Source organism: Virgibacillus ihumii (genome assembly GCF_902726655.1).
GTDB classification, from domain to species: Bacteria; Bacillota; Bacilli; order Bacillales; family Amphibacillaceae; genus Lentibacillus; species Lentibacillus ihumii.
The window spans coordinates 1-115,343 of the sequence record NZ_CACVAN010000001.1 but is presented as its reverse complement, the minus strand read 5'-3'; the positions used below and the strand labels follow the sequence as shown (position 1 = coordinate 115,343).

The window sequence follows — 115,343 nt, the reverse complement described above, 5'->3', positions numbered from 1 at the left end:
ATGCAGCCCATTCTTTCAAATTCCATTCATCCAGTAAATAAGCTTCCTTATAAAGAAAATCGACAACATCCTGCCGTTCCAATGTTTTTACTGTCATACCCGGGTAACCTCCTTCTGCAATGACTTTTTCATTCGTGCGTCAAACTCACGCCAAAAGCTTCTCATTTGCAGTTCATCTGTCCCCAGAGCGTTCTCCTCTCCGCGTAACATTCCTCTGGAAACATCATTCCATTGAACTTCCTGATTATTGTTATAAGCTTCCTGGCACAGTTCCAATGCTTCATTATCATCCGGCGTTGCGAATCCGCCTGGCCCAAGAAACTCCAGGAAATTATTGTTTCTGGCCATCCGATGCACCATATCTTCATCTTTCGGAACTAGCGCATACGCAGTAGCTTCCAGATAACCAGGCGATGACGGATAAAATGTTCTTGCCGTAACGGCCATAATGTCGTTAATAACCAAGTTAGGAAAAATGATGATATTACGATTCCAATTCGCGATCCGGTCAGCACGTTCCTCACCAAATCTTTCGGTTAAGCGCTCTTTCATTTTCTCCATATCACGTTTCAGATCTTCATCCCAAATTGGAGTCCACTGGGCAACAGGTCTTCCCCATGGTGCTGTGTATTCAACCACCGCATGACCGTTTCCAAGTGATTTACCTGTACCATGCAGTCCTACTTTTTTCAGATTAGGATCCTGCTCTTGCTTAATATCAAAGTATGTCTTGTGTGTCGGCAGGCCATGATAGAGGTCAGCACTGTTCTCTGCCAACAGTTTCCAATTGGCTCTGACACTGTAATCCTGAATACCTCCAAGGACTTCCATGCCTGTTTCACTTTGATCAGCAACAAGATCAAGATATTCTTTTGCATCCGCCAAATAGTCGTATAATGAAATGGCATCATCATCAAAATTGACAAACATGAAGCCACGATAGCTTTCAAAACGGTTAACCGCTTTCATGTCTTTCGCGCCATCGTCATTAAAATCATCCGGAAATGCATCTTTACCCGGCATACCCGTCAGACTTCCATCGTTTTTAAAGCTCCAGGCATGATAGAAACAACGAAAAACTCTGGAGTTCCCTTCATTTTCCCGGCAGACAAGTGCACCACGATGCGGACATGTATTGTACAGTACTCTGATCTCATCGTCCTGGCTGTGTACCAGCAATAAATTGCGGCCGCCTACTTTTTTCCGTTTGTAATCGCCTTTTTCAGGAACTTCCGATTCATGCCCGATAAACAACCAGCATTTGTTGAAAATTTCAGCGCGTTCTCTTGCCAAAATTTCACGGTCGGTAAATACGCTCCTGTGAACTAAGAATTCATTTTTATCGATGTCGTCATGAATATAACCATCCATATCATTGAAATTCATATAAAGCCCTCCATTTCGATCGGTTTTAAAGCGTGTTGCCTCAGGAAACAAATCCCTGGGCGGCCCTGTAGTCAAGGCGTGTATGCCGACAATTTATCTTCCATTATCGCGCCCTTCCTTTAAGAAAATAGCTGTAAGCACTTTCATTTACCATTTAAAAAAACCACCTTTATTGCGAAACATGTTTAACTAAGTCGACTTTTCTTTAAGTGGCTTACCAAGTATTATAGATGACTGATAATTCTGATTCCAATTGAAGTTTTTTTAGTTTTTACAGCAATTCCAAAAAAACTTTTATACGGTTTTCTAAAAATAATTTATTCTTATATTTTTCTGTTCCCTTTATTGACATTTTGATTTTGTTTAAATAGCATTAAATAAGGGTTTGATTTGAAAGCGATTTCTATAAAGTTAGAGTTCAATAAATTGGATGTTCGGGAGGCGAACAGAGATGAATGAAAGTCAACTGGAGACCTTTCTAGCTGTAGCACAACACAGGAGTTATTCCAAAGTCGCTGAAGTCCTTAATGTTACCCAGCCGACGGTAACTTCACGTATTAAAGCATTAGAGGATATTCTCGGTTGTGAACTTTTCACTCGGATAGGACATGAAATCTTTCTTACAAAGGAAGGCAACCTGTTTTTTGATTACGCTAAAAATATATTAATCTATATTGATCATTCAAAAGAAGTTCCCAATATGGTTAAAGCTCCAAGCATAAAAGTCGGATTTTCTCCAGGTTACTCGTATTCCTTCATTACCGAACTGTTAAAAACTATTCAGTCTGAACGGAATATCGATATTCAAATCATAGAGGGATACGATTCAGTCAGCCTAAATGATAGTGCTCTATCCGGGGACATTGATCTTATTTTCACAAGAGAAATATTATCCAAGAATCCTGATTTTACATCAGAATACCTTTTTGATAATAATCTCGTATGTGTACTGCCGAAAAATCACAGTCTATCTGATAAAGAGAAGCTTTGCGCGAAAGATTTAGCGGGGGAAACAATCATTAGTTATAAACGAAATTCCACCTTATGGAATATGATAGACAGACAATTATTGGATGCACAACATATGACCCGAATCGATGTTGCCAATAATGAGATGCTTTTAAAAGCAGTCGCAAATGAGGTAGGTATTGGAATTATTCCTGAACTGGGTACTGACATACGCTATCAAGAGGACGTATCTGTCAGGCATATTACAGAGATTGATACAATATCGAACAAGGTTTACGTCCAATACCGGGAAAATTCCCAAATGAAACCGATCGCCAAAAAAATCATTTATACAATTATTAATCATAAGTACAGCAAATACAGTGAAGTTAACTGACAAAAGAAGAAGCAACTATTTATCAAAATAACATACCGCGTGCATCCCGCTGGATGATATTCCGCCAATACAAAAAGTCCCGCACCGCCTTTTAGCGATACAGGACTTTTTGCTTTTCCAATTAATTAAGTCCTAAATCATACAACCGCACAGAGGGATTTTCCACCGTTAAGGACTTTCATCACTTCTCCGGCAATCAGCATTGCGGTTCTGGATTGGGCTTCTTCAGTTGATCCGGCGATGTGCGGTGACAGACGGATCGAATCAACTTGAGCAAGCGCGGAATCCTTCTCAACCGGTTCAGTCTCGAGCACATCAAGATATGCCCCGGCAATTTTACCCGATTGTACAGCACTTACCAAATCCTGTTCATGTACAATCCCGCCGCGTGCTGAATTGATCACATATGCATGGGATTTCATCTGAGGAAAATTTTCCTTGTTAATCATGTGCCGGGTCGCTTTTGTCAGCGGAACATGCACCGAAACAAAATCTGATTCGGTGAGTAATTCGTTAAGCTCATCCACTGACCGTACCCCGGTTTCCGCCAAAATGTGATCAAACGGCGTAACAAACGGGTCGTAACCGATGACATCCATTCCGAACGCCTTGGCTCTTTTCGCGACACGGTGGCCAATTTCACCCAGGCCGACAAGTCCCACTGTTTTACCGTTCAATTCATTTCCGGTAAAACGTTTGCGGTTCCAGTTCCCTTTCCGAACATCAGCATCAGCATTATTCAATGGGCGGGAAGCATCCATCATAGCAGCCATTACATATTCGGCAACAGACGTTGCATTCGCATGGACAGCAGGAATGACCGGCATATTCCTTGCTTTTGCTGCTTCCAAATCAATATTATCCAATCCAACACCAAGCCGACCGATTACTTTTGTGTTTTTCGCCGCATCCAGTAATTCCGGATCGACCTTCGTTTCATTCCTAACAATGAGGGCGTCATACGACGGAACCAAGTCAAGCAGTTCAGTTCGTTTGCGTCCCAATTGCTTATCATAATCGACGGAATGACCATTTCGCTTAAGCTCTTCAATCCCATCGTACCACATTAACTCGGTAACCAGTATTTTCATGAGCCTCCACTCCCTTTAAAATAATTCCTATGTACCTGTTCCTGAAAATTTTTTATTGTAAACTGATTAGCAGATTACATTTGATTATATGCCGCGCAGAAGAAAATAATATCCTTAACACTAAAAACAGGACAGCATCATAAGATACTGCCCTGTCTCCTATTTGGACTTCTCCAAGTCCATTTTATTATTTTTCAGGAACATGTAGAACGAGGCACCGAAAATAATGAAATAGCCTAAAACGCTCAGCATCGTCGGAATTTGACCGAATAGAACGATGCTTAACAATGCCGAATAAACGACGGTTGAATAGAAAAAAATCGATATTTCATTAGCGGGTGCAAATTTATATGCAAGCGTAATCCCGAATTGACCCGCAGTTGCACAAGCTCCTGCCAAAATAAGGTAAACCCACTGCGTTAAACTCATCGGTTCATATGAGAAGATTGTAAACGGCAGCAGGACAACTGTTGCGAAAAACGAAAAATAAAAGACGACGGTATAATATTTTTCTTTATTTCCCAAAACACGTAAGAATGTGTACGCGCCGGCAGCGAATACAGCACCGAAAACGCCAACGATGTACGGGTAAATCTCCACCGAAAATTCCGGCTGGATGATGAATAACGCTCCTATAAACGCCACGATTACAGAAATAATCTGAAACCGGCGGGCTGTTTCTTTCAAGAAAATTGCGGAAAATAAAATCAAGATGAACGGACTGAGCTTGTTCAGCATCTCAGCGTCGGATAAAACGAGGCGGTCAATCGCGTAAAAGTTCAATACAATACCAACCGTGCCTAATGCAGAACGGGCAAGCAGCAGTTTCTGGTTCTCTTTTTTCCCGAACAACCTTTCTTTATGATGCAGTACAAAGCCTACTGTAATTATAGCCGCTACAATATTGCGAAAAAATGCTTTTTGTGCTGTCGGCAAATCACCCGAAAGCTTTACAAATGCTCCCATGAGTGAAAATCCCAGAGCAGACACCAACAATAATATAATGCCTTTATTGCGGTCGGACATCGGTTCTTCCTCCAATTGTTAAATCCTCACATGATCACCTAAACAATGCTAATACAATCATGTGGGATTGGAAAGAAATTTGTTTAAGAAGTGAAATCGGAGGGACGTAATCCTGCTTTTATTTAACCATGCCCACCCCCAGTGCCAAGTGTTCCCACAAAATTTCTTCCACCAGTTGACCCTGTTCTTCTCCGCAGTCAATAATTAAAATCATCTCTGAATTTTTCCCTTTTAACAGCCTTTTTCGTTTTTTAATGATTTTTTCCGTAAAAAGTCTGATTGCGAACCCCAAAGCAAACCCAATTGCGCCAAAAATCAGTCCCCACCAAATCGGCCCCCAGGCTAACTCAAATCCGATACTTGTTCCAACTACTGAAAAACCCGTGGCCAGCGCCGCCCCAATATCAATGAGTGACGTTCCGTCAGAAGTATGGATACTGTCAAACATTTTTCGATCCTCGGCTCGGTTATCAAGTGGAATCGCATAAATACTTTCCCGTGTAATTCCTCTTTTTTCCAGCGTTGAAATAGCCATTTCCAAGTAAATGCTATGATTAAAAGTGGAAAATACTTGCATATTAATCACTTCACCTTTAACTCGTTTGAAATTTGGAATCCTGGTTGCTGGTAATTATCTTTCAAAAACCTCCGCTGCTCCCTATTGTACAGCTTATTATTCTCAACGGTATTCATATACGCATCAAACGCCGCAAATCCGTATGTCGAGGGCAGCATAAGCAGCCATTCAGGATTCAAAACAGAAGTCGCCTGCTGAACTTCACCCATAAATAAATATGTGATGGCTTCAATACTATGTGATAAATAAAAGAAAAGAACAGTCCAAAAAATAACAAAGAAGGCTGTCATGATCCGATGAATGTAAAGTTGTCCAAGTCCTGGTACAGCAAGTGACCAGAACACTGCCATAAAAGGATTTCTTTTATCCAGATAGTTGATCTCCAATGCACCAAGACTAAATGAATTAAAACGATGCTCTTCATGCACCGCCAATACATACACCTTATTCATATCTACCGTTGTTCGATGACTGTCCCAAATTCCAAAAATATAAACCGGTAAATAGACTAACAGCCATCTAGTATCCACGACACTTGCAGCCATCTCAAAATTGCCTTGAAACGAATATATAATCGCTAAATTCACATTTGCCTGCACATTAACAATCACTTCCCAGATAAATAAGACATATCCCCGAAGGTACTTTGATAAAAGCAGATGCCCAAAACCTGGATATGCAGCACTCCACCAGGCAATGATGGAAGGACTTCTTAAATGAATCTGTGTTGTTCCAAGAATGCTCACATGCGCTGTATACCGTCTGGCAGTATTGTCAGATACATAATTATTCACGTGAAAAACTCCCAAACCTAGTCTTCTCCCTTTTAGAATCCCCTTAAATGGCTTGTCTATCCCATTCTGTAACAGGAAATCTAATACTGTGTATATATCCTTATGGAAAATGAATAATAAACTTAGCAGCTGATTAGGAAGGATGAACAGCCTGATGGATCTTGTCAGAAGAATGTATGAAACGCAGGAAACATACGGTCAGTTAATTAGACAGAACTACTTTGAGAATGTACTCTTTTCCTTCCAATGGTGGTTTCTGTTGCTTATCACTGTTTTGGTATGGATAATCTGGGTAACTTTGGTCGATAAAAAAAGATTGAACATTATTCTGCTTGCAGGTTTCATCCCGAGTTTCATGGCATCAATTATGGATAAAATCGGTCTTACCACATACCTATGGTCATACTCCTATCACCTGCTGCCTTCCATTGAAGCATATTCGATTAACCTGGCCATCATTCCGGTTGGATACATGCTGTTATATCAATATGTAAGTAAATGGAAAAAGTATTTAATTGTGCTTGCGGTATTAACAGCGTTTGCTGTACTCGTTGCGGAACCTGTCTTTGTGTTTTTGGATATTTATACGATGCATGCGTGGAAGCATTTGTACTCCGCCCCGCTTTACTTTCTGGTGGGTGTTGTTACAAAGTGTCTGGTGGATAAACTTGCGGGACAAAAGTATAGTAATAAATAACCTTTTCGGTGAATGAAAACAGGAGTAACACATCGCTGGTGCACTCCTGTTTTTATAATTTCCGGATAAAAGAAGTATGCAAATTACGGACTATTGCAGATGTTCCGGGGGTGTATTTTTATGGTCCTTTTCCACTTCCGAAAAGATATTATTTCGGTTTAACTGTTTCTGTAGTTGATTCATTTGCTGGTTCAGTTGTTCCAGTTGCGATTCCGTTGACTTATTAACCGACTGCTGTAATTGCTTAAATTCCGCTTTCGTAACTGGCTGTGCCTCCTGTTTTAACGTAAAGCCCAGCTTTCCGTTGGGTTCCAATGTAGCCCACTCTACATCCTTAATATTGGTAACATTATTCTGCCGTAAGTTCATTTCAAGCTGGTCAACGGTCATTCTTAACTTTGCCAGGTTTTTTTCATTCAACGTTCCATTTTCAATCAATACTTTGGACTTACCCGTAATGAGCTTTTCCAACCCGTCAAATTTTAGCTGCCCATATTCCATAGCAAGTAACGTTAAGACAAGTACGGCGCCCGTCGCGAAGGCAAGCCAAACATTTTGAGTAGTAACAGGTTGAACAATCAGCGTTCCAATCGAAATCATAATAACGGCTTCCGCCAATGTCATCTGCGAGACAGTTTTTCTGCCCGCAACCCGCAAAAGGAGCGTCCCAACAAGTACAATCAAAATCGCTTTCCAAATCCAATTTATTTCCATATGCCCGTCACCCTTTGCTTTCAGTTTCAGCATTTATATAGTTTACTTTTAGAAAGATATTTATACAGGGACACGGTTCTCGAATTCCTGAAATTAATTTACATTTTTCACTCGAAAAAACTGGTAAGATAATAAAAGAATACAAATCATAGGATGGAGATAGAAAGGAGCGTTCCATCTGATGAAACATAAAATCGTTGTAGTAATTATCCTTATCATTATTGCCTTTGTTACCGGTTGTGAAAATCAGGAAGAAAAGAAAACGACTGCAGAACAATCCGATAAAGAATTAGTGGACAAACAAAAAAAGCAAGCAACGGATGCAAAGGAAAAACCAGTTAATCGTGTTGCAACAACAGGTTTTCCAGTAAAAAAAGCCAATAAGACTAAAAACTACTTTGGAGTCATCGTGGAGAATTCCATTGATGCCAGACCGCATACAGGCCTTGTCAATGCAGATATTGTATATGAAATGGAAGTAGAATACAATATTACTCGCTATCTTGCTATATTTCACAGCAGCATCCCTGAAAAAATCGGTCCTGTACGAAGCGCCAGACATTACTTTCTGCCAATATTCCAATCCTGGAATGTACCTTTTATTCATTATGGCGGAACTATTTTTGCTTATAACAACCTAAAACGGAAAGAACTCATGCATCTGGATGGACTCGAGAATGGAAATAAGTATTTCGAACGGGATAACAGCAGAGCTGCACCGCATAATGCATATTTGATTACCGACAGACTTCCAACTTTTAAAAAGAAACCGCGTAATCCGCACTTTGAATACACGGATAAGCTTTCCGAATTTGATGAAAAAGTATCAAAAATAACGATTAACTATTCAGATCCGAACAGCGTTCACACTACGTATCAATATGATAAAAAAGATAAGGTTTACCGTCGTATTCTCGAAAATGAACCACATACTGACCGGGCAACAGGAAAACAAATTAAAACGAAAAATCTGTTTCTCTTATATGCAAAACATCGTGATATGACAACAGGCGGCGGCTACATTCATATCAACTTTAATACAAAAGGCAAACTGGATTACTATGTAAATGGAAAGAAATTCAATGGTAATTGGAAAAATATCAAAGGTGATATTGTTTTCTTTGATAAGGAGGGTCAAAAAATACAAGCACTGCCCGGAAAAACGTGGATACAGGTTGTTGATAAACAGAGGAAATCTATAGTCGAGGAGAATAAATAGCGTATTAAAGATTTGAAAACCTGACAAAATCGTTTGTCAGTTTTCATCTTTCCCTTTCCAAAAGAAAAAGCCCGAAATCCAATCATACAATGGATTCGGGCTTTTAAACAAATGATGATTCCGATTGGGCTCGAACCAACGACCTCATGCCTGTCAAGCATGCGCTCTCCCAGCTGAGCTACGGAATCGTATTTATTTTTCGATAACAATAAATAGTATAATCGACAAACTCAGATGACGTCAAGGATTTTTTGTGGTATCTGTTTCCACAAGTTCCGGTCACCATCCGTTATCAATGTGGTCTTTTTCTAATTAATTCACTTTAAAATTTTCAACAACTCATATTTATAACCCTGATAACGATAATTCTGTTTCTGATACATCTCACGCGGTGTATCCTCACCATCAGCAATAAGGATAATTTCGGAATTGCTATAATTCTCCATTGCATACCGCTGCAACTGAGATCCAATGCCTTGCCGTTGAAACTCACCGCGAACCTCAAGATTTTCAATTTCCACTGCTTCATCTCCAACAAAAATATCCATCGTACCTGCCGGAGTGCCATGATAATAGGCAATGACCTGAACATACTGACCAGCTTCAAACTGACGATTATTCAAACCTACCTTCTGTTTGGCAAACACCTCGCCGAATTGCATGTCGGTTTCGTATTGAAGTTTCAAGTAATCATCCAATGTTATATGAGTTACTTGTTCAATCTTAATGTCCGGATTTTCAGCTGCCTGCGGAAAATCTTTCGGATTGATCAAATACAGCTCCATAAAGCCAACATCGTAGTTTTGATTGCTTATGTATTCAAGGAGTTCACCAACCGGTTTCGTATTATCTGCAAAGTAAAAACGCAAATGATTCTGGTTATGCTGCTTATGAAAATTTATTAAATACTTTTCCGCTTCCTTAAATTGATCCAACATTGGCATCCGCTTGAATTCAATAAAACTGCTGTCGTACCTGATCGGCATTTCCGGATAATGAAACTGCTCATATAACTTATTTTCATTTACCAAATGACCGATTGTATTGGTATCTTTAAATGTAAACTGCTTCATTATTATTCCCCCACCCTGTTTCGATACATATATTTTAAACTATATAGATACAGTTGTTCAATTTCAATCAAGACCGCATTAATAAACTAAAAATATCAGTTTGTTTTTATTCCCCTTCTCCCACTTCTCCGCATTATCTCCCGATTGACTAGCCTTCTCTCTCATTTCATCACACTCTCTCCCAATTGACCATCCCTCTCTCCCATTTCATCACACTCTCTCCCAATTGACCATTCCTCTCTCCCATTTCATCGGTTTCTCTCCCGATTGAGCTGACAAACCAAAGCAAACTGCCGATCCAAAACTATTTCTGTTCTCGAAATAAATTTTTGGCTAATTTCCTGGTTTAGCTTTATAATAAAAAGACAATTGTCAATTTTACACCTAGGGGGCAGTCTGTTGAGGAATGTTTTATCTTACTTAAAACCTTATAAACTTCCGGTTGCTGCTGCATACAGTTTGATGTTTATTGAGCTGTTGGTGGAGCTGCTTCTTCCGTTTTTCCTTGGGAAGATGATTAACCAGGGAGTTTTGAATAAAGACCTCGATAATATTATCATGTGGGGGTCCATCATGATTGCGATGGCCATGACTGCGTTCATCGCCGGGATAATTAATTCCTTTTTCGCCGCACATACAACATTCAATTTTTCCTATGATTTACGAGAAAAATTGTTCGAAAAAATACAAGGGTTCTCTTTCGCAGATTTAAACCTGTACCCTGCCTCGGGACTTGTCACACGATTCTCCAACGATATCAGGCAGCTGCAAAACCTGATTTTCATGGGACTTCGGATCATGATGAAGGCGCCGCTCCTGATTATCGGCGGGGTTATTATGGCGTTCATCGTGGATTATCAACTTGCCCTTATTTTTCTTGTAACGGTGCCACTGCTGGTTGGATTTCTGCTGTGGGTGCTCAAGATGGCAAGCCGGATGTTCAATAACGTCCAACGAAATGTTGACAATGTGAACCAGGTCATGCAGGAAAACCTTGCCGGAATGCGATTGATTAAAGCGTTCGTGCGCCGGAATCATGAATCAGCACGATTTTCCGATGCGAACGAACAGCTTGCAGTCACTACACGTAAGACGTTCCGATTCATTGAGACGTCCATGCCGATTCTGTTATTTGTGATGAATCTTAGTCTGGTTATTATTCTATGGTATGGAAATAATCTGGTTATTGCCGGTGAAACATCAGTCGGCAGTGTTGTGGCAATTGTCAACTATGCGTTGCGGGTTTCGATGGCCATTTCAATGTTGACGTTCATTATTTTAGCGTTTTCCAGGGCGCGGGCATCTGCTGAGCGGGTCAATGAAGTGCTTCAGGTGAAAAGTGATCTTGTTGATTTTTCCGATCGTACAACCGATTCGCCGGCATTTACCGGAAAAATTTCCTTTTCCGATGTCAGCTTTTCCTATCCCAAATCAAATGAAAAGGTACTCAAAAATATTAATTTCACCATAAATGCCGGAGAGAAGCTGGCCATCATCGGTGCGACTGGATCTGGAAAAACTTCCCTTTTCCAGCTGATACCAAGGCTTTATGAGCCGCAAAATGGTAAAATCTTTGTCGATGATAAGCCGATTACATCATACCGACTGGAACGCTTGCGAAAGAGCATCGGTTATGTGCCGCAGACCCCGCTGTTATTCGGCGGTACTGTCCATGACAATATTGCTTGGGGAAAAACTAACGCCACACAGGAAGAGGTCATTCAAGCAGCTAAAGACGCGCAAATCCATGACACTATTTTAGATCTGGATGACGGTTACAACACCAAAATCGGGCAAAAAGGCGTCAATTTATCCGGCGGCCAAAAGCAGCGCCTCTCGATTGCACGGGCACTGATCCGTCACCCAAAACTGCTTATGCTTGATGACAGTACAAGTGCACTTGATCTTGCCACCGAGGGTCAGCTGCTGGAAGCGATTCAAACGTATAACTGTACAACGTTAATCATCACACAAAAAATATCAACTGCCATGAATGCGGACCGGATTTTGCTGCTTGATGACGGAAAAATGCTTGCAATCGGGACGCATGAGGAACTGCTGAACGATTCCGCACTGTACACGAGAATTGTTGCCTCGCAATTCGGGAAGGAGTACGCCAATGTCAATTCGTGAGCTGATACGTCCATTCACCCATAAACGAATACCGATCAACTCGATTAAAATTGATAAATCAGACCGGGCACGGAATACATCCACTACCATCAAGCGAATCTGGAGTTACCTTGCCCGTGAAAAGATGATGCTTACATTCGTCATTTTAGCGGTTGTGGTCAGCTCCGCCATGAGTCTCGCCGGCCCATTTATGGTCGGCATGGCAGTCGATGATTATATTGTAACGAACGATCCGTCCGGACTTGGCATGCTGCTGATCTGGCTGGTCATAATTTATATTGTTCATTCGGTTTCGATTTTTTTGCAAAACTACTGGATGGTCGGAATCGCGCAAAAAACAGTTTACACGTTGAGAGAACAGCTGTTTAACCAGTTCCACCGGCTGCCGATTTCCTTTTTTGACAAGCGCCAGCATGGTGAACTGATGAGCCGGGTGACCAATGATATCGATAATGTAAACAATACCCTCAATCAGTCAGTCATTCAGATATTTGCCAGTATCCTGACATTGATTGGTACTGTATCGGTTATGCTTTATCTGAGCCCGCTTCTTACCGCAGTGACAATGACAATCATCCCTGTTATGTTTTTCACGATGAAATGGATCACCAAACGAACCGGTCCATTGTATAAATTGCGGCAGCGCCATCTTGGTGACATGAGCGGCTATGTGGAGGAAATTGTATCTGGACAGCATATTGTCAAAACCTTTTCACAGGAAAAACGGGTCATTGATGAATTCCGGGAAAAGAATGCGAACTTGCGGGAATCCGGGTTCTGGGCATTGAATTTTGCTGGGTTTATTCCCAAGGTCATGAACATGCTGAACTTTTTAAGCTTTGCTTTGATCGCGCTTGTTGGTGGTATTCTTGCCGTAAACGGACATATCACGGTTGGCGTAATCGTTATTTTCACTGAGTTTGCTCGTCAATTTACCCGGCCGCTTAATGAACTGTCCAACCAGTTCAACATCTTGCTGTCAGCGGTTGCCGGGGCAGAGCGCGTATTTAACATCATTGACGAGGAGCAGGAAGAGCGTGATGAGGCTTCAGCAAAAGAAATCAAGCAGACAGACGGACGGCTGGAGTTCCGTAATGTTAGCTTTGCCTATGAAAAAACACCAATTTTAAAAGGAATCAGTTTTGAGGCAAAACCAGGGCAGACTGTAGCCTTGGTCGGACACACCGGGGCAGGTAAAACAACGATAATCAATCTGATTTCGCGCTTTTACAATTACGATTCAGGGGAAATTTTACTTGATGGTACCGACATCAAAAACATCAAACGTTCCAGTCTCCGCAGCCTGATGGCATTCGTGCTCCAGGATACGTTTTTGTTTCACGGAACCATCCGGGAAAATATCCGCTATGGCCGTCTTCATGCTACCGATGAAGAAGTTGAGGAAGCTGCCCAAAATGCCAATGCACATGATTTCATTGCACAGTTGCCGAATGGCTATCAAACCGTTCTGGATCAAGACGGGAGCGGCATCAGTCAGGGACAGAAACAACTGATTACAATTGCCCGGGCAATGCTGGCTGATCCGGCGATCCTGATTTTAGATGAAGCAACGAGCAACATTGATACGATTACGGAGCTGAAAATTCAGGATGCACTGGAACACCTGATGCAGGGACGGACCAGTTTTGTCATCGCCCACCGTCTCAATACGATTCAGGAAGCTGACCAAATCATCATGCTGGAACATGGAACCATTCTTGAACAAGGTTCCCACGACGAGCTGCTCGAACAGCGCGGGCGGTATTACGAACTGTATAAAGGACAATTACTGGAATCCGGTTGACTTTTATCGGGCAGGCAGAAAAATATGTTACAATGAATGAACAACAGATTGGCTTCGCATGAGGGATTAGGCACACTGTTCTTTTTGGGATACCTCCCAAAGAGGAGGTGATGCCTATGGCTGTGGACTCCGTATTAACGCTAATGATATCCTTTGGGATGTTAATCGCGTTCATTATGTCGGATAATGGTCAAAATAAATAATCCCTCGATGCCTTTAGCCAAGCGCTGAGGGATTATTTCCTGAAGTGCCTATACCCCTCTTGACGGGGTTAGTCTGTTGGGAACCGTCTCGTATATCAGCACGAGGCGGTTTTTTACAGCCTATGATTTTCTATAATTATTATACCACAATCCAACCAAATGTACACATTGGAAAAGCGTACGGTAACAATTGGGCACGGTTCTGCTTAAGCTGTGTGCCAAATGACACATGGAATAACCAAAAGAAACATGATAAACTTTTATATAGGATGTTTCCAACAATTTTTCCAGGAATATACAAAGAACAATGAGGTGTTTTCAATCGGACGCAAAGGAACAATGGTCGACAAAGAAATCGACAGCAGCTATTTAAACGAGACAATGACGCTGAAACTTTATCAGCCGGAAGCATTTTCACCGCTCTATAAATATCATATATGCATCGTTCATGATGGAAATGACTATTATCAGCTTGGCCGTCTGGCAACATTAAGTGATAAATTACACAGCAGTGAAGACATTGCCAATACCGTGTTTGTCGGTATCCATTATAAAGACAAATTTGACCGCCGAAAAAAATACCATCCAAATGGGGAACAAAATCGTGATTATATCAAATTTCTGGTTCATGAAGCAGTCCCTTTCCTTGATGATCTGCTACCAACTTATCATATGGGACAGTCACGTACATTGATGGGCGATTCACTCGCAGGAACACTCGCACTCATGACTGCATTAAAGTACCCGAATACGTTCAGCAATGTGATTATGCAGTCGCCATATGTCGATGAAACAGTCATCAAATCCGTTAAGGAAGCAAAACGTATTGATCCCATCGATATTTATCATACAATCGGGACGGCGGAGACTGCAGTCGAAACAACCGATGGCAAGACACTTGATTTTGTCGAACCCAACCGCAGACTCCATGAACTTCTGAAGCATTCAGGTGCCAGCTACAGCTATCATGAACTCGAACATGGAGAACATACATGGAAATATTGGCAAAAAGATTTAAGTCGTGCATTAACGACGATGTTTGAGTAAATAGTTCGTAATTTTTGAATTTTTACTTCCTTTTTTGTATAATTTTTTGTTATAATTAAAGATAGACTAAAAATGCAGTAATTAATTAAATTAGGAAAATAGGAGGTTTTATTTATGAAATATGGTATAGCCATTTTCCCATCAAAGCCTGTCCAAGACGAAATAAACTCATACAGAAAGCGTTACGATCCGCATTATTCGACAATCCCACCACATTTAACGCTTAAGGAAGCATTCGAAGCCGATGATAATACAATTGAAGATTTGATTATTGAATTAAAAGGAATTGCCAACAGCACTGATCCATTTAAGCTGGAAGTCAACAAGGTCAGTACGTTTGCGCCTGTAACCAATACCATCTATTTAAAAGTCGAGCCGGTTCAGGAGCTGATTGATTTGTTCAACAAGATGCAAACAGGCAAATTCCCTGAAAACATGGAATATAACTTTGTTCCGCATATCACCATTGCCCAGAAACTTTCACATGATGAATATTCGGATGTTTATGGCAGCCTGCAAATGAAAGATATTCAACTGGAGGATAAAATTGATCGTTTTCACCTGCTTTATCAGCTTGAAAACGGCACATGGACTGTTTATGAATCATTTGTTTTTGGAAAAGAAAGCCTATGATTATTAAAATTACCGAGTCAGATGCACACAAACAGTTGGCATTTGATATTCGCACAAAGGTGTTTGTCGATGAACAAAACGTCCCGCCCGAAGAGGAGCTGGACGAGTTTGATCATGACTCGGAAACGGTTCACTTTACCGGTTATGAAAATGATAAGCTGATTGCGGCCAGCCGACTCCGTTTCGTCGAAGGTTATGGAAAACTGGAACGCATCTGTGTATTATTGGAATACCGTGGCAATGCGCATGGTAAACAATTGATTTTGGCAATGGAAGATAAGATTCAACAAAGACAGCTCACCAAAGCCAAACTGAATGCGCAAACACATGCAGTTGACTTTTACAAACGCCTTGGATATGAAGTCGTTTCAGGTGAATTTATGGACGCAGGTATTCCCCATGTCACCATGGTAAAAGAACTCGTTTAAAAAAGAAGCTCGGACAGAAATCCCGGCTTCTTTTTTATGGAGATTCTGAATGCTGCTGCCTTCTCCCAATTCGGTACCATTCTCTCCCATTCAAAAACCTTTTCATAATTGATTTTAACAGGACTAACTTTTACGGTGATTCTCAAAAATCCATTCATCTTCCCCGACATGTTCCCCATGTATGGTTTATTTCATTCTGGTAAACCTACAGATAGGTATTTGGAGGGTTTGCAATGGAAAATTTTATGCCGATACTGACTGATACACTGTTCGGGTTTGCAGCGTTATTTATTTTAACCAAGGTGTTGGGAAAAACACAGATTATTCAGCTGACCGCATTTGACTTTATTGCCGCTCTAGTCCTTGGCGAACTTGTCGGAAACGCTATTTTTGATGAAAAGACCGGCATCACGCACATTGCGTTCGCAGTGACGGTTGCGGGAGTTCTGTTGTATGTCACTGAATTTATAACGCAACGATACAAAGCATCACGTTCTTTCCTTGAAGGGAAACCTTCCATTATCATTCATAAAGGAAAATTGATCAGAGAAGAAATGAAGAAAAATAAGCTGGATATGAATCAACTTCAGCACATGCTGCGAGCCAAGGAAGCATTTTCGATCCAGGAAGTTCAATATGCCATTTTAGAAACAGATGGCACCGTTTCTGTTCTAAAAAAATCCGCATATCAAACACCGACAAACAAAGATATGAATATTCGTCCGGGATCCGTTATGCTGCCAATGATGATTATTAACGATGGTGAGGTTTTATGGGATAATCTTGCCGAGGCAAAATTGACGAAAGAATGGCTGCAGCAGCAATTAAAACAGCAGGAAATTGATTCCGTCAAAGAAATATTTTATGCAGAATGGATTGATGGACAGAAAAATTTATTTATCATGCCATTTAAACATAAGGGTTACAAATAGGCCGCTGGCAAAACTCCAGCGGCCTTTTTTTGCATATATTGAATTATTATTACTACTTTTCTCTCCTCTTTGCCTGATTCCTGGAATTGAAAACCATTCATTTCACATACAGATGCAGAAATTTATCATTCAATTAAGTGAACACTGACAAGCGCCCACACCATATGCCCCAGCACACATATCCTATTAAAGACAATAAGTCAATAACTATTTGAAAGGAGTAATAATTTATGGGTTGTGGAAAAGATTTTGATACAGGAAACTGTGTTTGCGATATCCTGAAAGAAATAGTTGACGCCCAGAACGATGTAGTTGAAAATTGCTGTGACACCAGTTGTGAACGTTCAATCAGCGACTTGCTCGGAGAAACAGACAACGGCAATGGTCTGGACACAGTACCATTAATCCTATATTGCAAAGACGGGTGCAAACCATTTAAAGGATTCGGTGCATGCCCTACCAATGGAAATGGCAATGGCGGGGGTCATGTGGAAGCAAGTTTCTTCTTCCGCGTTAAAAAAGTAACCGACGATTGCTGCGCTGTAATCGAGTTATTGAGAGATGATGAGGCAGAAGGAAATCCGCATGATCCTTTCTGCAGTGATGTCGAAGATTTAAGTGCGACCGGCATTTGCCTGACTGTAGACCTAAGTTGCTTCTGCCATGTAACATGCCTGCCAGCAATTCAAGCACTATAATTAAAAAATCAGGTGCCCCGTTTTATGGGGCATCTTTTTTTGATTATACCGAATCTTCTCCTGATAAATTCAGTCTTTTCCCGTTGAATTCATTCCTCTTCATTAAACACATTCTATAAAAAAAGGAATCGACTTTCAAAGAAGCCATTCCTTTTTCAATCACCTATTAAAACCCGATAAGACCGATTTCCAAAATCTCATCAAATGGAATTTTTGTTGCTGATTTTCTTCTGCCGACTTGCATATATACCCGCTCCTCCTGAAAATCAACGATCCTTCCACGGTATTTTCGTTCCTCCGTTTTGATTTCACAACGCATAGTCGGTACATGCTTCGGGGTGTTCAGAAAATAATCGAGACGCTCGCGCACTGTCATATCCTTAAATTTCTTTCGATCGTCTCCCCCTTTATCTTCAGTTGGATCCATTTTCTCATTCGAATCATCAGTCGCAACAGTGGAATCTTCATTTATTTTTTCCTCGGCAGGCTTGCTGAAATTATCCCGTTTCTGTAGTCGGCGTGCCGGGGCTTTCTTCCTTGGTACGGCATCAGCTGCTCCTATTCCATCGTTCGATGATGCGGCTGTAGAATCTTCACCCTTTTTAGGGGTCCGGTAGTTATGCTGCATCGGCGCTTCCGGTGTCCGAATAGTCGGCTGATGGATATAAAGCAAAGGGCTTTTAGCGTACTTTTTCTGTCCCATATTAAATCGCTCCTTTGTATTCCAATAGTCAGACCAGTATATGAACCCGTATTTGAAATTGTGCGTTTGACTAGATCAGAAAGCTCATAAACGCTGTCGCCATGCCGAAGTATATCAGGATTGAAATAATATCATTAATAGTTGTGATAAATGGTCCCGATGCAACGGCCGGATCGATGTGGAACTTGTCCATGACAATAGGTACAAGAGAACCGGCAAGTGTTGCAACAATCAGTGTTGCCATAATCGAGAGCCCAACCAGGATTCCCAGAAAAATTTCCCCTTTCCACAAGTAAATGACCCCAGTTATTACAATACCGCAAATTGTACCGGTAATCAGTCCGGTTAAACCTTCCCGCACGATTAACTTCCATTTCCCCTGCTTGCCGTATTCGCCGGTTGCCAACCCTCTCACAGCAACAGCCAATGCCTGTGTACCAGTATTTCCGGCCATTCCGGCAATCAGCGGGATAAAAATAGCAAGCACAGCCACTTTGTTTAATGTTTCCTCAAAACGTCCAATCAAACTTGCGGTCAACATGCCGAGAAACAGCAAAATAATCAGCCATGGCAGACGTTTTTTAGCTGAAATAAGTGCACTGTCGTTCGGACGGTCCATGTCAGACACCCCAGCAAGCTTGGAATAATCATCGCTTGCCTCTTCATCCATAACATCGAGAATGTCGTCAACTGTAATGATGCCGAGCAAATGATGCTGAAAGTCTACCACCGGCAAAGCCAGAAAGTCATAATCACGCATCATCTGTGCGACTTCTTCCTGATCCTCGGCAACGGAAACAGACACGATTTTCTCGCTCATGATTTCTTCAATCAGCACATCATCATTGGCAATAATCAGATCACGCAACGACAATACCCCGACAAGGTGCTTATCCTCATCAAGAACATACAAATAATAAATCGTTTCCGCTTCAGGTGCTTCTTTCTTTAACAATTGCATCGTTTCTTTAACTGTTTGTGTTTGATAAATGGCCACGAACTCCGTGGTCATAATACTTCCCGCTGTTTTTTCCTCATAATGAAGCAATTCCTTAATCTCATCGGATGCCTCATCGTCCATAATGGTCAGAAAACTGACGACTTTATCTTTCTCCAGTTCATTTAATATATCGACCGCATCATCGGTGGACATTTCAGCAAAAACCATCGCTGCGTATCGTGGATCCATCTCAGTAAAATAGGCTTCAATATCCTCCATTTCGATATTTTCCATAATATCGGCTGTTTCTTGAGGTGACAAAAAATTATATATTTGTAACCGAATCGTTTTTGGCTGTTCAATAAAAAACATCGCCTGGTCATATGGGTGCATTTCGAGAAAGTCATTCCGGAATGCCTCTATTTTTTCAGAAGTCAGGAACTGATGCAGTTCATCCCATTGAAACTGCACTTTATTGTCTTTTTCCACATGATCACTTCCTTACTGCCCTTGTCTAAAATTTATTATAGCATGGACAAAAGTTATGACACCATGTAGACCTGATGAAATTTTTCTGTGACAAAGACTTAATTTCTTATTCATTTTCATGTAAACTTGCTAGAGAGGAGCAAAAGCGGAAGCGCCCGTTTAGCAACGTACAAACTGCGCCCTGCCATGCAGGGTGGATCGGCGTTGTCGCGCAAAGCGGCGGTTTTAGACGATCTTCCCTAATCCGCAATGAGATAAAGGAAACACAGTGAACTGGAAGCGAACTGATGTTGACTTATCGTAGTGAGGAGTGTGAAGTTTGCTAGTTGCTGGGCGCTGGAGCTGGACGTGGATAATTTTATCTTTTAAATTATCCACATGCATTAATATTTATAATTTCTTAAGAGGAAAAAACTATCAGGATTTAATTCAGAAAGCAAGGTTAAACTATGAAAAATCGTTCAACATTAAATATTGATTATACATTAGTGTTTATTATCATCTTATTGGGGATTGTCAGTGTTTTTACATTGCACACAATTGCCCCATCATTACCCGCCAAATATGATGGGTCCAATTTTGTGCTGAAACAGGCAATGTGGTATATCGCAGGTGGCTTTGTCATTCTGGTTACGATGCTAATTGATTATGACCGATTTCGCCAGATAACCTGGATTGTGTATGGAATCGGTGTCCTGTCCTTGTTCATGCTGTTCATCGGTTTTCCACCCGCGATTGTTCATGAAGCAAATGGTGCGGTCAGCTGGTTTAAGTTTCCGATGATTGGAACCATCCAGCCCGCAGAATTCATGAAGGTCATCCTTGTCATGACAATTGCACATGTGCTGGTCAGCCATCATGATAAACATCCTGAAAAGATGCTGAAAACTGATTTCTGGCTGTTGATTAAAATATTGGTGATAGCAGTACCACCAATGGGTTTGGTTGCTGTTCAGCCAGACCTCGGGGGATTTCTTGTACTGGCAGCCATTACCGGCAGCATGATTCTCATTTCGGGCATCAGATGGCGGATTTTGTTCTCGATTTTTTTCCTGGCAGTTCTAGTGGGAGGATCGTTGTTTGCTGCATGGTATTTTTTCTCGGGACCGATTTCTGAATTTCTCGAGGAATCACTGTTTGGTCACGTTTCGAGCCGTTTTTATGGGTGGCTCAGTCCGGAACAAAACTATGACGCCGGTTACCAGCTTATTCTGGCAATGCTGGCAATTGGATCGGGCCAGCTGGCAGGCAAAGGAATCGGCGATATGGAAGTATATGTTCCTGAACGGCATACCGATATGATTTTCACGGCAGTTGCGGAACAGTTTGGCTTTATTGGAGCCAGTCTGGTTGTAACTTTATTTTTCCTGTTAATTTACCGGCTCATACATATCGCATTGTTGAGCAATGACAAATACGGGAGTTACCTGGTCACGGGACTTGTTGGTTTGTTCGCCTACCAGATTTTCCAGAACATCGGGATGTCGATTCAGCTATTGCCGATCACGGGATTGCCGCTTCCATTCATTAGTTATGGGGGCAGCTCAACGATTACCTACTTGCTCGCGATCGGAATCGCACTCAATGTTCATTCCAGAACGAAAAAATATATGTTTGATGAGACAAGGTGAGTAAATGATGAAATTGGACATTATCGGTGATGTGCATGGATGCATGCAGGAGCTCCATCATCTGTTTGTGAAAATGAACTACAATAATAGTCAGGACTCCTATGTTCATCCCGAGGGAAGAATGCCGGTTTTTGTAGGCGATATAACTGATCGCGGTCCGTATTCCGTAACATTGATCCGGCTCGTTTACGAGATGGTCATCGTCCGTAAAACAGCGAAATATGTTCCCGGAAATCACTGCAATAAACTTTACCGGTATTTTCTTGGAAACAATGTACAGGAACGCCATGGACTGGAAACGACTGTGGCAGAATACAAAGCGCTGCCAGCAACAGAGCAAACTGAAGTCAGGAAAAAGTTTATCGAACTGTATGAGGATGCTCCACTTTATTTAGTGCTTCCGGAAGCAAATGTCGTTATTGCCCATGCAGGAATAAAAGAATCGTATATCGGAAGAACCGATAAACAAGTAAAAACGTTTGTTTTGTATGGAGATATTACCGGTAAATTTCATCCGGATGGTCGCCCAATAAGAAGAGATTGGGCACAGCATTATCACGGCGATCGCTGGATTGTTTATGGGCATACCCCTGTAAAAGAACCCCGAATCATCGGAAAAACAATCAACATTGATACCGGATGTGTTTTCGGAAATGAATTAACTGCCTTTCGCCTGCCTGAGGAAGAGGTTGTCTCTGTCCCTTCCGAACAGCCTTTACATGAAGAAAAGTTTCACTATTCCTCAGAATAATTTGTGAATAAGCTTTCGCTGAATCCGGCATTGCATTCTCCTTTTTGCATGTTATAATAAGGACATTCTTTGAAAATTGTCTTATGGCAAGGGTTGAAACCTCCCTATTGGCTAAATAAATACTCACTCATATAATCGCGGGAATATGGCCTGCAAGTTTCTACCGGTTTACCGTAAATAAACCGACTATGGGTGGAAATGTGGGGAAAAGCGGCATGGCTGGTATGCTTTTTTCCTGATTCTTTCGATGATAAAGCTCGAAGGACGTTATTCCACTCATGATAAATGAGTGAATAGCGGGCCTTCGAGCTTTTTTAGTTTGGATGTTTGGGACGCGGTTAAGACCGCTCCAGAAATGCACCCGCTGTACTTTAGCCAATATCCGCTGTATAAAAGTTTAATCGCGCCGTACTTCAGCCCAAACTCGCTGTATAAAAGCAGAAAGCCGCCGTACATTAAGGGGAAACCGCCGTATTTAAATTTCACAAAATGAAAAGGAGCATCAGGATGAACGCATTAAAGGAAAAAATTCTACAGGATGGAAAAGTGTTATCGGACAGTGTTTTGAAAGTGGATGCGTTTTTGAACCACCAGATTGATCCGCAATTAATGAAGGAAATTGGTGAAGAATTTGCAGAAAGGTTTCAGAGACAAGGAATTACAAAAATTTTGTCAATCGAATCTTCCGGAATTGCACCGGCTGTGATGACTGGTCTTGTCATGAATGTTCCGGTTATTTTCGCCCGCAAACGCAAGTCCTTAACGTTATCAGATAACCTTTATATATCCAATGTTTATTCCTATACCAAAAATGAATCCAATGATATATCTGTTTCTAGAGATTTTATTAACAGTGAGGATACTATTCTGATAATGGACGACTTTTTGGCAAATGGACAAGCTGCGATGGGATTGATTGATATTGTCCAACAATCCGGGGCAGCAATTGCCGGAATTGGAATTGTGATTGAAAAAGGCTTTCAGCCGGGCGGGAAGCTGATACAGGAGCATGGAATTCAGGTGGAGTCGCTTGCAAACATCACATCATTGAAAAACAGGAAAGTGACATTTCTTGAGGAGGTTGATTCGAAATGAAAAATACCTTTAAAGTAGGTGCTCATGGCATTCAGCATCTATTGGCAATGTATGCAGGAGCAGTTGTCGTACCGCTGATTATTGGCGGAGCCCTCGGTTTCAATTCAAGTGAACTGACATACCTTGTATCCATTGACATTTTAATGTGCGGGGTCGCCACGTTATTGCAAATTATGAGCAGCCGGTTTACCGGTATTGGCTTGCCTGTCGTTCTCGGCTGTACATTTACAGCTGTTGGGCCAATTATTGCCATTGGCAGTGAATTTGGCATTTCAGCAATTTATGGATCCATTATTGCATCCGGATTAATCGTGATGCTGATTAGTGGTTTGTTTGGAAAGCTTGTGAAATTTTTCCCGCCGGTTGTAACCGGGTCCATCGTAACGATCATTGGAATCACCCTCATTCCGGTAGCCATCAATAATTTAGGTGGCGGACAGGGTGCTGATGACTTTGGTTCACTATCAAACATCGCACTTGGATTTGGAACGTTATTCGTTATCATTCTTATTTATCGTTTTTCCACCGGATTTATTCGATCCATTTCTATTTTGCTGGGACTGACAGCAGGCACCATCATTGCCATGCTTATTGGAAAGGTTGATTTTACCGCTGTTCAGCAGGCATCCTATTTTCATATCGTCGAACCTTTTTATTTCGGTCTGCCAACATTCGAATGGTCGGCTGTACTGACCATGACGCTGGTGGCCATTGTTTCACTTGTGGAATCAACCGGAACTTATTTTGCACTGGGGGACATCTGCGATAAAGATTTAAACGAAAAAGACCTTACGAAAGGGTATCGGGCCGAGGGACTTGCATCGGTAATTGGCGGTATTTTCAATGCATTCCCATATACTACTTTTTCGCAAAATGTCGGATTAATTCAAATGTCAGGTATCCGTTCACGGAAAGTTATCATGCTTACCGGGGTTATGCTGATCGCCCTGGGATTTTTGCCAAAAGTCGCAGCACTGGCCACGATTATTCCGAAATCCGTTTTAGGCGGTGCAATGGTTGCGATGTTCGGGATGGTCGTTTTCCAGGGAATTAAAATTCTCAGTACCGTTATTAGTGAAAAGCAGGAAAATTCCATGATTATCGCCTGCTCGACAGGAATTGGCCTTGGGGTAACAGTAGCTCCTGAATTATTTGCCCAGCTTCCCTCGGGCTTCCAGATTTTAACGAGCAACGGAATTGTGGCGGGAAGCCTGACAGCAATAGCACTGAATATCGTATTCAACATGCTCCCTGAGAAGAGGCAGAACGATGTAAAGGTATTATATGAGAAAGAGGCATAATCGTCATAATAATAGATTACAGCCTCAATCGCAAATGGTGCTAAACAACTATCCTATACAGGAATGCAGTTATTTCAGTTTACTCAATACCTGCATCCCTTCCTGTCTTAACACTCCCAGCATATCCTGTGTCAGAGGAATGGAAAACTCCATTCCTTTTTTTGTTACTGGATGCTTAAATGACAGAAAATCACAATGAAGCGCCTGTCGATTCATCAATTCATGAGATCCGCCATACAAATCATCACCCGCCAGTGGACGATCAAGATGTGAAAAATGTACACGAATCTGGTGTGTTCTGCCGGTTTCAAGTTGTACATTGACCAAGGAGTGTGCACTGGTTTCTTCGAGTACATGATAGTGTGTTACGGCGTGCTTACCGTCCTCCCTCACCGTCCGTTCGATGATGGATCCTTCCTTGCGGCCAATCGGCATCCGGATTGTTCCGGCTTTGTCTGATAACTGTCCTTCGATTATCGCCTTATAGCGCCGATTTATGGCCCCTGATTTTTGCGCCGCAGACAAAATCGAATGGCTATACCGGTGTTTGGCAACGAGCAACAGACCAGACGTATCACGATCCAGTCTCGTTACAATATGAACCGTATACGGAATGTTATGTTTTTCATAATGATAAAGCAATCCATTTGAGAGCGTTCCGGATGTATGAATGCCGGATGGGATTGTTACAATTCCTGCTTGTTTATTTAAGACCACAATGTCATCATCTTCATAAATGATGTCCAGGGGAATTTGTTCTGGATTCATATATTCACTTTTCATCTCGGCGGGAAAATGAACGGCGAGGACTTCCCCTTCCGTCAGTTTGTGCCGGACCGTTTTTCGTTCTCCGTTTACGAGGATCTCCCCTCCATTAAACTTGATCGATTTTATCAACTTTCTGGAAAAACCGTGAATTTCCCGCAAATAAGAGCGGATCATCAAACCCTCACATTTTTTATCTATCGTCCATTTCAACCTATGTCACCTGCCATTGTTGCCTGTCTATGAATTAGATCGTTTTATGCTGTCACTGTCATCATCCGCGACAAAGGAATCACGAACCCTGTCCCAGAACGGGAATGGTTTAAACCTGGCAAATCTGACCCGCTCCTTGGCTACCCTGCATTGGATGGATTTAACGTTTGTATAGCTCTCAGTAAAATGATCAATCGTAATCAAAAAGCTGCGATCCACCAGCGGCTTCAATAAACATGTATGATGCTTCGGAAGGATCAGCGGTGAACCGATTGTCCGGAAAACTCGGTTGTTGATGGAAGCCATCTCCGTAAGCTGAATTGCTTCAAGCGAAGGATGGATAATCCCCCCGCCAAGCGCTTTGTTATATGCAGTGCTGCCGGATGGCGTCGAAACACACAGCCCATCGCCGCGGAACGTTTCAAAATGCTCCCCTTTAATTTCCACATCGAACACGACTGATCCTTCTGCCGTTTTAATGGTCGCCTCATTTAACGCAAGGAATTTGTCTTCCGTTCCACCAGACTTGCTGCGGATGATCACCTCAAGGAGCGGATATTCCACAATTTGAAATGGTGTTTTGGCAATTTCAATGATCAGCTTTTCAACCTGATCCGGTACCCAGTCCGCATAAAAACCCAAGTGTCCTGTATGTACACCAATAAATGCTGTTGATTTCAAACAATGAATATAACGGTGAAATGCCTCCAGAAATGTTCCGTCACCACCTACCGAAATGACCAGATCCGGATATTTCTCATCATATTCCAGATTAAAATCCTGCAAATATTGTTTCATCGTCCCTTTGATTGTTTTGGATCGTTCATCGCCCTTTGACACTATTACATACTTCACGGTTCTCTCTCCTTACTTTCGATGGAATATGCGCTGTGCTTCCTGTACCTCATTTTTAATGCTGGACATTTCTTCATCCAGTTTAAAAGCCGCTTCCGCAGCACGCTGCAGCCTTTCTTTTATTTCAGATGGGATTCTCCCTTTATATTTATAATTAAGTGAATGCTCATTGGTCGCCCAGAAATTCATCGCCAGTGTACGAATCTGAATTTCTGCAACAACCTTTTTCACGCCGTGAATTGTTTCCACCGGGTATTCAATAATCATATGAAACGACCGGTATCCACTGTCTTTTTTTTCCGTAACATAATCTTTTTCCTCAATAATCGTCAGATCTTTGCGTGATCTGATCATTTTTACAATCGTATAAATATCATCAACGAACTGACAAACTACGCGAACCCCGGCAATATCCTGAAGCTCCTCTTCAATACGGTCAAGTGGTATGCGTCTGCTTTCGGCTTTCTCCAAAATACTTGGTATCGGTTTAACTCTTCCCGTAATAAACTCAATCGGTGAATGACTGGATTCATGCTCAAACTGTGCCCGAATCCCTTTCAGTTTCACTTTCAATTCCTCGACCGCCTGTGAATATGGTGCAAGGATTGCTTTCCAATTCATGGTCACCACCACCTGTTACTCTTCTGTTTTCCATTTTATCATAACATATACCAATGGATAATCTTTGCAAATTTAACCGCCATTCGGGATAATAAACGCAAATAATAACAATTCTTGAATACGGGGGAAATTACGTTGGCACAGGAAATTGAAATTGAATTTAAAAACTTGCTGACAAAAACTGAATTTGAACGTCTCTTAAATAGTTTACCTTTCCCGGCACAACCTCAAACACAGACAAATTATTATTTTGAAACTGCCGATTTCAAACTGAAGGAAAACGGGTCTGCACTTAGGATTCGGAAAAAGCAAGAGGCCTATAGCTTAACCTTAAAGCAGCCGCACCGGGAAGGTCTGCTCGAAACGCATGATCCATTAACTGATCAGGAAGCGGAACAATGGCTGAATGGTCAAATCGTGATGAAACAGCACGTCCGCAGGCAATTGGAAGCACTTCATATTGACCCGGAAAATCTTATTTATTTTGGCAGCCTTACAACGGAGCGACGCGAATTGAATTACAAAGATGTCCTGCTCGTCCTCGATTACAGTACGTATGGCGATACCGCTGATTACGAGCTGGAGCTGGAAGCAGCCTCAGCAGAAGCCGGTCAGCGAATGATTGATGAAATCCTAAGTGGGTATAACATTAATAAACGGGAGACCCCAAATAAAATCAAACGCTTTTTCAGGGAAAAAATGGATAAATAACAACTACTGGAAAGTCGGATTAGTTGCCCATCAAATTTTACGTTGCTACAATATATACAAACCTATAGGAGAGATTGTAGCTATGACAAGGCCTGGAACAATGTATGAAGCAATCGGCGGTTTCGATTCTGTAGACCGATTAGTAACCGCATTTTATAAACGAGTAGGAAAACATCCAAAGCTTGTACCAATTTTCCCGGAGGATCTAACGGAAACCGCGCGAAAACAACGGTTATTTTTAACACAGTTTTTCGGCGGACCGAGACTCTATTCCGAGGAACGCGGCAATCCGATGCTGCGCAGGCGTCATTTTCCATTTGAAATCACACCGGAACGAAAAGACGCCTGGCTGGAGTGCATGGATGCCGCACTAGAGGAAGCACAAATTGAAGAACCCTATCGCACGGCTATATTTGAAAAACTAACCATGACGGCACATCACATGATGAACACACCGTAATAGAAAGGAGAATCGATGTGAGTTGGAATCAATCTGAGCTCAAAAGCTCAAATCAGACACACACATCGTCAAAATATAGCTACTTTGATTTTGTTCAGAAACCAATCGAAATTTACGTATTTATTGATCCACTTTGTCCGGAGTGCTGGTCACTGGAACCATTTCTGAAAAAATTATCGATAGAATATGGTCGTTTTTTCACCATCCGCCCGATTATCAGCGGGCAGTTGGATGCTTTAAATAAAGATAAATTCGATAAACCGAAACGTCTGAAAGATATCTGGGAGAAAACAGCATCCCGAACCGGCATGAGCTGTGACGGTGACCTGTGGATTGAGAACCCTGTATCATCACCCTGGATTGCATCACTGGCAATCAAAGCTGCTGAACTGCAAGGGAAAAAAGCTGGACGGATTTTTCTCAGAAAAGTACAGGAAAGTCTGTTCCTTACCAAACAAAACATCTCAGATGAAAAAGTGCTGATTGAGTGTGCAAAGTCTGCTAAACTTGATGTCAGCGAATTTGAAAACGATCTATACTCCGATACAGCGAAAAAGGCATTCCAAAGCGACTTGAACCTGACAAAAGAAATGGACGTTGATTTTATTCCTGCAATCGTATTTTTTAATCCATCAACGGAAGATCAGGGCATCAAGATTTCCGGTCTCTATCCATATGATATATACGTTCAGGTACTGAAACAGATCCTGCAGAAAAACGCTGTTCCCTCAAGTAAACCGCCACTTGAGGATTTCCTGTCCTACTACGAGGTTGTTGGAATAAAGGAAATCTCGGTTGTATATGATTGGACAAAAGCAAAAGCCGAACGTGAAATGAAAAAGCTTCAGCTTCAGCAAACCGTGGAAAAAATTCCAGTGAAGTACGGAACCTTTTGGAAATATAAAGAGGAACAGTAAAACCCGAAGCATGAGGTTGGATGCTTGGGGTTTTTGTTTCAGATTATTTAACGGTAAGAATATACAAAACAAAACTGCTGCGGCGCTATTTCCTCGGATACTTATCACCCTTTTGTTCTTCAGTCAGACCACAGCAATCATTAAACCAGGATATCCAGTGAGTATAGGGAACACCGCGCAAGTCATTCCTTTACATGTTGAATATAATCCTTATTAGTTCACCAACATCTTTATTGGAGTTTTAAATATCAAACCTTAACCTGCAAATCACTAATCAAAGACATTGCCTGTTTTATGCAGACAATGTCTTTGATTAGTTAAAGTTACTTAATTCCTTTTGTCCATTCACTGACAAGATCCTGATTGTTCTTAACCCACTCTTTCGCTGCATCAACTGGCTTCATACCTTTATTTATTTTCACCATCACTTCTCCAATATCTTTTTTTGTCCAGCTGAACTGATCCAGAATTTTATATGCCTTTGGAGCATCTTTCTTCAGCCCTTCCCGGACAAGTGTATTGATATTATCAGGGTCACCGTAAATGTTTTTTGGATCTTTGAGATATTTCAAATCCCATTTGGAGAATGCCCAGTGTGGGGACCAAAGTGTAACAACGATTGGTTCTTTATTTGCAATCGCATCACCTAGGGATGCCGCCATAGCACCTGAAGAACTTGCCTGTAACGTCCATTTATCCAATCCGTATGCAGGCATGACTTTCTCTTCGGTAAGTTTCATTTGGCCTGCTCCAGGTTCAATCCCGGTAATTGTCCATTCTGTTTTATCCCCGATCGAATATTTATTTTTTGCCAAATCTTTTATAGAATCAATTTTCATATATTTCGGAACAACCAGTCCAAGAGGTGCGCCTTTCAGATTTGGACCAAGATGCACAAGATTTTCTTTGTATTGCTCCCAGTAAGCTGCATCTGTATGTGGCAGCCAGACACTTATTGTTGCATCGGCTGACCCATCAGCTACCCCTGAATACATTGCTCCTGAATTAACCTGGAGTAATTCCACTTCATAACCCGCTTGCTCAAGGACAACTTCGATTACATGGTTACTTGCTATAGCAGATGCCCATGCTACATAAGGTATTTTTAATTCTTTCTGACCAAGATTTTGATTGCCATTGTCTGCATTCTTACTTTCCTCTTTGCCACTGTCGCCGTTTCCACATGCTGACAACACAACCAAACACATAATCATAATCGCTGTAACAATTTGTTTTACTTTTTTCTGCACTAATTTATCCTCCTCATGTTGTTTATCGCTATTTGTTTGAAAAAATTATTCATTTAACTTATTGAATACCTGCCGCATGTTTTCGGGCGTAAACTGCAGTTGATCCGGATATTCCGATTGCCAACACTTGCTTGGCCTGCCTGAAAGTTTATTTATTAGTTCTGTACTGTCATATATGGTGATATCATAGATCCAGTTTGCCATGATCATGATAGACGACATATGTGCACCCTCATTTGTCGTTCCACAGATATCCTTTACCAAATTAACCTGATAGTCACGGAAATACGCATCAAAAACAGTTGTCATTAAACATCCATCTGTAACAAAACCTCCGATGATCAGATGTTTTATTCCCATGTTCTTCAAGATCAAATTCAAACTTGTGTCGTAGAAGCTACTCCACCGGTACTTATCAATAACAATATCCTGCTTTTCCGGCTTTATTTGATCAACAATATCTGCTGCATTCGTTCCATCATTGTAGAATACCGGCTCTCCGTGTTCATCCAATGGTTCTCCATTTGACATGCCGATCGTATCCTTCCGATTAATCTGCCGGGTGTAAATAACAGGGATATCTAGTTCCCGGCATTTAGCTATTAATGCTTCAGTGTTATCTATAGCTGTCTGAACTCCCTCAATACCGAACTCACTCTCTTTTTGTACATCAATCAATAATAAGGCTGTTTTAATCGTTTCCAGTTTCGTCACCCTCTTTGCTGTTTATGGGAAAAGATTTAAAAATCTCTCCTGTCTCCATGGCATTTGCCAATTTTAGTGTCCAATCAAAGTAAATCTTTGTTTGTTCAATATCCTGCAAATCCCCTTGCGCCATCTTTTTGGCTTCCTCGGATGAACTGTCTGAAGCAATCTCTTTAAGGGTACCTTCCACCTGTTGATTTGCCCTCGAAATAATACTTCTTTCCTGTCTCAGCCTTTTAACAAAGAAAGCAAAAAAGTTTTTAAAAAAATCTTTTTCGGCGATATAATGGTCTTTCCGGTTACCCTTTTTCCATACCTTAATAACCATTTCGGTATCAAGCAAATCCCGTAAACCGGTGCTGACACTGCCTTTACTCATTGCTACCTGGTCTTTTATTTCATCAAGATTAAGTGGCCTGTCCGCATAATAGAGAACACCATAAATTCGTCCAACTGAAGGAGTAACCCCGTATATGACCATTGTTTGCGCAATCGCACTAATCAAAATATCCCTTGACTGCTCTACCTTTTGAATATCCTGATTTTTATCCATTCACTGTCATCCTTTCCGCTCAGTTTCAAAAGACCTTTTTGGTCAATTTGTTCAATTTATTTAGTTTATATTGAACAATTTACCAATATTATATGTGCTGAATATTAGTTTGTCAATTCCTTTAAATTAACTATAAGAAAGTATAATCAAAATTCCCTCGCAAACCTGCAATTTCCATCAAACGTAAAGAGCCCGTTTTAAAAAAGAATAATCAAAACGGGTTTATTATTTGTGAATCACTATACATTTTTTAAAAGTGATTATATTATCTGCCTATGATTTTCAACAATTTTGACCTATAATATGGCTTTTCTGCTAAATTAAATATCAGCAAATATTTTAACTGAATTATTTGTTCTTATTAAAATACTCTTCCGTTACTTGCAACTGATTTTTAAGAATTTCTTTCCACAAATACAATAAAGTACTATCAAAGGCACAAAATACCTGGTACATATTAACCAAATTTCTGCTTAAATTGCCTTCATCGGAAGTTATTGTCGATTTATTAAACTGTATTTCCTCATTTCAGGAAAGTTACGATGTGCTTTCCCCATCCCTTCTATATCAGTCATTCCGGAGCTTATATATGCTCGTTTATTTTCCATTTTAAGAAATAAATAGTTCAATAGTTTACAAATCTCGATTTAATTTTACATGTTCTTTCCCAACTGAATTTGGAAGGATTCTGTCCCCCATTTTGCGAATTTTACAGGTGAATCAAAAAAGGAGGAGATTTGTATGAAGTTGAAGTATTTTGGCGGGCTGCTCATTGCAATGATGATAGCGGTCCTGACATTCGGCAACGGTGTAGCAGCCGATGAATTGCAAACAAAACTACCTGAGGCTGCCAAAAAGATCGAAAAAGATGCACATGTCAAAGGTGAAGTTATCGTCAAATTTAAAAAAGGAACATCCGGGAAGTCGCAAAATCATGCTTTAAAAGGACTTAATGCAAAAGCCAAACCTGACTTGGATACTGTTAAGTCCCCTTTTAAAGTACTGGAAGTCGGAAACGTTAAGAAAGTTGTGAGGGCACTTAATAAAAATCCTAATGTTGCTTATGCAGAACCGAACTACAAGATGACTGTCACCTGGTCTCCAAATGACACCTACGCAACTCCGGGTTATCAATATGGACTTTTTACAACTTATACCGATAGTGCCTGGAATATCGCTCGTGGAGATTCCAGCCAGGAAATCGCCGTTTTAGATACAGGTGTTGACTACACACATGAGGATTTGGATAACAAAACAATTCTAGGGTATGACTTTGTACAAAATGACTACCGTCCGATGGATCAAAATGGACATGGCACACATGTGGCAGGAATTGCTGCTGCAGAAACGAATAATAGTACCGGAATTGCCGGCATGGCACCAAACACATCAATTCTGGCAGTGCGCGTTTTGGATGCACAAGGCAGTGGATCCCTCGCAGACATTGCAGATGGTATCCGTTATGCAGCCAATCAGAACGCTGAAGTCATTAATCTGTCTTTAGGATGTAACTGTGACACACAAACATTGGAAAATGCGGTAAACTACGCATGGAACCAAGGCAGCGTCATAATAGCAGCTGCGGGAAATGACGGGGTATCAACAACTTTCGAACCCGCTTCCTATGAAAACGTACTTGCTGTCGGGGCGGTCAACAGTAACAATCAGATAGCCAGTTTCTCCAATTACGGACCATGGGTAGACGTAATGGCACCTGGTGTGGATATCGCTTCTACTTATCCAAATAACCGCTATGTATATATGTCCGGTACATCCATGGCTTCACCATCTGTAGCAGGACTAGCCGGGCTTCTTGCCGGACAGGGCAGAAATAATGTGGAAATTCGCCAGGCAATCGAAAATACTGCTTATTCAATCGGCAGTGCAGGATATTATTATGAAGACGGGATGATTGACTCCTACAGTGCTGTGAACTATTAAGCAGTACACAACCCGGGTGATGAATCACCCGGGTGTTCTATGCCAATTTTAGGTAGGATTATTAGTTTATATTGTAAAAAAGGATACACGGGGCAGCGTGTATCCTTTAAGGGTTCTCCGACTTTGTATTAAACAAAGGGGGATGGGAGAAAGTTTCATGATCATAAACAAAGGGGTTTTTGTTTGTGATTCATATCACAATTTAACTATATCAACCGCCTTAAAAGTTGGCAATAGTTAGCCCTCTGGTTCACAAAAATGTCATACTTCTAATTCAAATATTTGTAACATATGATTTACTGAAAAGATTATAGAAAACTGATGATTGGAGTGATGTACATGCAGGATTCACTGCCTATCCTGTTGCTAATCATCACGATTGTCGCATTCTTTTTGAACATACTGGGGCTCATGCAGATTATTCCGTTCTGGATTACACTGCCGATGTTGTTCATTTCAATCTACCTGACAATATATGCATTCACACACCGGAATGTGTATCGTGGTAAAATACGGGGGTAATTCCAGCAACACTGCTATTGATTCAAATCCAATGTAAAAAGAACCCAATATCACGAAGATGGCATTCCAACTTTTGAAGATGACACTCTATCTCTCGAAGGTGGCATACAAACTCTCGAAGATGACCTCCTATCTCTCGAAGGTGGCATACAAACTCTCGAAGATGGCCTCCTATCTCTCGAAGGTGGCATACAAACTCTCGAAGATGGCCTCCTATCTCTCGAAGGTGGCATGCAAACTCTCGAAGATGGCCCCTTATCTCTTGAAGGTGACGCTCTATCTCTCGATGAATGACTTTTCCCCTTGGAACTGGCATGCCTAGCGATCGCATATAGCAACGGTCACCCCTTGAAGATAATTAATAGACAATCTTTTGAAAAACCGGCATTCACCTCGTCTTATAGCGAGTGCTGAATTTTTTCTTATAAGGTCTACCATAATTTATACACAAAAAAAGGAGGCTTACACATCAGTGCAAGCCTCCTTTTTAATTATCCAAGCAACAACTTTTCCATTTCGTTCAGCTTTTCCTCAAAAACGTCAAGCGCATCGAGAATTGGTTGCTTGGATGTCATGTCGACGCCGGCTTTTTTAAGTACTTCGATTGGGTAATCGCTGTTCCCTGCCCGCAGGAAGTCCAGATACCTGTCAACAGCCCCATCCTCTCCGCTCAGAATACGGCTGGCAAGCGCTGTTGCCGCTGAATAACCGGTTGCGTACTGGTAAACGTAATAATCCATATAGAAATGTGGTATCCGCGCCCATTCCAGACCAATTTCATCATCGGAAACAACGTCTTCCCCGAAATATTTTTTATTCAATTCATAATAAATATCAGTCAGTCTTTCAGCACTGAGCGCTTCTCCATTTTGCATACGTTTATGAATATCATGTTCAAACTCGGCAAACATCGTCTGGCGAAATACCGTTCCGCGGAATCCTTCCAGAAAATGATTCAATAAATAAAGTTTTTGCTTATCGTCATCCACGTTTTCCAGCATGTAATCATTGAGCAGTGCCTCGTTGCATGTGGATGCTACCTCGGCAATAAAAATCGAATAGTTGCCATAACGGAATGGCTGATTTGCCCGTGTATAATAACTGTGCAGCGAATGCCCCAGTTCATGTGCAAGTGTGAACAGGTCATTCACTTTGTCCTGCCAGTTCAGCAGAATATACGGGTTGGTTCCATATGCGCCTGATGAATAGGCACCGCTCCGTTTTCCTTTGCTTTCTTCAACATCAATCCAGCGGCTGTTAAAGCCTTCCTTCAGGGTGCTGACATATTCTTCTCCGAGCGGTTTTAAACCTTCCAGAACATATTCCTGCGCTTTTTCATACGGGATATTCATATCAGCGTCTTTCACAAGTGGTGTATACATGTCATACATGTGAAGTTCTTCAACTTCCAACACTTTTTTACGCAATGCCGCATAACGGTGCAGGAGCGGCAGTTTTTCATTGACTGCCTCCACTAAATTGTCATATACCTGTTCCGGAATCCTGTTGGAGTCCAGAGCCGCTTGACGTGCAGAATCATAATTTCGCACTTTTGCACTGAAATTATCAGCTTTTACAGTACCGGTTAATGTTGATGCGAATGTATTCTTAAATTTGCCATACGTATCATACATCGCTTTGAAAGCATTTTCCCGGACATTACGGTCTTTTGATTCCAAGAAGCCGATGAATCGGCCATGTGTCAAATCAACCTCTTCTCCCTGATCATTTTTAATCGTCGGAAAAGTAAGGTCGGCATTGTTCAACATTCCGAATGTGTTGGAAGCATTCGACATTGGTTCAGACGCTTCTGCCAAAAGTGCTTCTTCCCGCTTGCTCAGCACATGCGGGCGCTGCCGGGAAATTTCATCGAGTGTATGTTTATACAGTTGCAGGTCATCATTTTCATTTAAATATTCATCCAGTTTGCTTTCATCCATCATCAGAATTTCCGGAACGATATAGCTCATTGAACTTGAAGCAACCGTCAGTACGTTTTCTGCTTTAGAATTCATCTCCTGGTATTTCGAGTTCGTTGTATCCTGATCGTTTTTCATATGTGCATATGTAAACAACTTTCCGAGCCGCTCTGACAGCTCATCCTGAAGCTTCAATACATCATACAGATTTTGTGCGGATTCGGCTAACTTTCCCTGAAATTTTTCAATGGATGGCAGATCATTTTTCAATGCATGTAATTCCTTCTCCCACTCTTCATCCGTTGAAAAAATATCCTCCAGTTTCCAGGTTCGCTCTACAGGGATTTCGCTCCGCTTTGGCAATTCTTTTGTTGCTTTTGCCACAATAATCGTCCTCCTTAAATTCGACTCTCTATAACTACTTCTGTATTCAGGCAAAAATTCCTTCTTTCTATATAGTATAACGAATTTTATAGGTACCATGCTTTTATTTTGTTTGAGTAAAGCAGTTCAATCAATTGTTTATCACCCTGTAATGCCTCCTCAACATTCTTATGAAAATGAAGTGGATTTTTCTTTGTAAACATTCGGGCTGAGTTCAGTGTAATAACCTGCAGTTTTTCAAGAAGCTGAAGATATTGGGTGATAGGATTTGCTACTGAAGCAAGCAAGGGGAAATATTCCTTACATTGAAGATGGTTTTGCAGGAGTCTCTTACAGTTGGCATAAGGGATTGCGGAACCAATTTCAGCCGGTTCAATTAAATCCAGGCACAACCGACTTTGCCAGTCCCAAGGCGGTGTTTTCATCAAAATCTGTCCGCGGACCGGCATATGAATGATGGATGGCAAATATTCTTTATGGGTTCTTTTTAAATATAGCCACTGATGCCATGTCATTTCACTGCCATACAGTCTTTTCGCAGCTCTTATTCTCAGATTTTGCTTCTCTTTTACCCATAACGGACCGATTGCCTGGTTAGAGATAAAGTTCTCATGAAACACATCAGTAAATCGCATTCGATCCAGCCGGCGTATAGAAAACTTTCCAATTGCCTTGTTTTGGCTTGTAAAAAATAAGTCCTGAAAAGAAATAAATTGAAAGGATTGCGGACAAAAGAAGAACAGTGTCAGTGGAAATTCAGAAGAAAATTGATGAATAAACTGCAGATGAAAAGCGTCAAGTTTCAGTTGGTGCTGCCCTCGGCGTTCTAATCTGTTAGCGCCAAGTATCCAAATAGGGATTATCCCGGCCTGCCGGTAGCCTTTATTCCGCTTATGCACCTGCTCCACGGGTATTCGCGCACATTGATACTCAATGGCCAGTATGCGATTGTTCACTCGCAAAAGGACATCTGGCCGCTGCATGATTTCCGGGAGATACGCTTCAAGCTCCACATCCAGTTGCTGGTGCCGCAGCCATTTATAAAGAAGCAGTTTTCCCTTCTCATGGTATGCCCCCTCCCCGCCTTCAGATGACGGACAATTTTGCTTCGACCGGTGTGCAAAATGCGGAACCATTTTCTGTCCTGCCTTTATAATCACCGGTTCATCACATGCAGGACATCGAAACTGTTGCCGGTTACCTTTCAATCGCATAATCTCCTGCCTTGTCAGCAAAGCAAGCGTTACAAGTACTCCATTTTTCATTTTGGCTTGCAACATCCATATATGCACCTCTCTTTCTTATCCTTAATATATTCGACATCAGAGGTGCTTTCTCCTGCCTTTTTCAAAATGATTTTGAAATGAAGCAAAAAAAATAGACACCCGATTATGAGCGCCCAATAGTAGCAGGGAAATGATTACGTACCTGACTGAGTGTGTTATCAGCAAATATCTGTTTTCCGTATTCCTCCAGCAAGTGAACGGTTACGTCTGTATCATGAGCAAATTCGAAAATCTGACTAAGCAAATCTTCCTGTCGATCGTCTTCTTCATCCTCTTCGTCGTCAGTGGTGAATTCCACATACAGATAATAATCACCTTTATAGTGGAACAGACTGTTTTCAACATCTTCATCAAATCCGTCAAAGTAATGACTGAGCTGAATAACATCTTCAAAATCATCGAATTTCACAATGAGTGACAAATTACCATCTTCGTCTTCATTGTCGTCTTTTGCCGATTTTCCTTTATTTTCACCGAATTTATGATCAAGCATATCTTCAATCTTATCATCCACAGAAATATCAATCGTGCTTCCATTCTCAGTTGGCAGTTCAATATTCTCACCGTTTTTCGAAACCTGTGCCTTTGTGACTACAATTTCCAGTCCCTTATCCATTGCCTGCACCTGAATCCATAACGGTCCATCAACATTAAAATCTTCTTTATAATTGACTTCATCCATCATTTGCCAAAAAAGCTGTTCGCTGCGTTCCCGATTATACCAGATTTCCTCGCGTTCAAAGCCGCGATCCTCGATATCGATATAGGAAATATAAAACTTTACGGTATTCTCATTTATGCGCTCTATTTCCATCCTTTTTCTCTCCCTTCTTTTTAAAGCTGAAGTTTGGTGGAAGAGATTGCTTCCCCATATCATTTATCTATAATTTCATATTCCCGTTTCAACTCAAATCATAACCATTTTTGCTTCTATATAATATATTGTATGATATCAGCATTGGTTTTGAAAATTTAAATGCCTATAATTCCAATTATTAATTTTCTATTTTAAATGATATCTGTGCGTTTGTCACTATCGTTGAATAAAAAAGCGCAGACCGGCTTTTTCAAGGATCTGCGCTTTTTAAGTTTTGTTGAAAAGTTTACATCTTTTAATTGGTTAGTTTACCATGCGCTGTGCTTCACGCAACTGAAATGTTCTTACCGTTCTTGGCAGGAACCTGCGAATTTCATCTTCATTATAGCCAACCTGCAAGCGTTTTTCATCAAGAATAATCGGCCTGCGCAATAATCCCGGATTTTGCTGAATCAAACGGAACAAGTCTTTCATTGGCAGCTGATCAATATTGACATCAAGCTTTTGAAAAACCTTTGAACGTGTTGAAATAATCTCATCAGTTCCATCTTCAGTCATCCGTAATATTTCTTTGATTTCAGTTAAAGTCAGCGGTTCAGAGAAAATATTGCGTTCATTAAACGGAATATCATGTTCTTCCAACCACGCTTTCGCTTTTCTGCAAGATGTACAACTTGGTGAGGTATAAAGTGTTACCATTTAACTTCACTCCTCAATCTAAAGAATGTATAGTCATTACTGGAACTTTTAACAACTTATCAGATTAAAATAAGTTTAAATAACCTATATGTACAGTATACTATATTTGTCAACTAAAAGATAGGTAATTCTGTGTAAATTTGGTGAAAAGACAAATGTTCATAAAAGTTATCTTTACTTGTAAGATTCCCTATTTCTTATTAATTAAACATCCATAATTGAAAAAAATCAGCCTCTTGAATGAAAAGATCAAGAGGCTGTCAGTATTACGCTTTTTCTGATGTCTGAATCGCATCAAAAATATCATTTGAATCACGATTCTCATCGTAACTCAGCACTTCATCGACAGGCTGATAAGCTTTCCCGTAAATTTCTTCATCCTTGTACGTATGAATATCTTCGTACATCTGTTTCATTCGCTGGTATATTTCTTCTTCTGATTCATTATTCGGAGACCAATACAAAATTTCCATCGGAGTTTCCTCGTCGGTAGCCAATGAGCGGCGATTATAGTCAATATATTGAGCGTGGGCAAATCCTTCGCGTTTATAAAAATGAAGTCTTTTTTCTGTATCTGTATCATCATAATCAACAGGCTCTACTTCCAAGATAATCGGCTTATTGTGTTGTTTCAGTTTCTCAATCAATTTATGACCAATTCCCTGTCCCCTCGATTTCGATGAAACATATACATAATCAATAAAGATGAACGTATCAAATTCAGCGTACATCAAAACATGGTACTGACCTTCATCTTTATGATATACATCCCCTTTTTCTTTTAGCAGCATGTCCATATGTTCCTTGGATTTCATTTCTTCCACAGGGAAATATTTACTTAGTTTTTCATACCAGTTCATACATCTACTCCTTAAAAATTTTTTGACTTTTATATTATAACGAAAAAATAACGATTTGTTAAATCAGCATCATCCCTGTACACTATTTTTACCTTACCCGATTTTCACAAATTCAAACACTTCAATTGAGATATCCTGATCAGCATCATCATAATGAAGAAACTGCCTTAATAATTCCGGATTCAACTTTTCGTGGATAAATCACCTGAAAGCGTGGATATCCAATTCGAATTCGTGGATATGCAGCCCATTTTCGTGAATATCTATTCTAAAATCGCGGATAAAAGCTGTGTGGACTGAATTCGACTAGTAAACAGCTATTAAAAACCGGCCCTCATACTTTGATGGGACCGGTTCTTCAATTAACCTAACGGCGTATAATCAACATTCTCAGAGTACGAATTTCCGGCATTCCAGAGCAAAAATTCATTAATTCCATGTTTATTCAGTGCCCTGATTTGCGCTTCCACCTCTGCTTTGCCGTACTGTGTCGGCGGACCGCTGTAGAGCCATGGCGCCTCAAAGTCCTGAATCCACGGACGGGATGTTGGTGGATTTTTCAACTTGCCGAGCACTTTATTTTCCACTTTCGCATATTCGGAAACGAGCTTATACGGATGTTTATCCGGAAAATCAATCCCGAAATAAGACGTCCAGTGGCTTGGATAAATCATCGATGAGATCACATCGACATTGCTGGCAATTTTGGAAAAATCCTGTCCGATGCCTGCTGTTTGCGGAACGGTTGCCGCATAGCCGAAAATATCAACCGACACATCGACATCGTAATATTCAAGCTCTTTGTTAGCATATTCAACAAAATCAGTAACCGCCTTCACGCGCCTTTTGACATTTTTCATTTCAGCGTTCTTATAGTCCCCCTGGCTGTACTGCAGTACCTCGTCGTAATCCTCAAAACCTTCCGGGAAACGTACATAGTCAAATTGAATTTCCTGAAAACCCATTTCAGCGGCCATTTTGGCAATTTCAACATTATATTTCCATACTTCTTTCTGGAATGGACTTACAAATGCTTCACCCTTTCCGTTTGTCCATACTTCGCCATTTTTAGTAAAGGACCACTCCGGATGTTTTTTTGCAAGCACAGAATCTTTAAAAACAACAATCCGCGCAATTGGGTAAATGCCTTTTTTCTCAAGTTTTTTCAATAGTTTTCTGGGATCATCAATAAAATTTATACCAATATCCTCATATTTAGTACCCTCAGGTTTAAATGTTAAATTACCGTGATCTTCTTTTATGTCAATAACCATTGCATTCAATTCGGTTGTTTCCACGAGATTGATCAGTTCATTCATCCTGCTTCCGCCGGCAGACGGACCAGTGACATAAATCCCTCTAACAGCATCAGGGTATTTAAACGTAAAACCGGAATCATATGTAAAACGCTGCATTTTGTTTTCCAATCCAATTGTTTCGACACTTGTATGCCGTTCCTTATGCATGCTTGCACGATGTATCTCTTCCCCACTGGACTGTTGCGTAAACAGCATTACAGCTGCCAGCCCTGCAACAAGAACTCCGGCACATGCCAATATAATCAGCTGTTTTTTTCCCATTTTTCTATCAATCTCCTATGCAAAGTTATAAACCTATTATAATGGAATTTGTCATTTTTTAGAAGATAATAGCAGAAAATTTATACGGAATTTTTAATAGGAATAAGTTACATCGCTAATTTCATGGTTTGGAATGAATGGAGGGGTGTTGGAAGTATTGATTGCTGAAGTTTACGCCATGCGGACACAATTTAGAACTCCACTGTATAAAAAAACAATGGCGGCTGGCTGCAGGAATCACCGTCATTGTCCTATAAAACTTTAAAAATCATATTGAGTTTCTTTTTTGTCGAGGATGCTTTTATATGTTTCCGTTAATTCAATTGTATCTTCCACCAGCCGATCAAGCCTGAACAGCACATCATCATCAACAATTTCTTTTCGGTAAAAATTCTTTTCCTCAATAAATACATATGATTGAACGATCTGTGCCTTCATATAACCAAGTATCGGTTTTAATTGCTGTTCAGGAATTAAATAATGTTTGGCCGATCCTGCAGTTACAAGTATACTGACGATTTTTTCCCGAAATGCGTCAACAGGAAGTAAATCAAAAATATTTTTCAATGTACCGGGAATGGATGCCTGAAATATTGGTGTCCCGATTATAATCGCATCCGCTTCCATCAACGTTTGCGCCACATATTTGGTATCGCCTTCGTATTCCATAAAATTACGTCCGTCACTGAACTGAATATCATATTCCGCCAGATCAATCAGTGCAGTCTGTGCATCAGGAAATTTCTTCGTTACAATATTCATCGTGTATTCCATTGCTGTTCTTGTTTTTGATCCGACAGTTGAGCCGGATAATCCGATAATTTTCATTTGTTTCTCCCCCCGCTACTCCTTAATCAGTGTTCATGCGCCGGATTGCCCTGATCATAACTGCACATCAACGATTCATCATGTGGATGTTCTTTATTTTCTAACTGAATGGTTACATGGCCGATCCCTTTTTGCTCCAATTGTTCCTCAATATATCGGAGCAGATTTTGACTTTCTTTAATATTGAGACTGCCATCAACTACCGCATGACAGGATAATGCGTTTTGCCCGCTCGTAATACTCCAAACGTGCAAATCATGAATGCCGTGCACACCCTGAACATTTTCAATCGTATTAATAACCTCATCCAATTCAACATTTTTCGGTGTACCTTCCATGAGTACATGGACGGCGTCTTTTGTAACTTTCCAACCGCTTATCAGTACCAAAGCTGCCACAATGATACTTGCGAGCGGGTCTGCCCAGCCCCAATTGAAAAACATGATGAGAAGTGCAGCAACAATTGCTCCAACCGATCCGAGTAAATCGCCGAGTACATGCAGGAATGCCGCACGCAAATTTAAATTTTCATCGGTGTCACCACGCATTAAAATCCATGCTACCACGATGTTTACAATAAGACCAATGATGGCGATGATAAGCATGCCGACCGACGCCACTTCATGCGGGCTGGTAAACCGCTGAAATGCCTCATAGAAGATATACAGTGCAATGGCCATAAGTGTCACACCATTAAAAAAGGCTGCCAAAATTTCAAAGCGTTTATACCCATATGTTTTACTGTAGTTAGCTACTTTCTCACCCATGGCAAAAGCAATCAATCCAACACCAAGGGAAACAGAGTCACTAAGCATGTGACCCGCATCTGACAGTAAAGCAAGACTGTTCGTGATAAACCCGCCAACCGCCTCTATGATCATATATGCGGTTATAATAATAAAGCTGATCATCAATGCCTTTTTATTTGCACCATGTGTATGGTCGTGACCATGATCGTGTCCCATAGGAATACCTCCCTGCTATTATGTAACATATTAAAGTTGGCATCAGCTGTGCAGTGCATGGTCAATGGTTTGCTTCAAAATGTTAATAACATGCTCATCGTCATGGGAATAATACAATGTTGTGCCTTCCCGGCGATACTTCACGAGACGCAAGTTCTTTAGGAATCGAAGCTGATGTGAGACTGTAGATTGCCTCAGGTGCAGCGCTTCCGCAATACCATTCACCGAATATTCATTATGAAATAATAAGTGCAGGATCCGGATTCTGGTTGGATCCCCTAAAGCTTTAAATGTCTGCGAAACAACAAACAATGTTTCCTCATCCAAATCTTTTTGTTCGATCTGCTGTTCTTCATTTTGATCTGCCATTTATAATTCCCCCACTCGTCTAAACCATTCGAATGTTTGGCTGAAGGTTGTCAATATTAATATATGCGTATATCAGTATATGTTCATATTTTATAATTGAACCATTCAAAAGTCAAGAAACCGTCTATGATGATGAGCTGCAAATTTTTGTATTGACATTCCAAAACTTCAGGTGTATCGTATTATTTAAACTAAACTGAATAACGAAATATTCTTATCCAGAGAGGTGGAGGGACTGGCCCTTTGAAGCCTCAGCATCGGTTATAAAACTGTGCTAATTCCAGAAGCGCAATGCTTGAAGATAAGAAGAGTGACGTATAAAACAGTCAGGTCTCTTCTTATTGGAAGAGGCCTTTTTATGTTTTCGGATTCAGTTACCTTAAAGGAGGAACATGGATGACAACCAAAATCGGTACAAAAGCACCTTTTCGCGCAGACCAGGTTGGGAGTTTGCTCCGACCTGAGCGGCTGCATGCGGCAAGAAAGGATTTTAAAGAAGGCACTATTTCTGCAGAACAATTGCGTGATGTGGAAAATGAGGAAATCAAACGGGCAGTTGACAAACAAATTGAAACCGGCCTGGAAGCTGTCAGTGATGGGGAATTCCGCCGAACCTGGTTCCACCTCGACTTTATGGAACATTTAAACGGATTTGAAGGATATGTACCTGAACAGGGTTATGCATTCAATGATCAGGAAACGGAAAAATACAACGTTCGGAATTCGGGGAAAATCTCATTTAACCGAAGTCATCCATTTTTACGGGATGTCAACGACCTACTTGATATTGTTGATGAACGTGCCGCTGTAAAGTTTGCGATCCCAAGCCCAAATATGTTTTTTAACGATGGTATTCGAAATGCAGACATTTATCCGGATGTTGAAAAATATGCAGAAGACATTATCCAGACGTATCAAGATGCGCTTCAGGCTTTTTATGACAAAGGACTCCGCTATTTGCAGCTGGATGATGTCTATATTGCCGGGCTTGCTGCTGACAGTGTTCCATGGAATGATGATATGGTCGACCGGGATTATCTGATTGACCTGGCAGTGCGTGTTCTCAATGAAAGCCTCGCCGAAAAACCGGATGACCTGACTGTAACAGTACACTTATGCCGGGGAAATTACCGCTCCACATGGGCATTTGAAGGCAGCTATGACCGGATTGCCCCGAAATTATTTGCAAAAGGCAATGTTGATGGATTTTTCCTCGAGTATGATGATGATCGTTCCGGCAGCTTTAATCCGTTGAAATACGTTCCTGAGGGTGGTCCGCGCGTTGTACTTGGCGTTATCACATCCAAATCGGGTGAACTGGAAAATAAAGATGAAGTCATCTCGCGTATAAAAGGTGCGGCTGAATATGTTCCACACAACCAGTTGTGTCTGAGCCCACAATGCGGATTCGCTTCAACCCATCACGGTAACAAACTTACGGAGGAACAGCAGTGGGCAAAACTGAAATTTGTTGTGGATGTGGCCCGTGAAATTTGGAATTAAGTGCCAAAAAGGCTGGGACAAATCAAAAAGTGTAATTCAAAAAACGAACAATTCTAGAAATTAGCGGAGGAAATATACGTAGACTCCTGCGGGAGGAGAGGCCTAGATGAGACCCCGCAGTGCGTATGCACGAGGAGGGCTCAATGGCAGTGTGACATTTGATAATACCGTAACAAGCATTTCCAATATTATTAACCGAATTAACAAAATGGATTTTCAGGCAAAAGTTGTCCATCATATTTCCCAGTGAAAAAATCGTTGAATGCTGTATAAACGTTAAAGCCCGTACCTGATGTTCAGGCACGGGCTTGTTCAATTCACGTAAAGACATGGTTTCACTTTTTCATTTCACAATAAGAACCGGACAATCAGCCCGTTTAGCAACTTTGTGGCTTACACTGCCTAAAATCATCGTTTGCAGATTATTCAACCCTCTGCTCCCGATTACAATGCAATCAAAATCATGCGAATTTGCAAATTCAACGATTACCGGGCCGGGTTCCCCGTGAAGTATTTGCACGTTGTAGTCAATATTGTTTCCCTCAATCTGATTCAATACGTGCTGAATCTTTTCTTTTCTTCGCTGCATAATTTCATACTTACTGTCATGGTGGAGAACATCTGATTTTGATTTTTGCCCATCAACCACATAAACAACATCAATTGTTCCTTTAAATTTTTCTGCAAGCTGAATGGCATAATCTGCCGAACGAACTGAATGTTTTGAACCATCCGTAGCCAATAGTATCCGTTTAAACAAAGGTTCACCCCTTAGAAATTTCGCACTCTATGACATTTCCATATTAATGACCGGACGCTTTTGAAAGTCCGCCGATACGTTTTTTTAAATTGCGGCTTTCATCATTCAGTCCGGTATACGTTACGTGTATATCATTTTCCGCAAACTTCATTTCAATTTTATCCAGCGCACCAATTGCCGAATCATCCCAGAGATGTGCGTGTGTCAGATCAATTTCCACCGCTTCAACAGAGTCCATAAAGTTAAACTTTGCCGGAAAATCGCTGACCGAAGCAAAGAACAACTGTCCTTCCACACGATAGATTTTTTTCTGCTCCCGCAAAATAAGCTCTTCCGTCACTTTTATCTTGGAAATTTTTGCAGCAAAGAATATTGCGCTTAACAGCACCCCTGCCAAAACACCAATCGATAAATTATGCGTTACCAGAACGAGGGCCACCGTTGTGACCATTACGGCTGCATCCGTTTTAGGCAGTTTGTTCAAATTTTTCACCGATGACCAATCAAACGTACTTATTGAAACCATAAACATGACACCAACAAGCGCCGCCATTGGAATTTGCACAACCAAACCACCCAGAACAATAATGAGAAACATCAGGAAAGTCCCAGCAACAAAAGCGGATAACCGGCCGGCACCACCCGATTTGACATTAATAACGGATTGTCCGATCATAGCACATCCGGCCATTCCGCCGAAAAATCCCGCTACAATATTGGCAATTCCCTGTCCGCGGCTTTCTTTGTTATTATTGCTTTCCGTATCCGTCATATCATCTACTATATTAGAGGTTAATAATGATTCCAGCAACCCGACAATTGCCATTGATAAGGAATATGGAAAAATAACCATAAGTGTCTCAAATGAAAACGGAATGGATGGGATCAGAAACACCGGCAGCTGCTGTGACAGTTCGCCCATATCTCCTACCGTTCCTACATTAAGATTACCATATATTACAATTAAAGTTACCACTATGATTGCTACCAACGTTGATGGAACAGCTTTTGTTATACGCGGAAAAAGATAAATAATAGCTAGTGTTAATCCAACGAGCGCATACATAACCCATGTTTCGCCCACAAAATGTTGAAGCTGTGCCATGAAAATCATAATCGCCAATGCATTCACAAATCCGACCATAACCGAACGCGGAACAAACTTCATCGCTTTTGCCAGTTTAAAAATACCAAATAAAATTTGAATAATACCTGTCAAAATAGTTGCCGCCAATAAATACTGCAATCCATAATCTGCAACCAGATCGACCATTAGCAAGGCCATTGCACCAGTCGCTGCCGATATCATTCCGGGGCGTCCTCCGACAAACGAAATGACAACAGCAATACAAAAAGCCGCATATAGACCAATCATCGGATCCACCCCGGCAATTATGGAAAAGGCAATTGCTTCCGGTATAAGAGCCATCGCTACGACCATACCAGCCAGAACATCTCCCCGAACATTACCAAACCATTCCTGTTTTATTTCCTGTAAATTCACGTAAGCACCTCTTTACTGTTATTATTTTGTCCTTCCCATGTGCATTGCCTGACACATTTCAACAAGACAAGTTTCATCCGTATCCGTTTTTAACAAGGTGAATCATATCATACAACGCTTTATACACAAAATTTGATGTAAACGCGAACATTAATGAAATGCTCCCATTTCCTATGCTTTTCTTTAAGTTATTGCACGATTTCACAAATCCTAATTGCACTAAAAACATGAAAAAGCCCATTCCTGATGTTTAGGCATGGGCTTTCATTTAACATACAATTGTCCTATCTTCCACTTCCAAAATCCTACGGGTAAGAAAGAAGTTAATGCATGGAATCCATCCGACATTTCCCTTCAGAACTATCCATCCAGATTGAGCTGTTTTACGGATCACTCTCTATCTAAGTAACTCACAACAACTTGTCCCACTGATTTGGCAGCAACCAGAATAGCATCCTCATCAATATCAAATTTTGGATGATGGTTGAAATAAGGTTCATCAACTCCTTTTGGAGTACAGCCAATAAAGAAATAAGAACCAGGGATTTTTTCCAGATAATATGCAAAGTCATCAGATGGTGCCATTTTAGGAAATTCTTTAACTTTTTTAATGTCGTTATCCTTAACCTCTTTCAATGCATCTGCAACAAACGTAGTCAGCTCAGGATCATTATACAACGGCGGGTAGTCCGGAGTATACGTTAGCTCACCTGTCACACCAAACATTTCTTCCATTCCTTTTACAATCCGGTGAACCTCTTTATCGATAACATTTTGTGTTGCATCATTGGAATAGCGTATATCCCCTTCAATCTCAATGTTGTCCTTAATCACATTAAAGCTTCCTTTACCGTCAAATGAACCAATTGTTACAACCCCGGAATTCATCGGATCCACCCGGCGGCTGACAACGGTCTGAACTGCAGTCACAAAGTAGGCACCTGCCACAATCGCATCATTCGCTTTGTGGGGAGATGATCCATGTCCGCCAAGCCCTTGTACCTTCAATTTAAAATACGTACGGCCATTAAACGAATAACCACTATGATAGCCAACTGTACCGGAGGAAGCGAGCGGCAAAATGTGAATACCAAAAATAGCTTCTAAATCATCCAGTTTTCCTGAATCCACAATACTTTTAGCACCACCAGGAGGCTGCTCCTCTGCATGCTGGTGGATAATTTTAATTGTACCCTTGATTTGATCTTTCAGCTGGATAAGACAGTCAGCCAAAATTAACAAATATGCCGTATGAGCATCATGTCCGCATGCATGCATCACACCTTCATTAACTGATTTAAACGGAACATTCGCTTCCTCATGAATCGGCAAAGCATCAAAGTCAGCGCGAAGCCCGACAGTTTTTCCCGGCAATGTTCCGTTAATAGTAACAATGATTCCATGGCCATTTCCTACGTTCGTCTCTATTTCGACATCTTTTCCTTTGTAAAAATCAATAATATAAGCCGCAGTCTTTTCTTCTTGAAAGGAAAGTTCGGGGTGTTCATGTAGATGGCGGCGAATTTCAATCATTTCATCTTCCCGTTCTTCCAGCATTTTCATTAATTCGTCTTTCATCATAAAAGCCTCCCACAAATGAACTACCAATATCATATTTGCAGTAATTCCTTAAGCTCTATAGGTATATTTGATCCCCGAATAAATTGAGAAAACAAGTTTAACAGCAAAAAATAAACTTAATACTAACGGGTTAATTGTTTCTACCCTTCCCTAAACAGCTTTACCCCATTACAGAAACCCTAATTACTTAAGCCATATTATTTGCTGTTTCCGTAAAATAATTTCTGCCTCTATTTCAGGATTTTGTAAGACCAGTTATATCACAAGGGGCGGAATAAGAACAGGAATAAGTCTTGCTCTCCCCATTAGCAGATTTGGACATTCACCTATTCCATTGAGAATGAATACATTGTAACAGAATTTAATCGATAAACCTCATTGGAATCAATTTCATCAACAGAAGGAGTGACGTTGAACAGTGAACTGCTTTTACACACATACAATCCAGCCAGGGGATAATTACTGGTTGTTGGCATATTTGTATCATACTTCGACTGAGAGAATAATTGATGCAAATCCTGAAGCTGATCCGTATTATTTGCGTATTGGGCAGCATATCACCATACCTGTTACCACATTTCCTGATCGGCCGGAAGAAACGAATCATTGTATAAGTCAGGCGGAACTAAAATTTAGAAAAGAGATGGTCGCTCTTTGGGAAGAGCATGTAGCATGGACACGGATGGTTATTATCAGTTTAACCTTTGACTTACCGGATGTGGAGTTTGTCATTGCCCGGCTTCTACAAAATGCCACAGATATGGGGGATATGCTCAGAGAATTATATGGAGACGCTGCCGGAGAAACATATGCTGAATTGATTAAAGAACATCTTTTATTCGCTGCCGATCTTGTCAACGCAGCTATAGCAGGTGATGAACAAGCAGCAATGGAAGCTGAAGAAAAGTGGTATGATAATGCAGACCAAATTGCTGCTTTTTTGAGCAGTATAAATCCTTTTTTAACGGAACAAGTTGTGAGAGATATGTTCTACACTCATTTGGATTTAACAAAACAGGAAGCTGTTTTCATGATCAACATGGAGTACCAAAAAGATATCGAAGTATATGATGCAATTGAAGAGCAAGCACGGGAAATGGCCGACACCATTGCAGATGCGATGATTAAACTGTACCCGAGTATGTTTTAGCGAAAGGGAGTACCGCTTGCATTTCGAGACAATTGTTGGATATAATAATGACAGATTAATAAGATGGGCAATGAAAAAGGCGCAGTACAATTACCCGCTGATTTTTTCAGAGAGCTTGTGGTTGGTGAGAATAAGCATCAAGGTAAATTGGAATTGGACTTTGGAGCTGGAATGTTTTTAAATAAAGCGATCCTGCAAAAAACTGCAGGATAATGAGGGTGGCACCGCGGTTCATTCGTCCCTTTTATACAGGGATAGATGGACTTTTTTATTGTCCATTTTAGCGGAAATCAGAAATGGAGTGTGGAAAAATGAAAACAATTTTCTCTGGGATTCAACCAAGCGGTACGTTAACACTTGGAAATTATTTGGGGGCCATGCAGCATTTTATCCCATTGCAGAACGAAAACAATTGTTATTACTGTATTGTCGATGAACATGCTGTAACAGTTCCACAAGATAGGCTGAAGTTAAGACATAATATCAAGTCACTTGCGGCTTTGTATCTTGCTTCCGGAATTGATCCGGATAAAGCTACACTGTTTATTCAATCGGAAGTCCCTGCACATACGCAAATGGGCTGGATGATGCAGTGCATCAGTTATATCGGTGAGTTGGAACGAATGACACAATTTAAAGATAAGGCTGCCGGTAAAGAAGCCGTATCGTCATCACTGCTCACATATCCGCCGCTGATGGCTGCAGATATCCTGCTGTACAAAACAGATATCGTGCCTGTCGGTGATGATCAAAAACAGCACATGGAACTGACACGAAATCTCGCGCAACGTTTCAATAACAAATTCAACGATATTTTTACCATACCGGAAGTCAGCATCCCAAAGTCTGGTGCACGAATTATGTCGCTGCAGGATCCGACCAAAAAAATGAGCAAATCTGATTCCAATGAAAAAGGCTATATTTCGATGCTCGATGAGCCGAAAAAAATTATTAAAAAAATGAAGAGCGCCGTGACCGACTCTGAGGGTGTTGTGAAATTTGATAAGGAGAATAAGCCAGGTGTATCCAACCTGATAACCATCCTATCCGCCTGCACTGGCAAATCTGTTGAGGAAATCGAAACAAACTACGAAGGCAAAGGCTATGGCGATTTTAAACAGGATGTCGCTGATGCTGCCGTCAATGTACTCGAACCAATCCAAAAACGCTATTATGAACTGATCGATTCGGAAACGTTGGACGAAATACTCGATCATGGTGCTGATAAAGCATCATTTGAAGCAAATAAAATGCTTCGCAAAGCAAAAAAAGCAATGGGACTTGGCAGAGTTCCCAAGAAAAAATAAGCGGTTGGAGCACTTCCTTTCGGGGGTGCTTTTTGCTTGCTAATGAAAAATTGGTTGTTCTGCCGATATATCCACTGTTCCTCCCTATCTATAATTTCATTCGATTGTATTTATCCACGATTTTCATCCGGATATCCACGGTTTCAGGCGACTTATCCACGAAAAGCCCATCTCAGAACCCCCGCCGAGGATTAACAGCACTCCGCATTCTGCTAAAAACCAAAAGAGCAACCTCGCCAAGGGGCCCCCGGCAAAGGTCACTCTTTTAAAAATTTACTGCTGCTTGGATTTATTTTTATCCGAAGATTGTTCGACTTCCCACATTTTTTCGAGGAATGGTTGTCCTTTGATCATTTTTTGACAAAGTTCTTCATGTGATAAGCTCCAGCTCTGCTTTACACCTTCGTACAATGTGTTCCAGACTGTATCCTCGTTCATATAGCGGATGAAGGGATATTGTTTCGGGTCCCATTCGGTCAGCCAATAACGAAGTTCCTCCAGATTGTTGGTTGTACGAAGCTGATCGAGTGCGATCATCAACAGTTGTTTCAGCTGCCGCTCCCTACGTGTCAATCCGTGGACAAGTTCCGGTTCCATCGATAGCATATGATATTCTTTTTTTGCCACTTTTTCTTCAAATGTAAATGTTTCAGGCTGCGTTGTTTTAATCATGTCGAATACAAGCTGCTCCTGTCTTGGAATAAGCCTGCTTTTTCTAACAGGAATATGATAGCCGACCGTGTCAACAGCCATTATATCATTTCCGTCTGTCACAACACATGCATATTCAAGCACATTGCGCTCCTGCCCTTTTCGGGAATAGGCCCGTTTGTAAATCATATTAAGCATGCTTTCCGGCAAATCCTGCATGTCATTTTCAATGTAGTCGTAAAGCAATTCTGATATGTAGAGTAACGGCACCTGATCCAGCAGTTCAATCTGATCCTCGCGCCGCCATTCATGAAAATAACACACACTGTAGCCATTTTCTTCACCTTCAAACCAATTCACCCAAACATCGTGTAAATACAACATATACAACCCTCACTTTTAGCACTTTAAATGTTTACTGCCAGCATTTGTTGCTGGGCAAAACGTTATCAGGCAACTGCCTTTTTAACGGTTCATTTAAAATACATTATGACCATCATCGGAAAAAATATTCGATTGATTGAAAGATTAGGTGTTTGGATATCGGTACAATGCAATCACCATCAACAAAAAACCAACAGGAAAAAAATAGCACTCCGGCCGGCTTTTAATAAAAATAAAATATTCCACCCACTCTATTCCTGCAGGTAAAAAATTCATGTATGCAATAATCGTAACCCCGCCGGTGACAGCCAGTCCAAATCCAAGTAAAAAAAGAAACAGCATACCCATTTATACTCCACCGCCCATGCTTGTACAACCTTGTTTATATCAGTATATGTTTCAGTTGGACAAACATGATAAACTAACGGGATTACGAATTTCTCGCTTCAAAGATTTTATCAGTCACTTTTCCACTTTTATCGGTATTCCGAATTCCACACGCAAAAAAAAGACCGACCACCTGCGTGATCAGCCTCTCTTTCAACTTAATATTTTTTAAACAGCAATGAAACATTGTGTCCGCCAAAGCCGAGCGAGTTGCTCAGCACGATATTGACGTCCTGTTTTCTTGATTCATTTGGTACATAATCCAAATCACAGTCCGGATCCGGTGTTTCATAATTGATTGTCGGTGGAAGGACGTCATCTTCAATCGATTTAACAGAGATGACCGATTCGATTCCACCTGCCGCTCCAAGCAAATGACCGGTAACGCCTTTGGTTGAGGATACCGCTAATTCTCTGGCATAGTCACCAAACACAGTTTTAATTGCCATTGTCTCAAACTTTTCATTGAGTTGGGTACTTGTACCATGTGCATTCAAATAATCAACATCTGTTACCTGGATGTCTGCATCATCAATAGCCTGCTGCATCGCACGGGCAGCACCCTCACCGTTTTCTGCTGGAGCAGTGACATGATAAGCATCACCGGTTGCCCCGTAACCGATGATTTCAGCGTAAATATGTGCACCGCGGGCTTCAGCTGATTCAATTGTTTCCAGAATCAAAATGCCGGAACCTTCTCCCATAACAAAGCCATCGCGATTTTTGTCAAATGGACGACTGGCTTTCTTCGGGTCTTCGTTTACAGACAATGCTTTTGCAGAGCAGAATCCGGCAAATGCCATGTTGGAAATCGGCGCTTCTGCACCACCTGCAATCATATAATCCACCTGACCACGTTGAATTGCTTTAAAAGCATCGCCAATCGAACTTGCACCGGACGCACACGCTGTCGTCGAACACGAATTGATACCTTTTGCACCAAGCTGAATCGACACCTGACCTGCCGCCATGTCCGGAATCATCATCGGTACGAAGAACGGACTGACACGACGCGGGCCTTTCTCCAAAAACTTCGTATGCTGTTCTTCCCATGTTTTCATTCCACCGATACCTGAGCCTACCCAGACACCAACACGATCAGCGATCTCGTCATTGATTTCAAGTTTTGCGTCGTCAACTGCCATTTTTGCGGCTGCAACTGCATATTGTGTGAAAGGGTCCATTTTCCGGACATCTTTCTTATCAATGTAAACAGTTGGATCGAAGTCTTTCACTTCTGCAGCAGCTTTGGCTGGAAAATCATCTTTATCTACTTTTGTAACAAAATCAATCCCGGTATTTCCTGCAACAACATTATCCCACATAGACCGGACATCATTGCCAACGGGGGATACAGCACCGAGTCCCGTAACTACAACTCTTCGTTCTGCCATTTGGTACTCCTCCTATGAGATTTACTGCGTTCTTATTTACCCCAGCGAAGTGCAACAGCACCCCATGTCAAACCTCCGCCGAAACCTACCATCACGACTAAATCATCATCTTTAATTTTATCATCCCGGACTGCTTCAGACAAAGCAATTGGAATGGAAGCCGATGAATTATTACCGTACTTTTTAATGGAATCCGCCATTTTATCCTGGGAAATACCAAGACGTTCGCGGGCCGCTTCCATGATTCGGATGTTTGCCTGATGCGGTATCAGGTAATCAACATCTTCTTTATTATAGCCAAGTTGCTCAATGACATTTACCGACGATTCCGGCATCTGCCGTACAGCAAATTTGAACACTTCCCGGCCGTTCATCTGGAGATGGTCATGTTTATCCTGATACAATTCTTTTCCCCCTGAACCGTCTGAGCCGAGTTCAAATGATAAAATCCCTCTTCCTTGCGATACGGGACCGACTACTGCTGCTCCTGCCCCATCACCGAACAGGACACACGTATTCCGATCAGACCAATCCGTGATCTTGGATAGTTTTTCCACACCTACGACCAAAATATTTTTATAAGCATTTGTTTCGATAAACTGTTTGGCTGTTGCCACTCCATACATAAACCCGGAACAAGCCGCACTGATATCCATTGCAGCAACTTTTTTTGCGCCGAGGCGATCTTGAAGCATACATGACACAGATGGGAATGGCGTGTCCGGTGTAACAGTCGCAACCAGAATCATATCAATATCCTCTGCCGTCATATTTGCTTGTTCCAATGCATTTTGAGCAGCGAAAAATGCCATGTCGGATGTATCGACATCATCACTGGCAATCCTTCGTTCTTCGATGCCTGTTCTCGTACGGATCCATTCATCATTCGTGTCCACAATTTTTTCCATATCCTGATTCGTCAAGACTTTTTCTGGAACATAATGTCCGGTACCCAACAAACCTGCACCCATAATTCCATCTCCTTAAAATAAAAGTTAATATCAATTATTATGACTTGGTACTAATAATAATGCATAATCACACACACTGCAAGTACATACACCGGATTCCTCACTGCTCGTTGGGCAGCAAGTCTGTCTCCTCGTAAGATTCAATTGCTCCGTTCATTTTTTCCTGGAAATCTTCCGGTATATCCGGACTGAATTCACCCATGGAGATTACCCCGTCCTGAAAATCAAATGTCAGAACACCACCGCGGAGTTTGCTTTCGTTAAATTTTTCTGTAATTCGAACATACAAATCCGAAACGTGCTGAACAGTACTCGTCAACACTTGCTCTTCATCGATGGATGACTGGTCCGTCACATATCCGATTCCATACAACCCGTCTTCGCTTACTTCCTTTAAAACTTGCGCACTGTATAAATCACCGGTCGGGTAAAAAACATCCGCATTTTCATCGCGCATCTGCTCGTAAAGCCGCATTGCCTTCTTTGTATCATTCCAACTGTTCACATACCTGATATGTACGTTAGCAGTGGGGTTTTGATATTTCACCCCTTCGTAAAATCCTTCAATTTCCGGTTGCCATTCAAATGCCCCGATAACGGCAACCTCATCCGTATCAGTCATTTTCCCGGCAACCATCCCCGCAAAAAAACCCATCGCATGCGAATTGAAATTGAGTGATGTCACATCCTCACCAAATTCACCGCCATTAAAATACACAAAGTGCATTTCCGGATAAGATGGAGCAATTTCCACAAAGTATTTTCCATACGTATTACTGTGTCCAAAGACAAGATTAACCCCGTTATTGGCAAATTCCTCTACGGCTTCGATCACTTCCTGTTTTGTCTGAATACCTTCCTTATAATAGACTTCCGTATCCAATTCCTCGTTGATTGTCCGAAGCCCTTGATACCCTTCCTTTGACCATGCATTATCGTGGACTGAATGCTCGACCAGCATGCCCACTTTTTGCAGGTTATCATCATAGCCTGTACAACCGTATAGTAAGAGGGAAATACCCAAAATAGCCAGTAACACGATGGAAAACTTCTTCAAACTCCGCACTCCTATCCAAATGTAATACTTCCTTATAAAACTGCTGATTTGTAAATAAGTTTATCATACATTTTATTTAGATTCGTACAATTTACTGAATTTTTTGTAGTGATTTTTCACTGTTTTTATACGGTCGTTAATAGGTCTATTGTTTCGGATAAAGACGGAGTTTTCAAGTTTTATTTCAGCATTTATATCTTCCCCCTTTTTTTTCACATTGACAGCAGAAGGTAGATTGGATGCAGCAATACACTGATCGATGATTTTTAAAAAATCTCCAATATAAACTGCTTTCTCAACAAACTCATCCGAATCAAACGCAATAAAATCACCTCGGTAATACATACCGTCCTGATTCATTGGCATCCATTCCCCGAACAGAAGCGGCAAGTATATCGTTGACGCACTGTCTTTATGAAGGGTTAATGCCGTTTCATGGGGAGTAAGACGTATATCATAGGCAGATTCATTCAATCGCTGCTTCATGTGTGTAAAGTTTTCATTACGGCCAATAAACATGGATAAATGCTCTTTTCCATCTGTATCAATTTCGTCATTTCCAGTGACGGTGTACCCTTGATCAAGCAGATACTCGACAATATGAAACCCAATCCAGTAAAAACAGTTTTCCACTAAAAACATTCCGGTTCCCCCTTGTCAAATAATGTTCACAGTTCCTTCAGTTGCAAAAAGAAAATCTTTTATTTTCGGACTCAATTTGATAAACTATATGAGGAAAGTATATGAAAACGAGGTGTTAGTAATGCGATTTATCATGCCATTGATTTGGGCATTTTTTATCAGCTGTGTCATATCCTATGTATTAACCAGCATGGGCGGCACTTCATTCGACCTGACAAGCACAATTGCTATGGCAATTATTTTGTCAATTGGGGTCTTCTTCCTTGGTGAAGGTGTTTTGAAACAAAGTGAACGTGAACAATAAAGTAAAACTCCAATCAGTAACGGTTTCCCGCCGATAGTTAATTAAACGATTCGGACATTTATTCGACAGTTGCCTCACGTGGCTTATTTCATCCGCAACTTTTGAAATAATGGCCTATTGCCGATTAACGGGGAATAAATTACATTAATTGCTGCAATGAACCCTTGCCTTTAAGGTTATGAACGGCAAGGGTTTTTGCATTGACAGCAAGAAAACACCAGCATAAGTGATGGTTGACATCAAACAACCTGGTGACAACAAGTCACTAGTTAAAATTCAGTACCACGGTAAAACACTAAGTGCTGTCAGAGCGGCTAACGGCAAAATAAGACGTCGAAACCTGCGCGGGCGGTGATAGCCGCCATACCCGTAAAAACCGGGATAATTATATCCTCCGCCCCATCCGAACTGGCGGTCATGATATTCGCGCGGCATACCATTATCCTGCTCAAGCGGTACTGCAAAATAAACATACTCATTATCCAGACCTGTAATGATTCCGTCGAATTGTGATCCATCGTTCAATTCAGCTAGTACGTAGGAATGCATATGGTCCTTACACGAATCGTATATATGTTGATAATGATGATTCATATTTTCAACCTCCTCACCAATCAGACTATTCATTGGCCTATCGGTTGGTGATTTGTCCCGGGGGGTGAAAATACATATACCAGGGGGAAATAAAATGGATACAATAACAGAAATCTGGCTGCTTATTAAATATTTATTCTTAGGTCTTGTACAAGGCTTTACCGAACCGATTCCGATTTCATCAAGCGGACATCTGATTATTTTACGGGAACTATTTGGAATTGAAGCTGAAGGACTGTCATTTGAAATTCTGGTTAATTTCGGTTCACTAATAGCAGTTCTTGTGATTTATCGAAAAGATATTCTGCGTCTTATCCAAAACGGAATCCGTTATCTGACAACGAAGGACACTGATGCTGAAGGGGATTTTCAATTCATCCTCAGCCTCATCATTGCCACCATTCCGACCGGTATTTTGGGACTGCTGCTTGAAGATTATATTCAGAGCGAACTGAGCACCGTTGCAGTTGTTGGTATCACTCTACTTGTTACAGGGGTTGCGCTGTGGGTTATCCGCAATTTGCGGGGCTGGAAAAGTGACAGTCAAATTTCATTCAAGGATGCTGTCATAGTAGGACTGGCCCAGTCAGTCGCCCTGATCCCCGGCATTAGCCGCTCCGGTGCGACGATCGTTGCCGGAATGCTTTTGGGTATGAAAATCGAAACAGCATTGCGTTTTTCATTCATGCTGTACATTCCGATCAGCCTTGGCATTGGTATTCTTTCCTTCGGCGATATTTTTGGTGATGACAATATTGACATACTCGCCATCCCATACATCCTGGCCTTTGCAGCGTCAATCATAGCGACCTATTACTCGCTGCGCTGGTTCATAAACATTATGAAGCGCGGTAATCTGAAATACTTCACATTTTACTGTTTCATAGTTGGAATTCTGGTCATCCTGTTCCTATAGTGTCGTTTTAATCTCCCTCCACAAGGGTACGTGATTGTGGAGGGAGATTTATGCGTTTTATTGAAGACGAACAACAATTTCTGGATATTCACGTTGGAACATTTGAGCTGTCGTTCAGCAAGAAATACCGCTACATCGCACTGATCAATGATCTTACGTTAGGACTGGAATTTTTAATCGGCAGTGCCTTTTTCCTATTTGAACCTTTGAAAACAGCCGGAGTCATCCTATTTATTATCGGCAGTGCGCAGCTATTAGCAAGACCAGTCATCAAAATCATCCATGCAATTCATTTTTCACGGGTAAAAAAATCACAACAGAAAAACTCCGAGTAATCCCACTGCTGGAAGTTTTTCAAGAAGTCAGCTGGTTTTCCGATTGCCACGCATTGCCCTTAGAATGTACACACAATATGGTTCGCTTTCCATATAGTCACCGGTGACATTGTACGCTCTTGACCTGGAACCGCCGCACACAAATCGGAATTCACAAACACCGCATTTCCCCTTATATTTGTCAGGGTTGCGCAAATTCTGAAACACTTCCGATTCCCGATAAATGACCGCAAGCGACTCTTCCCGATCATTGCCTGCTTTTATCGGCAATTCATAGCGGATGCCTTCGCTATTTTTTTCCGATTGAGACACGCCACATTTGCGGTCCGTTCTCCAGGTATTTCCATGTAAAGGTATCTTTCCGCTCATTCATTAATTGGTAATGGAGCGGTTTTGGATCATGATCATTCGACAACTCCATAAATTCACCTGGTTTCAAATCATCAAATGTTTCAAATATTCTTGGGTGCCGGTTCTTCGGATCATAATCTGGTGCATGTATTTTTGCCGCAAACTGCGTATCATTCATTTCCCATTCCTCCTCGGTCAATTTTTGTGACACCCCTATCATATAATCTATTGCTTTTTCTTTATGTGAGAAAAAACACACCTGGGCATGATGTTTGTCACACTCAAAAAGTTTTCACAATTGCGGATTATACCTAAGTATCTGGCATGGTAGAATAAGGGTGGAATGATAAGGTAAGGGGGCGTTACGATGAATACACATTCCATAAAGGAGCTTTTGCTGAAGGTTCCATTGTTCAAAGACCTCACCGATTATGAAATGGAACCCATTGTCGATTTGGCTAAACACCGTATGTACCGAAACGGCATCCATGTTTTCATGCATGGTGATCCATTGACAAACGTCTATTTCATCCACCAGGGACGAATCAAAATATATAAAACTGATTTTCACGGGAAAGAACAAATTGTAAATGTCCTGCAGCCGGGCGACATGTTCCCCCATCAGGGCTTCTTCAGACAAGATGATTATCCTGCCCATGCAGAAGTAATTGAGGACGCTGTCTTAATCTATATTCCGATAAAAGCATTCGAAAACTTTCTGATTAACCATCCGGAAATCTGTGTAAAATTATTCCGCGTTCTTGGTGATATCATCATGGATCTCCACAACCGACTGGAGGAAAAAATTCTCCACAACACATATGAACAAATCATCATGCTCCTGCTGCGACTTGCCAAGGACTACGGGAAGGAAACGAATGATAATTTGATGAAAATTAAAACCCATTTCACAAACCGTGAGCTCGCCAACATGATCGGCTCCAGTCGTGAAACTGTCAGCCGTACCCTGACACAGCTGAAAAGACAGCAACTTATCTCAACCGATAAATCCGGCGCATATATTTTAGATACCGAAGCACTGGAAGATGAATTATTTTATTGAATTAAGTCCTGCCTGGGGAGGTGGGATTTTTTTAAGTTTTCCACGGCCTAAAACCTCATTTATCCACGATTTTGAAGACAATATCCACGATTTCGGAGCATATATCCGCGATTTTGGAACATTTATCCACGGTTTTAAAGAAAATATCCACGATTCCGCTTTCAAGCAAGACCGGTAATCATGCATACCAATTCTCCCCCACCCCTTTCTCTTATGCGGCGGATCAGCCAAGTGGAAGGTGTCGAGAACATTCATGTTGACCTTGTCTGGGAGCCTGCCTGGACTCCTGCGAAGATGAGTGACCACGCAAAATAAATGCTCGGTATGGGATAACTGAAATAAAAAACATCGACATGGCCGCTTACCCAGTCGATGTTTATTAATCGGCAAAAATTGCTGTCTTATCGGTGGAAATGAGCATTCTATGGTTAAGTCCGTATAATTGTGTAAAAGCGAAATAAGAAAGGGCCATATTAATTCCTATGATACAATGTTTTCAACCACAAAAACATAAGGAGGAATTAATGATGACCCAACTACATTTTAACCTAAACATGGACAAGTTAAAAGATGAGATTATGAACTCCAATATGAACGCTATCTATAAATCAACAGCTGTATTAATTCTGAATGAGTATATGGAAAAGGAACGGGATGAATTTTTGGACGTTCCGCCATACGCCCGTACTGGTAGTTCACGTGATTATCGAAACGGCTATTATGAAAGAGAATATTTGATGAGTATTGGAAAGATCAAGTTACGGGTTCCACGGACTCGCAGCGGTGAGTTTTCACCAAGTATTTTTGAAAAGTATCAACGCTGTGACCAGGCTTTCGTTCTTGCCCTGCTTGAAATGGTGGTGAACGGGGTCTCCACACGCAAGGTTCGAAATGTAGTAGAAGAATTGTGTGGAGAGAGCGTATCCAAGTCCTTTGTATCATCGCTTACAGAGAAACTAGACCCTATCGTCAATAAATGGGCGAATCGAAATTTGGCAAACACCTATTATCCGTACATTTTTGTAGATGCCATGTATATCAAAGTTCGCGAGCATCGTAAGGTTGTATCCAAAGCTGTCTACATTGCGACAGCGATAAGCGAGGATAACCAACGGGAAGTGCTCGGATTAAAGGTTGACCATACCGAAAGTTACGAAGCTTGGAAAAGCTTTTTAAAAGAGCTGAAAGGCCGGGGGCTGCATTCACCAAGACTTATGATTTCAGATGCCCATAAAGGGCTCAAAAAAGCAATACAGGAGGAATTCCTCGGAACCTCATGGCAACGCTGCACCGTTCATTTTAAACGAAATATTGTGGATCAACTGCCAAAGAAGGGTATGTCAGAGGTAATCACGGGGTTAAAACGGATTTTTAAAGCCGTTACACCAGATGACGCAAGAAACTTCAAGGAGGAGTTCGTCACGCGTTACGAAGAAGATCCAAAGCTAAATCAAGCACTTAAGACATTGGAAGAAGGCTTCGATGATGCCATTCAGTATCTCAATGAAGAAGAGAAATATCATACATTCATACGCAGCACGAATTCATTGGAACGCCTAAATGAAGAAGTTAGAAGGCGGGAAAGAGTCATTCGTATATTTCCGAATACACAATCCGCCTTCCGTCTAATTGGCGCAGTACTAATGGATTATGAAGGGCAACAAAAGAATAAAAAAAGGTTTATTCGAAACAAAAGTTGAAGAGGATTCCAGCGCGCGAAAATTTGATGTGGTGGGAAGGGCCCTTCCCACCACATCAAATTCACATAAATACCATCATAAGGTTGAAAACTTGTATTGGACTTTTACACATAGATAAGGACTTGACTCATTCTATCGGCAAAAAACAGCACCCTATCGGCGAAATCACGGGTTTTATCGGCATTTCACCTTCTCACAAGCACCATCACAACCTGTCAACAAAAATCAACCACCACTTACCGGCGGAATAAATGCCACCGTATCACCAGTTCGCAATACCGCATCATTCTGTGCGTATTCCTCATTAATCGCAATCATCGCCTTGTCTAAACCATTCAACTCATACGTATTTAACAGATTTTTCTTCAGTTCCATCAATGTCAGCCCATCCGCTTCAACTGTTACTTTGTTACTGCCTGCTGCTTCCTGAAGCTCTGCAAAAAATAACACATCAACCATTGCGCATTTCCTCCTCGTTCGGAATACCCTCATGATAAGACGTATTTTCTTTTTGATCACCTATCCATCTGGTCCCGTCTTCCCAATTCTCTTTTTTCCAAATCGGCACAATTTCCTTAATACGTTCGATGGCATAACGGCTTGCTTCGAAAGCATCATTGCGGTGTGGTGTGGACACAGCAATCACCACAGCCACATCCGATATATCCAGATGCCCAATACGGTGAACAATTGCCGTATCAGCTTGGGGACCCCACTTCTCGCAGATTTCCTCCCCAATTTGCCGGAGCATTTTTTCCGCCATCGGAACATACGCCTGATATTCTAAATACAATGTTCGTTTCCCCTCGGTAAATTCCCTTACTGTGCCGATGAACGTGTTTACGGCACCGGCTTCCGGGCGAACGACCTTTTCAATGCAATCATCGATGTTAATCGGTTTATCTGTTATCCAATATTTTTCATTCATTCGAACACCCTCTTATATACTCAGCCAGCCGGGGTATATTTTCCGGTATCCTGTTCAAATTGAACACCGGTACATTCAGTTCTTCCAGCAATGCAGCATTCCGGCTCCCGACAGCAAGGACGTCAGGAAGCTCGTTAATAAGCGCCAAATCCTCCCTGTTTCGCACAAGAACAATTTTCGGATATGCCGATTTTTTGAACCCTTCAATCAGCAGCAAATCAATTGGAAAGCTGTTGTATAGTTGAACCAGTTCATCAAGGTCCAACTGCTGATGCAGCATGAACTGCGATATCGTTTCTCCCTGCACACCACTAATGACAGCACCCGAGTCAAGGTGCTGCCTGCTGTCAGTCTGCTTTCCAAGATCGGGTTCCCCACCGTGCCCATGATGCTTCAGCGAACCCACCCTGACACCAGTTTCCGAAAAATATTGAATCAACTGGTTCATCAATGTGGTTTTACCGGAATTTTTATACCCGGCGATTTGACAAATCTGCATGCGAATACCTCTATTTATTTCATCATTTTTAGAAAACATGGCTGTTATCAAGCTTTCAGCTATAGTTAAGTAAGGAATTTTATACTTTCTGACGTTATAAAAAAAGGTCGATCCATTTCAGATGAACCAACCTCGTCTTTATGCATCAATCAGGGATGCCCAGTGCAATTTTAGCGTAACGTGACATTTTCTCTTTACCCCACGGCGGATCCCAAACAATATTTACTCTGCTTTCCTGAATTTCCGGTATATCAGACAGTGCACGTTTGACGTCCTGTTCAATATGACCGGCAAGCGGGCAGCCCATTGCCGTTAACGTCATTGTAACAGTGCAAATACCTTCATCGTCCAGGTCAGCATCATAGATAAGACCGAGATTCACGATATCAATACCCAACTCAGGGTCAATAACATTCTCGAGCGCGCCCATTATATTCTCTTTCAGCGCTTCGTCCATGATCAACAACCTCCTTCATCATTCATACCTTTATTTAAACATATATTTGTCGATTTTGAAATGATTTTAATCACATCTGATTGCTTTTCACAAGTGTTTCTCGAACCATTTCACCAGTTCAAGTATTGCTTGACGGCTCACTTTATGATCGCGGTTCTCTTCCTTGAGGAACTGTATATTTTCCTTATTCTTATACCGTTTTTTAGCGTCTTCATAAAATGTATAAGAATGGTCAAACGGCACTACCGCATCATTCTCACCGTGCCAAAAGAACACCGGCCGCTCCTGCAGTTTTTCCACCTGTTCGGATAAATCATACAGCTTTAGGTGCTCATATAACTGATCAATCAGCTCATCACTGACAGGCAGATTTCCCATCTTTTTAAAACTGCTGACCAGTGTTTTGGCATATACCGTAATTTTCGGTGACCCCATCATCACCCCTGCAGCCTTGATCCACGGATATTGCGTCAATGCAGCGGAAGTCGTAATGCCGCCCATACTGGTTCCGGCAATTCCGATACGCCCATCAAGAATTAGTCCCTCTTCATCAAGTTCATCCTTGATGTCTTTCAGTTCCTTCACATTCAGCATGACAATATCCCAAAAGGAAATTTGTTTCTTCATTTCAGATACGTCCACTTCCCGTTCCCCATGAAATTTGCTGTCGGGAAGAATGACACGATACCCTTTTTCAGCCAGCAAATACGCCAGTGGAAGATTATGTTCTTTTGCGCTCGTAAAGCCGTGAAAATATGTTACGGTCGGGAGCTGCTTGCCTTCCTTTTCCGTGTCCTCAACTACCAGACACGGTACAGAATTCATTGATTTTTTATATACACCAATCATTTTCCGATTCCTTTCCAATCATTTTCAGTTTATATTCATCATAATATTAAGTTTACGTAAATTGCAATAAGCAGATTATTTAATCCTTTACATATGCTGGAATCACTTATACACTATTGTCAGATGAGGTGAAAACTTATGGAAAATAACCGGCATTTAATTGCGCTGGATCTGGATGGAACGTTATTGACAGATGATAAAGAAATCAGTGCACGCAACAAAAATACAATACGGCAGGCGATAAACGACGGTCATATCGTTGTCATCGCTACCGGGAGACCGCACCGCGCCAGCATTAATTACTATAATGAACTGAAGCTTGACACACCAATGGTTAATTTTAACGGCGCATTGATTCACCACCCGACAGATGATAAATGGGATGTTTTGCATAATCCATTGCCTGTCAGAACAGCATACAAGATTATTGATGCCTGTTATGACATGAACGTTCATAATATTTTGGCTGAAGTAAAAGACCATGTATTTCTTGATCAGTACGATGAAAAAATTATCGATATTTTTCAATCAACAAAACAGGACCCGCCTTTTAAAATCGGCAGCCTCAAAAATGAGTTGAACGAAGATCCCACTTCCTTGTTAATCCACCCGAAAGAAGAGCATATTACAGAACTGCGAAGCCATTTGGATGATTATCATGCCGAATTGATCGAGCATCGTAAATGGGGTGCACCGTGGAATATCATAGAAATTGTCAAAAAAGGGTTAAATAAAGCAGTCGGTCTCGAAAAAATCGCGCATTATTATCATATCCCCAAAGAACGAATCATTGCATTTGGTGATGAGGATAATGATTTGGAAATGATTGACTATGCCGGTGTTGGTGTTGCGATGGAAAATGGGATTGATGAACTGAAATCCATTGCTGCACAAGTTACCGAGACGAATGAGAACGACGGGATTGGCGTTTTTTTGGAGGATTACTTGAAGCTTCAGGTAAAAACCATCTAAATATTACCTTTTATAAAACAGATGAATCAATCCATACTAGAAGTGAGCGCATCAAAAAGCGTTCACTTCTTTCTTTTTTTGGAAATGCTTTATCAGCTTTCTGAAGGAGGAATTACCGATGGGGAAAAACAGCAAGTCCAGACGATTCAGCCATCAAGGTGCTGATTCTGTTAAAAAACACGCCGAACGGTTTCCTTACCGTGCACGTTTCAGCGATACGGAACGAAAACGCGAGGAAGCTGACAGCCACACAGTAGGAGGGTTTTAGATGGGAAACAATAATCTTTTCCAACAAGCTAAAACTGCTGTCAACAACTTTAAGAACGCTCAGGGGAATGCATCCCAACAGGATAAACAAGCTGCACAAAATGCGATCCAAGCCGCAAAAAATAACGGTTCACCCGAAGAACAGCAGCAGCTGCAACAACTTGAGCAACAGCTGAAGCAACACAACCAGCTTAATTAACCTCCAAAATGCGCATTAAAGATTTTCACTTCATTTACGATAATGAAACGGGATTATAATGTGCATAAAGCATCTTTGCCGTTCTAACGGCAAAGATGCTTTTTCTTATTATTTCTGTTAAAATAAATTTAAGTATGCATTATTATTAGGAGGTCAAATTCAATGGGAGTACGAGCTGAAGCTACACCAAACCCGAACGCACTGAAATTCACAACGGACAAGCTGATCTTCGAAGGTGACAGCAGCATTTCCGTTATGCCTGGTGATACTAGTGAACATGAAATTTTAAACGATTTGATGAAACTGGAAGGTGTCGACAACGTTTTCGGTTACCAGAACTTCATTACCGTAAACAAGATGTTCGATGCAGAATGGGACGATGTACAGCCAAAAATTATTGAAGTTATGGGAAAACATGGATTTTAAAAAGACAGCGGATGCTGTCTTTTTTAGTTAATATGATAAAGTTTTTACCAACTAATCTTTCCGGAAAAATCCGAATATACCCGTTGTCTGCACGATATTGGTAAATGCGTTCGGATCAATTTCCCCGATGATACGTTCCAGATCATAAAGTTCATACCGGGTAACAACCAGGTACATCATATTTTTGTCTTCCTTTGTATAAGCACCTTTCGCCGGCAGTATTGTTATACCTCGAACCATCGTATCATGAATGGCTTTTTGCAGTTCATCCGCTTTATGCGTAATGATCATCGCCGTAACTTTCTCGTGACGTGTATGAAGTGCATCAATCACGCGTGTTGTCACATATAACGTCAATAATGTATACAACGCATTTTCCGGTTTATACAAAATGCCGGCCATTGCAATAATGATTGCGTTCAACAGCAAAAAATACGTACCGATAGGTCTATCCTTCATCCGGGACAGTACCATGGCCACAATGTCCATACCACCTGTTGACGCACCATGTTTAAGTGTAAGCCCGACACCGGTACCGGCAATTACACCGCCAAATACAGCATTTAAAATGATGTCCTCAGACAATGCAATTACCGGCATTACTTCCAGAAATATTGTCGTAAATACGACGGAAATAATACTGTAAACAGTAAATCCTTTGCCAACTTTTTTCCATCCGAGAATGGCAACTGGAATGTTCAGAATAAATAGGATAATACCAGTACTGACACCTTCTATGCCAATAAAATCTTTAAATACACTGGAAATCAGCTGGGCTGCACCAGTGAAGCCGCTTGCGTAAACATTTGCCCCGATCAGGAAAAAGTTAAGCGAAATGGCATTCAGCATTGCGCCGAATATAACAATTAGAATTCGCTTTGCCTCAAATAAAAACATAGCTGCCTCCCCTGCCTTATGTCTTGTAATATTATTAGTAAATAAACTTTGACTAACGTTAAGGATAGCTTTAAACTGAAATCAATATATAATTTGAAAACTTGGAAAAAATATTGCCAAGATACGTGAAAAGTAGGTGAAATAATGAACACGAAAATCCTTGCAGATTCAGCATGTGATTTAACCAACCGTCATTATAAAGCATTTGACATCGAAATGGTACCATTAACCGTTCATTTGGAAGGAAAAGATTTTAAAGATGTAAATGAAATCGAACCAAAAACGGTATATGACGCCATGCGGGCGGGTAAAGGGACGAAAACATCCCAGGTTTCCCCGCAAACCTTTAAAACAATTTTTACATCGTATGCCCAGTCAAATCAAGCATTAGTATATTTCGCATTCTCCTCGGAACTTTCCGGTACGTGCCAAACAGCGAAAATGATGGCACAGGAAGTCAAGGAAGAATATCCTGAAGCTGAATTGCATATTATCGACACAAAATGCGCTTCTATCGGGTACGGGCTCGTCGTACTGAGGGCTGCCGAACTTGCCAGGAGCGGTGCCAGTACTGACGAAATAGTCGAAACTGCAACATATCACGCCAATCATATGGAACATATTTTTACCGTCGATGACCTGGAATACCTGCGTCGTGGCGGACGTGTCAGCAGAGCATCCGCATTCGTCGGCTCCTTGCTTAAAATTAAACCGGTCCTGCATGTAGATGATGGTAAACTTGTTCCACTTGAAAATGTCAGAGGATCCAGAAAAGTATTGAATCGCATGCTTGAACTGATGAAAGAACGCGGAACCGATTTTAAAAACCAGACAATCGGCATCAGTCATGGCGATGATTTGAAACGCGCCGAGCAGCTGGCGGCCATGATTAAAGAAAAATTCGATGTCGACGATGTATTAATTGAAATGGTTGGTTCGGTCATCGGTGCACACGCAGGCCCAGGTACACTGGCACTTTTCTTTTTAAACAAAGAGTACAAATAATGTCAGGCTGATCCAGACATGGGTCAGTTTTTTTCGTTTTATTGCAAAAGAACTGTAACATTTTTCCTCAAGCACCGTCTAACTAATTAAACGGACCAAAGAGGTGAAAAAAATGATAAACCGAAAAACTGTACTGTATTGTCTGGCAGTTCTGGTCACAGTTGGGGCAGCCATTATTTACCTGATGCCCAGTTCTATTGGCGTTACGATACCGGCCAAATCGAGCTATGCGCCCTCCTTCAAAGACTGGTCCATCCATTTTTCTGAAAAAATGAACCCAAATACATTCACCCAGAATACCGTAACCGTCCTAAATCAGGACAATGAACCGGTCAATGTAGACTTGAAATGGAACAAGAATCACACCGTTCTGACGCTTCAAGCACCTGAATCCGGATATCGAATTGACCATACCTATATGATTACCGTTTCAGATAAAGTTGAAACGGATAATGGCGACGAAATAAACAAGACATTCACCCATTCCTTTACAACAGTAGCTGAATTACAGACCATCAAGAATGAGGAACAACTGGTCACATTACTGAAGGAACGGTCAAACGCACGTCAAAAAATCTCGGGCGAACAAGAGCGGGGCGTATCATTGGAAAGCTCACAAAGTGACTCCGCGAAAAACATGGCAAAAAGCGGGCCGGTTACATCATCGACTAACATCCAAGAAAATGGGGTCAATGAAGGTGATATCATTAAGACAGACGGTGATTACATTTATTATTCCCGGGGTACGGATGTCGTAATTGCCAGTGCTGCTAAAAAGGACAGTAAAGTTATCTCTGCCATTTCGACAAACAAATTCCGTCCAACAGAACTTTATTTGCACAATGATCTGCTGATTATGATCGGAAATTCACACCAGACCAGCCGTCAACCATCAGCACAGTCTGCAGTTGTTGACCGGGCAATACTTCCGCCCAGCAGAACAACGGCAATGATTTATAATGTTTCCGATCCTGAACAACCTGAAAAAGTCCGTGAAGTTAGTATGGACGGCTCATTGATTACAACCCGGAAAATGAACGGACATTTGTATCTGATTGCCAACCATCACCCGCCAATCCGCATTTTGAAAGAAAAAAAGAACGGCACTGAAAACCTGCGTCCGTCAGTTAAAGATTCTGCCGTCAGTAATAAAGCTCATCCACTCAGCTATGAGTCGATGTATTTTTTCCCTGATACAAAGGATGAAAACTTTTTGCTGCTTGGATCGATTAACTTAAACAAACTGGATGAAAAAGCGAAAATAAAAGGTTACCTCGGTGCGTCCAGCCACGTGTATATGTCCAAAAAACACTTGTATATTGCAACATATCAATACAGTAAAGATATTTCATCCAAGGATGGTAATCATCCTGAGCTTTCGATTGCCCGACCGCCTATTAATACCAAAATAAGCCAATTCAAAATTCGTAAAGGAACGATTTCCTATAATGCCTCGACGGTTGTGCAAGGCAGTCTGATCAATCAGTTCGCCATGGATGAACACGATGGAACGTTCCGTGTTGCCACCACAAAGGGTACCATGTGGAATGATGACAAACCGTCAACTAACAACCTGTTTACGTTTGACATGCAGATGAATCCACTCGGTTCTCTTGAAGGACTGGCAAAGGGGGAACGGATTTACAGTGTCCGGTTCATGGATGATACAGCCTACATGGTTACATTTAAGCAAGTCGATCCCCTTTTCGTAATCGATCTCAAAAACCCGAAAAAGCCGACAGTTCTCGGCAAGCTGAAAATTCCCGGGTTCAGCAATTATCTTCATCCGCTCGATGAGGATCATGTTATCGGCTTCGGACAAAATACCAGACTGGTGAAATCTGAACGCGGTAAGGAACCGCGAGTGCAAATCGACGGATTGAAGATTTCCGTGTTTGACGTCAGCAATCCGGCAAAGCCAAAAGAGGAATACAGTGAAATTATCGGTGAAGGCCATTCCTATACTGAATTAAATCATAATCACCATGCCCTGTATAAACATCCGACACGGCCGATTTTCGGCTTTCCGGCCACCATTTATGATGCAAAAACCATTCAAAAAGGAGATGCAACCTATCAGGACGAATCATTAGCTTTTCAGGGAATATTTCTTTACAAAATAACACCGGATGATGGAATTCAGTTGAAGGATACTTTTACAAATCAAGAAAACAACAATTCGGATTACCCATCAAAAATGAAATATGCAATAAAGCGGATGGTATCAGTCGATAATACGCTGTATTCCTTTTCACAAAACAAAATGTCCATCTATGATTTGCAAAAAGAAAAGATCATCCAGCACGTCCCGTTTCCGGATATGAAATACTAATTTAATTTGTAACGAATGAAATGGCAACCTCCCGCATATATTTCCAGTAGGACAGGCACACTTATGATGCGGGAGGGATGACCATGAGCATCTTCGAATTAATTACCATATATGAAATGGAACGTAATCAGCCACCGGAATCGATTAACGGATTACTCGATTTCTATCAACGAAAATACATCAACAGTGAAATTGACCTGAACGAATACCGGAAAGTGTACTATTACCTGTACAGACAAGGTGCCATTTCATCACATGAATATGCGTGAGTGTGTGTGCATTGCATGTGAGTCTATGATGCCAGACAAAACAGTGTGATTTATTGTCGTACGGCGGGTTTACGCTTTTATAAGGCACCACTTTTAAACAAAAAAGGAAACGGAAAGCTGATTATTCCAAACCAGCTTCCCGTTTCTTTTGTTTTCTGCTTAACCTGATGATAGAGGCAATGAAAATAACAAAAACTCCGACCACCATCCCGATGAAGGACCAGTTTAAACCTGTATCCTCCTGAACAACATATACTTCTGCTGTTTCACGGGCGAGTCCTATTTTATACTCCCCTTTTTCATTTTCCCGGACGAGGTTATCCCCAATTAAGCCTTTCAGCAGTTTGCCGGATTCTACACCATCAATAGAAATGGCCTGCGATTCCACGTCATTGTTGATCGCAACGTAAACCGATTCGCCTTCAAATGACCGCTTAAATAAACTCATTGCACCACTCGTTCCAAGCAGTTCAAAACTTCCTTTCTGCAACGCAGGAAATTTTGTCCGCAATGCTGCAATCTGATTATAATAATCCTGCAAATCCTGCTTTCCGGCATTAAATTGAACCAGCTGCAGACTTTCCGGAAAGTCCCCGCCCATTGGAATTTCCGAACCCTGAAAAATCATTGGTGTACCTGGTGCAGTATATAAGAATGTCAATGCCAGCTTCCAAGTCGTCAGCGGATTTCGCCCGTTCTCAAAAAATTTCTGGGTAAATCGTTCGGTTAACTTATTATCCAGATAATTAAGTCCATCCCTTTCTCCATTATTCTTCCAGGATTCATAAATCGGCGTTACCGGATTTCCCGCCTTAACGAACGCATTGACCATCGCTTCCTGGAATGCATTATTTTCCACAGCCTGTATCGCCGTGCTATTTTCAATTCCACCATTATATTGCTCTGGTTTCAATATATCCCCCAACAGGTAGAAATCGGGGTTTTCCTCCCTCAGATGCGCAGCCAATTCTTTCAGAAAAGCCTGATTCATCTGATCCGCGGCATGAAATCGATATCCGTCGATCCCTGCTTTTTCGATCCAATAATCAGCGACATCCGTTATAAACGACTGTACTTCAGGATTGGACTGATCCAGCATTACTGTCTGATCAAGCCATTGATTTGCGTTCACTTCCGTTTCTTTAATCCAGTCCTGTCTAGCCGGGTCATCCACCACCGGATGTGTGGAGGAAACATAATTTGTGACAAGCTCCATCACCACTTTCATATCGCGGTCATGTGCTTCCTTTACCAGCTTTTGGAGATCCTTCATGGTCCCAAACTGTTGCTCCACTTCGTAAAAATCCTCAATCCAGTATCCGTGATAGCCATCAGGCGCATTTTCCATCACCGGAGACAGAACAATCGTCGTAAAGCCAAGTTCTTTTAATGCATCCAATCTTGAGGTAATCCCTTTAATGTCCCCGCCATGATACGCATGCGTTTCATTCAGGTCAGTCTGTTTCTCTAGCGACTGATCCCCATTACTGAAACGGTCAACCAGAATATTATAAATAATTTCGCCTTTGATTCCTTCCTTTTCTTCTGCAGCTGCAGTACTCGCTGCACCGAACAAAACGAGACAAATCAAAAACATGAACAATAGCCGTCTCATATATGTACTCCTTCATTAAATTAATTTGCTTCTCCATTCATTATTGCGTTTTGACATCTTTCGTCAATGAATTCCACCAGATTGTTAAAAAACATTCATAACTACGATTGAGACTGCTAGTTTGTTTTAACGAGTAAATATACAAAGTATGGTGTGCTTAAAATTGCAACTATAATCCCCACCGGAATCTGAGTCGGATCGAGCAGATTTTGTCCAATTAAATCAGAGACCATCAGGAGCAGTGCGCCAATCAAGGCAGCAATCGGGATAATGTACTGATGGAGCGGGCCGATTATTTTACGAGCGATATGCGGCACCACAAGCCCCAAAAAAGCAATTGCCCCGCCCGCAGCGACACTGGCACCGGCTAACGCAACCGCAATCAGCAGCAATGTGCGGCGTTCTTTTTCCACTTTGGATCCCAGACCGGCTGCTACATCATCACCTAGGGTTAATATGTTAAGAATATTTGCCTTTTGCAGTGCGAGGGGAACAAGCAGCAAAATCCATGGCAGCAGTGCCATCACAAACGTCCAGTCCGCATTCCAGATGTCACCAGAAAGCCATACCGTCGCCTGCCGAAAGTCCTGCGGGTTCATTTTCAGCTGAAAAATAATCAATGCTGCGCTAAAACCCGCATTGACACCAATCCCGACCAAAATCAAACGAATCGGATTGACACCGTTTTTCCAGGCAAGCAGATAAATTAACAATGCTGCAAATAACGCACCAAGTAATGCGAACAGTGGCATCATAAAGACGGATAATGTCGCATTAATCGAATCCTGCAGAAAAAAGATAAACAAGACGACTGCAAGTCCTGCACCCGTATTAATCCCAAGTATCCCCGGATCAGCCAAATCGTTCTGTGTGACACCCTGTAAAATCGTTCCGGAAACCGCAAGTCCCGTCCCGATTAACAAAGCCAGGACAATTTCCGGCAGCCGAAAGTCGAACAATACCAGTTCGTATTTATCCGTTCCCTGGCCGAACAACGTTTTCACCACATCCATCGGCGGAACTTTGACAACACCGGTACTAAGCGTGACAAAAAACATGACTATAATCAGAATGAACAAGAGTGCTATAACTCCCGTAAATTTTGTGGTTTTTCTATTCATGATTTACCACCCCCGCTGCTCCCGCGGGCGAGATAGAGAAAGAACGGCACCCCGATTAGTGACGTAATCGCGCCAACGGGCGTTTCAAATGGTGCATTTATCAGGCGGGAACCAATGTCGGACAGAACAAGTAGAAGTGCACCGAAAATTGCCGATGCAGGAATGATCCATCGGTAGTCCGTCCCCATGATAAAACGGGTCATATGGGGTATGATAAGTCCCAGAAAGCCAATGGCACCTGCAACAGATACGGCGGAACCGGTCAAAATCAAGACCGTCAAAATGCCCATTAATTTTATAACAATATTTCTCTGTCCCAGTCCCGCCGCGACATCCTCACCAAGATTCAGTACTGTAATTGATCTTGCTATGGCAAAAGCGATAACCAGACCAATTCCACCCGCGATGAATAAAATATGTATGGATGTCCAACTCGTGCCTGCCAGTCCACCCGCGAGCCAAAATCCAAGCTGCTTTTCCAGTTTGAAATGAAGCGCAATAATGGACGATACAGAGCTTAACAGTGTGCCAATTGCAACACCAGCAAGTGCCAATTTCACCGGTGTAAGACCGCTTGTGGACAGTGATCCAACCATAAATACAAGTCCAACAGCAACACCTGCCCCAGCTAGCGATGCAATCGTCATGCCAACCGTTGAGATCCCAGGTAAAAATGCCAGGGTAATCACAAGTGCAAAAGCCGCACCATCCGTTACCCCCATAATCGATGGTGAGGCCAATGGATTCCGGGTCATGCCCTGCATGATCGCCCCGGACACTGCCAAAAACGCGCCAACCAACGCCGCTCCTGCCGCTCTCGGCAGACGAAGTTCCCGGATGATCTGATGAGAAGTGTTCTCCGGATTAAATTCAATGACCGCCTGCCATACCGTTTCCAGTTTAATATCGGCCACCCCATATACAATAGAAAGAACGGCAGAAAAAACCAGCGCAATGATCCCGGCAAATTGAATAATTATTTTTAATAGTGATGAATGCTGTATAAAAGATAACATAATGTACTCCCGTTAATCGAAATCGTCAAAATGCCCCTAATGTTAAAGTATAATTTGTTCATAGGATTGTTGCAATGCCAGTGAAAAAGAAATTGACAGAACAAATGAAAATGATTATCATTACCATTAGGTGTATTATTATATCATAAAAGGAGACATACATATGCTTAAACGAAATAAATCCTATTTAGTGAAATTCTGTATTATTCTAGGTCTTGCATTGATTATTTCAGCATGCGGCAGTGATAGTAATGGATCTTCCTCCTCCGAAGACAGTGGCAGTAACAACTCTGAAATAACATTGGACAGTAAAAAAGGCGAAGTTACTATCCCTAAAGGAGCGGAGCGCATTATCGCCCCATACCATGAAGATGCACTGCTTGCGCTGGGCGTAACACCTGTCGCAAAATGGGCCATCGGAAACAGTGTGCAAAATTATTTGGAAGATCAGTTGAAAGACGTACCAAAAATCGAATGGAATCTACCACTTGAACAGGTCATGAAATACAACCCAGACCTGATTATTTTATCGAACACGCTGGACAGCTATGAGGGATCATATGAAGATTATCAAAAAATCGCGCCTACCTATGTGCTGACCGATGAAGCAGCAAGCAACTGGCGCAAGCAAATCGAATTATTCGGTAAAATGCTTGATAAAGAAGATAAAGCGGATAAAGTGTTAAAACAATATGATCAAAAAGTTGCCAATGCAAAAGAAAAACTGAATAAGGCAATCGGCGATGAAACTGTCGCAATGGTCTGGACGATGGGCAATAAATTTTATCTATTTGAAAAAGACCGGCATATTGCGGATGTTGTTTATTCAGAATTAGGTCTAAACGTACCGGAAGTAGTCGAGAGCCTTGGTAACGCACCGAATGACGCATGGAACGCAATTTCCATTGAGAAGCTTTCCGAATTGAAGGCCGATCACGTCTTCCTTCTCGGCATGAAAGGTGAAGAAGGAATCAAAACACTGAAAAACAGCAGTGTATGGCAAAGTATTCCGGCAGCACAATCCGGCAATGTCTATGTCATGAATGATCCAAGCCACTGGACAAATGAAGGCCTGATTGCATCCAAAAAAACAATCGACGCCATCGTGGAGAGTTTGGCTGAATAATCTTCTTTTACCTATAATCGGAACAAACATTTAAAAAGTGGCAGACTTTTAATAAAAAGTTACTGCCACTTTTTTGCGTTTATATACGATTATAGTTATGACAAGGGCTGTTTATGGCAAGAATCCAAGTCCGAGACGGCCAAAGCCAAGCAACATGGTCAGTATTAAGGCAATGACAAGCTGAATCCACCAGCTTTTTGTCGGCTCTTCCCTGCCTGATTTCATGCTGATCATTTCCATAGCAAAGATGGCCCAAATACCTGCCAATCCTTTAAAAATCGCTTCACCCATTTGTGGAGCTCCAAAATAGCCCGCAAGCAATGTACCACCGGAATAAAGAATCAGTAAGTAATCCAGTCTAAGTATCATTTGTACGATTTTAGCACCTTTTTCCTTGCCTGATTTATTCAGAATCACTACTACAATAAACAGAATAAAAGCAAGCGCCCACGCCGTAACGTGCAAGTGTGTGCTTGGTCCCATATTAAGTATTCCTCCTTTGGAAAGTCCATTTCCATGATAAACTTATCATATCATGTACCATATGGATTTTCATTTGAAAATTGTATGAACGATATTGGAATATATCAAAGTACCAAATTTAAATTCCCATTGAATTAAAATAGCTTGCAGGCAACTGTGATCAATGGTGTACTTCATTACGTTCTGCTGTTCTCCCTCTCATTGGCTGCTTTTCTAAATAGGTAAGACTGCGCCACGCCCATTCCAGCGGTCCGAATCGGTATTTGGCCATCCACCATTTGCTGAATATTACCTGCAAACTGAATACAATAACAACAACCCCTATACTAACACTTGGCGTAATTGACCCGTACAACCCGAAGCCCACACCATAAAACAAAATAAATTGAATTACGGATTGCAAAATATAATTAGTCAGCGACAAACGCCCAACATGCGAAAATGGCTTCAGAAGCTTTGCACCAATTCCGCTCTGGTACATCAGTGTAATTGAGAAAAGGTAAAATAAAGCCGAAGCAGTTCCACCAACATTATCCTGAATAAAATAAAACCATTCCGGGTTACCGTACAGATACGGTCCCCATTTCAACGCAGCGAAAAACAAAAGACTCACACCCCAGCAAATCCAAAGCACACGCCTATTCAATTCGGGATTATGTAACCAGCGTTTCCGGGCAATAAACATCCCGATTAAAAACATCGGAAGTAAGGTTGTTAACAAAAGAATATAGGTGAACACCCCGTTTGAGTATAACCAATCATGCAGATTCTGCGATAGAATAACCAATAAATCATTGCTTGTGTAACTTTCCATCGCCTGACGTATTTCCTGGAAATTGGCATACCCAAGATATTCCCGGAAATTGAATAAATACATTGTAAAATAGGCCGCACTGCTTCCAAGTAAAATAAGAGACCATATTATAAGCGTTATATTTTTCCGATGAATGAACGCGATGAGGAATAAACCAACAATCCCATATGAGAGCAAAATATCACCGCTCCATATGAGAAATGCATGAATCATCCCAAAGCCAATTAGAATTAGCAATCTACGGAACAGAAACAACTTTACATTTATTCCTTTATCAATCACCCGCTCCTTCACAATCTGAAATCCAAACCCAAACAAGATGGAAAATAACGTATAAAAACTTGCCTGGAAAAATACATCTTTAAAAGCTTGTATAAACTGATCAACCGGTGCCGTCCAAGCTTCCTCCGCCCCGCCATACAGAAAATACGGGGCAGAGAAAGCTCCGATATTCACAATAAAGATCCCAAATATCGCAAACCCGCGTGCAGCATCAATCCATGTAAGCCGTTCGGAACGTTTCGTTGGTGTGACGGTATTCATTTGGATCCCCCCCCCTTTAAAGTGCCCTAACAAAAATTACACAGCTCTAAAATCTCATCCACCCATTCAGAATCTTCTGTGGCCCCAACACGTTTACATAAACGATGATGAACCTTTTTAAATTGAGGAATGATTTGTTTTATCGTCTTCATTATTTCGATTGAATCTCTGTTGCTGTCCCATTGGGCTAAAAGAGATAATTGCCAATCTTTCAGTTTACTTCTTTCACCTTCAACCTTTCCCCAATCGCCAAGAGAATTGGGCTGTATCCCGTTTTCCATATACCAGGCAGTTACCACACAAAAGCGCAAGTTATCCAAACAGCGGAGCGCATAGTAGAATTCACTTCGCATTGCACGTCTGTATGTTTCATGAGCATAAGCGAAAAATTTATTTCGCCAATTTTCCACTTCCTGAAGAGTTGGTACATAAGATAGCTTCATAGATTTTTTTGACACATTTTCCATGAATCCATGAATATCCTGCACAATTTTGATGTTTTTCAGCCAAACAGAGGAGTGAATTTCTTCCGCCTTATAGTAAAAAACATCTACCTTCACGAAAGTTTCATAATGGGCAACCGTATGCCTTGCTTCAGGATTATCTTCAAAGAATAACACCCTCCCCCATTTTTCGGCCCGCTGTTTTTTGCGTTGCCTATAGTTTTCAAACACTTTATCATTAACGACAATACGTAGATCAATATCGGAATATAAATCCGTATTTTGATTTCCGATTGAACCTCCATAAAAAACCGATAATACATTTTCATCATTCAACAGATCCTGTTCAATTGATTGCCTTAACAACTGACGATGCACCGGAAGATCAGCATCTCTTTTTCGATATCTCATATCAAATCCCACACATGTAAAACCTCTCCTTTTTTCTTAGTATGCTTATCATGTCATATACCGTTAGTGATCTATCAATAATTCTACGCTGCACATATTACATAATTTTCGACCTTCGATGTAAATATCACAGAAACAGCATATTTGATTATCCTCCATTATAAACTTCAAACCATAGCTTATTTACTCTCTCCTAATCGAATATCCTCTAGCTTTCTATATTGATTATCTACTTCCTGATAAACCCTCACAAAATTGACATCGAAAGTTGGAAACGGATTAAGCTCTTCTATTGCAGATGCAGCCATAACCTGTAGATCTTGCCTCGTTAAACCATAATTCGTTTTTCCCAGAGTCAGATGAGGCACAAAATCATCCAGTTCAAAATACTTTTTTATGTCGTCACCCGGTGGAGAAATTTCTTCAACTAGTTGCCGATGCAATTTATATAGCGCTTCTGATTTAGCACTTAAATAAAGAATCCCCTCAGCGAAAAACCTTGGTTCATTCAATGATAGCTGAAATGGCCTGAAGTTTTTACAGACCAATTTCACAGGTTCGAACCATCTTGTATCTTCGGTTAATCCACCTTGTGCTTTTAATGTGATATGTGGTTCGACAACCTCATCTATCGAATTGTTCCGCCACCTTTGACGAAACTGCTTAATCCGCGACAAGTATTCATCTGGTGGTACAACCCCTATAAAATATTGCAATGGCAACACCTCATTACTACTTATATTTCATTCACTTGTGAGTCAGGATAATCTTAGCACCGCATGGTTTTCTTAATTCAATAGATCCTGCCTAACAACGTATTTATTGGTTCTGGCAGGATCTATCATGTGTTCAGAAGCTTTCCCATATAATATTCATCAACAAACTCACCATTAATGAACAATGAATTTCTTTTCGTTCCTTCGATTTCAAACCCCATTTTTTGATACAAAGACAAACCAGCATTGTTTCGGGTTGCAACGGTTAACTCTAAGCGATGTGTGCCTTGTTGAAATGCCCATTTTTCAAGTCCCTGAAATAGCTTGCTGCCGATTCCCTTTCCTCTGTATTCCTGAAGAATTCCGGCAACAATGTGAACGGAATGTCTATTTCTGTTGGCATTTCCACCGATAGCTATCAGGTAACCTGCTAATCTGCTGTCATGTTCAGCGACAAGGATTGTAGAATTCCTTTGCTGTTGAAATTTCTCTATCATTTTCAGTTGCTGTTCAGAATCAGGTTCCCTTTCACCCGATTCCCACAACATATAATCCGAACTTGCCTCCACTTGTTGAGTCACCCAGGAAAAAGACTCCGCATCTGCAATTTTTATCTCTCTAATTATCACAATTCTTCCTCCTGATTTTTTTGGTTAAAGAAATGTTTTTCAATGATTATCCTCGCTCTTTTATCAAGCGAGTACGGCAGTTCATCCAAGGCGAAATATCTCAGTTCCAAACTTTCACCATCGTCTATCGATAAATCACCGTTTGGACTTTCAGCCAGATAAACAGATATAACGTTATATACCTCATCACCATTCGGATATTTGAAATAAAAATCCTTCCCTGATAATATATCAACAAACTTGAAGGACTCCGCTCGTAACCCTGTTTCTTCAAATAGTTCACGTTCAGCCGCCTGCTCAAGACTTTCACCAATTTCCATTGCCCCTCCAGGCAATCCCCATTCGTTCGTATCAGAACGAAGCTGCAGCAATATATCTTTATCATCATTCATTACCATAACTGTTGATCCCGCCAGAATAAATGGTCTGCTGCCTATAAATTTTCTAATCTCTTTCATATATTCAGCCATGTATTCCTCCTAGTCTTTAAAATGAATTAAAAGGCCAACCAACATATTGGTCGACCCTTAATATTTAACCTCTCAGCTGGTTTTTAAAAAACAATACTGTTTCCAGCTCATCTTCTCTGTCTTCAAAAATATTAAGCTTTTTTCCTACCTCAATTCCAAACTCAATATAAGCATTTCCTTCTGCTGTAATTAAGTTTTCGGATACTGTCACATCTGTTTCACTTAAATTCGTACCTTTAAAATAATCTGCATATTCCTGCTCATCATCAACAGACGTTGAAAAATTCCGGTCACGCAAGACTCCGGCTGCTGCCAAAAAAGTAGGTGCGCCGCAAATTGCTGCGATCCATCTGCCTTGTTTTTCAAACGCACGAATCAAGTCTAACAAGCGTTCTTCCTCAACAACTGGAGCAGGCCCTCCACCTGGCATCACCAAAATATCGTAGTCAGCAGGATTACATGCCTCGACCAGCATATCTGCCTTCACTCTGAAATTTCCTGCGTGAACAACCTCATCACTTAAAGCTGCAGTTTTCACCTCAACGTTTGAGATATTCAACATGTACGATAAAGGGCTGATTTCCCAATCAACATATCCATCATACAAAAAGAATAATGCTTTCATCCATACATCTCCCTTAACTTTTTAGACTCTGAAGCGGAACGACCTGGATTTACCATTACTTTTTCATTTTGCACATGAATCAGTCCCTTTAACGTTAGAAATAATCAATCAAACTGATTTTACCATAATATTTTTAAAATTAATATATATTTTAAATGCTGCTTAAGACTCGTTTTACCAGTCAAAAGTTTACTCAAATTTTATCATTCATTCGCCATTCCCAATCCAGCATTGACATCGTATGTGCATCCACCCACTCCTCATCAAACCTTAGCGCTTCACGCTTGGTTCCCTCATGTTTAAATCCTGCTTTTTCATAAACATGGCGTGCTCGCGGATTAAAGTCATATACTTCCAGTTCCACACGATGCAGCTTTAAATCTTCGAACGCATAGGTCATGGTGATCTGTACAGCTTCAGTACCAAACCCTTGACCGGTAGCACCCGCAATCCAGATACGAAAGTTGCAACTGTTGTTACCCACATCATAATCATTCAGTACAGACTCGCCTATAATGACATTGTCAGACTTCCGGATAATCATGAAGACTGTCCGTTCTTCTGCTTCTGCCCACTCACCGTAAACTTCAGTTAGTTTATCCATTTCCGCGCGCTTAATTTCCTCATCATTGGAATGAACTGATCCAGTGAGAATGTTCACTTCACGATCAAGCAATAGCTGTTGCAGGAACTCCACATCATCAATTTTAACAGGACGCAATCTGATTTTTTCTCCATTTAATTCAGGTTTATACTTAAAAATACTCATTTAAAAACACCACTTTCCCTGCTTCTTAAAAAATAAGCGACTTAAATGCCTTCCGTATTCATCAAAACGATTCTCCAGCCATCCGGGTCTTCTATCGTTGTCCCTTTCTCCTTCCAGTAACCATTTTCCGGCTCCACTTCTTCATACCCCATCTGATTCAGCCTTTTTGTAATTTTTCTGATTTCCTGTTCATTTGATATGTAAAAAACAAGAAGATTGTCTTTTGTTGGTGCCGGACATGGACTTCCGTCTTCATGGTGCGTAAACTCCAAATGATATGGCGAACCCGGCAACCCAAAAATAACGCCAGTATATCCTCTGTGACCCGCAAAGTCCGTTAATCGTTCCAGGCTAACCCCCTCCTCATAAAATTTTACAACTTCATCAAATTTATCAGTTGGTCGTGCTATTCTGACTTGAGTCGCTGAAAAATCAGTAAATTCCATTGATATATCCCCCGTTTTCATTAATTCAAAATTCTCTTTCTCTCCCCTCTCTTCTATTCATATACGAAAACTTTCCATGAAAGTTTCATTACCCCAATCCACTTCCATTTAGCCGAAAATAATAAAGTGTCAGAAATTAATCAAAATGTATTAGAAAGTTTCAACAAAGTGTAATAGTTTATTATTGAAGTGTCAGAAGTTCACAATTTAGGTGAAGTTCATAATTTATCAGCGGCTCTATACATAACCAATAAATAACAAGCAAAAGTCCACCCTGGAAAACAGGGTGGATTGGCATGGCACTCCTTTATCAGTAAACTATCTCATCACGAGTATGTGTTTTTTTAAATTCCTCCATATTCGGATCGAAATATTTGTCAGTGTAACGAGGTACAAACTTGCCATCGTGCACATAACCGGCACCCCATGTCGGATCCATGAGCACCCATTCTCCATTTATGTTTGCCTCCACCCAGGCATGGCGGACAAGACTTGCACGACCACTGATATAATGTGATTCGATGCCAGCAGCACGCAATAAAGCAACGTTCAAGAAAGCATAATCCTGACAAACTCCACGCTTTGTTCTTAGTGTTTTTAATGCACTGTCACTCAGTTTAAACAAGTCTTTTTCCAGCTTCTCCACATCATAGGAAATATTTTTTGCCACGTACTCATAAATTGCTTTCGCCTGCTTTCGTTCATCCTTAATCCCTTTTGTCAATTTGGCAGCGAGGTCTTCTATCTTTTGTGAATCCGACTGAATTCCCCGGGACGGAAGTAAATTACGTTTATCTTTTGCATTACTATTGACCGTAAATCTTGCAATGCCGGAATATTTAAAATATGATTTGAATGCGCCAGGGTCTGTTGGGATATTAACCGTTACTTCATACTCTCCGGGACCAAACCGGAGCCGGAATTCTCCTTCAAATGTCCCATCATTAGCCGGAACAAGGTAACTTGCTTCCAAATCACCCTTTTTCGTCGTTACGATCAATTGCTCAATTTTCTTATTGTCGGCCACACTTGGGTCATACGTACCGGCAATGCGAAACGTATTTCCATCGGCTTTCAATCCCCCAGCTTTCGGATAACCAAGCTGAAATTCATGTTCATTATAATCCTGATAAAACTTAATTGGATCTGTTTGCGCTGTTGATGTATTGTTGACAAAAAGTTTGGCAGCTTCCAAATAATAATTTTCCCGGTCTGGATCAGGTACCATGACTGTTACATGATGCTTACCCCCGCCGTAGTGTAAAGGAAATTCTGTTTCGAATTTGCCATTCTTAACAGGAATGATGACTTTCCATGACTCTGAACCTTTTTCACCTTTAACCATTAGTTTCTTCCCGTTATACTTGTCATCGATTGTTCCTGCCAAGTGTAAAAATCCGTCTGCTTCCGTAAAACCACTGGCAGGCTGTGTTATAGTCAGCCCGTTTTCAAGTGCTTTACGCCCCAGAAATATATCACGGGTCTTTTCTGTACTTTCATTCGTTACTTCAAGGGAAGCCATCTCATAAAAATGATTGTCCTGTTCTTTATCCGGCAAACGAACTGTAATCTTGTAGTTTCCTTTCCCTTCAAACAGCTTTATTTCCTCGCTGAATTTTCCGTCCTGAAGCGGTACATAATATGTAAACTCTCCCCCTTTTGGACCGGACAGTTCCACCCAGATAAAACGGCTATCCAACCCGGACATATCATCAATTTTTCCTTCCAGCGTAAACGATGATTGCACAGAGAACTCCTTACTTTGTGGGCTTGAAAGTGTTGCGCCGATTTCTTTTGCATAGGAAGACAATTCAAGCGGCTGACCGATCTCCGTTACTGACTTCGTTTCCTCAGGTTTCGTCTCTTCCGATTTTTGTTCTTCGTTATTTTGACCATTCTGATCAGCGGACCCTTCTGAATTATCGGCACAGCCTTTTAATACAATTACCGCTGAAAAAGCTGTCAATATCAAACAAAACAATTTTTTCATTAAAATTACCCCAATCCGATTAGTAAAACTGGTTGTCACCCATCCATTAGGTGACAACCTTAGTTGCACTTATGCAGTAAGAAAGCTTTCTTATCTGCTAAAATAAGAAGCTGCTGGATCTGAGTGCAGATAAAATGGCCGCGTTCGCTTATCCGACAAGCTGCCTTTCAGATACACGAATCAATTCTTCCATTAACGTTCCCGGAGAAACCCTCTTGTCTCCTCCCCCCTGCGCAATCGTTTTACTGCCGCCACCTTTCCCATTTATCATAGGTAAAATCTGGGTGATGAAATCTTTCATATTCATATCAATATCGTTACTTCTCGCACAAACCACCTGAATTTTGGTTTCATTTTCATTGATAAACAAAACCAGCGTTTTATTGGCGTTTTGGGCCACATTGGCTGCCATCTGCTGAAGCTTTTTCACAGGCGTGTCCTTGTAAGTATTGTTTACCAGCTTATATGTATCCTTTACGGTGGCCTTCTTGATCAGTCTCTGCGCCTCATAAAGCAGCAGTTCAGCTTGCAAATGTTCATTTGTTTTTTCAAGATTTTTCTGTTGCTCCAAAATATGACTGGCGCTGGCTTTCAAATCTTGCTGAGGGGCATTTAGCAGAGAGGTCAAACCCTGGATGACACGATGCTTATCCTGTAGTTGCTTCAGTACTCTTGTTCCACAGACAAAATGAACGCGGATATTTTTCTTTTGCCGTTCCCAATGGAGAAGTTTAATAGAGCCCACTTGCCCTGTTGCATTCGGATGGGTTCCGCCACAACCGTTGTAGTCAAAATCAGGAATTATGACAAGACGAATGTTTTCTGAAACAGATACATCCTTTCTTAAGGGGAACTCGTTAAGCTCATCTTCTGTCACCCAACGTATCTGAATAGGGCGATTTTCTAAAATAACATCGTTTGCCTTCTCCTCTACCCCGCTGGCTTCCTCTTCATAAAGACCCGAAATTTCGAGATCAATCGAGCAGGTTTCTGTTCCTAGATGAAAACTTACTGTCCTGTACCCATACATGTTTTCAAATGCTGCTGACAGGATATGCTGTCCGGTATGCTGCTGCATATGATCGAATCTTCGTCCCCAGTCAATTTCCCCTGCACATTTTTCCGCTTCCAAAAACGTATCGGTATAATGGCGAATCTCACCGTTTTTTTCCTCGACATTATATACACGTACATCATTAATTGTGCCTGTATCATGCGGCTGTCCACCGCCTGTCGGGTAAAATGCCGTCTTATCCAGCACAACGTAGAATCGCCCGTTCGCATCCTGTTTACTGTGAAGAATCTGCGCGGAAAAAGACCGGATGGATGGTTCCTGATAATATAATTTTTTTGTGACCACGCTCAACACGTCCTTCAATATTTCTTTTTCTTTTATTCATAATAGCACAATTGCATTATATAAAAGAACCTCCACATAGCCATTGCTATGAAGAGGTTCTTCTATTCCAAAATCAAATGCATGTTATGCGTTTACTGTTTTACTTTCCTGAACAGCATGTAATTTTTTCATCGCAAATCTTGCTGCAGGCTGTGCAATTAACGCTTCAACCCAAAATGCGATGAAAAAGTTACGCGGCCAGTCATAAAAGAAAGTTTGAAACGGCACAAAACTGACATCCCGCATGCCAATCCAGGATCCGATAACTGTCAAAAAAATGGACAAAATCGTCACGCTGAACAAAATTGTGAATAACACTCTTGCATTGAAGCTATCCGTAGATTTAACGAACTTTGGTACCATTTTATTAACAATCGGATTCGCAATAAAAATTACCAAAAAGATGACAGAAATCCATACAAACGGAATAACTTGCAATGTTCTTAAATATACCTCTCGATTGAATCCAAACTCAAATCCCATAATAAGGGGGGCGATGATATTTACGGAAAGGATGGAAATGATGGCTAAGAACAGCACAAATTCTTTTCCGTTTCGGGGTAATCTTGTTTCCTCATGCATAATCGTCAACTCCATTTATAATATTTCAGATGGCAGACGTATCATGAGACATATATTTTTGATCCATTGCATAAGACCAATATCTCTACACACTGATTTATTCATCATATCACTTAAATTGAAAATATTTCAAGAAGGTTGCATTTTTTACACCAAAAAGCTCTATGCATGATATATTGCATATTCCCACACGAGATATTTTCATGTATACTGGATTCATACGAAACGAATATCCAGAAAGGCGGATTTCAATGCCAATACCTTCAAATCATTCAAAACCTGTGCGTCTGTCTGCAAAAGAGAATGCATTCAATCAACTTCAGCAATGGATTATTGATGGAACACTGCTTCCCGGCGAAAAATTAAATGATAACGAACTGGCCGATGCATTAGGAACTAGCAGAACACCAATCCGTGAGTCGTTACAGCTTCTGGAAGCACGAGGTTTTGTTAAGATGTATCCCGGAAAAGCCACACAAGTGACTGAAATTGAACGGGAAGCCATTAAAGACCTGCTTCCACCATTGGCAGCATTACAATCACTTTCCGCCGAACTAGCAATTGACCGCTTGACTGGCGAGCACCTCACACAACTCGAAAACATCAACAATCGCTTTGCAGAAGCAATCCAGTCCAGTAACGGTTATGCTGCATTAAAAGTCGATGAAGAGTTTCACCAGGTGATTGTTGATATTACGAAAAACACTTATATCCAGGGAATAGTGGAATCATTACAGGCACATGTTCGCAGGCATTTTTTCCATAATTCCATTGTCTTAACCGAAAAATCAATTGATGATCACAAGACCATTATTACTTCCATGAAACATGGCAACAAGGAAAAAGCTGTAGCCGTCATGAAAGAAAACTGGCTGCGGACACTCCAAAAGTTTTAGTAAAAACAGCAGAAATTATTTATAAAATTTTAACGCCAAAAAGCCGGCCCTTCAAGGAAAGAAGGAGCCGGCTTACTATTTGCAGAATTATGATGCATGAACTGCAGCTGTTTTTTGCATACGGCTGATAGTTCCGGTGACGGCAATCACAACAACAGCCGGCAGCAGCCACCCAAGTCCCTGACTGTACAGAGGCAACGTTTGTTCATAGAAAGCAATAACAGGCTGCATCCAGCTGAAATATGCTATTCCCAGTGACTCACAGAACGCTTTAAGTCCATCAAAAATACTGATCAAAAACGTAACAGCAGTTGTTGAACGATAAACCAACCGTGCATGATTAAACAATGGAGACAAAAACGTCAAAAGCATCAGCACAATCGCGAGCGGATACAGGAACATTAAAACCGGTACAGAATAAGCTATAATGTTTGCCAGTCCGAAGTTCGCAATGATAAACGTTGCAGTTGCAAAAAATACAACAAGTGTTTTATAGCTGAACTGCGGAAACAGTGTATGGAAATATTCCGCATTAGCTGTTGTCAGTCCAATCGCAGTTGTCAAGCATGCCAATATAATGGTAATTGCCAGCAAAATTGATCCGAACGTGCCAAAATAATAGGATGCGGCGCTACTTAAAACCGGACCACCAGTTTTAAAGATTCCAAAAACTTGTGTGCTCGTTGCGCCCAAATAGGCGATCCCGACGTAAATCATTCCAAGCAGCAATATCGCAATACTTCCTGCTTTTATCGTTGTCTTTAGAATGTCAGCATTCGATGTTACGCCCATTGCCCGAATCGCATTAATGACGATAATACCAAATACCAACGATGCTAGTGCATCCATTGTATTATAGCCTTCAAGAAAACCAGTTATAAATGCTGCGTTTGCATAAGCTTGTTGAGGTGCTTCCATCGATCCCATCGGATTTACAATAGCCGTAACTAGAAGAACCGCAAGTAATACAACCAGCCCAGGTGCCAAAAACTTTCCGACATTATCAACAAGTTTGGCAGGCTTTAATGAAAACCAGAGTACAACAGCAAAAAACAGTAATGTAAAAATAAACAATCCCAATTGTTGCGAAGACTTGTTCACAAAAGGTGATATACCAATCTCATACGCAACCGTTCCTGTACGAGGAGACGCGAAAAATGGTCCAATTGTCAAATAAAGAAGCGACGTAAAAAACACGGCATAAACCGGGTGTATACGGCTTGACAGTTCCTGCAAATTTCGGCTTCCAGAAAAACTCATCGCTATAATCCCCAATAATGGCAGCCCCACCCCGGTAATTAAAAATCCCAGAACCGCAGGCCAGAGATTGGTACCGGCATTTTGACCAAGTTGTGCCGGAAAAATCAGATTTCCAGCCCCAAAAAATAGTGCAAACAGCATGACGCCAACTGCTGCGTATGATGAAAAAGACAATTTCCCCTTCATGATAGGTTCCTCCAATGATGTCTATGTTTTATGATATGCAATATATCGATGATATTCATCATACTATTACCTAATGTAAAATGCAATATATTACATGAAATTTTTCGACGATTTTCGAAATAAAAAAATACCTGTCAATAACGTATTTTAAACTATCGACTGGTATCGCATATTTTGTATATTTCATTCACGAATTCACATCATCAAACACGGAATGATAAACTCCATACTTAATGAGACTATTACTTTCTCCTTAAAAAACTAATCAGAAGAACTACCTGCTTTTTACAAGCAAATTTACTGCATCCTTTATATGATCTTCTGAATTTCCACCCGATTCCTTCTCTTCACGGATGCACTCCTCCAAATTTCTGCTGACAATTAATGCTGCTGTACGATCAAGCGCATTTCTGGCCGCGGTCATCTGATTTACCACTTGACGGCAATCTTTTCCTTCATCCATTGCTTTCAATAATCCTCTGACCTGACCTTCTATACGTTTCATTCTGTTTTTTACTTGATCATCATAATCCATTGAATCGCACCTCCTGAATTTTGTATTTCGCAAATTGCCAATTTAACTTTTCCCAAGTTAATCAATTGCTTCCATTTCAATTATATTATGAAACATAAATCAAAACAACTCAGCCTTAATGTTGTTCACTTTTTCTCATATTGTGGTCGATGACAAAAAACGCAATACATGTAACAATGATAATGATTGTATCCAGCTTACCGGAAATAGTTCCAAACTGTGCCAGTATTATAGTGGTTAACACAATTAACGTAAAAATAATTTTTGAAATGAAAAACTTACTTTTATAAAACTTTTTTTGAGACTCTTTCATATGTATTCTCCTTGATATGTTAAAAGTAAACCTAATCACCCGACAGTATAGACTGTTTATTCAGTATCACTTGTATATTTTTCTGGTAATAATTCCATCACATTACACTTTACCAATTGACCGTTATAAGAAATAATCACATCAGTGTCTTTACCGTAATCACTTATTAACTCCCGACACATACCACACGGAGATACTACCCAACACTTTTCTATACTTTCGTGTGGATGGGGATGAGCAACCGCTACAATCGTGTCAAATTCATGTTCTCCTTCCGAGATTGACTTTCCAATTGCCATTGCTTCCCCACATACCGTTATTCTGCCCACGTTCGCCTCAACGTGAACTGCTGAAAATATATTTCCCGAAGTTGTTCTAACTGCTGAACCAATGTGGTGCCGTCCATACCTGTAATTATCTTCAATTACTTTTTCCGCCTTCTGAATCAATTCGTAATCCCGATTTTCGATAGGTTTCACTCTTAACATACGTTCTCCTCCTGATAAACGTTAAGATCGGCCGTACTGCTGCATCTGTACTTAAGCAGGTAAGAAATCTACTTCGATCTGTTTTTTCTTTTTTCCAATTCTTTTTTAATCATTGGGATACCTTTTTCTTTTCCCTGTCTAATTAACTTTTTTACTTTTGGATCATTCGTGAGCTTTATTAATTTCGATAGTTTTCCCATGTAATTTGCCTCCCTGAATACTATTTTATCAACAATTTTCTATACATTCATGCAGTTAAGGATTCTATTTATTACCTCCAGAAACCATATAATTATCATCGATTCAATTATTTGTAAATATAACAACGGTTGTACACGCAACAATTACTGCTGTTTGCATTTCTTCGATGGATGCTTTCACAGCTTTACCGTAATCATGATTTTTAATAATATTATCCATGCGCTTTGTTGCTTCTTTCTTTTCAGCTTTTGAAAATACTTCATCGACCAGATTACATGATTTGATCAAGCTTAATAACATAGCAGTTCTTGCATTTGGCTTTTTGTCCCCAAATAAACTTGCATGAACCCTGTTTCGAATTTCCTGTTCAGGTATTTTTTGATCAGTCGGATACGTGCTTTGATTAAAAATCCATAGTATCTTTTTTTCTTCTTCCTTTAATATACCCTTTTCCACGAGCAATTGTATCATGTCCTGCCTCAACTGTCCCATTTTGCTATTAATACGATTAATCCAGTCATCAACCTTCTTACTCTTATCAGATTGCTTTATTTCGGTTAATACACTGTCAAGAAACGTTACACCTGTTTTTTCTTCATTAATGACGACAACCTTTTTATCATTCAGTTCAATACGTTCCAATATTGTCAGTTCTGCAAGAATAGCCCCAGCTAATCCATAATTTAATGAATCAGAAGCTGAGAAAATAACCGTTCCTTTCTCATCGTCCATAGCAAGCAATAATAATTCCTCAGCAATGGTAAACATTGATTTGCCTCCTTTATGAAATTATATTTTTAATACGTTTTTTCCGTTTTATTTGTTTCAACAGTTTAAATCTTCTTTGTCCCTCGTTCTGCAAATAAATACTCCCCCTCAAGCAAACAGATTTTTATTGTTCCATCTATCTACTTACAGGGGGAGCATATTAAAACTCTTTTATTGCACTTTTATTAATATCATACTTTTAACCAGTTACTGCTTCGCTTTTTTCAACACTTTTTCTTTAAAGTCCGGATTATTTTCAAGAAACTTCTTCGCTGCTTCCTCATTTGTCATTCCAGAGGTAATATCGTACATAATACCCTGAACCTGTTTTTTCGTTATGCTAAATTCGTTAATTATCTTGTATGCCAGTGGCGAATCTTCTTTAAATCCTTTTCGTGAAACGGAATAAATATTATCCGGATCACCGTAACTATTTTTCGGATCCTTCAGCATCTTTAAATCAAATTCATTGAATGTCCAGTGCGGTGTCCAAAGTGTTACAACAATAGGTTCCTCCTGGTCAATAGCTCTCTTTAGCGCAGCTGTCATTGTAGGACCTGAACTGGATTGCAGTTCCCAGTTTTTATCTAAACCATAGGCTGGCATCAATTCCCCTTTTGTCAATTTCATCATACCCGCGCCAGGACTGATTCCGGTAATTGTCCAGTCTAATTTTTCACCAATATTGTTTTTATTATTAGCTAAATCTTCTATCGAATTAATTTCTTCCATATAAGATGGTACCGTCAGAGCAAGTTCCACATTTTTCGTAACAATACTCATTTTATCAAGACTATCCTTATATTCTTCCCAATAACTTTTATGTGTGGTTGGCAGCCATAACCCTACAGAAGCATCCGATGATCCGTCGGCAAGACCTGAAAATTCAATACCGACATCCGTTTGGGTAACTGTCACGCGATAGCCAACTTCTTCAAGCAGTTGTTTCACTACATATGTTGAAGCAATATTGGAGACATACGTATCCGTTGCCAATTGTACTTGTTTTGTACCAAGATTTTCCTCACCTTTATCGGCATTTTCATTGTTGGTCGAGCTGTCGTCGTTATTGCCGCAAGCTGTCAATACAATCACCAACAACATAACGATGAAACTAAACTTTTTCATTTAAATAGAACCTCCATTTTTCTTTTTATTTCAATATTCTTCTCATGAAACACCATTATTATCATAAAACAATCAATTATTTGATACAACCCGGACAAATGATAAAAAGCTAGAAGATTCACTTACCTTATTTCTTATAATTTCTTTTTAAAAGCCCCATAAAAACAACATCATGCCAAACCCTGTCACGATATAGTTGTTCCTTTAATTTTCCTTCTTCATGAAAACCAAGCTTTTGATATAGTCTTACCGCCCGTTCATTAAAAGAAAATACGCGTAAATACACTTTATGTAAATTTAATTCATTGAAAGCAAAATCCAATAAAAGCGAAAAAGCCTCCCGTCCAAACCCCTTATTCCAGTAATCTTTATCTCCAATATCAATTATACATTCAGCATTACGGTTTCCGAAATCAATGTTAATAAGCGATGTGATGCCAATTGGCTTTTCTGTTGTAACTTCCTCAATCATGTAGCCTTTTGAATTATGCGATTCTGTTATACTTTTGACGAAGTTTTCTGTGTCGGCATATGTAAAAACATCTAATGATGGATTGGTATATTGCATAACCTCTATATCATTTCTCCACTTATGGTAAATAGAAACATCGTAATCCGTACTGGACATTTTCCTTAATCGAATTCTTTCCCCACAAAAAAACATTAAAAAGCCACCCCTTTTCTCTTATAATTTAATAAAAGCCCTTCCAATCTAAACAACCCTTTCTAACATCACAAGATGGTCCTGCAATAGTTAAAGGATCTTGGGAAAGACTTGTATCATGCTTCAAGGGCGCTATTCTCACTCCTGAATAGCGCCCGATAGTTTTAAATATAGGTAAAGACCATAATCTGTTGGTACAGAAACATAACCCCCCCTGTCTTAACATAACTGTGATATTACCATGATGATATGTTCCATGGTTAACGACATGAGGTACTTGTTCAAACACACTGGTTTCCATAAGGTCTCCATTACTATTTTATTATTAGTAATATCAAAATGGCTTTATCCTTCTTCTGTTAACTTCTTGTTGGTAAAATTATTTTATGTTCAACTAAATATTCCTCGCCTACAATACGGGCGCCAACCTTTTTTACAGGAAAGCGCCCTGCAATGGAATAACTGTAAAGCTAAAGAAGCTTTTTTAAAAGCTGCGTTTCCCTGCCCAAACCCCCTGCAGTTTACTAAGAAATACAATTTGCCCAATATGATATGCGTTATGCATTGCTAAACTCTTCAGTTCAAGCACTAATGAATTATCTTCTCCTGGGACTTGCCTATACAAATCTTCATGTTCTGATTTTGCTAGTATTTTTCCAAGTTCACGATGGACGAAAAAGTATTCTTGTTTTGTTTTCTTCCAATTTTCTAACGTCCCAGTTGGTAATCGAAATGTAGATTCATTATTTTCTGCCTGTGGTTCATTCACTGTTTCACCTAGAAATCGCATGAGATATCTCTTTTCATAGAAAAGTAAATGACAAACTAATTCCCAAATAGAATGCATTGCCCCCTCATCAGGTTTCCAAATTGCCTGTTCAAAAGTGATATCCTCCAGCACGTTTTCAAGTGGTGGAAACCAGTCTTCTTCATCTAAGCAACTTGCCCATTGTTGTAACAAAAATGTCCTTACATCCATTTTCTATTCCCTCCAATTTAATGATCAAAAATTATCTGCGGCGTTTGTTCTGGCACACTTACAATTTCAAGATGAACCATTGTACCAATCACCCATTACTGTAATTTGTAAATCATCTATAATTTTGCTCTTCATATTAATGTTTGGATTTAGTAAAATAGTTCCGTTCTGGAACAAATTTTTTGCAGTTGACCTTGAAATGCCAAAGATTTCTGCTATTAGTTTATCTATCCTAAGACCAAAATCATGTTTATAGCAAAGTTTAATCGTAATCTCGTCAGATAGTGAATCAAGTTTTTCTTTTCTTAGCTCGTATCGTATATCTGTTATTACATTATTACACAGCTTTCTTAATTTATTGATTTGAAAAGCATAATACCAGATTGTTTCTTTATCATTATCCATAAACTTTTGAATTAGCAAAGAATCAATTTTATTAATATTTACTCTAGATAAAATAGAGTAATTCCAGGTTCCCTCACAATGTATACAGTTATAAATAAGCCAAATATCAACTGTTTTTTGATTCGCATTTACCCTGAATTTCTCACTGCAATAAAACGCTGTGTTCGTTTTACATTTACGACAATTTCGTTTTATATAAGGCGTTTCCTGAGCAATGATCTCGTAAGTGATTAAATGATTAAAACTCATGCACCAGTTCCTCCTATTTATTCAGAGGAACGCAAAAAGTGTTGATGGAGAGAATTTCCCATTAAAAAAAGCGGAATACCTTACAGGTATTCCGCTGGAAGTAAAATAACTGACTATCCTGCGTTCCCTGTAATGGCTAAAAATAGGCACACTTCTCCCGTCATTGAATAATAATTCAAAAAAGAAATGCACTATTTAGTTACAAAACCATTACAGGTATGTTGGCATATCCAATTCCACCTTCCGTACTTCTCCTATATTATTAGTATACCATTATTATCATTTAAATCAATATGAATATCAGAATAATCATCAAATTCTCCCTCATTCACTTTTTCAGCAATCAAATTAAAGAAATGAATTGATTCCGCCGAATTCTTCAGCATGTTCAACTAGTAAGGAAAAACCATTTAGATTTTCAATCTTATAGTTAGATTGGTTTTCCGGAATGGCGTCCGTTTGTTTAATAACCTTTTCTTTGATTTTCTTTAGCTTTAAACATATATCGAATTCCTTTACCAGCAAGTGGTTCATCTTCATATCTTGGTATAACATGAAAATGAGCGTGAAAAATATGCTGTCCCCCTACTTCTCCGCAGTTCCAACCAAGATTATATCCCTGAGGTTTGTATTTTTTATCCAAATATTGTTTAACTTCATGGAGAAGACTGTTTGTTGCCTTCCATTCTTGTGGGGTTAAATCAAACACTGTTTCCCTATGCTTTTTGGGAACAATCAGTCCTGCACCTTCTAGCCTGTTACCTTTGATCCTAGATTCTTCTAATTGAACAAACAGACAATGTTCATTAGCTAAAACAATACTTTGATTTGGTTCTAAATCTATATTACAAAACACGCAGCTTTCCATACTAATCTCCTCATTTTCATCTCTTGTTAAATGACTCTTATGTGCGATATTAGTGCGATTTAGTGAATTGCGCTCGTTAACGGAAGATAATGATTATTTTGTTACCCTAATACTTTGTGTGATCCAAACAGGATTAATGAGTATTACGCCCAATTCAAGAATAGCTTTTACTTACTTCTCATCCAATTTTCTTTCAAGCGAGTCTACACGTTGTTTTAATGAATAATTCTTTTATTAATTCTGCTTCATTATTACGTGTGGGCTGAAATGTTATTTTATATATCTCTTTTATCCCCCAATACATTAATAAAAAGCACAATCCAAAGATTATTAAAACGATTATGATACCAAATAAAGTTTCCAAAGCAATAATCGACTCCTTAACCTGGTAAGAATACAATTCTTATTTCCGGAAGTACGCTATTTATTTAGATTATGTTTCCCCATCCCTTCTAAGTTTTGTTTTTAACTTATTATCCAATTATTTCAAATATCCTCATAACAAACAACAGCATAGCCATTTTCGCAAAATAGGACGCCTATCCCTATTTCAGATAGACGCCCGTTCGTATTGCTTAGGAATCGTTATGCACTGCCATCTATTTTTTTCTCAAGTAATGTAAGCTCATGTTCAACCTGGAAACCGACTTTTTTATATAGATGAATAGCCTTTGAGTTATCAGAACGAACACAAAGGGTGGTTTCTTCAATAGATGGGAACGAGAATAACCATTGCAGTCCTTTTGCTAAAAGTGCAAGTCCTATTCCCTTGCCTTGTGCCAGCCTGTCAACACCAAAAAATTCAATACTTCCCTCTCCAAATTTAGGATCGGCTTCTGCATAGATATATCCAATCAAACTCCCGTTATTAACCATGCCAAAAACCGTGTTTTCTTCATTCAACCCTTCCAACATTTCTTTCCCCGATAGATATGTATCCGGAAAAATTTGATCATGCAATTTAACCAACGAACTGTAATGGGCTTCTGATAACTTAATAACAGTATCGTCACTCATTTTCTTTAGGGATTGGTTTGTGCAAATCAATATTGCCTGATCACTAACTGATCTAAATTCTAATGCAGCACCAAGGTCTAACACCATTTTATTATGATTATCAGGAAATAACGATACAGTTTGTATAACGTTCGGGATCTTTTTCATAAGTGCTATCCATAACGAGTTTGATACCTGAAATGCATCATCATGGTCTACAAAAGGTCCCCAAATCTCTGCACTCCTTCGTTCAAGATCAGCGTCAAATCCACAAACCCCAACGACCTTATTATTTTCCATCGCTACCACAAATGCATCTCTTGCTGGTACATCCGTAAAGTCTTCTTCCAACGTGCTACGTATTTCATCTGCTTTTTTCCCACAATAACCGATATGGTTCTTTTGAAGTGAATTCATTTTTTCAATAAAATCTACGACCTCACTTAATTCCGGGAAAGATTTAATAGTAGTCAATTTTGATGCACCTCCCAACTTAATCCCCTGTCTAATCTATTTCAGTTAGGTAGGAATGTCTACTCCACTCTTATTCCAGATAGGCGCCCTAGAATGGAGTATCGGTTACCAACCTTTTTGAACTAAGCACATTTAATTGAATAAAATCTCAAGTAGTTGCTGTGGATGTGCATTTATTAATCCATGAACAATAATAATCACCCACACACTGCGATAACGTGCCCACAAATACCCCAAAAATAGTCCTACGATTCCATGGTTTGTAATAACCGTCGCCATATCAACATTCCATTGACCAGATCCATGTACCGTAATATGCCAGCTCGCCCACAAGAGCGATGTAAGAAGAATTGCCGGCCAAGTACCTAGTATTAATTCCAGACGTGTTTGCAACCAAACTCTATAAAAAAGCTCTTCTAGTAGACTATTAATAAGAAAACTTACGAGTAAAGTGACGATTAACATCGTTGGATCAGTTATACCCAATGAAACAAAGGGTGTAGAAAATACAGAAAAGAAGTTGAGGTAAACCCATATTATCATGACAATAAACGGTATAAGCCAATACCATTTATTACTCACTGTTGATTTTATAGGTTTTGATCGCTGTTGTTTGGGGTTACTTCGATCAAACAAAAAAAGCATTAGTGGAGTGAACAATAATAAAGTTATTTTAGATATCATAAACCACAATTGGAACGCCATACCTTGAAAGTTCACAATAAGAAGACAAACCGTGAAAAGAGCTCCACACAAAAATAAGACAACGGTTTGGATTATGATTCTCCTTGGACCAAAATGTTGAAGGGGATTGTATTTATTACGTTGAAACGGTAAGAATCGAATGAGAAGTATACCGACAATTAAAGGTATCCACTTATTCCAAAAGGGCATTGTTCCCTTATGATCGCCACTATAACGTATATTTGTTTCCCCAATCCATATTAGCCAAAGCGATGATAGTAAAATGACAAACATACTTATAACGCCAATTAGCTTCCCCGTTCTGGGAAAATAACTACTCATAAATACCCGACCTTTCATCCCATTATAGCAAACCAAATACAAGAGATTTGTGTTTTTACTCAAATATTATTTAAATGGGCTTTTGTTACTCCACAATCTGGCCAAAGAAATCAAGGAAATTTATTCGGTTCTTACGCCCTTTTCTTGAATATCAATATTAGAAAACGATTGTTTAAAATCTATAAAGGATCTTCCATCAAAGCACCTGATACGAAAACAAAAAGATCTCGTTCTGAGGTAAAGTATTTACTGATAAAGCTGATTCTTTTTTTGATTCTTCACCTTTTGAGTACCAAGCACAAAGCTAGCAACTGCTGCAATGCTACAAACATATGGGAGCAAAGCGTATTCCCAAATAGATATGACATAACCCCCAATCATTGAGCCAATGGTAATACCAATATATAGAGCCGTATTATTCCATGCCATAACAATTCCCCGCTCTTTTGGATATTCCACTACTAATCGTGCTTGGTATGATGTAAATCCTGCATACCCAACCAAAGCCCATATAAACAGAAGAAAATAAACCCAATCACCAGATGAAAAAAATATTCCTAAACAAACAAGTATTAAAGTTAAAAAAATTAGAGAAGCGTTCGAAACCTTCTTTTCTCCGAACTTATCTGTTAATTTTCCACTTGTAAGACTTCCTAAAACAGCCCCGACACCATAAAAAGTAACAGCTAATGCAATTTCTGATGATGAGAATCTATTTTCAGCGTATAGAGCTGCGCCTAAATACACATAAAGGGCATACATTGAAATCGCCCAAATAGTGGTAACACTTACGGAACGAAGTATTCCTAGCATATTTCCTTCTAATAGCTTTCTTGTTATATCACTTTCAGGAATAGATTCCCACGTTTTGAAATTCACGACCGCCAATATGATTCCTATGATAGCCATTACAACAAATACTGAACGCCAACCGAGAAAATACTCTAATACCGTACCGAGTGGAGCTCCTGCCCAAAGAGCGGTTAAATGTCCTGACACAACAATTGAAAGCCATGTTCCTCTTCGACTTGCCGGCGCAATATCTCCAATGATTGCGTATATCAACGGAGTAATTGAAGCAACGGACAAACCAGCTAAAATACGGCTAATAATTAGCCATGAAAATGAAGGGGCAAAAGCAGTTAGAGCGTTAGAAATAGCGAACAATAATAAACCAAACGTAATCATTGTTCTCCGTCCCTTTTTATCTGAAAGCCAACCAAAGAATGGAGCCGAAAAAGCATATGTAACCGCAAAAACAGTTACCATCCATCCAGTCGTCTCTGGACTAACCTTATATGCTTCCGAAATAAACGGTAATAACGGAGACACCACAAATAAGTCAGTACCCATTAGAAACAAAGTTATCCAACCAACACTTAAATTTGCCTTCCCTTTTATCGTCATACATCCCCCATATCAAATTATTAATACATATATATTCACTAGGGGTCATAAAAAGTAAAATTTATAAGTTTTTATTATTTTGTTTTTACTTCCCTTTAATTGGTTGAAACGGTCTATAGTTGTTCAATTCTTGCGCCCTATCGGAATAGTCCTTTCTGCTATTGGCTGGTATTGTTTAATAGGAGACTAACTATTCCTAAATAACTTATGAATTAACTCTAGGTGAAAACATACTAAACTGGAGTTAATTCACAAAAACTGCACCTGATAAAACATTTCCATTGGCACTATTGACTTGTACCCTAAAAGACTTATAATCACTCAGTTGTTTTTTTGCCTTAATTATTTTGGTTATAATTTTATCAGCCTTTTGTGTATCTGCATTTGACTTAACGGAATAATTTATTGAGGTTTCAATTATAATTGAGTTTTCAATTGTAACCGAATCTTTCTTTTTAGCCGTTATACTGCGGACCACATCATTCTTTTTTATTTCATTCTCAATTATTTTAATTACTTCTGACAACTGCCCATTCTTTTTTTCACCATTAGAGAATCCTTTTGCATTAGATTTTTCAACAGGAAAATTAAAAGCGAACACAGTTATCACAACCAAAATGAAAACACTCGCTACAACAAGATACTTCTTATTCAAAATAGACCCACCTCCACTGACTGTTTTACCTCAAAGGTATGTCCATTTTGAATTATTTATTCTTTTATTCAGTTAGCCCGCCCGCTTAGTGAACAAGTTAACCAAGCAAAGCACTTGAGTTTTGCCAAAGTACAATTACCCCTAGTACAAGTAATGCAATTGATAACACCATATTTGAAAAACTGTCTTTCAATTTTATATGGGTAAAAATGGCTCCTATCATAGTTGCTAAAACCAGTAAGCCCCCGATCGCAGCTAACTGCTGTTTCCATATTCCAATGATTAGCAGGAATGCTGTTCCAACTTCCACAATCGCTGTAATATTACGGAACCATTGTGAGTATCCATACGTTTCAAAAGCTTCAACTTGCTGATTTGAAGTAAATTTTGGCACTGCTGCTTTGAAAAACATGAAAGCCAATATTATTTGAATAATAGTCGATAACATTTCAATTTCTACCTTTTCCTCTTAAAAATTTATTTAGCTTTAAAATCTTTATAAGCCTCTCTAATTTCTGACTTCGTTTTCAACAAAGGGTCCACCCATAACAAACTCTTCCCTAATAGGAACTCCGGAATATAATTCCTCCCCTATTTACTATTCGTATAATTAGACATATTGATACATTAATTTTTCCAGAGTTTCAGTTACTTTACGTAGTCCGTTTTTGACGCTTACATCGGTAGAATTCTGCTACAATTATTTGGATGATCTGTTTTAATATATCAACTGATGTATTTACTAATAATTAGTAAGTTATAGAAAATAATAAGCAGAACTTTTGCATTAAATTTTAAATGTATTTAATATGGTAAAGTAGTTTATGGGGTGGAGTTTTACAAATAAATTATATAAAAAGGAGAATGTTTTTATATGACAATTAAAGTTAAAGCAGTTATTGGAAGCACGAGTTCAAATTCTTTTAATAATAAAGTAGTCGATTTTATGAAAAAGCGTTATGCCAATAAATTAGATATTATCCCGGTGTTTATCAACGATGTTGAAAACTTTTCACAGGATATTGAGGAGAACCCACCCGTAAATGCTCAAAAATTTAAAGATGAAGTAAAAGATTCTGATGCAGTATTGTTTGCTGTTCCGGAATTTAACTTTTCTATTCCTGGTAGACTTAAAAATGCTATTGACTGGTTATCTCGTGGCGGCGATCTTACACTTAAAGACAAACCAGGATTCATTGTAGGCGCTTCTCCTGGTGTACTGGGAAGTGTTCGCGCACAACAGCATTTAAGAGAAATTTTATCTAACCCGGCATTGTCACCAATTCTTCTGCCAAACAACGAAGTATATATTGGAGCTGTACACGAAAAATTGAATGAATCTGGTGAAATTACCGATAAGGGTACCATAGAATTTTTAGATACCGTTGTTGACAACTTTGTTGATTTCTATAATAACATTAAATCCACAGAGCCTGTGAAAGCATAATTTATATTAAGCGATAGACCGATTTTATTCAGTCTATCGCTTTTTTCTATTTAAGAAGAAAAAAAACACGCACCAACTACAGGGTAACCAGCTTCCGTAAAGATAGGCGCAACGCTTATTTAAGGAAATGCGCCCTCGTATGATACGACCAATTACCCACCAAATTTAGAAATAAAATGAGCCAGCCATCTATAAAATCATGAAAAAAGTTCACACTAATCTTTATACTGGAGTTCGTAAGATATATGAACATGCTAACAAATATAACAAAGCGATTAAGGTGATTAAATATGGTTGACTCTTTATTATTTCAAGTGGTTATGATAGGGATTTTTGGAATTAGTGCACAATGGTTGGCATGGTACTTTCGTTTCCCAGCCATTGTTGCCATGTCCCTTGCTGGATTACTTGCAGGGCCTATTTTTGGCATCCTGAATCCAAAAGAAGCTTTTGGGGATATCTTTCAGACGTTTATTGCAATCGCAGTTGGTATCATTCTATTTGAGGGCAGCCTAAATCTCAATTTCAAAGAAATTCGTGGGCTCTCTCGCCCCATTGTTCGAATCGTTACAGTAGGTGCGTTTATTGCATGGATCTTAGGTTCATTTGCCGCTCATTATGCAGCCGGGCTTTCATGGGCCGTCGCTTTTGTCATTAGCGGTCTATTTATCGTTACCGGGCCAACTGTCATTTTACCACTTTTACGCCAGGCAAAATTAAAACAACGCCCCGCATCGATTTTAAAATGGGAAGGTATCATTGTTGACCCGCTTGGAGCATTACTTGCTGTCTTTGCATTTGAAATTATCCATTTTCTTATATCTGATGAGGTCACAGCAACAATACTCCTCTTATTTTTCCTTTCAGCTGCAATTGCCGTCTTTCTCGGATGGTTATCAGGATTTGTGGTTGGTTGGTTGTTTGAAAAAGGCCATGTTCCTGAATTTTTACGATCACCTGTTGTCTTGTCCATGGTTACAGCTTGCTTTATGATGGCCGATCAGATCAAGCATGAAACAGGCTTACTAGCGGTCACCGCGATGGGAATCAAACTTGCTAACATGGACATTTCACCGTTTCATGATATGCGTCATTTTAAGGAAAATATGTCCGTCCTGCTCATGTCTGCAGTCTATGTTATGATAACAGCAGGAATCACAAGAGAAACACTGCTCGATATATTAAATTGGAATATCATTGGCTATATCCTTTTAATGATGTTTCTTGTCCGCCCCCTATCGATCTGGCTATCAACAATCAATACGGATATCACAAACCAGGAGAAAACGTTGGTCGGTTGGATCGCACCCCGGGGAATCGTGGCGTTAACTGTTTCCAGCTACTTCGCCCATGTCTTATTAGATGCTGGATTTACTGATGCAAATCTCGTCATCCCGATAACACTTGGTCTCGTTTTTTCAACAGTGGTTGCACATGGTTTTTCAATTCGATGGGTAGCGAAAAAACTCGGCCTCGCTATCAATAGCCAACCCGGTGTCCTGTTTATTGAAAGCAATCCATTTAGTATCGGTATGGCAAAAGCGATGAAGGGATTGAATATCCCTGTATTGTTGGCGGATTCTTCACAACAGCAGCTAGAAACTGCTCAGAAGACAGATATCGAAACCTATCACGGTGAAATATTATCTGAACTCCATGATTATGAATTAGATCTAACAAAGTATGGATATATGGTTGCAGCATCTAGGGTGAACTCTTATAATGCCTTAGTTTGTAAATCCTTTGTGCAGGAAATGGGCCGAAATAATATCTTCAGTCTGCATAATGAAGACGGGGAAGTTCTTACGGAAATCATCGACAAATACGACAAACGCTTTTTAACAAAAGAAAATATTTCATGGGGTGAACTGAATGATCACGTCGAACGCGGCTTCCAATTCAACACAACGGAATTAAACCAAAAAAGCTTTGCCCAATATGTTGAAGAACGTGGTGATCAAAGCCTGATACTATTTATTTTAAAACCATCCGGAAAGCTTGAGTTTTCAACTCATGAAGGACAGGTCAAAGGTAAAAAAGGAGATACTGTTGTAAGTTTGGATCCACCAACTCTAAATGAAGAAGCACTAAAGAAATAGCGGAATAACCATTTGTATCCATTTAATATGTGATTATCCAGATGCCTATTCTATTCTTATTACTAATAAGCGACACTTTTCTAGAAAGACACCGATATCCATCTCAATTTCTACACCATATGAACAAAACGCTTATTCCATTAACTGGCCCTTATATGCGATATGACGCTATTCATTATTAGGGAATAGCGCACGTTAGTTTAAGTGCAAAGCTCACAAATGTTTGAAAATCACATTTATCCCACAAACATCTCTTAAATCCCCTCGATTTACACCTAGTGGCAAATTAGGCGCTATCCAGCTAGGCACCCCTATTCTTGAATATTCTGCTGGTATTAGCTAGTTTGCCTAACAGTGACTGGCTCTGTTTTAACATGATATCAGCCCGAATGATTCATTTGTTCCCTCGTATGTTCAGCTTCAATTTCTGCACTTAACTTGGGATATTGATTTTTAAAGGATTTTACCATCTTCGTGGTTTTACGAAAGGCGTACTTGAAATGAAACTTTGCACACAATTTTTAAATTCAAACCGCATTTATTCCTTTATCATCACTTTCGAAACTTATGTAATTGATAGTTAAAATATAAAAGGGATAAACAATTAATACAGCTATTAGAATAAAACCGGCTCCAGGGCCAGGCATATCACCTTCGTATGTTATTGGAAATAAAGATGCGATTATATATGCCAAAAGAATAAAGTATGGGAAACCATAAAATAATTGTCCAAAAGTTGGCTATACGGCCTTTCAGTGACTTTTTTGTTAGGAATATGAGAAGAAGTGTACCAATTACAAATTCGACAATGATAATAATGCAACCTATTATCATTATTGTATTAAATTCCCAACCAGTTAGCCTATTAATTCTATAAACTTCACCCACAAATCGAATTGGAATAAATATGATAATGGCATATAAAATATTTCATTGAATAGATCCCCTTATTTCAACTAAAAAACAATGCTTACCTGTTAAAGAGCAGCCAAATTAGAATTGGAAATCACCATCTTTCATTAGTAGAACTTCAGTTCCACCTTCTTTAATACCCACTACTTTCATATCTTCGGAACCAAAGGTCACATTGACTAACAGGAGGGAAGTATTAAGTCCTGCTTCCTTCAACTCTTTCACCGATAGGTTGCTGCCATTTTGAAGGTTGGAAGGGGAGGCGTTTCCGATTCCAATATGGCAGGCCGTATTTTCATCAAACAAGGTGTTGTAAAAGAGAGTATCCGCCTGAGAAAGAGGAGAATTGTTAGAGACCAAGGCAATTTCACCTAGATAATGTGAACCTTCGTCTGTTTCGATGAGACTTTGTAACGCTTCTTGCCCAGTGGCGGCATAATAGGCAGTAATCCGTCCATCTTTAAAGGTTAGGTAAAAATCATCGATAACACTTCCCCCATAGATAAGCGGTTTAGTGGCTACCAGTTTGCCATTTACCTCATTTTTATGAGGGGCAGAAAATATTTCCTCCGTGGGAATGTTCGGAAAGAACGGTATTCCCTTTTCATCTATAACACCCCCGCCTATAAAGAAGTGATTTTTAGGCATGCCGACTAATAAATCAGTTCCTAGGCTATTTGTAAAATGCAGGGCTTCAAACTGGCTATCGTTTAGAAACTTTTTCCGTGACTCGAAGGCTCTGTCATGATTTTCCCAGTCTTTTATAGGATTTTTTCCATCTGCCCGAGCTCCACATAAGATTAATTGCCATAACGATTGCAGGGCTTCTTCTTTACTTGAGTGAGGAAATACTTTAGTTGCCCATGCGAAGGACGGGACAGTTAAAAGACACCAGCGTATCTCGTGGGACCTAATCTTTGCATTATGAACCTTCAATTTGGTACGGGAGGCCTTTTGGAAGCGGCTCATCCGTTCTGTGGAAACCTCCTTAAAGACATCTAAGTTTTCAGAAATAATATGGATGTAAGCAGCACCCGCCTCGTCCCACTCCTTAAAGCGTGCATCCTGCCAGTCGGGAAAGCGATCGATGGCATCATCTGCTGCATTTAAATAAAATTCTTTGGTAGACTGTTCATCTGTCCAATCCATAACCACATTTGAAGCCCCCGCCTCATAGGCTGCCGTTTGGATTAGACGTGCAAACGTTACATTTTTTATGTCACTATGAATAATCACTAATTGATTCTTTTGCACATTTACACCAGCTCGTACAGCAAGCTCTGCATACTTTTTCAACTGTTCTTCGCTAACAAGCTCATATATTCCTTTAATCATCACACACTCAGCTCCTAACTTTTTACCCCTTTATATGCGATATTGGCGCTAATCCTTATTAGGGAAAAGCGCCCGTTTGCGGTATTAGGGTTTTTACACTGTAGTAATAATCGGTCCTTCATTCGTGAGAATAATCGTATGTTCGTATTGAGCGACAAAGCTTTCATTAGTTAGGAAGGTCCAACCATCTTCGGATTGAAAAACTTCCTCTTCAGATGTGGAGATAAAAGGTTCAAACGCAATTACCATACCATCTTTTAAAATTTCGTCATCCCAGCGGGTGTAGTAATTGAAAATATGTTTTGGCTCTTCATGAATCGAACGCCCAACGCCATGTCCAGTAAGATTTTTTATGACTGTTAAGCCATACCGTTTCGCTACATTGTGTACAGCTTTGCCCAACGCATTTTTTTTCGATCCTGGTTTTGCTTTCTTAAGTCCAATATCGAACGCTTCTTTAGAAACGTCACATATTTTCTGTAAAGTTGTCTCTCCTTTCCCTACTACAAAGGAAATTCCAGTATCTGCGAAATACCCATTTTTTGAACCTGAAACATCGATATTTACAATGTCTCCTTCTTGAATGATCCGTTTTCTCTTCGGAATCCCATGAGCTACTTCTTTATTTATGCTAATGCACGTATATCCAGGAAAATCGTATTCTCCTTTTGGTGCAGATTGTGCCCCCGCTTTTTCAAACATCTCTCTTGCAATTTCATCGAGTTCTTTTGTGGAAATTCCAGATTTCGCACTATGGGCTAATTCATCTCGAATTTCTCCACAAATTTTACCAATTGCTTTTAACCCATCAAAATCCTTTTTAGTTTTCGCAACCATTATATATCCTCACTTTTTAATGTATTTTATGGTTAGTATTCCATTTAGTTTCTTGCATAAACAGAAAGGATTTTTATGCAACAATCTGGCCCTTATATTCAGTTCAGATGCTAAGACAATTCCTGATTTGCGTCCAATTATTGAACTTTTGTGATGTAATTGGATATATGAATTATTTAAAGACGAAATTACATACATAAAATAAATAGAACACACCTGCTTAGACCTGCATATTCGGGATATTATTTAGTCAACAAAAGTGGAGGATAAGCCCCTCCACTTTCCCCTTGTTAAACAAGCGATCCCTTTAATTGAATAAAGGATTCTGTATTAATTGACCGGGAAGACATAATGTTCAAAAATCTTCTTCAATACACAAACAAGAAAAAAATCAGTTAATCCAATGAGGAGGTCGTTGTATATGCGAAGGTAATATAGTTTTATAGTTACCTTTAGCTGAATTGATTTGCATTTGAGTTAAAAACATACTCGTAGATAAGTTTGCTCCCATTAAATCAGCATCACGCAAATCAGCACCAATAAAATCAACACCTCTTAATTTTTTGCCAATCCAGTCGGCTCTTTCATGATTATAATTCTTAGCATTTTTAGTGCCAGGTAACTTTGCAATTAAGCTTTCTCTAATATATTTGCTGGTTTCCGCAAGTAATTTATTTAATGGAAGTCTGTACATCATTAGATCGAGATATAATAACTGTTCAGCATCAAGTTTTGTTAGGTTCTGCAATTCTTTTAACTGTACACTCAATTTATCAGACAAAGCATGGGAAATATCATACGAAAAAGCCTCTGCCGTGTACGCAATCATTTCATGTATTTGTTCCATGATCGGAAACACTCGGAGGATTTTCTCGCCAACTGTGACCTTTAAAAGTAACTTGAGAAACGACTTGTCCAGCACCTAAACAGTCAAATACTGTACAGCCCTTAAAACCCTTCTCTCGCAGCTTACTGTGAATTTGACAACTATAATCAGATTGTAAGTTCATACAAGGTGTGCCTGCTGGTTTATTAATTGGAAAATCACTTGATGCTACAATATTAAGCGCTGTGCAGCAAAGTCCAAAGCACTTCGTACAATCAGCTGTTAAACTTTCTCTAATACTTTTGGCTATTTCATTATCCATTTTTATACCCTCTTAACATTTTCTAATCTATAATTGAATAAAATGGCATGATTTTATTATACTAGATTACTAAACAACCTGGCCCAAATATTGCAACTTTAGGCGCTGTTCTCTATTCCGTTTTTACCCCCGTTAATTGAAGTCCATTCAGATACGATCCATATGGGTATCTTGAAACTTTGTCGGATATTTCAATCCATAACCAAGCATCCTATCCAACCCGATATGAGCAATCCATATTAAGCCAATCATTAAAGAAATATGGTTATGTACCAACACACTATAAATTATTATTACTACCGGAATACTATAAGTATGAAAAAGGTTATACAATACCGAACCAACCTTGTTATTTTTTAAGTATCCAAGTACTGATAAATCTGGTGCGAGCAATAAAATGGCAAACATAAGCCAACCAAATTGCAAATAGAAGTAAAAATAAGTGCTTAATGCCAGAACTACCAGTCCCTCAACGTGCAAGAAAATTTTATTCAAGAATCTTCACCACTTCCAAGATCACTATTTCTAATTTTATCATAATTCAATCAACAATAATGACTTTTATGCCAATAGGTAGCGAATCAGTCCCAATATGGCAAAACAAAATAGAGACGTGCCAGATCCTATGCCGGTGATTGCACTGTTGGCAACGCCCATTTTTTTGGATAGCCATGGTGATACCACTGCAATTGCTATCATAAGTACCGCTAATATATACAAACTAGGGTCTTTAAAGATGTTTTCTAGCCAGAAAAAGTGAGAACCTACGATAAAAGCAATCCACGGAGCAACATAATCCTTTTTTTTACTTCGAATCAACCAGAAAGCGCCGAGGCCCGCTATAAAAAATTCAGTGTAGAAAACAATTAAGTAGTTAGTAAACGTGTCCTTTTCGGACAAAGTAGTAGCTGCATCCCAGTGCGTCACGCTCAAGTACACGCCTAACAAGCATACTAACAACGCAATTCCGGAAGCAATCCCAATATACTTGCGCCAATTTTTTCTAGGATTCTCTTGAGCCCAGCCAAACCAAACCAAACTAAACATACCAAAAATCGCTGTGTACATCGCATAGTCTCTTATATATTCCGGCTCCATAATCAATCCTCTTCCATTTCAAATTATTTATACAATTCCCTCTTCATAGATTACATTACGGATCAAGCTACGGAAAGTTTCAACTACCTGGCTTTAACTTTCTGTCTAAGCAAAAAATAAACGCTACCTTTATTCAAGGAAAGCGCCCGTATAATTGAAGAAATTATTTTTTTACCATTGCATCGACAAACTGTTCGGTTAGTTCATATGCAGATAAAATACCACCGAAAGGCCATGTATCACCAGGGAGTTGATGTGTATTTTTACTTTGTACAAAACCTAAATTTTCCCATACAGGATTACCTTTAAGTTGCTTTTTGAAAATATTATCATCATCTTGCACAATGTACAGAAATTGAAGATTTTCATCTTGAACAGTTTGGAGTGCCCCAACAGTTACTTCACTAAAGCCATTAGGATTGAACTTATCTGGTTTGTAGGCATTTTCAAAGCCAAGACGTGTCATAATTTGTGATACAATTGAATTATCTGTAAACAAACGTAGTACAGTCGAATTTTGTACTGAATATGCTTGTGAAACAATATATTTTGAATCCATGAATCCAGCTTCCGATACCCGTTTCTTTTGATCCTCAATAAATTCCTCTAAATCTGAAATCACACGTTTAGCCTTGTCTGTTTTGTCAACAATTTTTGAAATTTTTTTAAAGTCTTCCAACATATTTTTATATTGATTTTTGACACTTGAAATTGATTCAAATGTCACTACTGGGGCAATTTTCTTTAAGCTATCTAATATTTTTTCATGAGTGGATTTCATTGCAATAATAAGGTCTGGATTTACTCTTGAAATGGCTTCTAGGTTAGGTTCCGTTCGGGTTCCCACGTCTTTTACACTATTTGCAAGCTTTTTATCCACATTGACAAATTTTTTATAGCCCTCTATATCAGTTACTCCAGCAGGTTGAATACCTAATGCTAATAAATCTTCCGCATAAGTCCATTGTAAGACTACAATATTTTTTGGTGTACCTTTAATTGTTTGGGTCCCCATCGCATCTTCTATTTTAATTTCACGAACTGTCATATTTTTATCTTTACTAGTTTTTTCCTCTTCACTTGATTCATTACATGCAACTAACCATAATAAAACTAGTATACTTGCAAAAATCATTATTTTTTTCATATGTAAGTCCTCCTGGTATATTCAGTTGACTACTTATTCATGTTTTAATTAATGTACAGTCTTTTAATTATGGTGTTTTGTTTGGATACCCAATTCGAACGTATGTAACTAATCACTATCTTTTCGCCAAACAATGAACTGACTTTCATCCTAGAACAATTTAATTTTCCAAAGTTTTTCCGTATGATGATTCAGTGCATGGAAAACAATCTAAATATCGGTCAATTTTCTGGCTTATTTTCTAGAATGGTTCACATTAGCTATATATTTCAATTAAATCTATTTTTTTCACCCCTTTATACTAATATAATGATAATGAGAATCATTATCATTATATTAGCCTACCCTATTTTCGATGTCAATAAAATTTCCCCATGTTTTTTTTCACCAATTTTTATTGCCTTTTTTGAATGTAGATTGATGCAATAGGAGTTTTATTACTGTACTCAACATTTTTGGTGCCAAAACCATATAATTTATACTTTTATTCATAAAATATCACTCCATTTCATTGTTTTCGTCTTCATTAATAAGACAAAACAGAGGAGTGATTTGTGACATTAAGGTACAGAAATATGAGTTAACTTTTCCGGATTTGAAACAATATAGATGCTTCGCATATTGTTCCGTTCTGAATCCAATTCCAAGCTGACGACTCTAATAGGCTGTCCGTCTTTTATTTGCAAAATTCCCGTTTGGCCATTGACCATCACCGGAAGAAGTTCTCCTACGAAGCTTGCTTTAGCGGTAACTCCTTTGATAAAGGCAAATACGCGCTTTTTGTTTACAATTGGATATAATGCAGAAGGCACATTTCCTCCGCCGTCGGTAACAAGGACAACATCTTCAGCAAGAGCATTAATCATTTCATCAAAATTACCGGTCATCGATACTTCTATGAATGTTTTCGCCAGGAAATCAACGTGTTCAGTATTCTCAGGATGAACAGCTAAATCATTCTTTAATTTCCGTTTAGCACGGCTGTATATCTTTCTGCAGTTGACTTCTGATTTTTCCAACACCCCAGCAATGCTCTCATAGTTATAAGTAAATGCTTCTCTAAGGACGAATACTGCTCTTTCTACAGGAGACAGTTGGTCCAGTAAAACAAGAATGGCATAAGAAATTGTTTCGCTTTTTATGATATTATCCAGAGGCTGTTCTGTTGTACTGACTAGGGGTTCAGGTAACCAAGGACCTGTGTAAACACTCCATATCTTTCTTCACCACCTATTTTCAATTACATTTATCCTTAGTTTATAGGATTTGTGAATTGCAGACCATATTTTATGCACGGATAAATTTATTTACCGGGGATATTTTTTAAGTTGCCTTTTGTTCCACATCTGGCCCTAATATGCAAAATGGGCGCTTATTAAGGAAAAGCGCCCTTATATGGAAAACTGGAAATCTAGTTATACTATAGGATTACATAAAGTAATCTCTAAAAAAACAATTTCCGGAAATCAAGTTCTTCTTGATCTCCGGAAATTTTGTTTTGTGCTGATGTTAATACTTCCTTACACATGCTGAATCTGTTTCAAATGATCGTCAAGACATCTGTATTGTGAATCAGTTCCTTCCACTACACCCATATCCACAACTTTTTGAAGTGCTTCAACTGACTCAAATTGAGAATGCACAATGAGTTTCGTTACTTCTTCCTGCTCAACAAAATTCATTGTTACCTGCGTCGCCGGCATACCATCAGCCGAATTACCTTCCTCATCCGAGAACACATCGGTGTAAACAATTGTTTCAGGCGGATTGATTTCACTGTAGATTGTTTTACCCCAGGATTCCATACCATAGAAGTCTCCTTGATTTTCATCTGTACAACGCATGCAATAATGCCACACACCACCGGGAACAAACTCAAATTTGCGACTTTCGGTTTCCCATCCTTCTGGCCCCCACCATTGTTCCAGATGATCAGACTCGGAAAATGCTTTAAATACCAGTTCTCTCGGTGCGTCAAACATTCTCTCCATTACGAGTGTCCGGCCTTCCGTTTTGTACGTTAATTTGTTTTCTGACATTTAATTTCCTCCTAAAGATTTTTTTTAAATGAAACGAAAATCTCCTTTCATTAAATTTGAAATAATACGGCAGCAATTCTAACTGCAATATCATTCCCTACTCTTCATCTTCCTTTTCCTGTAGTTTCACAAGATAATCGTCCAATTGGTCGAATCTCTCCTCCCAGATCTGACGGTAAGGCTCCAGCCAGGTATCCAGCTTCATGAGTGGCTGGGGCCTAAGCTTATAGATCCTTTTGTTAGCAACAGGCTCTGCTACAACTAGCCCGACTTCACTAAGTACACGGAGGTGTTTGGAAACTTGAGGCTGACGAAGTTGAAGTTGTTCGGCGATTTCCCCTACTGTACAAGGGGTATCGCGCAATAATCCAATGATGTTTAGTCTATTTGGTTCGGCAATAGCACTCAATATCTTTTCCATGATTACAATATACCACACAAGGAATATTCCTGTAAAGGAATATTTAAAATAATTTTTCCTCATAATCTCATTTTTACTTATAAATACACACTTCTTTCGTTCTTCCGTTAATGTCCTCTTTGACTCCATCAGCTTCCATTATATCTTCTGAGCCGGTATTTGTTTCTTAATCTTCAGTACAAAAGGATACAACGGTAATAATCCCAAAACAGATATAATAATCCGACTCGTATTTCCGAACTTATTACCTTTCCACATAAGAATGAGTCCTACTGGAAAAAAAAATTAACATAAATACGACAAACCAACTCTTGTAATAATAGGGTGAGTTCTCTGACATTGAAAATTCTCAAAAATAATGAAACCTACAATAACATCTTTACTGTTATTCATTTGCCAATCCCTGTATTTAAAAAACTTCATCAGTAGATGTGGAATCTTTCCTGTCTTGCTGTCTATTTAAAAACCTTTGTATCGGAACATTTGTATAAATGAACATACCCATAATCAAAATTCCAAAAAACCAACCTGCAAGCTGCCTATATATCAGCAGCTCATCATAACCATCAACACCGTACTTTTGCAGCAGGAATACTTTTAACCCTGCCATAAAAAGACCCCTTACAATGAAAATTGTCTGAATGAATTGAAACCATTTAAAAATTTCTTTTTGAAAAAATAATGTTGTACTATCCTTTCGTGCATGGCCCTGCAAATATGCAAAGTCGATAGCAAAGTATAAGGCAAAAGGACGCTTAATCATCAGAGCAACAAAGTGAATAACCACATAAAACAAACCTAAATATACTCCATTCCACAACATCTGCTCGGCTGACCCTGATAGCAGATCAACAGTAGTTCCCAATGCTAATGCACTGATAATAAATATTCCCGTAATATTAAACTGCTTTTCCAAAACAAATCGATAAATAGTATAAACAAATCCTGGAATTGTTGAGATCAGCATTGCTGCATAATCTCCAAAAGGATCCCTTCCATACTCCCATATGATATAAGGAAATACCACATAAAAAACCAAATCCAATAAAACCAGCTTTTTACCTGCCCCTTGCTTTTGTGCCATATAAATAAAACCCCATCTTCTCTCCCGTTTAGACTCCCAGTCATTATATACTATCTCACTATAGACAATAAAGAATTTTTTGATTTTTTAGAGAGGAAATTCCTTAACAAAAAATTGAATGATAATAATTATAGCTTGTCTTAATCAAACTATTTGACTTTAATTCTACAATATGGTCTTAATACGAAATACGGGCGCAGTTTTATTCAGAGAAAGCGCCCGACCGGTGATAAGGTTTCTAGTTCATATAACTTCACATTTGTCTTTTATTGAATAACCTTATACCGAATGTGTGTCACATCAGACGCATTTATAACTTCAACAATTTCAAGTGATGTAAATTCTTCAAAGAGTCGCTTTCCTTTTCCCAAAGTCACAGGAACAATATGCACAAATATTTCATCAACAAGACCTGCTTTCAAACATTGTTGCGAGATATTCGCACCTGCAACACCTATTTCCTTATCACCCGATACAGCTTTAGCTTTCTTAACGGCAGACACGACACCATCTGATACAAAAGTAAAAGGTGTTGTACCTTCTGCAATAGTTTCAGGTCCTCTATGCGTTACAACAAATACAGGAACACCTTTGTTCGGGTGACTACCTCCCCACCCATTGACAATATCGTACGTTCCTCGTCCAACGATCATTGCCCCAGCATTTATTAAAGATTTATCATGTACTACTCGATTTGCTTCAGAAAGCTTAAAAAACTCATTTACCTGACTGACTTGATCTCCCGAAAACAACCAATTATGTAAAACCTCCGCATTTTCTCCTAAAGGTTGCTTGGGGTTATCATTTGGTCCAGCGACGAATCCATCAAGTGAAATTGACATATCAATAACAACTTTCCCCATATAAAAGCTCCTTTCTAATTGTTTCTTTAAGCATACCACATACATGGTTGGCGGATTTCTTCACGATTGCTTAAACCCTCCATTCTTAGCCACCTATATGCAATATGGCGCTAATTCTTATTAAAGATTAGCGCCCGTTAGTTTAATACATGATATTCTTTTCTCGTGCTAAGTGCATCAGTTTTTTCAGTTCTTCATATGTAACATCCAAAGGACGTTCGATTGCTGCAACTCTGCTATCACCGAGGTCTAATTCTGCACTTTCTTTAATAACACAGTACTCCGTTTCGTGTATTTGACTCATTTCAATTCCTCCTTAGTACATCGTTCGTCAATATGACTTTTATGTAAATACGAGCGCAAATTATTATTCCTGATATGCGCCCGATAGCTTAACATTGATCAAAGGTCTACTTAATAAAAAAGAGTGCGTATTTATGCACTCTCTAGTTATTATATTTGTTTTTTAAAATATAAAGTTCTTTCTCCATTTTATTTACTTTGTAAACAATAAAATCCATTTCATTGATGCTCGATTCGTTTGTTAATTCAAACTGGCTCCCAACACCTTCCAGTTTTGTTTCTATAGTGTCAAATCGACTATGCATTTCTGATTTCATACTTTTCATTTCC

At 40.0% G+C, this 115,343-nt stretch carries 124 protein-coding genes, 1 tRNA gene, 3 pseudogenes, 2 riboswitches and 1 other annotated feature (1 of these 131 running past the window's edge); of the genes and pseudogenes, 39 read left to right on the top strand and 89 right to left on the bottom strand.

The genetic code is table 11. The annotated features are described in order from the left end of the window. Both HUX68_RS00635 and HUX68_RS00630 read right to left on the bottom strand, forming a co-directional pair. On the bottom strand, positions 1–97 hold the start of the coding sequence (locus tag HUX68_RS00635) for an aromatic-ring-hydroxylating dioxygenase subunit beta (RefSeq protein WP_174612834.1). 392 nt of this gene lie to the left of the window's left edge; only the first 97 of its 489 coding nucleotides appear in the window; the start codon lies at positions 95–97; its stop codon lies beyond the left edge, outside the window. After that, positions 94–1,386: an aromatic ring-hydroxylating oxygenase subunit alpha gene (locus HUX68_RS00630; protein WP_246206579.1), complete on the bottom strand. Its 1,293-nt coding sequence runs from the start codon at positions 1,384–1,386 to the stop codon at positions 94–96. The genes HUX68_RS00635 and HUX68_RS00630 overlap by 4 nt, the downstream gene beginning before the upstream one ends. 451 nt (positions 1,387–1,837) lie before the next feature. Between HUX68_RS00630 and HUX68_RS00625 the strand changes: the two genes are divergently transcribed. Next, on the top strand, positions 1,838–2,731 hold the full coding sequence (locus HUX68_RS00625) for a LysR family transcriptional regulator (protein WP_174612833.1): 894 nt from the start codon (positions 1,838–1,840) through the stop codon (positions 2,729–2,731). Between the two features lie 137 nt (positions 2,732–2,868). Here the strand turns inward: HUX68_RS00625 and HUX68_RS00620 are convergent, their stop codons facing one another. The 4 genes from HUX68_RS00620 to HUX68_RS00605 all read right to left on the bottom strand — a co-directional run bounded on the left by HUX68_RS00620 (position 2,869) and on the right by HUX68_RS00605 (position 6,219). After that, entirely contained in the window at positions 2,869–3,822 is a 954-nt protein-coding gene (locus HUX68_RS00620; protein WP_174612832.1) for a hydroxyacid dehydrogenase, read from the bottom strand. A gap of 159 nt (positions 3,823–3,981) precedes the next feature. Further along, a complete protein-coding gene (locus HUX68_RS00615) occupies positions 3,982–4,848 on the bottom strand; it encodes a DMT family transporter (protein WP_174612831.1) in 867 nt (288 codons plus the stop codon). A 118-nt stretch (positions 4,849–4,966) separates the two neighbouring features. After that, positions 4,967–5,425 carry a hypothetical protein gene (locus HUX68_RS00610; RefSeq protein WP_174612830.1) on the bottom strand — a complete coding sequence of 153 codons (459 nt, stop codon included), beginning with the start codon at positions 5,423–5,425 and terminating at the stop codon, positions 4,967–4,969. A 5-nt stretch (positions 5,426–5,430) separates the two neighbouring features. After that, positions 5,431–6,219, bottom strand: a complete 789-nt coding sequence (locus HUX68_RS00605) for a hypothetical protein (protein ID WP_174612829.1) — start codon at positions 6,217–6,219, stop codon at positions 5,431–5,433. A 154-nt stretch (positions 6,220–6,373) separates the two neighbouring features. On the opposite strand from HUX68_RS00605, the gene HUX68_RS00600 reads away from it, so the two are divergent. After that, positions 6,374–6,916: a CBO0543 family protein gene (locus HUX68_RS00600; protein WP_174612828.1), complete on the top strand. Its 543-nt coding sequence runs from the start codon at positions 6,374–6,376 to the stop codon at positions 6,914–6,916. 90 nt (positions 6,917–7,006) lie between these two features. Here the strand turns inward: HUX68_RS00600 and HUX68_RS00595 are convergent, their stop codons facing one another. Further along, entirely contained in the window at positions 7,007–7,630 is a 624-nt protein-coding gene (locus HUX68_RS00595; RefSeq protein ID WP_174612827.1) for a DUF421 domain-containing protein, read from the bottom strand. A 181-nt stretch (positions 7,631–7,811) separates the two neighbouring features. On the opposite strand from HUX68_RS00595, the gene HUX68_RS00590 reads away from it, so the two are divergent. After that, positions 7,812–8,849 (top strand): DUF3048 domain-containing protein, encoded by a 1,038-nt coding sequence (locus tag HUX68_RS00590; RefSeq protein WP_174612826.1) that lies wholly within the window; start codon positions 7,812–7,814, stop codon positions 8,847–8,849. 115 nt (positions 8,850–8,964) lie between these two features. Here the strand turns inward: HUX68_RS00590 and HUX68_RS00585 are convergent. Both HUX68_RS00585 and HUX68_RS00580 read right to left on the bottom strand, forming a co-directional pair. Then, positions 8,965–9,037: transfer RNA gene (locus HUX68_RS00585), tRNA-Val, on the bottom strand. A 129-nt stretch (positions 9,038–9,166) separates the two neighbouring features. Beyond that, the gene (locus HUX68_RS00580) at positions 9,167–9,922 is read right to left on the bottom strand and encodes a GNAT family N-acetyltransferase (protein WP_174612825.1); all 756 of its coding nucleotides are present in this window, start codon (positions 9,920–9,922) and stop codon (positions 9,167–9,169) included. Positions 9,923–10,321: 399 nt separating this feature from the next. Between HUX68_RS00580 and HUX68_RS00575 the strand changes: the two genes are divergently transcribed. The 7 genes from HUX68_RS00575 to HUX68_RS00545 all read left to right on the top strand — a co-directional run bounded on the left by HUX68_RS00575 (position 10,322) and on the right by HUX68_RS00545 (position 17,800). Beyond that, entirely contained in the window at positions 10,322–12,055 is a 1,734-nt protein-coding gene (locus HUX68_RS00575) for an ABC transporter ATP-binding protein (RefSeq protein WP_174612824.1), read from the top strand. Continuing rightward, a complete protein-coding gene (locus tag HUX68_RS00570; protein WP_174612823.1) occupies positions 12,042–13,859 on the top strand; it encodes an ABC transporter ATP-binding protein in 1,818 nt (605 codons plus the stop codon). The genes HUX68_RS00575 and HUX68_RS00570 overlap by 14 nt, the downstream gene beginning before the upstream one ends. Positions 13,860–14,383: 524 nt before the next feature. Next, positions 14,384–15,109, top strand: a complete 726-nt coding sequence (locus HUX68_RS00565; protein ID WP_174616302.1) for an alpha/beta hydrolase — start codon at positions 14,384–14,386, stop codon at positions 15,107–15,109. 114 nt (positions 15,110–15,223) lie between these two features. Beyond that, the gene (locus HUX68_RS00560; protein ID WP_174612822.1) at positions 15,224–15,742 is read left to right on the top strand and encodes a YjcG family protein; all 519 of its coding nucleotides are present in this window, start codon (positions 15,224–15,226) and stop codon (positions 15,740–15,742) included. After that, positions 15,739–16,170, top strand: a complete 432-nt coding sequence (locus HUX68_RS00555; protein WP_174612821.1) for a GNAT family N-acetyltransferase — start codon at positions 15,739–15,741, stop codon at positions 16,168–16,170. Before HUX68_RS00560 ends, HUX68_RS00555 begins: the two co-directional genes overlap by 4 nt. A gap of 233 nt (positions 16,171–16,403) precedes the next feature. Then, positions 16,404–17,102, top strand: coding sequence for a DUF421 domain-containing protein (locus tag HUX68_RS00550; protein WP_174612820.1), 699 nt, complete (start codon positions 16,404–16,406; stop codon positions 17,100–17,102). Between the two features lie 230 nt (positions 17,103–17,332). Then, the gene (locus HUX68_RS00545; RefSeq protein ID WP_174612819.1) at positions 17,333–17,800 is read left to right on the top strand and encodes a CotY/CotZ family spore coat protein; all 468 of its coding nucleotides are present in this window, start codon (positions 17,333–17,335) and stop codon (positions 17,798–17,800) included. A gap of 166 nt (positions 17,801–17,966) precedes the next feature. Here HUX68_RS00545 and HUX68_RS00540 read toward each other — a convergent pair whose 3' ends face one another. Both HUX68_RS00540 and mgtE read right to left on the bottom strand, forming a co-directional pair. Continuing rightward, on the bottom strand, positions 17,967–18,503 hold the full coding sequence (locus HUX68_RS00540) for a CotO family spore coat protein (protein ID WP_174612818.1): 537 nt from the start codon (positions 18,501–18,503) through the stop codon (positions 17,967–17,969). 70 nt (positions 18,504–18,573) lie between these two features. Continuing rightward, positions 18,574–19,914, bottom strand: coding sequence for a magnesium transporter (mgtE, locus tag HUX68_RS00535; RefSeq protein ID WP_246206731.1), 1,341 nt, complete (start codon positions 19,912–19,914; stop codon positions 18,574–18,576). Positions 19,915–20,381: 467 nt separating this feature from the next. On the opposite strand from mgtE, the gene HUX68_RS00530 reads away from it, so the two are divergent. From HUX68_RS00530 to HUX68_RS00515, 4 genes are all read left to right on the top strand, one after another. Then, positions 20,382–21,563, top strand: coding sequence for an FtsW/RodA/SpoVE family cell cycle protein (locus tag HUX68_RS00530; RefSeq protein ID WP_174612816.1), 1,182 nt, complete (start codon positions 20,382–20,384; stop codon positions 21,561–21,563). A 7-nt stretch (positions 21,564–21,570) separates the two neighbouring features. Beyond that, positions 21,571–22,314, top strand: a complete 744-nt coding sequence (gene prpE, locus HUX68_RS00525; protein ID WP_174612815.1) for a bis(5'-nucleosyl)-tetraphosphatase PrpE — start codon at positions 21,571–21,573, stop codon at positions 22,312–22,314. Positions 22,315–22,421: 107 nt separating this feature from the next. Further along, positions 22,422–22,523: riboswitch (purine riboswitch) on the top strand. A 298-nt stretch (positions 22,524–22,821) separates the two neighbouring features. Further along, positions 22,822–23,409 carry a xanthine phosphoribosyltransferase gene (locus tag HUX68_RS00520; RefSeq protein ID WP_174612814.1) on the top strand — a complete coding sequence of 196 codons (588 nt, stop codon included), beginning with the start codon at positions 22,822–22,824 and terminating at the stop codon, positions 23,407–23,409. Then, positions 23,406–24,710: a nucleobase:cation symporter-2 family protein gene (locus HUX68_RS00515; RefSeq protein ID WP_174612813.1), complete on the top strand. Its 1,305-nt coding sequence runs from the start codon at positions 23,406–23,408 to the stop codon at positions 24,708–24,710. Before HUX68_RS00520 ends, HUX68_RS00515 begins: the two co-directional genes overlap by 4 nt. A gap of 69 nt (positions 24,711–24,779) precedes the next feature. On the opposite strand, the gene HUX68_RS00510 is transcribed toward HUX68_RS00515, so the two are convergent. From HUX68_RS00510 to yjbM, 3 genes are read right to left on the bottom strand one after another with little or no spacing between them, the layout of a single operon-like run. Beyond that, a complete protein-coding gene (locus HUX68_RS00510; protein WP_246206578.1) occupies positions 24,780–25,688 on the bottom strand; it encodes an RluA family pseudouridine synthase in 909 nt (302 codons plus the stop codon). A 27-nt stretch (positions 25,689–25,715) separates the two neighbouring features. After that, complete coding sequence (locus HUX68_RS00505) at positions 25,716–26,543, bottom strand: NAD kinase (RefSeq protein ID WP_174612812.1); 828 nt, start codon at positions 26,541–26,543, stop codon at positions 25,716–25,718. A gap of 12 nt (positions 26,544–26,555) precedes the next feature. Further along, positions 26,556–27,164 carry a GTP diphosphokinase gene (gene yjbM / locus HUX68_RS00500; protein WP_174612811.1) on the bottom strand — a complete coding sequence of 203 codons (609 nt, stop codon included), beginning with the start codon at positions 27,162–27,164 and terminating at the stop codon, positions 26,556–26,558. A 135-nt stretch (positions 27,165–27,299) separates the two neighbouring features. Here yjbM and HUX68_RS00495 point away from each other — a divergent pair, with 135 nt between their 5' ends. The 3 genes from HUX68_RS00495 (at position 27,300) to HUX68_RS00485 (ending at position 29,252) form a co-directional block, all read left to right on the top strand. Continuing rightward, positions 27,300–27,875: a CYTH domain-containing protein gene (locus tag HUX68_RS00495; protein ID WP_174612810.1), complete on the top strand. Its 576-nt coding sequence runs from the start codon at positions 27,300–27,302 to the stop codon at positions 27,873–27,875. An 82-nt stretch (positions 27,876–27,957) separates the two neighbouring features. After that, positions 27,958–28,335 carry a globin domain-containing protein gene (locus tag HUX68_RS00490; protein WP_174612809.1) on the top strand — a complete coding sequence of 126 codons (378 nt, stop codon included), beginning with the start codon at positions 27,958–27,960 and terminating at the stop codon, positions 28,333–28,335. Positions 28,336–28,352: 17 nt separating this feature from the next. Next, positions 28,353–29,252 carry a ClpXP adapter SpxH family protein gene (locus HUX68_RS00485; RefSeq protein ID WP_174612808.1) on the top strand — a complete coding sequence of 300 codons (900 nt, stop codon included), beginning with the start codon at positions 28,353–28,355 and terminating at the stop codon, positions 29,250–29,252. A gap of 323 nt (positions 29,253–29,575) precedes the next feature. Here the strand turns inward: HUX68_RS00485 and HUX68_RS00480 are convergent, their stop codons facing one another. From HUX68_RS00480 to HUX68_RS00470, 3 genes are read right to left on the bottom strand one after another with little or no spacing between them, the layout of a single operon-like run. Beyond that, positions 29,576–30,502: a glycine betaine ABC transporter substrate-binding protein gene (locus tag HUX68_RS00480; RefSeq protein ID WP_174612807.1), complete on the bottom strand. Its 927-nt coding sequence runs from the start codon at positions 30,500–30,502 to the stop codon at positions 29,576–29,578. Between the two features lie 45 nt (positions 30,503–30,547). After that, a complete protein-coding gene (locus HUX68_RS00475; protein ID WP_217424783.1) occupies positions 30,548–31,216 on the bottom strand; it encodes a cysteine hydrolase family protein in 669 nt (222 codons plus the stop codon). Further along, positions 31,194–31,760 (bottom strand): GbsR/MarR family transcriptional regulator, encoded by a 567-nt coding sequence (locus HUX68_RS00470; RefSeq protein WP_174612806.1) that lies wholly within the window; start codon positions 31,758–31,760, stop codon positions 31,194–31,196. The genes HUX68_RS00475 and HUX68_RS00470 overlap by 23 nt, the downstream gene beginning before the upstream one ends. A 741-nt stretch (positions 31,761–32,501) precedes the next feature. Between HUX68_RS00470 and HUX68_RS00465 the strand changes: the two genes are divergently transcribed. Together HUX68_RS00465 and HUX68_RS00460 are read left to right on the top strand one after the other, a co-directional pair. Further along, positions 32,502–33,701, top strand: coding sequence for a S8 family peptidase (locus tag HUX68_RS00465; protein ID WP_174612805.1), 1,200 nt, complete (start codon positions 32,502–32,504; stop codon positions 33,699–33,701). A gap of 339 nt (positions 33,702–34,040) precedes the next feature. Continuing rightward, positions 34,041–34,223, top strand: coding sequence for a hypothetical protein (locus tag HUX68_RS00460; protein WP_174612804.1), 183 nt, complete (start codon positions 34,041–34,043; stop codon positions 34,221–34,223). A gap of 491 nt (positions 34,224–34,714) precedes the next feature. On the opposite strand, the gene pepF is transcribed toward HUX68_RS00460, so the two are convergent. From pepF to HUX68_RS00415, 9 genes are all read right to left on the bottom strand, one after another. After that, positions 34,715–36,526 (bottom strand): oligoendopeptidase F, encoded by a 1,812-nt coding sequence (pepF, locus tag HUX68_RS00455; RefSeq protein WP_174612803.1) that lies wholly within the window; start codon positions 36,524–36,526, stop codon positions 34,715–34,717. An 86-nt stretch (positions 36,527–36,612) separates the two neighbouring features. After that, complete coding sequence (locus tag HUX68_RS00450; RefSeq protein ID WP_174612802.1) at positions 36,613–37,806, bottom strand: competence protein CoiA; 1,194 nt, start codon at positions 37,804–37,806, stop codon at positions 36,613–36,615. A gap of 109 nt (positions 37,807–37,915) precedes the next feature. Beyond that, positions 37,916–38,626 carry an adaptor protein MecA gene (gene mecA / locus HUX68_RS00445; RefSeq protein ID WP_174612801.1) on the bottom strand — a complete coding sequence of 237 codons (711 nt, stop codon included), beginning with the start codon at positions 38,624–38,626 and terminating at the stop codon, positions 37,916–37,918. 306 nt (positions 38,627–38,932) lie between these two features. Then, on the bottom strand, positions 38,933–39,328 hold the full coding sequence (spxA, locus tag HUX68_RS00440) for a transcriptional regulator SpxA (protein WP_174612800.1): 396 nt from the start codon (positions 39,326–39,328) through the stop codon (positions 38,933–38,935). A 266-nt stretch (positions 39,329–39,594) separates the two neighbouring features. After that, positions 39,595–40,188 (bottom strand): GNAT family N-acetyltransferase, encoded by a 594-nt coding sequence (locus HUX68_RS00435; RefSeq protein WP_174612799.1) that lies wholly within the window; start codon positions 40,186–40,188, stop codon positions 39,595–39,597. A gap of 362 nt (positions 40,189–40,550) precedes the next feature. Then, complete coding sequence (locus HUX68_RS00430) at positions 40,551–41,768, bottom strand: putative glycoside hydrolase (protein ID WP_174612798.1); 1,218 nt, start codon at positions 41,766–41,768, stop codon at positions 40,551–40,553. Positions 41,769–42,029: 261 nt separating this feature from the next. Continuing rightward, the gene (locus HUX68_RS00425; protein ID WP_174612797.1) at positions 42,030–42,596 is read right to left on the bottom strand and encodes an NADPH-dependent FMN reductase; all 567 of its coding nucleotides are present in this window, start codon (positions 42,594–42,596) and stop codon (positions 42,030–42,032) included. Positions 42,597–42,622: 26 nt separating this feature from the next. Continuing rightward, positions 42,623–43,561 carry a cation diffusion facilitator family transporter gene (locus tag HUX68_RS00420; protein WP_174612796.1) on the bottom strand — a complete coding sequence of 313 codons (939 nt, stop codon included), beginning with the start codon at positions 43,559–43,561 and terminating at the stop codon, positions 42,623–42,625. Positions 43,562–43,603: 42 nt separating this feature from the next. Next, complete coding sequence (locus HUX68_RS00415) at positions 43,604–43,930, bottom strand: ArsR/SmtB family transcription factor (RefSeq protein ID WP_174612795.1); 327 nt, start codon at positions 43,928–43,930, stop codon at positions 43,604–43,606. Positions 43,931–44,141: 211 nt separating this feature from the next. Continuing rightward, positions 44,142–44,238, top strand: a riboswitch (SAM riboswitch). 88 nt (positions 44,239–44,326) lie between these two features. Between HUX68_RS00415 and HUX68_RS00410 the strand changes: the two genes are divergently transcribed. Together HUX68_RS00410 and HUX68_RS00405 are read left to right on the top strand one after the other, a co-directional pair. Beyond that, a complete protein-coding gene (locus tag HUX68_RS00410; protein ID WP_174612794.1) occupies positions 44,327–45,433 on the top strand; it encodes a 5-methyltetrahydropteroyltriglutamate--homocysteine S-methyltransferase in 1,107 nt (368 codons plus the stop codon). 106 nt (positions 45,434–45,539) lie between these two features. Beyond that, a complete protein-coding gene (locus HUX68_RS00405) occupies positions 45,540–45,683 on the top strand; it encodes a hypothetical protein (protein WP_174612793.1) in 144 nt (47 codons plus the stop codon). 93 nt (positions 45,684–45,776) lie between these two features. Here HUX68_RS00405 and HUX68_RS00400 read toward each other — a convergent pair whose 3' ends face one another. The 3 genes from HUX68_RS00400 to HUX68_RS00390 all read right to left on the bottom strand — a co-directional run bounded on the left by HUX68_RS00400 (position 45,777) and on the right by HUX68_RS00390 (position 49,275). After that, positions 45,777–46,193, bottom strand: coding sequence for a universal stress protein (locus tag HUX68_RS00400; RefSeq protein WP_174612792.1), 417 nt, complete (start codon positions 46,191–46,193; stop codon positions 45,777–45,779). Between the two features lie 43 nt (positions 46,194–46,236). Then, a complete protein-coding gene (locus HUX68_RS00395; protein WP_174612791.1) occupies positions 46,237–47,697 on the bottom strand; it encodes a SulP family inorganic anion transporter in 1,461 nt (486 codons plus the stop codon). A 390-nt stretch (positions 47,698–48,087) separates the two neighbouring features. Continuing rightward, the gene (locus HUX68_RS00390; protein WP_174612790.1) at positions 48,088–49,275 is read right to left on the bottom strand and encodes an amidohydrolase; all 1,188 of its coding nucleotides are present in this window, start codon (positions 49,273–49,275) and stop codon (positions 48,088–48,090) included. Between the two features lie 421 nt (positions 49,276–49,696). Between HUX68_RS00390 and HUX68_RS00385 the strand changes: the two genes are divergently transcribed. Together HUX68_RS00385 and trpS are read left to right on the top strand one after the other, a co-directional pair. Beyond that, complete coding sequence (locus tag HUX68_RS00385; RefSeq protein ID WP_174612789.1) at positions 49,697–50,428, top strand: LysM peptidoglycan-binding domain-containing protein; 732 nt, start codon at positions 49,697–49,699, stop codon at positions 50,426–50,428. A 61-nt stretch (positions 50,429–50,489) separates the two neighbouring features. Beyond that, positions 50,490–50,674 (top strand) — a binding site (T-box leader). Positions 50,675–50,739: 65 nt separating this feature from the next. Beyond that, entirely contained in the window at positions 50,740–51,735 is a 996-nt protein-coding gene (gene trpS, locus HUX68_RS00380; RefSeq protein WP_174612788.1) for a tryptophan--tRNA ligase, read from the top strand. Between the two features lie 273 nt (positions 51,736–52,008). On the opposite strand, the gene HUX68_RS00375 is transcribed toward trpS, so the two are convergent. The 6 genes from HUX68_RS00375 to HUX68_RS00350 all read right to left on the bottom strand — a co-directional run bounded on the left by HUX68_RS00375 (position 52,009) and on the right by HUX68_RS00350 (position 57,221). Beyond that, the gene (locus HUX68_RS00375; RefSeq protein ID WP_174612787.1) at positions 52,009–52,770 is read right to left on the bottom strand and encodes a YjbA family protein; all 762 of its coding nucleotides are present in this window, start codon (positions 52,768–52,770) and stop codon (positions 52,009–52,011) included. Between the two features lie 144 nt (positions 52,771–52,914). Next, positions 52,915–53,118 carry a YuzI family membrane protein gene (locus HUX68_RS00370; protein ID WP_174612786.1) on the bottom strand — a complete coding sequence of 68 codons (204 nt, stop codon included), beginning with the start codon at positions 53,116–53,118 and terminating at the stop codon, positions 52,915–52,917. Between the two features lie 197 nt (positions 53,119–53,315). After that, the gene (gene fabF / locus HUX68_RS00365) at positions 53,316–54,551 is read right to left on the bottom strand and encodes a beta-ketoacyl-ACP synthase II (RefSeq protein WP_174612785.1); all 1,236 of its coding nucleotides are present in this window, start codon (positions 54,549–54,551) and stop codon (positions 53,316–53,318) included. 32 nt (positions 54,552–54,583) lie between these two features. Beyond that, positions 54,584–55,522: a beta-ketoacyl-ACP synthase III gene (locus tag HUX68_RS00360; protein ID WP_174612784.1), complete on the bottom strand. Its 939-nt coding sequence runs from the start codon at positions 55,520–55,522 to the stop codon at positions 54,584–54,586. Between the two features lie 100 nt (positions 55,523–55,622). Then, on the bottom strand, positions 55,623–56,588 hold the full coding sequence (locus HUX68_RS00355; RefSeq protein ID WP_246206577.1) for a BMP family ABC transporter substrate-binding protein: 966 nt from the start codon (positions 56,586–56,588) through the stop codon (positions 55,623–55,625). Positions 56,589–56,651: 63 nt separating this feature from the next. Next, a complete protein-coding gene (locus tag HUX68_RS00350) occupies positions 56,652–57,221 on the bottom strand; it encodes a hypothetical protein (protein WP_174612782.1) in 570 nt (189 codons plus the stop codon). A gap of 121 nt (positions 57,222–57,342) precedes the next feature. Between HUX68_RS00350 and HUX68_RS00345 the strand changes: the two genes are divergently transcribed. Continuing rightward, positions 57,343–57,525: a DUF2929 family protein gene (locus tag HUX68_RS00345; RefSeq protein WP_174612781.1), complete on the top strand. Its 183-nt coding sequence runs from the start codon at positions 57,343–57,345 to the stop codon at positions 57,523–57,525. A gap of 276 nt (positions 57,526–57,801) precedes the next feature. Here the strand turns inward: HUX68_RS00345 and HUX68_RS00340 are convergent, their stop codons facing one another. Then, the gene (locus HUX68_RS00340; RefSeq protein WP_174612780.1) at positions 57,802–58,119 is read right to left on the bottom strand and encodes a hypothetical protein; all 318 of its coding nucleotides are present in this window, start codon (positions 58,117–58,119) and stop codon (positions 57,802–57,804) included. A 94-nt stretch (positions 58,120–58,213) separates the two neighbouring features. Here HUX68_RS00340 and HUX68_RS00335 point away from each other — a divergent pair, with 94 nt between their 5' ends. Together HUX68_RS00335 and HUX68_RS00330 are read left to right on the top strand one after the other, a co-directional pair. Beyond that, on the top strand, positions 58,214–59,035 hold the full coding sequence (locus HUX68_RS00335; RefSeq protein ID WP_174612779.1) for an undecaprenyl-diphosphate phosphatase: 822 nt from the start codon (positions 58,214–58,216) through the stop codon (positions 59,033–59,035). Between the two features lie 50 nt (positions 59,036–59,085). Further along, entirely contained in the window at positions 59,086–59,370 is a 285-nt protein-coding gene (locus HUX68_RS00330; RefSeq protein WP_174612778.1) for a YrhK family protein, read from the top strand. 27 nt (positions 59,371–59,397) lie between these two features. Here HUX68_RS00330 and HUX68_RS00325 read toward each other — a convergent pair. Together HUX68_RS00325 and HUX68_RS00320 are read right to left on the bottom strand one after the other, a co-directional pair. Beyond that, positions 59,398–59,640 (bottom strand): annotated as a pseudogene (locus HUX68_RS00325) (radical SAM/SPASM domain-containing protein); the annotation flags it as partial. Between the two features lie 19 nt (positions 59,641–59,659). Next, positions 59,660–59,899 carry a DUF2249 domain-containing protein gene (locus HUX68_RS00320; RefSeq protein WP_174612777.1) on the bottom strand — a complete coding sequence of 80 codons (240 nt, stop codon included), beginning with the start codon at positions 59,897–59,899 and terminating at the stop codon, positions 59,660–59,662. Positions 59,900–60,088: 189 nt separating this feature from the next. Between HUX68_RS00320 and HUX68_RS00315 the strand changes: the two genes are divergently transcribed. Together HUX68_RS00315 and HUX68_RS00310 are read left to right on the top strand one after the other, a co-directional pair. Beyond that, positions 60,089–60,784, top strand: a complete 696-nt coding sequence (locus tag HUX68_RS00315; protein ID WP_174612776.1) for a Crp/Fnr family transcriptional regulator — start codon at positions 60,089–60,091, stop codon at positions 60,782–60,784. Between the two features lie 527 nt (positions 60,785–61,311). After that, positions 61,312–62,484, top strand: a complete 1,173-nt coding sequence (locus tag HUX68_RS00310) for an IS256 family transposase (protein ID WP_174616299.1) — start codon at positions 61,312–61,314, stop codon at positions 62,482–62,484. Between the two features lie 225 nt (positions 62,485–62,709). On the opposite strand, the gene moaD is transcribed toward HUX68_RS00310, so the two are convergent. From moaD to HUX68_RS00285, 5 genes are all read right to left on the bottom strand, one after another. Next, positions 62,710–62,943, bottom strand: a complete 234-nt coding sequence (moaD, locus tag HUX68_RS00305; RefSeq protein WP_174612775.1) for a molybdopterin converting factor subunit 1 — start codon at positions 62,941–62,943, stop codon at positions 62,710–62,712. Further along, positions 62,936–63,412: a molybdenum cofactor biosynthesis protein MoaE gene (locus HUX68_RS00300; RefSeq protein WP_174612774.1), complete on the bottom strand. Its 477-nt coding sequence runs from the start codon at positions 63,410–63,412 to the stop codon at positions 62,936–62,938. Before HUX68_RS00300 ends, moaD begins: the two co-directional genes overlap by 8 nt. After that, the gene (gene mobB, locus HUX68_RS00295; protein ID WP_174612773.1) at positions 63,405–63,911 is read right to left on the bottom strand and encodes a molybdopterin-guanine dinucleotide biosynthesis protein B; all 507 of its coding nucleotides are present in this window, start codon (positions 63,909–63,911) and stop codon (positions 63,405–63,407) included. Before mobB ends, HUX68_RS00300 begins: the two co-directional genes overlap by 8 nt. A 145-nt stretch (positions 63,912–64,056) precedes the next feature. After that, positions 64,057–64,368: a metal-sulfur cluster assembly factor gene (locus HUX68_RS00290; RefSeq protein WP_174612772.1), complete on the bottom strand. Its 312-nt coding sequence runs from the start codon at positions 64,366–64,368 to the stop codon at positions 64,057–64,059. Positions 64,369–64,455: 87 nt separating this feature from the next. Then, positions 64,456–65,217 carry a prolyl oligopeptidase family serine peptidase gene (locus tag HUX68_RS00285; RefSeq protein ID WP_174612771.1) on the bottom strand — a complete coding sequence of 254 codons (762 nt, stop codon included), beginning with the start codon at positions 65,215–65,217 and terminating at the stop codon, positions 64,456–64,458. A 138-nt stretch (positions 65,218–65,355) separates the two neighbouring features. On the opposite strand from HUX68_RS00285, the gene HUX68_RS00280 reads away from it, so the two are divergent. From HUX68_RS00280 to HUX68_RS00265, 4 genes are all read left to right on the top strand, one after another. Continuing rightward, positions 65,356–66,189 carry a Cof-type HAD-IIB family hydrolase gene (locus tag HUX68_RS00280; RefSeq protein ID WP_174612770.1) on the top strand — a complete coding sequence of 278 codons (834 nt, stop codon included), beginning with the start codon at positions 65,356–65,358 and terminating at the stop codon, positions 66,187–66,189. Positions 66,190–66,307: 118 nt separating this feature from the next. After that, positions 66,308–66,457, top strand: a complete 150-nt coding sequence (locus HUX68_RS00275; RefSeq protein WP_174612769.1) for a hypothetical protein — start codon at positions 66,308–66,310, stop codon at positions 66,455–66,457. Next, entirely contained in the window at positions 66,458–66,655 is a 198-nt protein-coding gene (locus tag HUX68_RS00270) for a DUF3813 family protein (protein ID WP_174612768.1), read from the top strand. A gap of 162 nt (positions 66,656–66,817) precedes the next feature. Beyond that, positions 66,818–67,081 (top strand): NifU N-terminal domain-containing protein, encoded by a 264-nt coding sequence (locus tag HUX68_RS00265; protein ID WP_174612767.1) that lies wholly within the window; start codon positions 66,818–66,820, stop codon positions 67,079–67,081. Between the two features lie 51 nt (positions 67,082–67,132). Here the strand turns inward: HUX68_RS00265 and HUX68_RS00260 are convergent, their stop codons facing one another. Further along, entirely contained in the window at positions 67,133–67,978 is an 846-nt protein-coding gene (locus HUX68_RS00260; RefSeq protein WP_174612766.1) for a YitT family protein, read from the bottom strand. A gap of 144 nt (positions 67,979–68,122) precedes the next feature. On the opposite strand from HUX68_RS00260, the gene HUX68_RS00255 reads away from it, so the two are divergent. The 3 genes from HUX68_RS00255 (at position 68,123) to yppF (ending at position 71,584) form a co-directional block, all read left to right on the top strand. Continuing rightward, positions 68,123–68,983 carry a DegV family protein gene (locus tag HUX68_RS00255; RefSeq protein ID WP_174612765.1) on the top strand — a complete coding sequence of 287 codons (861 nt, stop codon included), beginning with the start codon at positions 68,123–68,125 and terminating at the stop codon, positions 68,981–68,983. A gap of 112 nt (positions 68,984–69,095) precedes the next feature. Then, positions 69,096–71,315, top strand: a complete 2,220-nt coding sequence (locus HUX68_RS00250) for a beta-propeller domain-containing protein (protein WP_174612764.1) — start codon at positions 69,096–69,098, stop codon at positions 71,313–71,315. 83 nt (positions 71,316–71,398) lie between these two features. Then, positions 71,399–71,584 carry a YppF family protein gene (gene yppF / locus HUX68_RS00245; RefSeq protein WP_174612763.1) on the top strand — a complete coding sequence of 62 codons (186 nt, stop codon included), beginning with the start codon at positions 71,399–71,401 and terminating at the stop codon, positions 71,582–71,584. 121 nt (positions 71,585–71,705) lie between these two features. On the opposite strand, the gene HUX68_RS00240 is transcribed toward yppF, so the two are convergent. The 3 genes from HUX68_RS00240 to HUX68_RS00230 all read right to left on the bottom strand — a co-directional run bounded on the left by HUX68_RS00240 (position 71,706) and on the right by HUX68_RS00230 (position 75,336). After that, positions 71,706–73,199 (bottom strand): alpha-amylase family glycosyl hydrolase, encoded by a 1,494-nt coding sequence (locus tag HUX68_RS00240; RefSeq protein ID WP_174612762.1) that lies wholly within the window; start codon positions 73,197–73,199, stop codon positions 71,706–71,708. A gap of 116 nt (positions 73,200–73,315) precedes the next feature. Then, on the bottom strand, positions 73,316–74,320 hold the full coding sequence (locus HUX68_RS00235) for a FecCD family ABC transporter permease (RefSeq protein ID WP_174612761.1): 1,005 nt from the start codon (positions 74,318–74,320) through the stop codon (positions 73,316–73,318). After that, complete coding sequence (locus HUX68_RS00230) at positions 74,317–75,336, bottom strand: FecCD family ABC transporter permease (RefSeq protein WP_174612760.1); 1,020 nt, start codon at positions 75,334–75,336, stop codon at positions 74,317–74,319. Before HUX68_RS00230 ends, HUX68_RS00235 begins: the two co-directional genes overlap by 4 nt. Before the next feature lie 163 nt (positions 75,337–75,499). On the opposite strand from HUX68_RS00230, the gene HUX68_RS00225 reads away from it, so the two are divergent. Then, a complete protein-coding gene (locus tag HUX68_RS00225; protein WP_174612759.1) occupies positions 75,500–76,462 on the top strand; it encodes an iron-hydroxamate ABC transporter substrate-binding protein in 963 nt (320 codons plus the stop codon). 111 nt (positions 76,463–76,573) lie between these two features. On the opposite strand, the gene HUX68_RS00220 is transcribed toward HUX68_RS00225, so the two are convergent. From HUX68_RS00220 to HUX68_RS00165, 12 genes are all read right to left on the bottom strand, one after another. Next, positions 76,574–76,945 carry a YisL family protein gene (locus HUX68_RS00220; RefSeq protein WP_174612758.1) on the bottom strand — a complete coding sequence of 124 codons (372 nt, stop codon included), beginning with the start codon at positions 76,943–76,945 and terminating at the stop codon, positions 76,574–76,576. Between the two features lie 160 nt (positions 76,946–77,105). Then, the gene (locus HUX68_RS00215) at positions 77,106–78,302 is read right to left on the bottom strand and encodes a DUF418 domain-containing protein (protein ID WP_174612757.1); all 1,197 of its coding nucleotides are present in this window, start codon (positions 78,300–78,302) and stop codon (positions 77,106–77,108) included. Between the two features lie 26 nt (positions 78,303–78,328). Next, complete coding sequence (locus tag HUX68_RS00210; protein WP_343033584.1) at positions 78,329–79,081, bottom strand: aminoglycoside 6-adenylyltransferase; 753 nt, start codon at positions 79,079–79,081, stop codon at positions 78,329–78,331. A gap of 254 nt (positions 79,082–79,335) precedes the next feature. Continuing rightward, entirely contained in the window at positions 79,336–79,881 is a 546-nt protein-coding gene (locus HUX68_RS00205; protein ID WP_343033583.1) for a 2'-5' RNA ligase family protein, read from the bottom strand. A 116-nt stretch (positions 79,882–79,997) separates the two neighbouring features. Then, positions 79,998–80,501: a GNAT family N-acetyltransferase gene (locus HUX68_RS00200; RefSeq protein ID WP_174612754.1), complete on the bottom strand. Its 504-nt coding sequence runs from the start codon at positions 80,499–80,501 to the stop codon at positions 79,998–80,000. Further along, the gene (locus HUX68_RS00195; RefSeq protein WP_174612753.1) at positions 80,498–80,971 is read right to left on the bottom strand and encodes an NUDIX hydrolase; all 474 of its coding nucleotides are present in this window, start codon (positions 80,969–80,971) and stop codon (positions 80,498–80,500) included. Before HUX68_RS00195 ends, HUX68_RS00200 begins: the two co-directional genes overlap by 4 nt. Before the next feature lie 64 nt (positions 80,972–81,035). Next, a complete protein-coding gene (locus HUX68_RS00190; protein WP_174612752.1) occupies positions 81,036–81,596 on the bottom strand; it encodes a DJ-1/PfpI family protein in 561 nt (186 codons plus the stop codon). Between the two features lie 193 nt (positions 81,597–81,789). Continuing rightward, positions 81,790–82,365, bottom strand: a complete 576-nt coding sequence (locus HUX68_RS00185) for a GNAT family N-acetyltransferase (protein WP_174612751.1) — start codon at positions 82,363–82,365, stop codon at positions 81,790–81,792. A 41-nt stretch (positions 82,366–82,406) separates the two neighbouring features. Next, positions 82,407–82,811: a VOC family protein gene (locus HUX68_RS00180; protein WP_174612750.1), complete on the bottom strand. Its 405-nt coding sequence runs from the start codon at positions 82,809–82,811 to the stop codon at positions 82,407–82,409. A 310-nt stretch (positions 82,812–83,121) separates the two neighbouring features. Beyond that, positions 83,122–84,801: a transglutaminase domain-containing protein gene (locus HUX68_RS00175; RefSeq protein WP_174612749.1), complete on the bottom strand. Its 1,680-nt coding sequence runs from the start codon at positions 84,799–84,801 to the stop codon at positions 83,122–83,124. Between the two features lie 148 nt (positions 84,802–84,949). Then, positions 84,950–86,161: an alanyl-tRNA editing protein gene (locus HUX68_RS00170; protein WP_174612748.1), complete on the bottom strand. Its 1,212-nt coding sequence runs from the start codon at positions 86,159–86,161 to the stop codon at positions 84,950–84,952. Positions 86,162–86,284: 123 nt separating this feature from the next. Then, positions 86,285–86,782 (bottom strand): hypothetical protein, encoded by a 498-nt coding sequence (locus HUX68_RS00165; protein ID WP_174612747.1) that lies wholly within the window; start codon positions 86,780–86,782, stop codon positions 86,285–86,287. 251 nt (positions 86,783–87,033) lie between these two features. Here HUX68_RS00165 and HUX68_RS00160 point away from each other — a divergent pair, with 251 nt between their 5' ends. Continuing rightward, a complete protein-coding gene (locus HUX68_RS00160) occupies positions 87,034–87,678 on the top strand; it encodes a GntR family transcriptional regulator (RefSeq protein WP_174612746.1) in 645 nt (214 codons plus the stop codon). 87 nt (positions 87,679–87,765) lie between these two features. Here the strand turns inward: HUX68_RS00160 and brnQ are convergent, their stop codons facing one another. The 17 genes and pseudogenes from brnQ to HUX68_RS00080 all read right to left on the bottom strand — a co-directional run bounded on the left by brnQ (position 87,766) and on the right by HUX68_RS00080 (position 100,728). Continuing rightward, the gene (brnQ, locus tag HUX68_RS00155) at positions 87,766–89,124 is read right to left on the bottom strand and encodes a branched-chain amino acid transport system II carrier protein (RefSeq protein ID WP_174612745.1); all 1,359 of its coding nucleotides are present in this window, start codon (positions 89,122–89,124) and stop codon (positions 87,766–87,768) included. 274 nt (positions 89,125–89,398) lie between these two features. After that, positions 89,399–89,659, bottom strand: coding sequence for a metal-sensitive transcriptional regulator (locus HUX68_RS00150; RefSeq protein ID WP_174612744.1), 261 nt, complete (start codon positions 89,657–89,659; stop codon positions 89,399–89,401). A gap of 115 nt (positions 89,660–89,774) precedes the next feature. After that, the gene (locus HUX68_RS00145; RefSeq protein ID WP_174612743.1) at positions 89,775–89,972 is read right to left on the bottom strand and encodes a hypothetical protein; all 198 of its coding nucleotides are present in this window, start codon (positions 89,970–89,972) and stop codon (positions 89,775–89,777) included. 56 nt (positions 89,973–90,028) lie between these two features. Next, positions 90,029–90,460 carry a cytidine deaminase gene (locus HUX68_RS00140; protein ID WP_174612742.1) on the bottom strand — a complete coding sequence of 144 codons (432 nt, stop codon included), beginning with the start codon at positions 90,458–90,460 and terminating at the stop codon, positions 90,029–90,031. Positions 90,461–90,528: 68 nt separating this feature from the next. After that, complete coding sequence (locus HUX68_RS19370) at positions 90,529–90,660, bottom strand: hypothetical protein (RefSeq protein WP_281355650.1); 132 nt, start codon at positions 90,658–90,660, stop codon at positions 90,529–90,531. A 103-nt stretch (positions 90,661–90,763) separates the two neighbouring features. Continuing rightward, positions 90,764–91,429: a GOLPH3/VPS74 family protein gene (locus tag HUX68_RS00135; protein ID WP_174612741.1), complete on the bottom strand. Its 666-nt coding sequence runs from the start codon at positions 91,427–91,429 to the stop codon at positions 90,764–90,766. Positions 91,430–91,636: 207 nt separating this feature from the next. Next, positions 91,637–92,557, bottom strand: coding sequence for a glycine betaine ABC transporter substrate-binding protein (locus HUX68_RS00130; RefSeq protein WP_174612740.1), 921 nt, complete (start codon positions 92,555–92,557; stop codon positions 91,637–91,639). A gap of 127 nt (positions 92,558–92,684) precedes the next feature. Then, on the bottom strand, positions 92,685–93,221 hold the full coding sequence (locus HUX68_RS00125) for a GNAT family N-acetyltransferase (RefSeq protein WP_174612739.1): 537 nt from the start codon (positions 93,219–93,221) through the stop codon (positions 92,685–92,687). A gap of 138 nt (positions 93,222–93,359) precedes the next feature. Then, positions 93,360–93,522 (bottom strand): annotated as a pseudogene (locus HUX68_RS00120) (DinB family protein); the annotation flags it as partial. A 183-nt stretch (positions 93,523–93,705) separates the two neighbouring features. Continuing rightward, on the bottom strand, positions 93,706–94,200 hold the full coding sequence (locus HUX68_RS00115; RefSeq protein ID WP_174612738.1) for a DinB family protein: 495 nt from the start codon (positions 94,198–94,200) through the stop codon (positions 93,706–93,708). Between the two features lie 66 nt (positions 94,201–94,266). Then, the gene (locus HUX68_RS00110; protein WP_174612737.1) at positions 94,267–94,854 is read right to left on the bottom strand and encodes a DUF1062 domain-containing protein; all 588 of its coding nucleotides are present in this window, start codon (positions 94,852–94,854) and stop codon (positions 94,267–94,269) included. Positions 94,855–95,317: 463 nt separating this feature from the next. After that, positions 95,318–95,722, bottom strand: a complete 405-nt coding sequence (locus HUX68_RS00105; protein WP_174612736.1) for an HIT family protein — start codon at positions 95,720–95,722, stop codon at positions 95,318–95,320. Between the two features lie 585 nt (positions 95,723–96,307). Beyond that, positions 96,308–97,192 carry a GNAT family N-acetyltransferase gene (locus HUX68_RS00100; RefSeq protein WP_174612735.1) on the bottom strand — a complete coding sequence of 295 codons (885 nt, stop codon included), beginning with the start codon at positions 97,190–97,192 and terminating at the stop codon, positions 96,308–96,310. Positions 97,193–97,324: 132 nt separating this feature from the next. Continuing rightward, positions 97,325–98,218, bottom strand: coding sequence for a CPBP family intramembrane glutamic endopeptidase (locus HUX68_RS00095; RefSeq protein WP_174612734.1), 894 nt, complete (start codon positions 98,216–98,218; stop codon positions 97,325–97,327). 246 nt (positions 98,219–98,464) lie between these two features. After that, positions 98,465–99,625 carry an MFS transporter gene (locus tag HUX68_RS00090; protein WP_174612733.1) on the bottom strand — a complete coding sequence of 387 codons (1,161 nt, stop codon included), beginning with the start codon at positions 99,623–99,625 and terminating at the stop codon, positions 98,465–98,467. A gap of 244 nt (positions 99,626–99,869) precedes the next feature. Beyond that, entirely contained in the window at positions 99,870–100,280 is a 411-nt protein-coding gene (locus HUX68_RS00085) for a hypothetical protein (RefSeq protein WP_174612732.1), read from the bottom strand. Positions 100,281–100,377: 97 nt separating this feature from the next. Further along, positions 100,378–100,728, bottom strand: a complete 351-nt coding sequence (locus HUX68_RS00080; RefSeq protein ID WP_174612731.1) for a DoxX family protein — start codon at positions 100,726–100,728, stop codon at positions 100,378–100,380. A 426-nt stretch (positions 100,729–101,154) separates the two neighbouring features. On the opposite strand from HUX68_RS00080, the gene HUX68_RS00075 reads away from it, so the two are divergent. Beyond that, positions 101,155–101,727, top strand: a complete 573-nt coding sequence (locus tag HUX68_RS00075; protein ID WP_174612730.1) for an NADPH-dependent FMN reductase — start codon at positions 101,155–101,157, stop codon at positions 101,725–101,727. 290 nt (positions 101,728–102,017) lie between these two features. After that, the gene (locus HUX68_RS00070; protein ID WP_174612729.1) at positions 102,018–103,826 is read left to right on the top strand and encodes a cation:proton antiporter; all 1,809 of its coding nucleotides are present in this window, start codon (positions 102,018–102,020) and stop codon (positions 103,824–103,826) included. Positions 103,827–104,819: 993 nt separating this feature from the next. Here HUX68_RS00070 and HUX68_RS00065 read toward each other — a convergent pair. From HUX68_RS00065 to HUX68_RS00005, 13 genes and pseudogenes are all read right to left on the bottom strand, one after another. Next, entirely contained in the window at positions 104,820–106,073 is a 1,254-nt protein-coding gene (locus HUX68_RS00065) for an aminopeptidase (protein ID WP_174616298.1), read from the bottom strand. 93 nt (positions 106,074–106,166) lie between these two features. Beyond that, positions 106,167–106,910, bottom strand: a complete 744-nt coding sequence (map, locus tag HUX68_RS00060) for a type I methionyl aminopeptidase (protein ID WP_174612728.1) — start codon at positions 106,908–106,910, stop codon at positions 106,167–106,169. Between the two features lie 391 nt (positions 106,911–107,301). Then, positions 107,302–108,058: pseudogene (locus HUX68_RS00055) on the bottom strand (pentapeptide repeat-containing protein). A 147-nt stretch (positions 108,059–108,205) separates the two neighbouring features. Continuing rightward, complete coding sequence (locus tag HUX68_RS00050) at positions 108,206–108,553, bottom strand: DUF4260 domain-containing protein (protein WP_174612727.1); 348 nt, start codon at positions 108,551–108,553, stop codon at positions 108,206–108,208. A 66-nt stretch (positions 108,554–108,619) separates the two neighbouring features. Further along, on the bottom strand, positions 108,620–109,156 hold the full coding sequence (locus tag HUX68_RS00045; protein ID WP_174612726.1) for a hypothetical protein: 537 nt from the start codon (positions 109,154–109,156) through the stop codon (positions 108,620–108,622). 163 nt (positions 109,157–109,319) lie between these two features. Continuing rightward, a complete protein-coding gene (locus HUX68_RS00040; RefSeq protein ID WP_174612725.1) occupies positions 109,320–110,303 on the bottom strand; it encodes an ABC transporter substrate-binding protein in 984 nt (327 codons plus the stop codon). A gap of 560 nt (positions 110,304–110,863) precedes the next feature. After that, positions 110,864–111,418 carry a sigma factor-like helix-turn-helix DNA-binding protein gene (locus HUX68_RS00035; RefSeq protein WP_281355785.1) on the bottom strand — a complete coding sequence of 185 codons (555 nt, stop codon included), beginning with the start codon at positions 111,416–111,418 and terminating at the stop codon, positions 110,864–110,866. Between the two features lie 405 nt (positions 111,419–111,823). Then, positions 111,824–112,342 carry an SRPBCC family protein gene (locus HUX68_RS00030; RefSeq protein WP_174612724.1) on the bottom strand — a complete coding sequence of 173 codons (519 nt, stop codon included), beginning with the start codon at positions 112,340–112,342 and terminating at the stop codon, positions 111,824–111,826. A gap of 97 nt (positions 112,343–112,439) precedes the next feature. Then, positions 112,440–112,763 (bottom strand): ArsR/SmtB family transcription factor, encoded by a 324-nt coding sequence (locus HUX68_RS00025; RefSeq protein ID WP_174616296.1) that lies wholly within the window; start codon positions 112,761–112,763, stop codon positions 112,440–112,442. A gap of 409 nt (positions 112,764–113,172) precedes the next feature. Further along, complete coding sequence (locus HUX68_RS00020; protein WP_174612723.1) at positions 113,173–113,847, bottom strand: VC0807 family protein; 675 nt, start codon at positions 113,845–113,847, stop codon at positions 113,173–113,175. 266 nt (positions 113,848–114,113) lie between these two features. Further along, complete coding sequence (locus HUX68_RS00015) at positions 114,114–114,710, bottom strand: dihydrofolate reductase family protein (RefSeq protein ID WP_174612722.1); 597 nt, start codon at positions 114,708–114,710, stop codon at positions 114,114–114,116. Positions 114,711–114,852: 142 nt separating this feature from the next. Continuing rightward, a complete protein-coding gene (locus HUX68_RS00010) occupies positions 114,853–115,014 on the bottom strand; it encodes a hypothetical protein (protein WP_174612721.1) in 162 nt (53 codons plus the stop codon). Positions 115,015–115,156: 142 nt separating this feature from the next. Next, positions 115,157–115,343: hypothetical protein (locus HUX68_RS00005; RefSeq protein WP_174612720.1), on the bottom strand; the 187-nt coding region annotated here is incomplete at its 5' end.

Excerpts from the sequence above, each read along its gene's own strand:
- HUX68_RS00630 (WP_246206579.1), bottom strand. The coding sequence starts at position 1,386 with ATGAATTTCAATGATATGGATGGTTATATTCATGACGACATCGATAAA.
- HUX68_RS00625 (WP_174612833.1), top strand. The coding sequence starts at position 1,838 with ATGAATGAAAGTCAACTGGAGACCTTTCTAGCTGTAGCACAACACAGG.
- HUX68_RS00620 (WP_174612832.1), bottom strand. The coding sequence starts at position 3,822 with ATGAAAATACTGGTTACCGAGTTAATGTGGTACGATGGGATTGAAGAG.
- HUX68_RS00615 (WP_174612831.1), bottom strand. The coding sequence starts at position 4,848 with ATGTCCGACCGCAATAAAGGCATTATATTATTGTTGGTGTCTGCTCTG.
- HUX68_RS00610 (WP_174612830.1), bottom strand. The coding sequence starts at position 5,425 with ATGCAAGTATTTTCCACTTTTAATCATAGCATTTACTTGGAAATGGCT.
- HUX68_RS00600 (WP_174612828.1), top strand. The coding sequence starts at position 6,374 with ATGGATCTTGTCAGAAGAATGTATGAAACGCAGGAAACATACGGTCAG.
- HUX68_RS00595 (WP_174612827.1), bottom strand. The coding sequence starts at position 7,630 with ATGGAAATAAATTGGATTTGGAAAGCGATTTTGATTGTACTTGTTGGG.
- HUX68_RS00590 (WP_174612826.1), top strand. The coding sequence starts at position 7,812 with ATGAAACATAAAATCGTTGTAGTAATTATCCTTATCATTATTGCCTTT.
- HUX68_RS00580 (WP_174612825.1), bottom strand. The coding sequence starts at position 9,922 with ATGAAGCAGTTTACATTTAAAGATACCAATACAATCGGTCATTTGGTA.
- HUX68_RS00570 (WP_174612823.1), top strand. The coding sequence starts at position 12,042 with ATGTCAATTCGTGAGCTGATACGTCCATTCACCCATAAACGAATACCG.
- HUX68_RS00560 (WP_174612822.1), top strand. The coding sequence starts at position 15,224 with ATGAAATATGGTATAGCCATTTTCCCATCAAAGCCTGTCCAAGACGAA.
- HUX68_RS00555 (WP_174612821.1), top strand. The coding sequence starts at position 15,739 with ATGATTATTAAAATTACCGAGTCAGATGCACACAAACAGTTGGCATTT.
- HUX68_RS00550 (WP_174612820.1), top strand. The coding sequence starts at position 16,404 with ATGGAAAATTTTATGCCGATACTGACTGATACACTGTTCGGGTTTGCA.
- HUX68_RS00545 (WP_174612819.1), top strand. The coding sequence starts at position 17,333 with ATGGGTTGTGGAAAAGATTTTGATACAGGAAACTGTGTTTGCGATATC.
- HUX68_RS00540 (WP_174612818.1), bottom strand. The coding sequence starts at position 18,503 with ATGGGACAGAAAAAGTACGCTAAAAGCCCTTTGCTTTATATCCATCAG.
- HUX68_RS00530 (WP_174612816.1), top strand. The coding sequence starts at position 20,382 with ATGAAAAATCGTTCAACATTAAATATTGATTATACATTAGTGTTTATT.
- prpE (WP_174612815.1), top strand. The coding sequence starts at position 21,571 with ATGAAATTGGACATTATCGGTGATGTGCATGGATGCATGCAGGAGCTC.
- HUX68_RS00520 (WP_174612814.1), top strand. The coding sequence starts at position 22,822 with ATGAACGCATTAAAGGAAAAAATTCTACAGGATGGAAAAGTGTTATCG.
- HUX68_RS00515 (WP_174612813.1), top strand. The coding sequence starts at position 23,406 with ATGAAAAATACCTTTAAAGTAGGTGCTCATGGCATTCAGCATCTATTG.
- yjbM (WP_174612811.1), bottom strand. The coding sequence starts at position 27,164 with ATGAATTGGAAAGCAATCCTTGCACCATATTCACAGGCGGTCGAGGAA.
- HUX68_RS00490 (WP_174612809.1), top strand. The coding sequence starts at position 27,958 with ATGACAAGGCCTGGAACAATGTATGAAGCAATCGGCGGTTTCGATTCT.
- HUX68_RS00470 (WP_174612806.1), bottom strand. The coding sequence starts at position 31,760 with ATGGATAAAAATCAGGATATTCAAAAGGTAGAGCAGTCAAGGGATATT.
- HUX68_RS00465 (WP_174612805.1), top strand. The coding sequence starts at position 32,502 with ATGAAGTTGAAGTATTTTGGCGGGCTGCTCATTGCAATGATGATAGCG.
- HUX68_RS00460 (WP_174612804.1), top strand. The coding sequence starts at position 34,041 with ATGCAGGATTCACTGCCTATCCTGTTGCTAATCATCACGATTGTCGCA.
- HUX68_RS00450 (WP_174612802.1), bottom strand. The coding sequence starts at position 37,806 with ATGTTGCAAGCCAAAATGAAAAATGGAGTACTTGTAACGCTTGCTTTG.
- mecA (WP_174612801.1), bottom strand. The coding sequence starts at position 38,626 with ATGGAAATAGAGCGCATAAATGAGAATACCGTAAAGTTTTATATTTCC.
- spxA (WP_174612800.1), bottom strand. The coding sequence starts at position 39,328 with ATGGTAACACTTTATACCTCACCAAGTTGTACATCTTGCAGAAAAGCG.
- HUX68_RS00435 (WP_174612799.1), bottom strand. The coding sequence starts at position 40,188 with ATGAACTGGTATGAAAAACTAAGTAAATATTTCCCTGTGGAAGAAATG.
- HUX68_RS00430 (WP_174612798.1), bottom strand. The coding sequence starts at position 41,768 with ATGGGAAAAAAACAGCTGATTATATTGGCATGTGCCGGAGTTCTTGTT.
- HUX68_RS00425 (WP_174612797.1), bottom strand. The coding sequence starts at position 42,596 with ATGAAAATTATCGGATTATCCGGCTCAACTGTCGGATCAAAAACAAGA.
- HUX68_RS00420 (WP_174612796.1), bottom strand. The coding sequence starts at position 43,561 with ATGGGACACGATCATGGTCACGACCATACACATGGTGCAAATAAAAAG.
- HUX68_RS00415 (WP_174612795.1), bottom strand. The coding sequence starts at position 43,930 with ATGGCAGATCAAAATGAAGAACAGCAGATCGAACAAAAAGATTTGGAT.
- HUX68_RS00410 (WP_174612794.1), top strand. The coding sequence starts at position 44,327 with ATGACAACCAAAATCGGTACAAAAGCACCTTTTCGCGCAGACCAGGTT.
- HUX68_RS00405 (WP_174612793.1), top strand. The coding sequence starts at position 45,540 with ATGAGACCCCGCAGTGCGTATGCACGAGGAGGGCTCAATGGCAGTGTG.
- HUX68_RS00390 (WP_174612790.1), bottom strand. The coding sequence starts at position 49,275 with ATGAAAGACGAATTAATGAAAATGCTGGAAGAACGGGAAGATGAAATG.
- trpS (WP_174612788.1), top strand. The coding sequence starts at position 50,740 with ATGAAAACAATTTTCTCTGGGATTCAACCAAGCGGTACGTTAACACTT.
- HUX68_RS00375 (WP_174612787.1), bottom strand. The coding sequence starts at position 52,770 with ATGTTGTATTTACACGATGTTTGGGTGAATTGGTTTGAAGGTGAAGAA.
- HUX68_RS00370 (WP_174612786.1), bottom strand. The coding sequence starts at position 53,118 with ATGGGTATGCTGTTTCTTTTTTTACTTGGATTTGGACTGGCTGTCACC.
- fabF (WP_174612785.1), bottom strand. The coding sequence starts at position 54,551 with ATGGCAGAACGAAGAGTTGTAGTTACGGGACTCGGTGCTGTATCCCCC.
- HUX68_RS00360 (WP_174612784.1), bottom strand. The coding sequence starts at position 55,522 with ATGGGTGCAGGTTTGTTGGGTACCGGACATTATGTTCCAGAAAAAGTC.
- HUX68_RS00350 (WP_174612782.1), bottom strand. The coding sequence starts at position 57,221 with ATGTTTTTAGTGGAAAACTGTTTTTACTGGATTGGGTTTCATATTGTC.
- HUX68_RS00345 (WP_174612781.1), top strand. The coding sequence starts at position 57,343 with ATGCGATTTATCATGCCATTGATTTGGGCATTTTTTATCAGCTGTGTC.
- HUX68_RS00340 (WP_174612780.1), bottom strand. The coding sequence starts at position 58,119 with ATGAATCATCATTATCAACATATATACGATTCGTGTAAGGACCATATG.
- HUX68_RS00335 (WP_174612779.1), top strand. The coding sequence starts at position 58,214 with ATGGATACAATAACAGAAATCTGGCTGCTTATTAAATATTTATTCTTA.
- HUX68_RS00330 (WP_174612778.1), top strand. The coding sequence starts at position 59,086 with ATGCGTTTTATTGAAGACGAACAACAATTTCTGGATATTCACGTTGGA.
- HUX68_RS00320 (WP_174612777.1), bottom strand. The coding sequence starts at position 59,899 with ATGAATGATACGCAGTTTGCGGCAAAAATACATGCACCAGATTATGAT.
- HUX68_RS00315 (WP_174612776.1), top strand. The coding sequence starts at position 60,089 with ATGAATACACATTCCATAAAGGAGCTTTTGCTGAAGGTTCCATTGTTC.
- HUX68_RS00310 (WP_174616299.1), top strand. The coding sequence starts at position 61,312 with ATGACCCAACTACATTTTAACCTAAACATGGACAAGTTAAAAGATGAG.
- moaD (WP_174612775.1), bottom strand. The coding sequence starts at position 62,943 with ATGGTTGATGTGTTATTTTTTGCAGAGCTTCAGGAAGCAGCAGGCAGT.
- HUX68_RS00300 (WP_174612774.1), bottom strand. The coding sequence starts at position 63,412 with ATGAATGAAAAATATTGGATAACAGATAAACCGATTAACATCGATGAT.
- mobB (WP_174612773.1), bottom strand. The coding sequence starts at position 63,911 with ATGCAGATTTGTCAAATCGCCGGGTATAAAAATTCCGGTAAAACCACA.
- HUX68_RS00290 (WP_174612772.1), bottom strand. The coding sequence starts at position 64,368 with ATGGACGAAGCGCTGAAAGAGAATATAATGGGCGCGCTCGAGAATGTT.
- HUX68_RS00285 (WP_174612771.1), bottom strand. The coding sequence starts at position 65,217 with ATGATTGGTGTATATAAAAAATCAATGAATTCTGTACCGTGTCTGGTA.
- HUX68_RS00280 (WP_174612770.1), top strand. The coding sequence starts at position 65,356 with ATGGAAAATAACCGGCATTTAATTGCGCTGGATCTGGATGGAACGTTA.
- HUX68_RS00275 (WP_174612769.1), top strand. The coding sequence starts at position 66,308 with ATGGGGAAAAACAGCAAGTCCAGACGATTCAGCCATCAAGGTGCTGAT.
- HUX68_RS00270 (WP_174612768.1), top strand. The coding sequence starts at position 66,458 with ATGGGAAACAATAATCTTTTCCAACAAGCTAAAACTGCTGTCAACAAC.
- HUX68_RS00265 (WP_174612767.1), top strand. The coding sequence starts at position 66,818 with ATGGGAGTACGAGCTGAAGCTACACCAAACCCGAACGCACTGAAATTC.
- HUX68_RS00260 (WP_174612766.1), bottom strand. The coding sequence starts at position 67,978 with ATGTTTTTATTTGAGGCAAAGCGAATTCTAATTGTTATATTCGGCGCA.
- HUX68_RS00255 (WP_174612765.1), top strand. The coding sequence starts at position 68,123 with ATGAACACGAAAATCCTTGCAGATTCAGCATGTGATTTAACCAACCGT.
- HUX68_RS00250 (WP_174612764.1), top strand. The coding sequence starts at position 69,096 with ATGATAAACCGAAAAACTGTACTGTATTGTCTGGCAGTTCTGGTCACA.
- yppF (WP_174612763.1), top strand. The coding sequence starts at position 71,399 with ATGAGCATCTTCGAATTAATTACCATATATGAAATGGAACGTAATCAG.
- HUX68_RS00240 (WP_174612762.1), bottom strand. The coding sequence starts at position 73,199 with ATGAGACGGCTATTGTTCATGTTTTTGATTTGTCTCGTTTTGTTCGGT.
- HUX68_RS00235 (WP_174612761.1), bottom strand. The coding sequence starts at position 74,320 with ATGAATAGAAAAACCACAAAATTTACGGGAGTTATAGCACTCTTGTTC.
- HUX68_RS00230 (WP_174612760.1), bottom strand. The coding sequence starts at position 75,336 with ATGTTATCTTTTATACAGCATTCATCACTATTAAAAATAATTATTCAA.
- HUX68_RS00225 (WP_174612759.1), top strand. The coding sequence starts at position 75,500 with ATGCTTAAACGAAATAAATCCTATTTAGTGAAATTCTGTATTATTCTA.
- HUX68_RS00220 (WP_174612758.1), bottom strand. The coding sequence starts at position 76,945 with ATGGGACCAAGCACACACTTGCACGTTACGGCGTGGGCGCTTGCTTTT.
- HUX68_RS00215 (WP_174612757.1), bottom strand. The coding sequence starts at position 78,302 with ATGAATACCGTCACACCAACGAAACGTTCCGAACGGCTTACATGGATT.
- HUX68_RS00195 (WP_174612753.1), bottom strand. The coding sequence starts at position 80,971 with ATGGCTGAATATATGAAAGAGATTAGAAAATTTATAGGCAGCAGACCA.
- HUX68_RS00190 (WP_174612752.1), bottom strand. The coding sequence starts at position 81,596 with ATGAAAGCATTATTCTTTTTGTATGATGGATATGTTGATTGGGAAATC.
- HUX68_RS00185 (WP_174612751.1), bottom strand. The coding sequence starts at position 82,365 with ATGAGTATTTTTAAGTATAAACCTGAATTAAATGGAGAAAAAATCAGA.
- HUX68_RS00180 (WP_174612750.1), bottom strand. The coding sequence starts at position 82,811 with ATGGAATTTACTGATTTTTCAGCGACTCAAGTCAGAATAGCACGACCA.
- HUX68_RS00175 (WP_174612749.1), bottom strand. The coding sequence starts at position 84,801 with ATGAAAAAATTGTTTTGTTTGATATTGACAGCTTTTTCAGCGGTAATT.
- HUX68_RS00165 (WP_174612747.1), bottom strand. The coding sequence starts at position 86,782 with ATGCATGAGGAAACAAGATTACCCCGAAACGGAAAAGAATTTGTGCTG.
- HUX68_RS00160 (WP_174612746.1), top strand. The coding sequence starts at position 87,034 with ATGCCAATACCTTCAAATCATTCAAAACCTGTGCGTCTGTCTGCAAAA.
- brnQ (WP_174612745.1), bottom strand. The coding sequence starts at position 89,124 with ATGAAGGGGAAATTGTCTTTTTCATCATACGCAGCAGTTGGCGTCATG.
- HUX68_RS00150 (WP_174612744.1), bottom strand. The coding sequence starts at position 89,659 with ATGGATTATGATGATCAAGTAAAAAACAGAATGAAACGTATAGAAGGT.
- HUX68_RS00145 (WP_174612743.1), bottom strand. The coding sequence starts at position 89,972 with ATGAAAGAGTCTCAAAAAAAGTTTTATAAAAGTAAGTTTTTCATTTCA.
- HUX68_RS00140 (WP_174612742.1), bottom strand. The coding sequence starts at position 90,460 with ATGTTAAGAGTGAAACCTATCGAAAATCGGGATTACGAATTGATTCAG.
- HUX68_RS19370 (WP_281355650.1), bottom strand. The coding sequence starts at position 90,660 with ATGGGAAAACTATCGAAATTAATAAAGCTCACGAATGATCCAAAAGTA.
- HUX68_RS00135 (WP_174612741.1), bottom strand. The coding sequence starts at position 91,429 with ATGTTTACCATTGCTGAGGAATTATTATTGCTTGCTATGGACGATGAG.
- HUX68_RS00130 (WP_174612740.1), bottom strand. The coding sequence starts at position 92,557 with ATGAAAAAGTTTAGTTTCATCGTTATGTTGTTGGTGATTGTATTGACA.
- HUX68_RS00125 (WP_174612739.1), bottom strand. The coding sequence starts at position 93,221 with ATGTTTTTTTGTGGGGAAAGAATTCGATTAAGGAAAATGTCCAGTACG.
- HUX68_RS00115 (WP_174612738.1), bottom strand. The coding sequence starts at position 94,200 with ATGGATGTAAGGACATTTTTGTTACAACAATGGGCAAGTTGCTTAGAT.
- HUX68_RS00110 (WP_174612737.1), bottom strand. The coding sequence starts at position 94,854 with ATGAGTTTTAATCATTTAATCACTTACGAGATCATTGCTCAGGAAACG.
- HUX68_RS00105 (WP_174612736.1), bottom strand. The coding sequence starts at position 95,722 with ATGGAAAGCTGCGTGTTTTGTAATATAGATTTAGAACCAAATCAAAGT.
- HUX68_RS00095 (WP_174612734.1), bottom strand. The coding sequence starts at position 98,218 with ATGAGTAGTTATTTTCCCAGAACGGGGAAGCTAATTGGCGTTATAAGT.
- HUX68_RS00090 (WP_174612733.1), bottom strand. The coding sequence starts at position 99,625 with ATGACGATAAAAGGGAAGGCAAATTTAAGTGTTGGTTGGATAACTTTG.
- HUX68_RS00080 (WP_174612731.1), bottom strand. The coding sequence starts at position 100,728 with ATGTTATCGACTATTATTCAAATAATATTGGCTTTCATGTTTTTCAAA.
- HUX68_RS00075 (WP_174612730.1), top strand. The coding sequence starts at position 101,155 with ATGACAATTAAAGTTAAAGCAGTTATTGGAAGCACGAGTTCAAATTCT.
- HUX68_RS00070 (WP_174612729.1), top strand. The coding sequence starts at position 102,018 with ATGGTTGACTCTTTATTATTTCAAGTGGTTATGATAGGGATTTTTGGA.
- HUX68_RS00065 (WP_174616298.1), bottom strand. The coding sequence starts at position 106,073 with ATGATTAAAGGAATATATGAGCTTGTTAGCGAAGAACAGTTGAAAAAG.
- map (WP_174612728.1), bottom strand. The coding sequence starts at position 106,910 with ATGGTTGCGAAAACTAAAAAGGATTTTGATGGGTTAAAAGCAATTGGT.
- HUX68_RS00045 (WP_174612726.1), bottom strand. The coding sequence starts at position 109,156 with ATGGAGCCGGAATATATAAGAGACTATGCGATGTACACAGCGATTTTT.
- HUX68_RS00040 (WP_174612725.1), bottom strand. The coding sequence starts at position 110,303 with ATGAAAAAAATAATGATTTTTGCAAGTATACTAGTTTTATTATGGTTA.
- HUX68_RS00030 (WP_174612724.1), bottom strand. The coding sequence starts at position 112,342 with ATGTCAGAAAACAAATTAACGTACAAAACGGAAGGCCGGACACTCGTA.
- HUX68_RS00025 (WP_174616296.1), bottom strand. The coding sequence starts at position 112,763 with ATGGAAAAGATATTGAGTGCTATTGCCGAACCAAATAGACTAAACATC.
- HUX68_RS00020 (WP_174612723.1), bottom strand. The coding sequence starts at position 113,847 with ATGGCACAAAAGCAAGGGGCAGGTAAAAAGCTGGTTTTATTGGATTTG.
- HUX68_RS00015 (WP_174612722.1), bottom strand. The coding sequence starts at position 114,710 with ATGGGGAAAGTTGTTATTGATATGTCAATTTCACTTGATGGATTCGTC.
- HUX68_RS00010 (WP_174612721.1), bottom strand. The coding sequence starts at position 115,014 with ATGAGTCAAATACACGAAACGGAGTACTGTGTTATTAAAGAAAGTGCA.